Source organism: Sphingobacterium sp. BIGb0116 (assembly GCF_024808035.1).
GTDB classification, from domain to species: Bacteria; Bacteroidota; Bacteroidia; order Sphingobacteriales; family Sphingobacteriaceae; genus Sphingobacterium; species Sphingobacterium paramultivorum.
The window spans coordinates 57,672-173,014 of record NZ_JANUDT010000009.1 but is presented as its reverse complement, the minus strand read 5'-3'; the positions used below and the strand labels follow the sequence as shown (position 1 = coordinate 173,014).

Here is a 115,343-nt window from a genome sequence, read left to right as displayed (position 1 = left end):
AGACTTACTTGCCAAGGCACCTTCAAAAAATAGGCGAAAAACATCTTCCTTCCAGCGGTCCTTATTGGGATGCTGTTCCCAGATCAGGGGATCTCTGGCAACTTGATATAGCGTATCAAAATCCGCTGGTTCTATGATTCGTAATACGACCTTATCGTTTTCAAGGGTATTGGGTGCAACAAACTTCATGAGACATATTTATAGTTTTAGCAATCAAAATATTTTAAATCCTACAGAAGATACCAATTATTGATGAAACTATTTGAATTACGGCAATATCCAGTCAAATATTACACCAAAATGTTGATTTCATCACTGTTTTGATCAAATTGAATAAAAGCAATAGCCAGCAACTGAATTATTTTAACTTAGGATTGATAGGAATCAAACAGCTTGTTAAATTAGCATTGCAAAATTTCGTATTTTACAGCCAAATGGAACAATTCAAGGAATTTGTAAAACAACGCATTGATGTCACTGAGGAAGAACTGAATGACATCGTTTCACGTTATCAGGTAAGGAAAATAAAGAAAAAAGAATACTTCCTCCGGGCTGGCGAGGTGTGTCACCATGAAGCATACGTGATCAGCGGTTTATTTAAATCTTTCTATGTCACCGCCGATGGGATCGAACACATTCTACAGTTTGCAATTGAAGATTGGTGGATCGGTGATATTGCCAGCTTTAATTATCAGGAGCCAGCACTTCAAAATATCCAGGCTTTGGAAAACGCTGTGGTACTTACACTGTCAAAAAAAAATAAAGACAAACTTTACGAAGATCATCCAATCTTTGAGAAACTCTCCAGGATAATGGCCCAACGTGCACAAATAGCATCGCAGCACCGTATTATCTCGAGCATAGGTTTTACTGCACAAGAGCGGTATCTGGATTTCATCAAAAGGTATCCTAAAATCTACCCGCGGATCTCCAATATGCAATTAGCATCCTATCTTGGCGTCACACAAGAGTTTCTAAGCCGTCTAAAAAGACAAATATTAAAGCCGAATCGAAATTCTTGACCTACATCAATTTTTTCATTGTTAGTTTATCCCACCTTTGCAGAAGCTTGTTCAAACAAACATTTTGAACTTTTGAAGGTTAGATAAATAAAAAGAAAACACATGAATAAATTTTTCCAAATTTTGGCTGTAGCAGTATTAATGGTTAATGTTGCTGTAGCACAAGTAAAATGGTCTGCAGACCCTGCGCATACAAATGCAAGATTCGATGTAAAACACCTTGGAATAAGCTTTGTTGACGGTGAATTCACAAAGGTAGAAGGTACAGTTGAAACTGCAACAGGAACAGGCTTTAACAATGCTAAAGTTAATTTTTCTATCGACGTCAACAGCATCGATACACGTATCGCTGCCCGTGACAATCATTTGAAGACCGATGATTTCTTTGCTGCGGAAAAATTCCCTAAAATGACATTAAAGTCTATCAGTTTTACAAATGCGAAAGTAAAAGGAAAATATATTATGATAGCAGATTTGACTATTCGTGATGTAACGAAAAAAGTAACTTTCGAGGTGACTCAAAATGGTGGAATCATTACTGATCCATGGGGAAAAACACGTGCTGGCTTTACTGCTAAAACAAAAATTAACCGTCAGGATTTCGGCATGAAATACAATGATAAATTACCTTCTGGTGTAGAAGCGGTTGCTTCTGATGTGGACATCATTGTCAATACCGAATTGGTATTGAACTAATTGAAAATAATAAATCACACAAACTTAGTGGCTATCCTATTTGATATAGGATAGCCACTTTTTTATAAGCCTTTTAACATACCGCCATCCAGGGGAATATTGGTCCCAGTCAGATAACCTGCATATTCGGAGCAAAGGAAAGCGACGAGATAACCGTATTCTTCAGGCTTACCCAGGCGCTGTGCAGGAACCTGTTTTAACCGTAATTGCAGCGCTTCCTCATAGGAAATCCCCAGACGTTGTGCATCTAGCTTGGTTAGCGACTGGATACGATCCGTATCAAACAGACCTGTTAAGATGCTGTTGACAGTCACGCCATCTTTAGCGACATCCACTGCCAACGATTTACTCCAGCTAATCAATGCTGTACGGATCGTATTGGACAACACTAAATTAGATACCGGTTCTTTCACTGTTGAAGAAGACACATTAATAATACGTCCGTATCGGTTTGCCAACATATAAGGCAGCGCACATGAGGTTGTGTAACAGTGATTTTGAAATAAGAGTTCAAAAGCATGTTGGTAATCCGCCAGATTTTTTTGGTCTATGGTTCCAGCTTGTGGGCCATTCGAATTATTGATCAAAATATCAACCTTATTCGACTCAAAATAATGTGTTATTTGCTTTTTGTACGCTTCGTGATCATTGTAGTCCACCAGGATATACTGATGCACCTGCCCTTTGGAAGTATCAAGACTTTCACAGGTACGCTGTAGCTTTTCCTCATGTCGGGAAGCTAAAGTTACAGATACGCCGCAAGAGGCAAGCACCTGGGCAATAGCTGCACCTATACCAGCAGAACTCGCTCCGATCAACGCCTTTTTCCCATTTAGATTGATTTCCATATCTTTTTGTTTTCTATTTTATAGTGTGTATGTATGCATAGCCAGTCATCGTCGCTGAAAATATGTTCTAGATCCGACTAATCGTTGTCCTTTGCCCGGATCATGGCGACAAATAAATATATAGCAAAGACCCATGCGGAGCCAAGGCATATCCAGGCAAAAATGGGAATTCCCCACCACTGCGGTTCTACCCTTGCAACGATAATCATTCCGCCCAGTAAATTGAGTGACATAAACATAATTCCGATGACAATACGATTGACCCCCTTGCGTAAAATGGCATTAAAAGATCGTGCACTGATCAGACGATGGTTGAGTGTAAAATTTCCCGTCCGAAACAAACGTACAAGAGCACGCATATCTTCAGGGAGTTTTTCGACATCACGGGCAAAAGATTCAACTTTATGTTTTCCTTTTTTGAATATCGCCTCTGGAGAGAGTCGCTCCATCATAATCCTTCGTGCAAAAGGCTTGATACTCTCCATAATATTAAGATCGGGATATAACTGGCGTCCAATACCTTCCATCAACGAAATGCCCCGCATCAACTGATAGATATATTCCGGAAAATACAAGCGGTTGTCGCCAATGATGTTCCACAATTTATTGAACAATAAATCTAAGCTAAGATCCCCGAGAGACACATTATCAATCATATCGAAAATCTCATATAGGGATCTTTCAAACCGGTTACGGTCCGGAATATGGCTCACCACCGCAACGTCTTCAATCACATCGGCTAAACGGACAGCATCTTCGGAAATAGCCGATTGAATAAACTCCTCAAGCTGCCTACGGTCTATTCCCAATAATTTACCCATATTTCCAAAATCCAAAAAAGCAATCCGTCCATCTGGCATCACCATCATATTGCCGGGATGGGGGTCGCCATGAAAGAAACCATGGATAATCACTTGCTCAAGGTATAAATTGATCCCATTTTTGACCAGCGTTTGGACATCCATTCCCCGACGTTTAATTTCAACGGCATCAGTTACCTTGAAACCATCAAGATATTCCATGCAAAGAACACGGTCCGATGAGAGTTCAGGATAAACACGGGGTACCTTGATCAGTTTATTTCCTTTAAAGTTCTTCGTGAAGCGTTCGATGTTATGCCGCTCAATCACCAGGGACATCTCTTCCTGCATTGTCGTAGCGAAAGATTCAACAATTAGCAGAAGATTAAGGTTTTCCAGTACATCATTGTACATGGTTAGGATTTTGGCAATATCACGCATGAGTGCTAGATCACAGCGCATAACCTCATCGATACCGGGACGTCGGACTTTTAAAACCACTTGGGTCCCATCTTTTAAGGTTGCGCGATATACCTGTGCAATAGAAGCCGCAGCAAAAGGTTCCGCAGCAATCTCCTGGAAATACGCCTCAATATCCAGCTCCAGTTCTTCCTTCAGATACGATTTAATATCCACTTCAAAGGGCGGAACATTGTCCTCTAGACGCTTCAGTTCCTCTACGAGCTCTTTGGGCAACAATCCTTCCCGCGTCGAAGCAGATTGTCCAAGCTTGATAAAAGCCGGACCGAGCTCCTCAAGCGCCATGCGAATACGGGTATAAACACTGATCTCATCGACATCAATAGGATGTTCTACGGCTGATCTGGGTCCTTTCCACGGCAATCGAGCGATCGCATCTTTAAAACCATATTTGGCCAATATACTTAAGATCTGGGAACTGCGCTGTAACTTCTTTGTCGGATTATACATAATGGACAATGATTTTCGATAACAATATACGAAATATCCATGCGCTATAAACACGAACACCTGTAAAACAAAGTAGATATTTCATATGGTCGCCTTATTCCGTTTCCATTTGATCCAATTTCTCCTTGATCTCTGCGATATACCTACTGTAGTAGCAACGAATCATAATTTCTGTCAGACCAACAACAAGGACGATAGACACAATTGCCGAAAGAATCATCCACACAATAAAGTTCGGTTCCTGTTGGAAAGTTTCCTTGAAATGGTACAACCGATCAAACCACACCGTTGTTTTATTCTGTGCTATCATAATAAGATATAGAAACAAAGCTTGTGGAATCATCACATAGGCCGCAATACGATAAGTCTCTACGGCATACTTCAAATCGTAATACAACTTGAGCAAGTGTTCTTTAGAAGCCAACAACTCGATCTTTTTCGTGCTCTTTACCAAATAAAAGAACCTCCGGTAATATAAAAGACTTGATAATGATATCTGTACGATAAAAAAGTAATAGGCAAATGCCGCATAACCTTCAATCTTATACATTGGCAAGATAGGCACCAAAAACAAAAAGCCCATACAAACGACCCAGGAGATAAACTCGCGTTTGATATTCTTGCGCAACTTGCCCATGATATTGCCAACTTCCTTATAGTATTTGAGATTTGGATTCTGTAAATCCTCATCTGTAGGCTGTTCCTGCCAAGATTTCTTTAACTCATCAAAATTCATACTTGTATTTTTTAATGATTTGTTGAATTCGCTCCTTCGTGCGGTTTAATTTTACGCGGGCATTGACTTCCGATATACCCAGATTCTCTGCAATCTCGCGATGACTCTGACCTTCCAAAAACAAAAATATTAGGGCTTTTTCAATTGCGTTGAGCTCTTGAACGGCCTGGTAAAAGACTTTCAGTTGCTCATCTTTATCGGTATCGTAAGCTTCTTCTGCAAAATCATGCCGCTCCTCTAACGCATCATAAATCTGATGCTTCTTTTCTTTTTTTAAGAATACCATTGCGGTATTGAGGGCAACACGGTACATCCACGTTGAAAATTTACTCTGTTGCTTAAATGTCGCATAGGATTTCCACAGCTGATAGACGATCTCCTGATACAGATCTTGCCGCCCCTCGTGATCATCCATATACATACGGCTCACCTTAACGAGAATACCTTTATTCTCGTCAATCAGTCGAAGAAATTCTATTTCCGATGGGTTCACCTAGCGATTTTTCTTTAAATATATTTAGGTAATAAGTATAGCAAACAAACAAAGTGTTACAGCTTTATTTAAAAATATGTAAATTGTTATTAAAATAGAGACTAATCGCTGAAGATTATGGAGAATATATTTTATCAAGGTCAAATTATATGGGCGCAGATCGATGCAAATAGACATATGCGGCATTCTGCTTACGCAGACATATGTGCTCAGGCCCGTAGTAATATGTTGAACAAAATGGGCTTTTCACTGGATAAATTTGCCGAATTTCATATCGGTCCTATTTTGTTCAGGGAAGAACTCATCTATTTTAAAGAAGTACATTTGGATGAATATGTACAGGTAAAAGTAGAACTGACCAAATACAACAAAACAAATAGTCGTTTTTCATTTATACATCAGGTTTTTCGTAATGACGGAGTTTTGTGCTGTACCGTTAACGTTGATGGAGCTTGGCTGGACCTTCAAAAGCGGAAATTAACGAAATTACCAGAAGAGATGGAGCCCTATCTCGCCAGAATTCCCCGATCTGAAAACTATACCGAAACTGAGTAGTCTTTTCATCATGTCAAGACCATCCTTAAAAAAGAAAAATCCCTCGGAACACAAACGGAACTCCGAGGGATTAAAACATAAACTAAACCTAAAAACTATTGTCTTTTATTCACCTTTTGGTCATTTCTAAAATGAACTATTTCTTGTGTACTACTGAATTATTTAACTTCAATCAAACGTTTTGCAATGATTGCATCTTCTTTCTTGCCAACAGTCAAAATTAATATCCCACCTTCATAGGCAGCCTCGATATTGCTGTAATCTACGGTCTCTGGCAAGGTAAATGATCTTGAGAACGAAGAGTAATTGAATTCTTTTTTGCTGTATAATTTTTCTTCACTAACACTTTCCTCTTTTTTCTCAGCTGAAATCGTAATTAGATTTTTATCCACATTGATCTTAAAATCAGATTTATCCAATCCGGGCGCTGCCATTTCAACTTTAAATGATTTTTCGGATTCTGATATATTGACCGCCGGCACACGGGATACCAAACGATCGGAGATGAAGTTATCATTGAATAAATTGTCAAATACAGTGTTTACAAATGGATTTACTGCATCAGTGTTTAAACTTTTTGTAGGGAATTTAATTAATGCCATTTTTTGTCCTCCTAATTTTTTGTTTTATTGTTAAGCTTTTTTGTTCTAACTATTTGAAGAGAATTATTCAATTTGCGTACCAGCAGTTTTTAAAAGACAAAATGTCATTTTAAAATAAAAACAAATGCCATTTTGACTTATTCACAAACTATTTTTAGTTGCTTAGCGATCAATCTGTCATCGACAGGATCCAGTCTTATCATAAATTGCACCCATATACACAATAACGTATAGGAGACAAAACAGTTTATCAGAAGGTGTTATTTTTTTATTAGGCGTCTGAAGCGGAGCGTTCAACTAACAGACTAACATAGAAGAGAAAAAACAGTTTATCAGAAATTGTTATTTTTATTAAGCGTCTGAAGCGGAGCGTTCAAAAAATCATTAAGGTTGATTTTGTTCCAAAGCAGCGATCAATAAGAATTTGACAGCATCGTAAATATAGTCCTTGGCCTCCGCATAGGAGATCCCATAGCGTCGAGGTACGACATCAGCATAATGCGGAAATGGCATAAATAATTTATCATAATATGCATCCAACTGCACCATTGTCGGCAACTCAAAAGCCAAACGAAGCTGAAACCGCCGGATAATGGCTGTATCCAATATTTCGGGATGGTTGGTTGCTGCAATCAATACCGCTTCAGCAGGAAAATAATCGATCAGCTGTATAATGGTGTTCACGAGACGACGCATTTCACCCACATCCTTTTCTTCACTAATCCGCGCCTTTCCTATCTGATCGAATTCATCTAAAAACAGAACTGCTTTTTCACGCCCAGCTTTATCAAAGACCTGTTTAATGTGCTGCGAGGTTTCACCAATACGAGAAGAAATGAGGTTGCTCAGATTCAACACATAAATTGGTTTTTCGAGCGCTGTGGCCAAGGCTTTCGCCGTTGTTGTTTTTCCGCAACCAGAATAACCGTGCAGTAAAATCTTATTGCTAACCGGCAGACCATATTGTGAAAGCTCTTTAATATAACGATGCTCTTTAATCAGCTGATGGAGCTTCTGACGGCTCTCCTCTTCCAAGAAGACATCTTCTAAAGCTATCCTTTCCTTATCGGCAATTACAAGATCGTAAATATTCATAATGTTAATTTAAGACTATCAGATAACAGTTGGCAAAACTAAATCTTTCAGCCAGCATATCGCTGATCCAGTTTCAATTTAATCCTTGAAATATTTAAGGCTAACTTGGGAGCAGGAAAGATCTCCACCAAAGGGAGGGTTCGATTTACGTATCACCACTTCGATCGTCAGGGCATGGGATACTCTTTCCCGAATCTGATCTAATATTTCTGAAGCCGCAGATTCGAGCAATTTTCGTTTAGGCTGCATGACGCTAGCGGTAATCTGATAGAGTTCTTCGTAATTGAGCGTATTTTTTAAGTTCTCTGTCTCCGTATTCAAAAAGGGAAAACATACATCAATAGAAACAAAAAACTCATTGCCAAGCACCTGTTCTTCTTCATAGTAACCTATTGGTGCATAGAATCGGGCCTCTTTCAGCGATACTGTTTGTAAAATGGTTGCCATGTACAAACCTAAGGAAATTGTTCCATACAGATGGAATTATTTGTATATTTAGCCATACCAAAAACCCAACAGATGAACTTTTTTTTATCATCAGCACTAGTAACAACACTCTTATTTGGTGCCACAGCACTGCAGGCCCAAACCAATATGAAAGCCAGTGACACGGAATATTATAGTCCTGTCCCCCCCACATTAACGATCGATCATGGTATCCCAAGCGATGCAATTGTTCTTTTTGATGGGAAGGATCTCAGCAAGTGGAAAAGTGAAAAAGGGAAAGCCAATTGGACTGTAGCCAACAACGTGCTCGAAGTAAAACCGGGAGCTGGAGCCATTGAGACTAACGAACACTTTAGCGATTTTCAACTGCATGTTGAATGGAAAAGCCCCGAAGTGATCAAGGGTGAAGGCCAAGGGCGAGGCAATAGTGGAATTTTCCTACAGGGGCATTATGAAATTCAGGTATTGGACAACAATAACAATCCAACCTATGTCAATGGTGGAGCGGGTAGTCTTTATAAACAACGGCCGCCTTTGGCGCAGGTAATTGCACCGGACAAATGGCATGTATATGATATTATTTATAAGGCTCCTCAATTCAGTAAAGATGGAATATTGACTTCTAAAGGAACAGTAACGGTCTTACATAATGGAGTCGTTGTGCAAAACAACACCCAAATCGACGGTACCACAGAATATATAGGACTACCTAAGCAGATAAGCCATGGCCCAGGCCCAATTATACTGCAGGATCATGGTGATTTGGTCCAGTTCAGAAACATCTGGCTACGTAAACTATAGGTTTGCAGCAAACAATTTTAGTTAGAAAAGCAACAATTCTGTATTAGGTTTTATAGGGCTATTTCCCTAATTTAGCCCTATAAAATTAAAAACAAACGGAATGTAATGAGCTACTTGTGCCATTAATTTCTTACCGCAATAGGCTTAGAAGCCTTATGTAAGTGGATTAATGAAGCGCAAATAACCACTGGAATGGGCTCACTTATGCCGTTGAGTATAAACATTCACACAATATTACAGTTTAATGAAAAGAATTGCGCTATTCTTCTTGTTGGCAAGCTCCATCAGCAGCTATGCACAACGTAACCTCAATTTAGAAGAAACAGTATTTGGCCCCCGAACTTATGCCCCAACATCGATAGCCGGAGCATCGTGGATACCAAAATCAAACAACCTCTCCTATCTCGATAAATCGTATCAGAACCTATTATCCAAAAGCGCTTCCAGCAACTGGAGCGAAACAAATCTCGCGTCTAAAACAGACCTCGAAAAAGCACTAAAAACGGCTATCCCGAACGAAACATTTAATTTGCGCGTATTTCCTTACGACTACAAATGGCGCGACGGAAATGCACTATTACTGCAGGTTGAAGGAAAAGATAAAACCTATACGGTAGCTTACAACATTAAATCAAAAAATATTGAAAGTTTTATCGGGAATGACAATAAGGGAGCTAATCGCGAGATAAGTTCTGATTTTTCAAAAATCGCTTACTTAGTAGACAACAACATCGCAATTATTGACAAAAACGGCAAAATTACTGCTGTAACCAACGATACAGACAAAGGGATTGTCAATGGAAGCGATTATACACACCGTCAAGAATTTGGCATCAAGAAAGGAATGTGGTGGAACAATCTGAATGATAAATTGCTGTACTACCACAAAAACGAGACGATGGTTGCCAATTATCCGTTACCGCAATGGAGTTCCAAAATTGCGGATATCAAATGGATAAAATACCCCATGACAGGCCAAAAATCAGAAGAAGTTTCTTTGATCGTTTACAATACCACCACGGGGCAAAAGGTAACCCTTCAAACCGGCGAGCATTCAGAGCAATATTTAACCATGGTTACCTGGGATCCTTCTGGTAAATACATCTACGTCGGAGTACTTAACCGTGGGCAAAATGATCTTAAAGTCAACAAATACAACGCCGAAAACGGTTCCTTCGTCAAAACCCTGTTCGAAGAAACTGCGACAACCTGGGTTGAGCCAGAAAACCCATTGACATTTTTGCCAAACAAACCGGATCAATTCCTTTATCAATCCGATAAAGATGGTTATAATCAACTTTACCTCTATAACACGGAAGGTAATTTGATCAAAAAGTTAGGCTATAAAGACATTGTGATGGAGGCACTCCTTGACTTTTCGGCTGATGGCAACAAAGTAAGTTACACCGGAGTCACCAACAATGGTTTAGATCGCCAATTATTTGAAGTCGATCTAAAATCAGGAAAAACGGTTCAATTAACGAATGAATCGGGCATGCACCATGCGGCGCTAAGTAGCGATGGCAAGTACATCTACGATCAATATAGTAATTTAAAAACACCAAATAAAGTTCAGATCAAAGAAGTGAAATCTGCTAAAGAAACAACCTTAGTCAATGCAGAAAACCCTTTTGCCGGAAAAATAAATGATCCTAAAATTGAATTTATACAATTGACATCCGCAGATGGAAAATACCCATTGACAGGACGTATCATTTATCCCAACGATTTTGATCCTGCAAAAAAATACCCCGTCATGTACTATTTATACGGCGGATCACATTCGCAGCTGGTTTCCAACAAATGGCTAGGAGGCGCTGGTTATTTTGATATGTATATGGCCCAACAAGGATATATCGTGTTCACCATGGACAATCGCGGCACAAATTACAGAGGCCGGGATTTCTATACTGCTACGCATCGCAACCTCGGTCAAAACGAAATGGCCGACCAGATGAAAGGAATTGAGTTCCTTAAATCAAAATCTTTTGTTGACCAACAGCGCATGGGTATTTTCGGGTGGAGCTTCGGTGGTTTTATGACAACTTCCTTCATGTTACATCATAACGATATTTTCAAGGCTGCTGTAGCAGGAGGCCCGGTAATCGACTGGAAGTTTTATGAGGTTATGTACGGCGAACGCTACATGGACACTCCACAAGAAAATCCCGAAGGTTACAAATTGACATCTCTGCTCAATAAAGCCGATCAACTGAAAGGAAGACTATTGATTATTCATGGTGCACAAGATCCTGTCGTTGTACAACAAAACAGCATGGAGTTTTTAGAAGCATGTATTAAAGCCGGAAAGCAAGTAGATTATTTTCTATACCCGACTCATGAACACAATGTAATGGGGAAAGACCGTATTCATATGTACGAAAAAATTGCAGACTACTTCAATCAACACCTCAAAAACCCCTCCTAAAACTTAGGGAAGCAAGAAAAACCAAAAAGGCATCTTTCAATATGAAAGGTGCCTTTTTGGTTTTGTAATGTACAATACGTATCTTTAATAGCAACGTTTTAACCGATTATCCGCAGGCTTTGAAAAAGAATATTCCTTTTACACTGATTATACTGCGCCTTGTCTTAGGCCTGCTGCTGTTGCTCTTTTACTGGCTCAAAGTGGATCATTTTAAATGGTATGCAATTTCATTTCTTATAATCGGATTATTAAGCGACATATTCGACGGCATTATTGCCCGTAAGCTAGCTGTTTCTACCACGCTGTTACGTCGATGGGACTCCAGTGTTGATCTCCTGTTTTTTGCCTGTGTTTCACTGGTAAGTTACCTGAGCTGTCCCCAATTTTTTAAGGATAATGCTACATTGATTTTGATCCTGGTAGGATCAGAGATATTAACCTACATCATTAGCTTTGCAAAATTTAAAAAGGAAATTGCAACACACTCCATTGGAGCGAAGATCTGGACGCTGTTTTTATTCGCTCTTTTAGTTGAATTACTGCTACATTGCCAATCGACAATCTTATTTCAGTTAACGGTCTGGCTAGGCCTTCTTACGCGCCTGGAAATTATTGCTATTATCCTGACGCTCAAAAACTGGTCTAACGACATCCCAAGTATCTACCACGCTATCCAGCTACGCAAAGGAAAGGCGATCCTCAAAAACAAGTTGTTCAATAGTTAATGCGGCTCCTCATCCAAGCCTTCAGATAAACTATACAATGTCCAATGTTTTGTTTTTATTGACTGAGATTCTGTCCGAAGCAATTGGATAAAATCCTGCACACCGAGTTCTTCATTCCCATTACCATGAATCAGAACAATACTTCCGTTCTTGGCTTGCTGCCCTTTAGCCAACCATGCATCCGAGCCAACTGCAATAAGACCATAAGACAACAGCCGTTCAATAATATTTCGATCTGAAACTAGGCCCGGACAACGAAAAAAAACGGAAGGCATAAGGCCATTTTTTAGCATCAATTTTTCATTCTCCAATACCTCATAATTTAGATTCGTATTTTTAGAAAGCAGAAAATTGGACGTTAAAGGGTTATTGTTAAAAACATGGTCGTACGTATGATTGATCCAGGTAATCTTTACACCCTTTGTATCCAATGACTTTAGCCATTCCAGATCTGCAGCATGATTTAGCATCCATTTGCCCGAAACAGAAACAGCCAGTGGCAGGGTGCTATCAATTCCCTTAAACGCAACGAGAAGATCCTCAAAAATAGCTTTGTCCAAAGGTTTGTGTGAAGGACATAGATCGATCGTCAAATTAATACCAGCCTCTTTGGGAAGTCTAAAATTCAGCCCCGCATCCTGTAAGTTATTTTCAGTTTTTCTGACCAAGGAAAAACAACTTTCATATACCGAACCACTTAGACTTCTCGTAACCTGAGCCGCATCTTTGTACAGAACGCTTACTGATCGATCTCCTACTACACGCGTTTGCAATGTAGTAGGATCTACCGTTAAATAATATTTTACAGCATTTGTCGTGAAACTACGGATCCCCACCAAGGAATTATTATTTTCACGAAGGATCAACCACTCGGTTCTGTAGTTTTCCAAATTAGCAAATGAAGCCTGTCCATAAGAGAATAGGGCGCATACCAAAAATAGACAAACAAAAATGAGCTGTTTCATCATCAGTTACCACTTGTTCTTTTTGACTGTAGATTTGTTGGCCATACCGTCTGCTTGCCATCTTTATCGATTGGCAATATGATCTTTTCCCGGGAGACCAAAGTCGGTTCTTCACAGGCTAGGTAAGTTAAAATCGCAACGATAATGGCGTTTTGTTTCACCTCATCAAACACAATCTTATCGTAGGTATCGCGATTGGTATGCCAGGTCACTTTACCATAATCCCATGAAGTGGAAGAGAGCCCAAAGGCTGGAATTCCTTTTTGAACGAAAGAAGAGTGATCACTCCCTCCCGTCCCCGGCATGCCCGGAAAACTGGTTTGGATTTCATTGCGGAACTCTTCAGGCAAATATTGCACCCAGCGGCTAATGTATTCGTAGGATTTTTCAAAACCACTCCCCCCGATACGAACAATTCGCCCCGTCCCGTTATCCTGATTCCATACCACCTGTATATTTTTAGCGATCTCGGGATGGTCCTCGACAAATGCAGAAGAACCGTTCAGCCCCTGTTCCTCACTACCCCAGTTACCGACCAAAATCGTTCTTTTATTTTCGGGATAAACCTTTCTTAAAATACGGACTGCCTCCATCATTGTAATCACCCCTGTAGCATTGTCTGTAGCACCCGAAGCTCCGTCCCAAGAATCTAGATGTGCCGAAAGCACAACATATTCGTCCGGTTTTTCTTTTCCTTTGATCTCCGCAATACTATTATAGGTTTTTGATGTCCCACGCTCTTTTGAATTTCCCTGTAGCGATACCCGAGGTTTGACCCCATGTTCTGTCATGCGGTATAACAGACCATAATCTTCTAATCCGACATTAAATACCGGAATCTGTTTGGACTTCGCATCAAAAATCCGCGTGATACCTGGCAGCTCCGTCCAGTAGGAATCAATAACACCAACGGCTCCAGCATTCTCCAGGGCCAATGGCAATGTCCGACGGGTGCTTCCCGTGTAGGACATGCTGCCCTCCCATTTTTTCAACTGATCACTTTTTAGGGTTTGATATTTTTCATAACCTTTCGGGGAAGCAGACTCCTTCCAGTTGGCGTCAGATCTTCCCGACAGTGGATTCATCCCAATCAATACGATCTTGCCTTTAATTGTTTTAAGCCAGGACTGAAAATCAGATTGGGAGCTAAATAAGGGCATAGCGACCACTTCTGCCTCGATCCCTTTCTCCTTCGTCATAGGGCTAAAAGCCAACTGTGTACCTTCTAAAGACTTTATTCTCGGATAGGTCATCGTCACTTGAGAAGTCCCCCGTTCCCAGGAACGCCATTCACCATAAGGCTCATTACGAGCCTGTGCTCCAAGCGCATTATAATTTTTGACAACCCAATCGTGCGCCTGCTGCATTTGTGGACTCCCGACAAGACGGGGGCCAATCATATCGATAAGCTCAAACGCATACTTCTCCAATTGTGAATTTGCATTTGCCTCCTGCACAATTGACGAAACCATCGCGTCTTTATTTTGAGCAAAAATAGTTGGAGCGCTCAACAATAGAAGTGCCAGCGCCAAAGATTTCATTCCACGGTGTTTCATTGAATCTATCTTCATCTGTATATCATTATTTATAATTAATTGTTAACCAGCGAACACGGCTATCGGGGAGTATACTTAATTGTACATTCACTTTCCTATTTTGTTCACCTATAGCTAATTCAGAAACCCAAAGTTTCCTGTGATTGGTTTTTCCGAAAATTACTAAAGAATATTTAAAAAAACACATTCATTTTTAATCAATTAAATAATATGCCCTTATTTAGTTAAAAAGAGAACATAAAAAAGCCTGAAAAGAATCTTTCCAGGCTTTACTAAATATAGATATGAGGGTTGATTAGTTACACTGCTTCCACTTTGGATTTTTCATAGCTCTCTTGGTGAACTGAGGCCACAGCTCTTCCAGATGGATCATTCAGATTCTGGAAAGAAGCATCCCAAGCCAAGGCCTCTGGTGTACTGCATGCGACAGATTTTACCGAAGGAACAGTTTGTGCCGCCGCTGTTGAAGGAAAATGGGACTCGAAAATTGTCCGATATAAAAACTCTTCCTTATTTTTCGGTGTGTTTATCGGGAAGCGCGTTGAAGCCTCTGCAAATTCCTGATCAGAAACTTTATTTTCAGCCTGCTCTTTCAAGGTATCGATCCAGCTATAGCCTACACCATCAGAAAATTGCTCTTTCTGGCGCCATGCGATGCTCTCCGGCAAGTAGTCTTCAAATGCCTTACGTACAACCCATTTCTCCATTCTTCCTTCGCGAATCATTTTATCGGAAGGATTGATACGCATGGCAATATCCATAAATTCTTTATCTAGGAAAGGTACACGTCCTTCTACTCCCCAGGCCGCAAGTGACTTATTTGCCCGCAGACAATCGTATAGATAAAGCTTTTTCAGCTTGCGTACAGTTTCCTCATGAAATTCCTGCGCATTAGGTGCTTTATGAAAATAAAGATACCCGCCAAAAAGCTCGTCTGAACCTTCACCCGACAACACCATTTTGATGCCCATTGATTTGATTACACGAGCTAATAAGTACATTGGTGTAGAAGCACGTACCGTTGTGACGTCATAAGTTTCCAGGTGATAGATCACATCACGAATAGCATCCAATCCTTCTTGGATTGTAAAGTTGATCTCGTGGTGTATCGTTCCGATATGATCTGCAGCTTTTTGTGCTGCAATTAGATCCGGTGCACCCTTCAGTCCCACCGCAAATGAATGCAATTGAGGATACCAAGCATCTTCTTTATCGTCACTTTCAATACGTTTGGATGCAAACTTCTTCGTTACCGCGGCAATAACGGATGAATCCAATCCACCAGACAGCAGTACACCGTAAGGTACATCTGACATCAATTGACGATGTACCGCATCTTCCAAAGCTTTGCGCAAAACAGCAATATCGGTCTCGTTGTCTTTTACGACATCGTAACTTTCCCAATCACGTTGGTACCAGCGCTGCGGAGCTTTCCCAGCTTTGCTATACAAGTAATGTCCTGGAGGAAATTGTTCAATCGTCGTACAGAAACCTTCCAGTGATTTTAATTCAGATGCAACAAACAACTGTCCCTGTTCATCTTCACCATAATATAAGGGGATAATGCCCATATGGTCACGTGCGACAAAAAAGGAATCATCACGCGAATCATATAGTGCAAATCCAAAAATACCATTTAATTCATCCACAAATGAGGGACCTTTTGCTAAATATAAAGCCAAAACAACTTCAGAGTCACTTTGTGTAGAAAACTCATAATCAGGAAGGCTATTTCTTAATTCATGGTGGTTATAGATCTCGCCATTAACTGCTAGTACAACTTTACCATCCGGACTGTACAAAGGTTGACTTCCCGATTTGGGATCAACGATAGCTAATCTCTCGTGTGCCAACAAGGCTTTCTCTCCAGTGAATATACCCGACCAATCGGGACCACGGTGACGAATACGTTTTGACATTTCTAATACTTGAGATCTCAATGAGCTTGCAGGTTGCTTTAATTCAAAAGCGCCAATAATTCCACACATATTATGAAAATTTTAAATATTTCGTTTTTACATTATGTTATTGACACAAAGTAAAACAATTAAAAATTAAATTCATAATTTTTTTTAATTTTTATTATGTTTTTATTAAAAATAACTTTCAAAACAAGCGAAATTATCAACGAAACACTTATTTATTTACAATAATCACACAATAGATTAACAATTGATCTGCGGATTTATCGTTAAATTAACGTCGTAATCAAATAACCAGGACATGGATCTAATTAGAACCTTCTATAGTGAGCTTGCGCTCACACCACAGGAATTAACGGCCATCACGGAGAAACACGAAGCCATAACCGTCAAAAAGGGCGATTTTATATTGACCAAAGGACAGGTTTCAAATGCTTACTACTTGATTGAGTACGGACTTACACGCTCCTTTTTACATGATTATGAAGGCAATGAAGTTACCATCGGCTTCTGCAGTGACAATGATGTTGTCATTGAAGTGGCTTCTTTTTTTCAACGAAATCCAACGGTGGAAAATATTCAGGCGCTCATGGAAACCCGTCTCTGGAAAATAAAATTTGAAGATTTTCAGGAACTCTTTCATCAGATTCCTGAATTTAGGGAATGGGGGCGTTCCTGGATGGCTAAAGAACTTGTTCACAGTAAAAATAGAGCTATTGCCATGATTACAGAACCTGCTACTGCCCGTTATCTACGCCTGATTAAGGAAAAACCAATATTGATACAGCAAGCCCCCTTAAAACATATCGCATCTTATTTGGGTATTACCGACACTTCCCTAAGCCGTATTCGAAAAGAAATTGTCCATGGAAATTAGTCCTTTTTAATGAATAAAGGACTAATTTTTAAATCTTGCCTTAAGGCAAGATTTTTAAGAAAACTTCAGTTTAATTTTATGAATGTACTCCCACGCTATTTATTGTAGTCCCATGGGAATAATACAGTGAGAAAAAGAACTAAAAGAAGTAATCATTATATTCAAAAATTAGAAATCATGGCAAAATTACACGCTTATCTAAATTTCAACGGAAACTGTGAAGAAGCATTCAATTTTTATGAAACAGTCTTCAACACAAAAAATCCCGGCTACATGCGCTATGGAGATATCCCTGCTGATCCACAAATGCCACCTGTTCCAGACGAAGCAAAAAACAAAATCTGTCATACAGCAATTTCGATCAATGGAGACAGCATGCTGATGGGTGCTGATGTCATTCCTGCTTTTGGTCAACAATACATTCAAGGAAACAACAGCTACGTCATGCTGATGTGTGAAAGCACCACAGAAGCAAAAACATTGTACGATGCACTGAGTACCAATGCAAAGGCTGTTGAAATGCCGCTCGGCGAAACATTCTTTGCCGAACTATACAGCGCTTTTCAGGATCAATTTGGCATTTGCTGGATGGTTTATTTTGGCGGAAATAAAGAAGAAGATTGCGAAAGTAAGCCTTAAGCCAGCGAAACAATCAGTAATCTATTTGGCAAAAAAGGGCGGTAACAACAGTTTACCGCCCTTTCTATTTTCGTTGACTTCTACCTATTTTATGCGATCTCAATCGAAACTATCGCTAGAGGAAGTGCATCTCTATTCCACCGTAAGCTACCCCTAAAGCTGAACGTATTATTTCTTTACCAATACCTCTTGCTCAAACAGGATCCCATCCCAGCCATTTGTCCTAAATTGACGAATGTTCTGATGTCCCTCTCCCTCAGGATTATCGAGTACATTCTGATAATGCTCGGCAAAAAGACGCAAAGTATCCTCCTGCGAAAGACCATTCAACTGTGCAAAATAGAAAACTTTTGCACTGCCTTGATTTTCTTCTTTCGAATTTTTCAACGTCCCATTCTGAAATGCACTGGGACTATAGCTGTAATGATCGGCAATATGAGCCAATACTTCCTGAAACTGTAATTCGCTTCCTTTTGATTTAATCAATAATTCTGCTGTATTCATCTTGATGTTATACCTTTTAAAATCTATTCTAATTTAATTTCTCAACCATAAACCTGAATGAACAGGCATTAAGCGCTCTTAAATAACTCCATGCAGCGAACCTCCCTTTGCAGCAAGCTGATCCACACGTCTTTCCACCGCTTCATCTTTAATCAAAGCCGGGGCATGGTGGGGTTTTGTTCGCGCATCAATAATCAGGGGACCTTCACAACCCCAATGTTTAAATGCTGTAAAACTATTTATTCCATAAATATCATACGCAGGGTTACTTCTGGTAAACGTTGTCCAAACAAAGTTATTGACAGTAGCAGCGGTAAAATTGGCGTCATCACATAAAACGATCAATGGAAAACCTTCCAAGGAGCTTGCAGCGGCAGCGCGGCACCATTCCGCCATAATTTCCGATTCATGCTCGTATGTGGAGAATGCCTGTCCATCTATCGCAATAACACCAGGTATGACAAATTTTGCCTGATTGAAAGGTCGTGGCAGCTCAAAATTGGCAGGCAATTCACGACCCAATGTTCTTTTCTTTGTACCAGCGGCAGCAAAAACCACCTTTGAACCCGCATTTAATCCATCTCCGGAATAATCCAAGGTATCAATAGTCGTATTGGTCTGAAAATGAACATCTCGAGTGAGGTCTATGCGTTCAAGGATATGCCCCAAAAAAGCCGGAATATCGTAAATATCCAATTGCGGATTATCTTCATGTGCTGAAATAAACAAATATTTAGCAAGGCTGAGCTGATTTTTACCCAGTATCTGATTGGCTATTGTTAAAATTTCCTGCGGTCGATCGACACGCTGATAAGGCGTATATCGTTCAGACCCTATTGCAAAAAGCAAGGGATGTACACCAGCGGCATCAACAGCATTAACTGCATGGAGACCTGAAATCTCCTTTGGAATAGCAGCACCCGTAATTTCGTGGATTAAAGCACCAAAACTAGTATCTTCCTGCGGCGGTCGTCCCACAACTGTAAAAGACCAAATTGGATTTTTCTTGTGGTACACATTATGCACCTTCATCAAAGGAAACGGATGAGTTAAGCTATAATAGCCGATATGGTCCCCAAAAGGACCTTCTGGTTTATTTTCGTTGGGATAAACGGTACCTGTAATAACGAAGTCCGCATCCGCAGAGATACAAAAGCCTTCATCATCATAAAAATAGCGAAATCTTCTATTTCCCAATGCTCCGGCAAAGATCATCTCAGAGAGTCCTTCCGGCAGCGGCATTACTGCAGACAAGGGATGGGCTGGAGGTCCGCCGACAAAAATGCTAACCTTTAGAGGTTTACCGAGCGCATTTGCCTTAGTTTGATGAACTCCTATACCACGATGCAATTGATAATGTAAACCAATCTCCTGATCGGGCAGATAATCATTCCCGGAAAGCTGAATCCGGTACATCCCCAAATTAGCCTGCATAATACCAGGTTTGGCAACATCTTCGGTATACACCTGCGGCATCGTCACAAAAGCGCCACCGTCCATTGGCCAGTTGACAATCTGCGGAAGTTTACTAATTGATGTTTTTCCGTGAAGTATGGGAGCCCCCGACTTCTTTTTCCAGGGTAAAGCTCCGAGGGCGGTCATCGATGAACCAATATATTGAAAGGGATTTTTCAGCACTGCGGCAGGATTCATCTTAACATCCACCAATTTTTTCAGGTGATCTAACGAATCCCGAAACATAAACTTCGAACGATCCAGCGTTCCAAATAAATTAGACACAGCTGGAAACTCCGAACCTTTGATATTTTCAAAATACAATGCTGGTCCTTCAGCATCAAATACCCGCATATGAATTGCAGCCATTTCCAGATAAGGATCGACCTCTTCTTTGATCCGGATTAAATGACCATGTTTTTCAAGATCCGCAACACATGCTTCTAAACTATTGTATCCCATATATTAAATCTGCTTCAACACGTTAATCCACAAATTTAACAGAATAATTTATTAAACAGGATATAAAGAAAAAACCTTTAGCGATCTTCGATCTGCCTCTCCTATCATCGGTATAACAACCTCAACCATTACCTAGGTATCCATGCAGACATAGGATTTCAAAGGAGTAAATTCAAATGCCTGTACCCGCTGCCAAGTTGAATTATCTACATTTTTCTCATAATAAAGTACTCTTCTAAATTCGTCGATATCTTCTTTATTGATATCATTCAACCTTGTCAGCAAGAGTTTAGCAAAGAATTTATTGACGCTTATTTCTCTCTTTTGACTCTCGGAAGTGCACTTGAGGAAATGGTAAAATAAGCCCCTAAATGTCATTTCTTCATTGCCGCCGAGGTAAATAATTTCTGATATAAAATTATTTTCCCAAGGCATTTCCCGTAGCCAGCGGTATACATCAAGCAAAGGCAGCGGCCGAAACTTCAGTGAAGCCACCCAGTTCCAATAAAATATGGTCTGCCGTTTGGCGAGTTTCGCAAATATCCGGTTTAAAACACTCTCTTTCCCGATCACACTACTTTTAATCACAATGGTATATTGGACACGTAAGTTCTCCAGCAGGTCACGTACAGGCTCCAAGAAATGTTCATCCATTAGCCTTGCGACATAAATGACACGATTATTTCCGGCACGTTTACAAATTTCCACGAAATTGCGCAGACCAAGCAATTCAAGCTGAAGCTGTATATCATTATCAAGTGAAGGAACCTGTGTAAAATAAATCCCAAAATTGAGATCAGTAATTTGAAAACGCTCGAAAGCTTCCCCTTTCCGCAGCAGATCCAATTCAAAAAGCTTTGCCGTCACCTTTTCCTTCACTATTTTATTAAAAAGGGATAAGTTGCGCACTAATCCCGTCACATCAAAATCGCTGGATTGCAAATAACAGGATGCCCGTCGTCCCAAATAGGTATTTAGCCCACTGATTAAAACCTTTTTCATTCGAATTCTCTATTTTTATGGCAATGAAACCACCACGATTTAATGATTCGTTCTCACAATCGTGAGCCATTAAATAGGATCGTTTCTTCCTAGTACGCTGTATTTATGTATTACCCTTTCAATCTCTTAAACGAACAAAATCCCTAGGATGGTTTCATTGGTGATGCAGCTATCTTTTCCATGTTTTTCTTACGCTTTTAATATGTTACTCCGATCGTCTCAAGAGCAACGGCAATGACCTACAAATATCATAATTCTTTGATTTTAGAACAGAGAAACATCAAATAAGTTTAACACTATTTTTATTTTTTCCTAACCAAAATGGAGTAAACCATCCAAACAAGTACCGTCATTGTCCTTTTTTTGTCAATTCGCGCATAAATACTTTCAAGAACACAATATCCTTATATATTTGTAAATCTTCTGAAAATAGGCTGCACTAAAAAGTATTTATCTTCACCTCTATGGACAAAAGGGCTACAATGATCTGGTTTAGAAATGATTTAAGACTTCATGACAATGAAGTCTTTTATCAAGCTTCTGAAAAAAGTTCATTTATCATCCCGGTATACTGTTTTGATCCCCGATATTTCGACCGCAATCAATTTGGCACCTTAAATACCGGTGTTTTACGGGCGGCTTTTGTCATCGAAGCCGTGACCGCTTTAAAAGAAAAATTAAAGAGCCATGGTAGCGATTTATTGACTTATATTGGCAAGCCTGAAGATATTATTCCAAGAATAGCACAAAAATACCAAGTCAACGAAGTTTATCATCACCGCGAAGTGGCACTTCGGGAAACTTCTATATCGGAAAAAGTAGAAAGTGAGCTTTGGAGCAGTAAAATAAATTTGCGTCATTTCATTGGCCATACCCTTTACCACAAGGAAGACCTTCCTTTCCCTATTAAAGATATACCCAATGGTTTTTCTATTTTCAAGAAAAAAGTTGAGCGGGAAAGTCTAGTTCGACAACCAATCCCATTTCCGACCAATTTCCTTACCCCTCCCCATCTCGAGGACACCAAAATTCCGTCATTAAAAGATTTAGGCTATTCAGAGGAGGAGATCAAATCTGTTGATGACATCTATATTCTCGGTGGCGAAGACACGGCGCTTAGTATTATGCATGCGGTATTGTCAACCTATCCGGAAACGGACCAGGACCCCTTGATTCTAGGGCCTTTTATAGCTTCAGGTGCCTTGTCACCTATTTTACTCTATAACAATATCAAAAAACTTGGTGAAGGTAAGAAGGACAAACGATTTGAAAAGATTGTCGACATTCTTCTCTGGCGCGATTATTTTAGGTTTATGCTTAAAAAATATCCAAATATATTTTTTAAGCCACAGGGCACTAAAAACAGCTCCCATCAGAATCATCCGAACTTAGAGGGGAATGAAGAATTATTTGAAAAATGGAAATCGGGCCATACAGAACACGATTTTATAAACAGTGTGATGGTCCAGTTACAGAAGACCGGCTATATCCCTTATCAGGCACGCTTAATCGCAGCCAGCTATTTAGTTCATGAGTATCAGGTAAACTGGCTTCGTGGCGCCTCCTGGTATGAAGAGCATCTATTAGATTATTCTCCAGCAACTGTTTACGGACAGTGGTCTCATATTGCCGGAGTTGGGACAAGTGAAAAAGACAATAAAGCACTGGATTGGCAAAAATTGATCAAAACTCATTTCCCAAATGGACTTCCAAAACTGGAGGAAATACTGGTTAAATAAATCTTCGGCAGAAATAAATAATTCCAATAGAAAATAAATTTGTAGTACGCTAGAAGCCCTTTTTAAATCATGCTAAAAATGTTAAGAATTGGATAGATTTATTGATTAAATTATTCAATTTCAGTATTAGAAACTCTTTTTTTATTCATAACTTTGACAAATTTCATAGTTTTAATTGTAAATGGACAATCTGACATATTTGAGTAATGCTGATTCGGCTTATGTCGATGGCTTATATCAATCGTACAAGCAAGATCCCCAATCGGTAGATTTCGGATGGCAAAAATTCTTTGAAGGTTTTGATTTCGGTCAAAATGCTGGTGGAACAACAAGTTCAGTAGGTGAAGCTACTCCTGAGCACGTATTGAAAGAAATCAATGTGCTGAACATGATCAATGGCTACCGTGACCGTGGCCACCTATTCACACACACTAACCCCGTTCGTGAGAGACGTAAATACTATCCTGGCAAGGAATTAGAAACGTTTGGTCTTGCTGAAGCAGACATGAACACCGTTTTTAATGCAGGTGTTGAAGTCGGTTTAGGTCCAGCGACATTAAAAGACATCCGTCAATTGGTGGAGGATACTTACTGCCGTTCTATTGGTGCAGAATTCAAATATATCCGTAACCCAGAAAAAATTAAATGGTTACAGGACCGTATGGAAGCGGACCGTAACATGCCAAAATTCTCTTTGGACACAAAAAAGAGAATTTTAAACAAATTAAACCACGCCGTTGTATTCGAAAACTTTTTAGGCACTAAATTTTTAGGTCAAAAACGTTTCTCATTGGAAGGTGCGGAAAGTTTAATTCCAGCATTAGATTCTGTCATTGAAAAAGGTGCGGAAATCGGTATCCAGGAATTTGTTATCGGTATGGCTCACCGTGGCCGTCTGAATGTATTGACTAATATCATGGGTAAATCTTACAAATCAGTATTCTCTGAATTTGAAGGTAAGACTTATGCAGATGATCCTGAAGTAAACTTTGGTGGTGACGTAAAATACCACTTGGGCTTTTCATCTGAGGTTAAAACAAACGATGGCAAATCTGTCCACTTAAGTTTGGCACCGAACCCTTCACATTTGGAAACTGTAGATCCAATCGTTGAAGGTATGGTTCGTTCTAAGATCGATTTCAAATACGAAGGTGACTCTTCTAAAATTGCACCGATCATCATTCATGGTGACGCAGCAATTGCTGGACAAGGTGTAGTCTACGAAGTAACCCAAATGTCCAAACTTGATGGTTATAAAACTGGCGGTACGGTGCATATTGTCATCAACAACCAGATTGGATTTACAACAAACTACAAGGATGCACGTTCTGGAACATACTGTACAGACGTTGCAAAAATCACTTCTTCACCCGTGTTCCATGTGAACGGTGATGACGCTGAAGCGGTAGTTTATGCGATTAATTTAGCTGTTGAATACCGTCAAAAATATAAAACAGACGTATTTATCGATCTGTTATGTTATAGAAGATTTGGACACAATGAGGCAGATGAACCAAAATTCACGCAACCATTGTTGTATAAAATCATCGAGAAACATCCGAACCCGAAAGAAGTTTATGCTAAAAAATTAATTACTGAAGGAAGTATTGACGAGGCGTATTCTAAAAATATCGAGAAGGAATTTAAAGCTGAATTGCAAACTAAATTTGAGGAATCTAAAACAGTTGAGGTATTGACTGAAGAGATTCCGATGTTTAAAGGTGCATGGGAAGGATTGCGTCCTGCTAAAAAAGGTGAAGTATTAACAACCTCGGATAAAACGAAAGTTGCAAAGGATCTATTCTTAAAATTAGCGAAAGAAATCACAACCTTACCTTCGGACAAAAAATTCTTCCGTAAGATTACACGTTTGTTTGAAGATCGTGCCAAAATGATCAGTGCTGATTCATACGATTGGGCAATGGGCGAATTGATGGCTTATGCGACATTGTTGGATCAAGGTAACCGTGTACGTATCTCGGGTCAGGATGTACAACGTGGTACTTTCTCACACCGTCATGCGGTATTGACGCTTGAAGATTCGGAAGAGAAATATGTTCCTTTAGCCAATATTAAAGGTGGCGATAAATTCTCTATCTACAATTCGTTACTTTCAGAATATGCTGTTTTGGGATTTGAATATGGTTATGCATCTTCTAATCCAAATTCGTTGACAATCTGGGAAGCTCAATTCGGAGATTTCTACAACGGTGCTCAAATCATCGTCGATCAATATTTATCGAGTGCAGAGACAAAATGGAAACGTTCTAACGGTTTAGTTATGATGCTTCCTCATGGTATGGAAGGTCAGGGTCCTGAACACTCTTCAGCACGTATCGAAAGATTCTTAGAGTTATGTGCGGATGAGAATATGATCTTAGCAAACTGTACTACTCCGGCTAACTATTTCCACTTGTTACGTCGTCAACTGGTACGTGAGTTCCGTAAACCATTGGTTGTATTTACGCCAAAATCATTGTTGCGCCACCCTAAAGTGGTATCACCGTTGAAAGATTTTACAGAAGCTGCTTTCCAAGAGGTAATCGATGATGCAAATGTTGCGGCGAAAGACGTTAAACGCGTGTTGTTCTGTTCGGGTAAAGTTTACTACGACTTATTAGAAAAACAAGAAGCGGACAAACGCAAAGATATCGCTATCGTGAGATTGGAGCAATTATTCCCAATTCCTACAGAGCAATTGAAAGCAATCCGTAAAAAATACAACAAGGCAAAAGAATTTGTTTGGGTTCAGGAAGAAAATGAGAACATGGGAGCATGGTCTTACTACTGCCGTAAACTAATGGGTACTGAGATTGCATTTACAGGTTTTGTTGCCCGTAAAGAAAGTGGTAGTACAGCTACGGGTTACATGAAACAACACGTTGCACAACAAGCAGCGATCTTAAATAAATCATTCGAATAAAAACAATTTAAAATCAATTGCGTCTTAATCTATAGGACGCAATTGTCAATAAAGAACATTATATATGAGCTTAGAAATTAAAGTACCAACCGTAGGTGAATCAATCACGGAGGTAACCTTATCACAATGGTTGAAACAAGATGGCGATTATGTGGAGATGGATGAAAACATCGCCGAACTGGAATCAGACAAAGCAACGTTTGAATTACCAGCTGAAAAAGCGGGTATCTTAAGAATCATTGCACAAGAAGGTGATACTTTAGAAATCGGTGCTGTTGTTTGTACAATTGAAGAAGGCGCTGCTCCTGCCGGTGGTTCAGATCCAGCTGCTGCCCCTGCTGCAGAAGCATCAAACGCAGCTCCAGTTGCGGCTGCCGCTGCAAAAGATGAAGATCCAGATAGCTATGCTGCTGGTACAGCTTCTCCTGCTGCTGCAAAAATCTTAAGAGAAAAAGGAATTGATCCTTCTACAATAAAAGGAACAGGTAAAGAAGGTCGCATCACAAAAGAAGATGCCGAAAAAGCTCAACCTGTTGCTAAAGCTGCTGCACCAGCAGCAAAACCTGCCGCTGCTCCTGCTGCGACAGTTGCTCCGGTAGCGGGTTCTAGAAACGAACGTCGTGAGAAATTATCTTCATTACGTAAAACGATCGCAAAACGCTTAGTTGCCGTTAAAAACGAAACGGCTATGTTGACAACATTCAATGAAGTCAATATGCAGCCGATCATGGATCTTCGTACTAAATATAAAGATACCTTTAAAGAGAAATTTGGAATCGGTCTTGGCTTCATGTCATTCTTTACAAAAGCTGTAACCACGGCATTAGCTGAATGGCCTGCTGTGAATGCACGTATCGAAGATAACGAGATTGTCTATTCTGATTTCGCAGATATTTCAATCGCGGTTTCTGCCCCTAAAGGTTTAGTTGTTCCGATTATCCGTAATGCTGATGCAATGTCATTGGAACAAATCGAAAAAGCAATCGCTGCACTTGCCGTTAAAGCGCGTGACAACAAATTAACGATTGACGAGATGACTGGTGGTACATTTACAATTACCAACGGTGGTGTATTCGGATCAATGATGTCTACACCAATCATCAACGCTCCACAATCTGCAATCCTGGGTATGCACAACATCATCCAACGTCCTATTGCTGAAAATGGCCAAGTGGTGATCCGTCCGATGATGTATATTGCACTTTCTTATGATCACCGCATCATCGATGGTCGTGAATCAGTAAGCTTCTTGGTTCGTGTAAAACAATTATTGGAAGATCCAGCTCGTTTATTGTTGGGTGTTTAAACCTCAATAAAATTGGAAAAATAAAAAGAAAAAGACCTATGCTTTGCGGCATGGGTCTTTTTCTTTCTAAAAATAGCTCCTATTATTGGCCAGAAAGAACCGTCAGTTCGTTTTCATTGCTGTTGGTACCTGCTAAATCATGAAGGTTTTTATTGACATCGGAATAGAAACAATATACTTGACAAATATGAATCGGAGATAGACGAATATAAATCACCTTTTTAATTTCTCCCTTTTAATTTTTACTTTCATCTTGTTAAAGATCAAGCATATCCTAATATACAACCGCCCCAATCATGTAAAGGTCGGCATACAAATATGGAACTTGATATTAAGCAGACAATATCAAGCAAATGAAGTATAAAATACTACTAACAACCGTATATCTATTACTCACTGTAATGACATTGTTTGCCAACATGGCAAATCCAATGAGCCCCCATAGCATAACAGGACAGCTTGTTCCTGCCGCAAAGTTGAAAGTCACCAATGAGCGTATTGACATTCATCTTTTGGCAGACACTTCCGATTATAATTCGGACTATCGCAGTCACTTCAGCATTGTCTATAACATCCATGCAGAAGAGGCTATCGAATTGCCACTGGTATTTCTCGCTTTAAATATGGACGGATTGGATCGCATCCTTGTCAATCAGAACGAAATTGCAGGAAAAAAAATGGATCAACCCGATTCAAAATTCCCCTTTTTACGTTTAAAGGATGGCTATTATGAAATCAGCTATGACAGCGATGAATGGAAGCGTATTTCGCTGAATGATGCATTTCATTTTACCGCTAAGCTTCACAAAGGTGATAACAGTATTCAGGTTCAATACAGCGCTTATATGGGCTATGACCGACGTGATATCCGGACGAGATACAAAATTGACTACCTCTTATTCCCTTCCAGATACTGGTCGTCCTTTGGCCCGATTGAACTGTATCTGCACCTCGACGGGAAGATGGATGTACTTACACAAGATCTGGGAACCGCTAAATTACAGACAGATTCCATTGTTCACTGGAGAATTGATCAGGTAGAAAGGAAAGAAAGTTTTCATATCGAAGTCGGCCTGAAAACCTCCTTGTTAGCAAAAGCAATTCTTTGGATACATCCAGAGCTGCTCGCCCTGATCGGGTCAATATGCCTGCTATACTTGCATATCCGCTGTATTTATCTAAAACACAAAACTGGCCAATACCGCTACGCACTCCTACTTGGGAATCTAATCATTCCAAGCTCTTTCTACTTTTTTATTTGGTTTTGGTCCAGTGTGGCCAACTATCTTGTCAATGGAGTCTTTGATGAAAAGTCCCGCGGTTTTATCCTCTTGGTCATCTTCACTTTACCCCTGATCTACCTCGTCTATGATTTGGTTTTGTTTATTATCGATAGAAGCATTCGCGCTAAATTGAACAGGTAGAAAACCGGCTGTTATTTTTTATAGGTCAGCTTGTTTTCAATCATACGATTGTTATATTGCTGGATAAAAGCTTTCATCTTGGTCTCCATGGTATCCAATACCGCTGGATGTTGTTTTAACAGATCCTGTTTCATCAAGCGGTCCTTCTTAAGATCATAAAATGATGTAACTTTCAGTCCATCATAAGACATCATATAATCTTTATAATAGAGATTATAGCTCCCTGAGTTATTATTAAGCACAAAATTATCCTTACCCGGTTTGAAGGCATCTGAACCAAATGCGAAATAAGGCTCATCATAGTGCAGATAATTCAACACTGTCGGCATAATATCTATTTGCTGTACCAATTTATCCGCTTTGCCAACTAGATTATCACCAGGTGCATAAAATATAATAGGGATTTGGAAGCCCCCTGCTGCCGTTTGATATTCGGGCAGGTAGCTTACAGTAGCATGGTCTGCACAGATAACAAATACGGTATTCTTGTACCAGGGCATTTTCGATGCTGTTGCAAAAAATTCACGCAGTGCATTATCGGTATATCCAATGGGTTCCTGTACCGGCAAAGGTCCTTTAGGAAATTTCCCCTGATACTTTTCAGGTACCTTAAATGGGTGATGTGAAGATAAAGAGAAGAAACTAGCGAAAAATGGCTGATGAAACGTATTGATCTTATTCGCTACAAATTGCAAAAATGGTTCGTCCCAGATTCCCCATATACCATCAAAGTCAGCGTCATTGTTATATTCGTTTTTACCAAAATAATGCTGGATACCCGCCAGTTTCATATAAGCGGAGAAGCCCATGCTGCCATTGGGTGCTCCGTGAAAAAAAGCAGTCTCATATCCCTTTTTCCCTAAAAGCTTCGCTAAGCTTGTGGTTTCATTTCCAGAATATATCGAAAGTACAAAAGGCTCTCCTATGGAAGGAATACCGGTAATGACTGATGGTAAAGCATCAATTGATTTACGGCCATTAGCATAGGTATCTGTAAATGTGTAAGCATTGCGGATTAATGAATCCAAAAAAGGCGTATAACCTTTGTATTTTCCACCTTGGATATCTTTATTCAATTCACCAAAATGTTCTTTTGCAAAACTCTCCAAAATCAGAACAACGACATTTTTCTTCGCAAAGGGCTTGTCTGATTGCGGCACATGAATAGGATTGTATAACTGTTCAAGCTCCGTTTCGGAATAATAATGAGCGGGTTTAAGATTGACAGCCTTTAAAGTTTTCAATATACTGAATGGCGTATTCAGCACAATATTCATTTCTTCCGGTGTCTCCACATAATCACCCGCATTGCTCAATGTAATGGGACGGGTACTATGGGCCCAACCGCCACGCACACCACCAATGAAAAGGAAGGCCGTCAATAAAAACAAAGGCAATTGGATCAAAAATGACTTCCAGCTATATTTCGTAGTCCTTTCAATTTGAATAAGTTTATACGATTTAATCAAACCATACACAACCAGTACCAACAGTATGATGAGATACCAATAATCCAAACAGAAATCAAAAGCCAGCTTCATCAGGTTGGATTCATTGGAAAATTGATCAATTACTGTTCCTGTCGTCCTTTTTAGGGTAAATGGATAGTAGGCAAAATCAATCAGATTTAACGCTATACCAATTGAATTGGTCACGACAAAGATCCATTTTGCAACTTTTTGATAGATTTTATTCGATTTAAACGGACCCGGAACAGTCAGCATCACAATATAAAGAATATTAAAATACAGTAGGGCTACAATGTCGAATCGTACACCACCCGCAAACATCACCAAGAGCTTACCTGCATCGACATGAGGAAATAAGGAAGCATTGACGCCATAAAACCCCAATCGCAATAACGCATAGATGACCAAAAGAAAGATAAAACGAATTGCGACAGCAAAATAAGGTGCAAATACTCCTCTTAATTTCATAGCTCTAATATTTTAAAAATTCACGATATACGTCTTGATAGTACGCTTTGCCGATATTCAATAAGCTGTCTGTTTTGCCAGCAGGATATTCTTTATTGGATCTATAATTAATAATCCGTCCTACATTATCGAAAGAAACCGCCTGTTGTGGGGTAATCACACCAAAGGCATCCTTCGAATTGTAAAATGCAATTTGAGGTGTCGTCGGATTAAAAAGATCCCGGCTCCAATGATAACGATCTGTAGGGAGCTTCAATTGTGTCAATAAAGTTGCCGCCAAATCCGTTTGATTGCCGATTCTATTGAATATTTTCCCACGATATTCAGGTTTGATCACATCTCCGAAAAAGATCAGTGGAATATGAAAGCGATTGGGGTGAAATAGCTCCCATTTTTCTGAAGGAAGACGATGTCCATGATCAGCCACAATTACGAAAAGGGTATTTTTATACCAAGCTTCTTTTTTAGCTTTGTTGATAAAATCAAAAACAGCTGAATCCGTATAGTTTGCCGTACTTCGGAATTTATCCGCATTGGTAGCATTGCCAAATTTATAGCCGTGTTTTAACTCAAATGGTTCGTGATTAATTAAGGTAAAGATCGTCGAAAAGAAAGGTTGTTTTTCTTTTTTAAAATCCTTGATCATCTGATTAAAGACCACATGGTCATATACACCCCATGAGGCACGTTCTGCATCCAATCCAAAATTGGCATTATCCACCACCCTAGACATCCCATGCGTCAGCATATACGATTTAAAATTGTAAAACTCGCTCTGACCGCCGTGATAAAATGATGTTTCGTAACCAGCATGATCCAACTCCTGTCCAATGGCAGGCATATTTTCATGTTTGTCGATATACTTGATAATACTCTCGGGTCCTTGTGCCGGAAAACCGCTCAACACGGCTACCATACCTTTGTCGGATCGATCGGCGGCAGAATAAATATGGTCAAACAAAATACCGCCTTTAATCAACTCTTCCATGTGTGGCGTAATTCCCTTTTCCCCGCCAAGAGACTGAATGAGATCGCCGACAAAACTTTCCAACATGATAATAACAACATTCGGACGAGTCGTTGACAATACCTCAACAGCAGAATCAGGTTGGCTTTGAAAGGCGGGTCGTAGCTTGTCCTGAATATCCTTCTGATCCGCATAATAATTATAGGGGTTTTTCAGTTTGGTACTTTCGGCAAAGAAATCCCGTAAAAAAGACCATTGGGTATTAACCGCTGCATGATTATAAAATGTTTCCTCGGAATAATAGGCTTTACTGGGGTTTAATGTTGCTCTCCCATAACCACCACGGATAAAGGTGAAGAGTACAAAAACTCCGATCGCCAGTTTGAAAAAATTACTAACAGGAGATTTGATATTGAAAAAAGAGACTTTTTTAAACATCCAGCGGTACAGAAAATAACCACAGAATATACCGATCAACATCCCAACGATGGGGAGAAACACCGGCGTGGACTCAGCCGAAGCTACAGCACCCGAAGGTGAGGCAAAAAATGCATCGATGGCACGTTTAGAAATCTTATCGCCCCATTCCCGGTAGATGTTAACATTGATAAAGCTTGTCACAAAGAACAATACCAGGACAATAATGGTATAGATATCCAGGATCAGCCGTTTGGGTTTCAGTTTTGGAAAAAAACTTAACATGCAATACACAAGAAACGGCAGCGCACATATATAGGAAACAGCAGAAAAATCTAGGTTCAAACCGTGGTAATAAATTCTGAAAATTTCCGTAAAATTGGAAAAACCTATTTTCTCAAAAAAAGCAGTAACAAAAATCAATCTATCTATAAAACAGATAATTAACCAGAACAGAAAATACTGTGTTAAAGCTCTAAGCTCATTAGCAAATCGTTGCATCCCTTCGTGTAAAAATAAAACAGGCAAATTTACATTAATTTACATAAAATACAGGCTAATTACTTAGTAATATGAAGAAAAGATTAAAAAAGTATAAATCCTGCGTTATGCTTTACCTCACTGCAATAACCGACTCTTTTGCTTAGGAGGATCATCAATGAACTTATTGTTTAGCCTTTATTCATAACTTCTTTTTGTTTGAGAACAAGATCAATGGATTACTAAGGAAAATAACATAGAATTCCTTACTTTTGTGTTCCTTAAAAGTTTGAATACAAAAATTTAAAATGAGCATAGCGAAAACTTACAATCCAAAAGAAGCTGAAGAAAAATGGTACAGCTATTGGAAAGCGAATGGATTTTTCCGTTCCACCCCGGACGAACGTGAACCTTACACGATTGTGATGCCTCCTCCGAATGTCACGGGAGTATTGCACATGGGGCATATGCTGAATAATACCATTCAAGACGTTTTGATTCGCCGAGCACGTATGCAGGGAAAAAACGCTTGTTGGGTACCGGGGACCGATCACGCCTCCATTGCAACTGAAGCTAAGGTCGTCGCTATGTTGAAAGAACAAGGAATTGACAAACGATCTTTATCACGTGAAGATTTCTTAAAACATGCTTGGGAATGGAAGGAAAAATACGGTGGTATTATTCTAAAACAACTCGAAAAACTTGGCGCTTCCTGTGACTGGGATCGCACACGTTTTACCATGGATCCGGAGCTATATCAATCTGTTATCCGCGTATTCGTCGATCTATATCATAAAGGATTGATTTATCGTGGTTACCGCATGGTCAACTGGGATCCTGAAGCAAAAACAAATATCTCAGACGAAGAGGTTATTTATAAAGAGAAAAACGGCAAATTATACCACCTGAAATATCAGGTTGAGGGAACAGATCAATATATTGTTGTGGCGACTACCCGCCCTGAAACCATCTTTGGTGACACAGCCGTGTGTATCAATCCCAATGATGAGCGCTATACCTGGTTAAAAGGAAAGCAAGTCATTGTGCCGATCGTTGGCAGAAAAGTGAACATCATTGAAGATGAATATGTGGATTTGGAGTTTGGTACAGGATGCCTTAAAGTTACTCCAGCGCACGATGTGAATGACTACGCACTAGGTAAAAAGCACAACCTGGAATTTGTCGACATCTTTACCGACGAAGCAAAACTGAACGACAATGGCCTGCATTACGCTGGTATGGATCGTTTTAAAGTCCGTAAGGAAATCGAGAAAGAGCTGGAGGAAAAAGGATTGTTGGAGCAAGTTGAAAACTATACCAATAATGTTGGAACTTCAGAGCGAACAGGTGCTGTTATTGAGCCTAAAATTTCCAATCAGTGGTTCCTTAAAATGGAAGACTTGGCAAAACCTGCATTGGATAATGTCATGGACGATACCATTAAATTTCATCCGACGAAATTCAAAAATATTTACCGCAACTGGATGGAGAATATTACCGACTGGAATATCTCAAGACAATTGTGGTGGGGACACCAAATACCGGCGTATTTCTATGGCGATGGTAACGAAGATTTTGTGGTTGCACAAACGGTTGAAGAAGCCCTTGTTTTAGCGCAGGAAAAATCAGGTAATACAACTCTTCAATTGACAGATCTACGTCAAGATGAGGATGTGCTTGATACCTGGTTTTCAGCTTGGCTATGGCCAATTTCGGTTTTCAATGGCATCAACGAACCAGAAAATGCAGAAATCAACTACTATTACCCTACGCAAGATTTAGTCACTGCCCCAGACATCATTTTCTTTTGGGTAGCACGTATGATCGTTTCAGGATATGAATTCCGCGGACAATTGCCTTTTGAAAATGTCTATTTCACAGGTATTGTACGCGACAAACTGGGCCGCAAAATGTCTAAATCACTGGGCAACTCTCCTGATCCGATTGATTTGATGAATGAATATGGTGCAGATGCTACGCGGATGGGAATGTTATTGACTGCTCCAGCAGGTAATGACCTTCCATTTGATGTAGAACTTTGTGTACAGGGCCGTAATTTTGCCAATAAGATCTGGAATGCCTTTCGCTTGGTTAAAGGCTGGGAAATTACAGCTACTCCAGCTTCGGATTCAGATAAGATTTCGGCATCTTGGTTTGAAGCAAGGTTAAATCAAGCCTTGGTCGATATCGAAGAAAACTTTAAACACTATCGTTTATCAGATGCACTGATGACAACCTACAAATTGGTATGGGATGACTTCTGTGCCTGGTACCTTGAATTAGTGAAACCGGCTTATGGTTCCCCTATTTCTAGCGAAACCTTAGAAACAGTAAAATCTTTTTTCCAACGTATACTCACTTTAGTACATCCTTTCATGCCCTTCATAACAGAAGAATTGTGGCATGACGAACTGTTCGGTGTAAAAGACGAGAAAGATTGCATTATCGTAGCCGCTTATCCTACAGCGAATGATTTTGATGAGCAGCTTATAAAAGATTTCGCTATCGCTCAACAGATTATTTCGGAAGTTCGGAATATTCGCAATTCTAAAGGTATCTCCCCTAAAGTTGCTTTACCATTAGCAATCAATCAACAATCGGACATCAATCTGGAGCAATATATTGATATTATCACCAAGATTGCAAACCTGGAGGGTGTAACTTTTGTTTCCGAAAAAATAACTGGTGCAGCAAGTTTCCTTGCTGGCAAAGACGAATGTTATGTTACCTTGGAGAATAATATTGATGCGGATGCGGAGCGTGAGCGTATTACCAAAGAATTGGAATACTTAGAAGGCTTCTTAATTTCAGTAGACAAAAAGCTTTCCAATGAACGGTTTGTGCAAAATGCAAAACCCGAAATTGTCGAAAACGAAAAAAGTAAAAAGGCTGATGCCGAAGCGAAGATTAAAATTCTTCAAGAAAGCTTAACAGCATTAGGTTAATAGCTAATCTATAAATCTCGAAAAGTCCCGCGCAATGCACGGGACTTTTTTTATGTTTAACGAGCGATCAAATTCGGAGATCATTCGGTGCTTGTTCGGTACTTCTTCGGAGCTCGTTCGGTGCTTGTTCGGTGCTTCTTCGGTTACAAGCGAATAAGCACCGTTAAATATCCGAAGTATATCCGATAAAAAACCGCATTAAGAGTGGATATGATTGACAATTGTACCTCATGAAGAGCACGAACTTTCACGAAAGAGCCAAACGGACGGCTCAAGTAAATTTTGATCCGTCATGCACAGGCAATGTATAGCACAAGGATATATGATAAAACTTTTGAAACAAGAAGCAAAGCGCTTTGCTCTATTCCAAAATAACAATACAGCTTATTAATAACCAAAGATCAACCATGCTGATAACTTTATATAAATTCCTGTAAAAAAATGAATAACTTTATAAGAGCGAACTTAAATTATACCATTATGGGATTCAAAGAGACATTTCAGATTAACGGTGAAAACCTTTTACAAAAGATCAAAGAAATCATTGCTGAGGGCAATGTGAGCAAAATCAGCATTTCGGACAAACATGGCAAAGAAATTATGAGCTTTCCGGTAACTGTTGGTGCCATAGGCTTGATCCTAGCACCTGTTTTTGCAGCAATCGGTGCTGTAGCCGCATTGCTTACAGAATGTACGATCACTGTAGAACGAAATACAAACAAGGAAGAAAAAGACAAAGAAGATAACAGCACTGATCCCCCTACAACGATAACCGTAAAATAATCAATTTAAAATTGACCGTTATGAAGATCTTTAAAAACATACTTTGTATTTTATTTGCCTTGTTATTCATCAATGCAGGGCTGGATAAACTTTTTCATTATATGCCTACGCCACCAATGGATATGGACATGAAAAAAGTATTTGAGGCTTTTGCCACGATCAAATGGCTAATGCCACTGGTTGGAATCATCGAACTCTTGGGCGGTTTATTGTTCATTTTTCCAAAAACAAGAACGCTGGGTGCATTGGTCATCTTCCCAATACTCATTGGTATTTTTACCCACAACATGATTTTTTTTAGCCAACAGGGACTAATTATTTGGGCTGTACTTTTTATTATTTGGTTATGGGTGGTATTCGAAAACTGGGGCAAGTATAAAAAACTGATGGAATAATTGCCTATATTCTTCTCCAAAACGAATATTCAGCAGGATACTGCATGTATTAAATACCTATTACTTTGACAAATTGATAGGTATTTAATGTTTTTATTAACATAAAATTAAAAAACAAAAAACTTTGTACGACTAGAATGGTTTGGTCAATTATTTGATGTGTTTTTAGAACATTCCCACGATAAAATGATTTTATACAAGGGAAATGGAGAACTGTCTAATATTTGCTAGCAAGTATAGCACATAAATTAAACTTGCATTTACACGCAAATTTATCTTAGTTTGCTGAAATAGTGGCTATATACGTTATATATCTGAAAACTTAGCAAACTTTTTTCCGTTTTAATTTTTATTAATAGATACTTAAATCAAATTATACGTTGAACAGATTTACCCGAATTGCTTTCAAAACAATATTGTGGATTATTGGAGTAATAATTGCGCTGGCTATTTTAATCGTATTTTTAATCAGAATACCCTCCGTTCAGAATTATATTGCCGGAAAAGTAACGCAATATGTAGAGGGAAAGATTGGTACACCTGTTAAAATTGGCTACATTAATATTGATTTCCCTAAAAAACTGGTTTTACAGGATATCTATTTAGCTGACCAAAGCAAGGATACCTTAGTGGCAGGAAAAAGCATAGCTGTCGATATCAACATGCTAAAACTTCTGAAAAATACCGTTGAAATTCAGAGCATTGAAGCAGAAGGAATCACGGCAAAAATTCGACGTACATTGCCAGACAGTTCATTCAACTTTGATTATATTGTTAAAGCTTTCGCTTCTCAAAAGGAAAGCAAACCGACTGCAGACAGCAGTTCAGCCCTTCTATTTAACCTCGATAAAGTCAAATTTGATAAATTTCATATTGTCTATGCCGATGATGTTATTGGAACGAGTGCTGATGTTTATCTGAACAGCCTAAATACCAACATCAAGAAGTTCGACCTCACAAAAAACATGGCCTTCAATCTGCCCAAAGTGAAGGTAGATGGTCTGAGTGCCACAGTGAAACAGTGGCGACCAGTTGTTGATGGCACGGCACCCACGGTCAAAGATTTTGGCATTACAGATAAAACGGCACAAGTAACCACCTTGCTTCCCGATGTCGGTATACAGATTGCTGACCTGACCAATATCTTAGTGCGCTATGAGGATCAATCTAGCCTGCTGAACACAAAATTTTATATCAAAAATCTTCATGCAGACATTAACAAGATCGACCTTAATAAAGAACTTGTCGATATTCAAACGATCAATCTTGACGGTTCAGACAATAATGTGCTCTTTGGAAAGATCCAGAAAAAAGTAAACACAGAAGCGAAAAACACCACGGATACCACCAAAATAAACTGGGTTGTCTCAGCCAAAGAAATCCAAATCAACAATACAAGCTTAGCGTATAGAGACAACAATCAGGCCCGTATGAAAGGCTTTGATTACTTCAACATTAAGATCCCTGGAATGAAAACCAGTTTAAATGATCTTTACTATAGCGCTGATTCGATCAGTGGATCATTAAAAGAGCTTGTAGCCTCTGATCATTCCGGGTTTGTGATCAAGCAATTGAAGGGGGATTTTAAGTATACAAATACAGGTGCGGAGATCAAAAACCTGTACGCAGAGACACCACGTACCCTATTGCGTGATTACTTAAAAGTAACCTATCCATCTTTGGATATTATTGCCAAAAAGCCAGAGCTGATCTATGTCAATGCAACGATCAAAAAGAGCCACGTAGATATGCGCGACATCTACTATTTTGCTCCTTTTTTGGATACCATGCAGGTGATGAAACCATTGATGGACAAAAAGTTTAATATTGATGGTCGCGTTGTGGGTAAGGTAAATGATTTAAATATTCCGGCAATTGATTTCCAGACTCTGTCCAATACACGTGTCATTGCAAGTCTGCATTTAAAGGGTCTACCCAATGTTGATAAAATGTCAATGGATCTTAATTTAAAGAAATTGACTACAGGACGTTCCGATATCGAAAAGCTGGTTTCAAAAAAAATGCTTCCTAGCGGAATAGAGCTGCCCAATACGATCGGCCTTACCGGAACTTTTAACGGTGGGATGAATGCCTTTAACACCAATCTTTCGCTGGTAACAGAGAAAGGAACAGCCAAATTCAATGGTAAAGTAGGCATGATAGGCCGGGATACAACCTATGATGCATTTGTCAGTATTCGTGATTTTGACATTGGTAAGATCATGAAAATGGACAGTACCTTAGGTATACTTTCATTTGAGGGAAAAATCAAAGGTCATGGAACAGATCCGAAGAAGCTTGTCGCCAATTTTGATGGCAAAGTAAATCGAATGGATGCTATGGGTTATCGTTATCAGAATATCGATATGAATCTCACTGCGGACAAAGGGGATATTAAAGCTTCTGTTGTCAGTCCCGATCCTAATATTCAATTGAAGTTAAATGCAACGGCCAACATGAAGGCCAAATATCCACAGGTGGATTTTGAGCTTATGGTAGATACCATTAATCTTAAAAACTTAAAATTAATGGATGATGAACTCAAATACCATGGTAAACTTGTGGGCAATTTCAGTTCAGCCGATCCGAATTTTTTAAATGGGGAGGCACATATCACCAATTCATCCATTCTTTACAACGACGCATATTATACTTTAGACAGCATTTCACTTGTTGCAAAAGCCGATACCAGCCGCAATTTGCTGCTACTCAAATCGGACTTTTTGAATGCCCATTTGGTCGGGAAATACAAAATTTTAGAGTTGCAGAATGCCATTCAAGACATTTTACAGGTATACTACCAGCCGGGAAAAGCTGTTAAAGTTCCCAAATATGAGCCTCAGAATATTGAGTTTTCCGCCCAATTGACCAGGACTAAATTTATAAAGGACTTCCTTCCGGAGCTGACGGAAATGTCTGATATTACGTTGGATGGTATGTTCAATAGTCAGTCAAAAACTATTCTTGCCAAGTTGGATGCCCCTAAAATCACCTATAGTGGTACCGAAATCAATAACGTTACGCTGGATATTAATACCTTGGACAGTACACTTTACTACTCGGCCTTGATCAATAAAATCAAGGTGAGCAATATCGAACTCGTGAATACAGTCTTCAGTGGTAAAGTCATTCAAAATAATTTGGATTTTGGCCTTTGGATTAAAGACAAGAAAGAGAAAGAGCAGTATCATTTGGGCGCCAATATGCGCGTTGATAATGGAGCATTTGTTTTTAGTCTACTTCAGGATGGCCTTATGCTGAACTATGACAAGTGGACGATAAATCCAAACAACGTGCTCAAATTTGGAAGCACGGGTATTCAGGCCAATGACTTTATCTTAAGTAATAAAGGACAAGAGCTGAGTATATCATCGCAGGACAGTGTGCTCAATTCGCCACTCAACATTGCCTTTAAAAATTTCCGCATTGAGACATTAAGTAAAATGCTTGAAAGTGAAACAGTCGATCTTGGCGGCGGGATTAATGGTCAGGCAACCATATCACGTTTGGAAAGTAGCCCTGTATTTGTATCCGATCTTACGATCGACAAATTTTATATTGGACAAGATACTGTCGGTAATGTCAACATAAAAGTTAACAATGAAAAGGAAAACACCTATAATGCGAATATCAGTATCAGTGAAAATGGCAACAATGTCGTATTAAGTGGTGATTTTATCAATCCTCCAAAGGGAGAAGCAACCCTGGATTTCACCTTAGATATTGCGCCACTCTCCATGCAGACGGTTCAGGCATTCAGTTTGGGTTATCTAAAGGACTCGAAGGGAAATCTTGAAGGCCAGTTAAAAATAACGGGATCGCCATCCAAACCACTCATTAATGGCGATGTGAAGTTTAAAGATGCACAATTCAATATTGCTATGTTGAATGCACTTTTCAAAGCTAAAGATGAAACCATTCATCTGGATGAAAGGGGTATTACTTTCCCAAAATTTGCATTGGAAGACAAGAAAGGAAATATTGCCAAGGTAACAGGATCCATAGAAACCAAAACATATACTGATTTTGATTTTAATCTCAATATCAATACAGACAATTTTGAGGTACTCAATTCAACACAAAGCGACAACGACATGTTCTATGGTAAAATGTATCTTACGTCGAACCTTCGCATTCGGGGGAATCTTGATAAGCCTATCGTTGATGGTACAATCAAGGTATTAGATGATACCGATTTCACCTTTGTTATGCCAAACGAGGATCCTGGGATGGCGGATCGTAAAGGTGTTGTCGAATTTGTTGATAAGAGTGATACCACAAGAGCCAACGTATTTGCTAAATTAGATTCTATGACCGTAACCCGTCTGACGGGAATCGACGTAGATCTGAATCTTCAAACGGATAAAGATGCCAAATTTAAGATCCTCTTGGATGCCGGTTCACAGGATGCACTGAATATCCAAGGAGAAGCGGAACTGAATGCAGGCATTGATGCGAGCAGCAAAATTACCTTGTCAGGTACATTTACCGTAGACAAAGGGAGCTATTCATTCAGTTTTGGTCCCGTAAAAAAAGATTTTACATTCCGAAAAGGAAGTACGATCACCTGGAACGGAGATCCCTTGGATGCGCAGCTTAATATCACAGCAGCATACACAACCAAAGCACCAACCCTGGAGCTTGTAGCGACGCAACTGGGATCGGAAAACGCTAATTTATACAAGCAACGTATTCCTTTCAATGTCTTGTTGAAGATTACTGACAAATTGTTCCAACCGCAACTTAATTTTGATATCGACTTGGACGAAAACAACTCAGTTGTTTCCCAAGATGTGATCAGCAAAGTAAATAACGCATTGACCACCTTGCGTGAAAATCCATCTGAACTTAACAAACAGGTCTTTTCACTCATCGTTTTAGGACGCTTTATGTCGACCAATCCATTTGAAAGTTTATCCGGTGGCGGTGGCACAGAAGCCATTGTCAGAAATAGCATCAGTTCATTCCTGAGCGGTCAATTGAACCGCCTTGCCTCCGAGCTTATCACCGGAGTAGAACTGGATTTCAACTTAACTTCGGAAGAAGATTATGCTACTGGAGCGGGCCAAACCCGAACAGATCTGAATATCGGTGTATCTAAAATGCTTTTAAATGATCGTCTAAAAATTACCGTTGGTTCTAATTTTGAAGTTGAAGGAAATACACGTCCGGGAGAAACCGCCAACAATATTGCTGGGGATATCCAATTGGATTATCAACTTTCGCAAGATGGTCGCTATTTTGCACGGGTATATCGTAAAAATCAATATCAGGTTACGCTCCAAGGCCAATATGTAGAAACAGGTATCGGATTTATCATCAATATGGATTACAACAGGTTCCGGGAAATCTGGATGAGTTCGAAAAAACTCAAAGCGTACTATGACACGAATAGCAAAGGTTTCAGAAAACGATTTGATGTAGAACGTATGGAAACTGATTCAGTCTATCGTGATAGTGTACGCACGGTCATCAGAGATAGTTTGATGACCCATAGCCCTGAGTACAGAAAACGTATGGAGGAAAGAGAACAAGAGAAACGTAAACAACAGTTGGACTCCAGTAAAAACACGCCGAAAAGCGATAGTCCAAAATCAAATATAGATACCATCAGAACGACAGCTATAAAAAATGAAGATGAGGAAAGGAGTTATCATGCAAGCTAAACTAAAGTATATTGTTGGAATAGTTTCATTCGCTGCATTTATAGCATCCTGTTCTTCAACCAAGAATCTGAAAGAAGGGGAAAGCTTATATGTTAAAGGCAACGTGATAGTCGATTCGGACACCATCTCCAAGGAAAACAAGGAAAAGATTGCGACCCATTTAGAAGCGGCATTGATGCCCAAACCCAATAAACGTCTAGCTGGCGTACCATTTAAGCTGTACTTCAACAATATGGCCGGTGATTCTGTGGGGAAAAACATCATTAAAAAATTCCTCAAGAAAATTGGTGAAAAACCGGTATTGTTGAGTGATGTCAATCGCGAGTACAATGAGAATCTACTGCGCAACCGTCTGGAGAATTTTGGTTTCTTTAATGCTGAAGTAAAATCTGACACTTTAGTTGAAAACAAAAAAGCAACGGTTAATTATACGGCCAAGCCAAATTTTATCTACCGAATAAGATCTGTTCAATTTGATATTGACAGCACAACGCAGCTGGGTAAAGATATCCGTTCGAGCTCCGATAAAAGTCTCTTACAGGTGGGCAAAAATTATAGCCTTGATGTTATCCTAAATGAGCGTGACCGCATCGACAATGACCTCAAAAATAAAGGGTATTATTATTTTAGCCCTGATTACATCCTGGTTCAGGTAGACAGTTCACACCGGAACAACAAGGTCGACATGTATGTTACTGTAAAGAAGGAAACACCGGCACAGGCGAGGGTACCGTCAAAGATCAATAAAATCTACGTTTACCCGAACTACACGGAAACGAGCACCGGTTATCAGCGATCCACCCGTAACGCAGAACTATATGATAGCAGCTACTATTTTATAGACCGCCAGCATCTTTATAGAAAGCCTGTTATCGCGAATCATATCTTCTTCCATCCCGGCGACGTCTACAACCGTAATGCCCACAACCAAACCATCAGCCATCTGGTGAATCTCAATAGCTGGAAATTTGTCAAAAACAATTTTGTTGACAGCAAAGAAGTACCCAACGCACTGGATGTCTACTATTACCTGACTCCATTGCCAAAAAAATCACTCCGCGTGGAACTTTTGGGAAAAATGGCTTCGGTATACAATGGTACGGAAGTCAATGTTAACTGGACTTTACGCAACGCATTTAAAGGTGCGGAGCAGTTGAGTTTTAACGTCTTCGGCGGTTATGAAACCCAGACTGGTGGATCGGCTGACCTCAATTCGAGTTATTATCGCTACGGAATGGAGGCTACCTTGACCTTTCCCCGAATATTGTCCCCATTTGGAAGAATTTCACCATCAAGACGTTTTATCCCGAAGACCTATGTCAAAGGCCGCTATGAGTTTTTAAATCGACGCAAAGCATATACCTTAAATTCGATCGCATTGGATTATGGTTATATCTGGCAAGAGTCTGAAGAGAAACAGCATGATCTCGCTTTAATGGAGATTACCTATGTTCAGCCTAAAGGTATTTCAGAAAACTACCAAAAACAGATGGATACCATTCCAGCTTTAAGACATGCGATCGAACCACAATTCACAATTGGTCCGAACTACAACTTTACGTTTCAAAACACGATGAAGCAGCATTTGAAAAATACATTTTATTTCAAAGGCAACTTGGACCTCTCAGGGAACATACTCGGTTTGATAAAAGGAGCAGATTTCAATAAAGGGAAAACGTTCAAATTATTTGACGCTTATTTTTCGCAATATATCAAGATCAGCGGCGATGGTAGACATTATTTAAAGTTATCGGAGAATTCGCAACTTGCGTCGCGGGTCAGCTTGGGTTTGAGTTATTCCTATGGGAACTCCCGATCACTTCCCTATTTAAAACAATATTATGTAGGTGGCCCTAATAGTATCCGTGCCTTTGGTGCCCGTGCGATTGGTCCAGGAACAGTAGCACCTGAAAAATTAAGCAACGGCCTCTTCTATGCCGACCAAACCGGTGACATCAAATTGGAACTGAATACCGAATACAGAGCCAAATTAGCAGGCTTTGTTCATTGGGCAGCATTTATTGATGCGGGTAACGTATGGTTGCAGCGAGACGATGTCAACAAACCGGGTGGAAAATTCAGCAAGAACTTTTTAAATGAACTGGCCGTTGGTGGCGGAGCGGGATTACGCTTCGATTTTACCTTCTTGATTATTCGTACAGATATGTCAATACCATTCCGTATCCCTTATCTTCCTAAAGGCGAACGTTGGGTATTTAAGGATATCGACTTTGGAAGCTCAAAATGGAGAAAGGATAATTTGATGTTCAACCTAGCCATCGGCTATCCGTTCTAGGATTTCAAATTTGATTTACACCATAGAAATAACAGGCTTGAACGAATTTCAGGCCTGTTATTTTTTTTACTATTTTATAAAAGTCGTCGACATTAGACGGCGTTATCATGAGCTGTTATCACAAACCAATTCTCGTTCTATTCCTTATGTCAAAAAACAAGTTATTCCCGCTAAATACATTGATTTACTGATAATAATTGATTAAATTCAAGAATTATTTAATAATCCACATAAATGCTCATGAAATATCCATATAAAAAAAGCACAAGCATTCGTGAAGATGGACCGGATATCCTATGTGGCATAAAAACCGCCGAAGGCGGCATGCATATTTAAGCGGAAAAATTAGCTCATGAATAAACAAATAATTTACATATGAAAGTAACTATTGTTGGTGCTGGAGCTGTAGGAGCAACTACAGCGGACAATTTAATCCGTCGAAATGTCGCAGAGGAGATTGTACTATTGGATATTAAAGAAGGTTTTGCAGAAGGCAAAGCGCAAGATATGGCACAAACCGCCGCCTTATTGGGTTTTGAATCAAAAATCAAGGGGGTAACCAATGACTATCTTTCAACTGCAGGTTCTACTGTTGCCGTCATTACATCGGGAATTCCACGTAAACCTGGAATGACACGCGAAGAATTGATTGGGACAAATGCCAATATTGTCAAGTCCGTTGTCGAAAACTTAGTAAAACACTCTCCGGATATTATCATTGTCATTGTATCTAATCCCATGGATACTATGACCTATCTAGCACTTAAATCAAGTGGATTACCTAAGAATAGAATTATTGGAATGGGAGGCACATTGGATTCAGCCCGATTCAAATATCAACTGAGTGAAAAACTGAATGCTTCTGCGGCCGATCTCAATGCCATTGTCATTGGCGGTCATGGAGATACAACGATGATTCCACTCATCAAGCACTCCACGTGGAACAGTATTCCAGTCACTGATTTCCTTACCCCGGAAGAGCAAGGCGAAATTGTACACAAAACTATGGTTGGTGGAGCAACATTGACCAGCCTAATTGGTACCTCAGCCTGGTATGCTCCGGGTGCCGCAACAGCTGCTGTCGTCGAAAGTATCGTACGTGATCAAGGAAAATTATTTACAGCATCCGTCTATTTGGAAGGTGAATTTGGCCAAGAGGATATCAATCTTGGAGTACCGGTTATCATCAATAAAAAAGGATGGGATCGCATCGTCCCCATTCAACTAGATGAAGAGGACAAAGAAAAATTCAATAAAAGTGCAGAAGCAGTACGTACAATGAATAATGTACTGAAAGAAATAAAAGCGCTTTAGTTCATAAACGATAAAAAGATGAAAAGCTGTTATTCCATAAATAACAGCTTTTTTTATGAGCGTTCAACACACAATGCGGGTTTTAAAATTTCTTTTTTAAGGGAATTTTTGGGTATGTTTGGCTATATGACAACAGTACCATTTCAATTATTGGATTTGCAAGGCCAGGGCACACACATTTTAGTCGATATAGAAATATATAATCGTTCGTTCAAGATGGTAGTTGATACTGGCGCATCTAAAACTGTATTTGATAAAACACAATTGGGGCATCTTTTAGAGGACCAATTGCAGCTTGAGCCTTCAGAAACATTATCAACAGGACTTGGCACCAATTCAATGGAGAGTTTCAATATAAAAATTCCGAGTCTGACAATTGGTGAATGGCAGATAAAAAACTTAAATACTGCGGTATTGGATTTAAGCTCGATCAACTATGCCTATCAGCAGATGGATCTAGAACCAGTGATCGGCGTATTGGGCGGAGATATTTTTGCAGACTATGGCGCTGTCATTGATTATGCAAAGCGCACCTTAAAATTAAGAACCCGGAAATTAAAACTTAAATAGGCGTTTGTGGATATGGAGCCGGAGATAGCCATAGTACACTATTGCGATCAATATACCCAATCCACCCATGACGTATAATGTCGTTCGAAGCCCACAATAACTGGCTAAGGAACCTATCATCAATGTACCAATGGGAAATATCCCCTGAAAAGCCATCACGTAATACGAGATTGCCCGGGCACGATAGATCGGTATGGCATGCGTTTGAATATACGTATTGATACTTGAGTTTTGCATCATCATGGCAAAGGATACCAACATCACATAGACGAGTGCCATCTGCAGCATACTCGAATGCGCCAAAAACAATAATGCAACTCCCATAAGCGCAGCAGCCCCCATCACCTGATAGCGCAAATTGGTACCCGATTTTAAACGGGCCATATTAAATGCACCAATCATGGCACCCAGGCCGGCCGCACTTTCAAACCAGGAGAACGTACGTTCATCACCATGAAACATTTCTTTTGCTATGGCTGGCAGCAACGAGGTATAAGGAATAACAATCAAGCTGGAGAATGTCATGATAATAATCAGTGAGGAGATATGCGGTGAACGTTTAAGGTAACGAAAGCCTTCGACCAAGCCTTCCCAATTGCTTCCCTTGCTCAGTTGAACATGTGTTTCATCAACCTGCATCATCAATAATGTAATAATGACCGGAACAAAACTGATAAAGTTCAGGGCAAAACAGACGAGTTCACCGTATGTACTCAGTAAAATACCTCCTATTGCAGGCCCCAACATTCGGGCACCATTGAAAATTGTTGAATTCAGCGCTATGGCATTCGGCAGATCTTTACGGTCCCCAACCAAATACATCATCAGCGACTGACGCCCCAAAACATCGAAGGAATTAATGACTCCTTGTATAAGACCTAAGATGGAAAGCCATAAGACACTCTCCCATTTCAGATAAACGACCAGGGTCAAGATCCCAGCCTGTATCATCAGACCAATTTGGGTTATCAGAACCAATTTATACTTTTTATGCTTATCGACAAAACTGCCGATAAATGGAGACAGGACCAAAGAAGGCAATAGGGAGATAAACTGCACAAAACCAAGCCAAAACACAGATCCGGTCAATTCATAGACTAACCAACTGATGGCTATCCGCTGCATCCAAGTTCCCATAAGGGAAATTGCTTGACCTATAACATGTAACCGGAAATTTCTATAATGGAGCGAACGAAAAACCTGCATACGTAAAGATAATACTATATTAAAAGTATAACAAAAAATTAGGAGAAGAGATTCTTTTTTGCTAAAATAAAGATACAATAGGTGAAAATCAATGCTTCAATACTGGAATATAATCAATAACTTTGCATCATTATTTTGAACATTAGAATAATCAAATAATTATCATTCAATAACATATACAATGAAATTTTTTATTGACACAGCGAACCTAGAGCAAATCAAAGAAGCCCAAGACTTAGGCGTATTAGACGGGGTAACAACCAATCCAAGTTTAATGGCTAAAGAAGGTATTAGCGGTGATGAAAACGTAATCAACCATTATAAAGCGATCTGTGCAATCGTTGATGGCGATGTCAGTGCTGAAGTTATTTCTACAAATTATGAAGAAATGATCAAAGAAGGAGAAGCGTTAGCAGCTCTTGACAGCAAGATAGTTGTCAAAGTCCCTATGATCAAAGATGGCGTAAAAGCAATTAAATATTTCAGCAAAAAAGGTATTAAAACAAATTGTACATTGGTATTTACAGCTGGTCAAGCACTATTGGCTGCTAAAGCTGGGGCAACCTATGTATCTCCTTTTATCGGTCGTTTGGATGATATCTCTACAGATGGATTAGCGTTGATCGAAGATATTCGTTTAATCTATGACAACTACAACTATCCTACACAAATTTTAGCAGCTTCTGTACGTCACAGCGCACACATATTAGGATGTGCTAAAATCGGTGCTGATGTTATGACTGGTCCTTTATCAGCGATCCTAGCCTTATTGAAACACCCATTGACAGACAGCGGTCTAGCGACATTCTTAGCTGATCACGCTAAAGCTGCAGGCAAATAAGATTCCTATATTTCCATATAGTAACGAAAACCGATAAGTAAGATGACACTAATCTTAAACTTATCGGTTTTCTTATTTTTAATAGATTCCGTATTTTTGTACTGTCAAAAGCATCTCTGAGAAAGGAAATGGTCCGTTTATGTTCGTTAATGGTCTATGCAAAGGGGAAAAAATACGATGAATAAATTCGTCGGATAGTTTTTAAACTTGCAAATAAAAGTAAATTTCTCTTAGTTTGTATTTGATCTAAGGCTTAACGAAGAAATCCATGGAAGATTCCAACACTGTATATCCAGAAATTCTCAAACGAAATAGTTTAAAAGTTACCCAACCCCGGTTGAAGGTACTTGAAATTATTTCGAGGAAAGAGTCCGCAATTTCACAGCCGGAACTGGAGAAATTACTGGGCAAGGATATTGACCGTGTCACATTATACCGGGTATTGGCCAGCTTTGAAGAGAAAGGGATTATCCATAAAATCTTTGATCTCCATGGTACAGCTACTTACGCCATGTGTTCGACAAACTGTTCAGAACATGATCATCATGACCAGCACGTACATTTTATTTGCCGGGTATGCAATTCGGTGTACTGTCTGGAAGATATGATCTTACCAAAAGTATCGATCCCAGAAGGCTTTAGTCTCGAAGCGATAGCCGTAAATGCACTTGGTGTGTGCAATCATTGCAAAAAGTAAATCAGGCTGTACGAATCCAAAACTATTTTTCGGCTGAGCTGTCTATACATTGGCTATCGGAGGATGCTCCGTTTAGCTCGTTATTGTCGTGTCAAATGCTGTTTTTTTCGTACATTGTATTGGCATCGATCTTGATGTACGGCTCGCTCATGATCTATTGCATAGGCTGAATTTGCAAATTCGCTATCACAGCCAGTTCGCTGCAATAGGAAGACTGCCTCAAATCGATGCAAATGAATAAATAATAAATAATAATTGGATGAAAACAAGAAAAGAAAATCCATATAAGGAGGTCTTAACACAACTGATCATCGATATCTTCGAAAAATCGGGTAATAAGCCCCTCAACTATAAACAAGTTTCGTCAAAATTGAACCTTACCGATAACGACTCGAAAGTCGCTATAGCCGATATTTTACATGATAATGTAAGAAATGGACTTTTTATTGAGATCGAACGAGGCAAATTTAATCTGAAGCAACTTAAAGTTTATGTCACAGGAAAGGTAGATATGACTGCCGATGGCTCCGCCTATGTGATTCCTGATGATGAATTTGAAAACGATATTTATATCGCTCCGCGGAAACTTAGACAGGCACTCCATGGCGATATTGTCAAGGTCCATACCTTCGAAAAAAGAAAAGGTGGCCGTAAGAAAGAGGGTGAAGTCGTTGAAATCCTGCAAAGGGCCAAGACTGATTTCACGGGAACGATCAGCATCTCCAACAATTTTGCTTTTTTTATTGCCGACGACCGCAAGATGCTACACGACATTTTTATTCCTTTGGACAATCTGAATGGAGCCAAGGACAAGGAAAAAGTGGTCGTTTCGATTATCGACTGGCCAAGCGGGAGCAAAAATCCTGTCGGAACGGTAAAACATGTTTTGGGTACCAAAGGGGAAAACAACACCGAGATGAACGCTATTTTGGCCGACTATGGTTTCCCATTGGAGTTCCCTAAAAAAGTTGAAGCTGAAGCCAATCAGATTTCGGAAAAAATAAGCGCGGAAGAAATTGCAAAGCGACGTGATTTTAGAAACGTTACGACCTTTACCATTGACCCAGCGGATGCAAAAGATTTCGATGACGCCATCTCCTTTCAAAAATTAGAGAATGGCAATTATGAAATCGGTGTTCATATTGCGGATGTTTCGCATTTTGTCATACCCGACACAGAATTGGACAAAGAAGCATTCAACCGCGGCACATCCGTTTATCTGGTTGACCGCGTTATTCCGATGCTTCCGGAGCGTCTTTCTAATGGCGTCTGTTCGTTACGTCCGCATGAAGATAAACTTTGTTTTTCGGCCGTTTTTGAATTGGACGAAAAAGCCAATGTGCATGATCAATGGTTCGGCCGTACGATCATCCATTCCGACCGACGTTTCAGTTATGAAGAAGCACAGGAGGTGATCGAAACGAAATCGGGAGATTTCAGTGAAGAGATCCTGAAATTAAATGAACTGGCTTATATTCTGCGCGAACGTAAGTTTAAAAATGGTGCAATAGCCTTTGAAAGTGAGGAGGTAAAATTCATCTTGGATGAAAATGGAAAACCTACAGGGGTATATACCAAAGTCCGCAAGGATGCACACAAGCTGATTGAAGATTTTATGTTATTGGCCAACCGGAAGGTTGCCGAGTTTATTGGCAAACAAGGACGGGGAAAAAACAAGCTTACTTTTGTATACCGGTTCCACGATGTACCTAATCCGGAGACTTTGACAACTTTCTCTCAATTTGCAGCGCGGTTTGGCCATAAATTGACCATCAAAACAGATAAAGAAACAGCTAAATCCTTAAATGCTTTGATGACCAAAATAGAAGGTAGCAAAGAGCAAAATATGCTGACTTCACTTGCTGTACGTTCGATGGCCAAAGCGATCTATACAACAAAGAAGACAAGTCACTATGGATTAGCATTCGATTATTACACCCATTTTACCTCCCCTATCCGTCGTTATCCCGATGTGATGGTACACCGTCTTTTACAATTCTATCTGGAGGGAGGTGCCAAAATCAATGCGGAGCATTATGAGAAGATGGCCGAACATTCTTCCCAAATGGAGAAAAAGGCGGCTGAAGCAGAACGTGCGTCGATTAAGTACAAACAGGCAGAATACTTGCAGGATCAGATCGGCACGGAATATACGGGTATTGTCTCGGGTGTTACCGAATGGGGTATGTATGTGGAGATTGAAGAGAACAAATGTGAGGGAATGGTCAGACTTCGGGATATCACCGATGACTTTTACGTACTTGATGAAAAGAACTATGCCATTATTGGTCAACGGAAGAAAAAGAAATTCCAGTTGGGTGATGAGGTTCAAATCCGCGTAAAGAAAGTGGATATGGATAAACGGCAAATTGATTTTACGTTGTTGTCTTAAAACAAAAAATCCGGAACAAATGTTCCGGATTTTTTGTTAAGTAAAAGCAAAATTTAAAATATCCTTCTGAAATTTTACATCGTCTTTCGCACAAGACAATAAACACATCGAAAACATAGCGATTTTAATAAATTTTCTTTTCATAATTTACCTTTAAAATTTCAATTAATTCTTTAAACCAAAAAAGTTTCATCTAAAATACTAAACACCTTTCAATTAAGAAAAACAGAACAATAAAATACTCAGAAACCAGTATATTAATCACAATACACCCCATTATAAGAAATTCAACACTCGTAAAAGTATAATTCAGGGGATTTAATAAAAATAGAAAGCATCTCTAGAGGATCATATCAGTACAGAATAGGCTACTATTGTCTCTAGTGTAACCAAATCGGGTATGTATGGAGAGATTGAAGAAAACAAATATGAAGGTATGGTTAGGCTTCGGGATATCACCGATGACTTTTACGTCCTTGACGAGAAAAACTATGCGATTATTGACCAGCGGAAAAAGAAGAACTTCCAATTGGGTGATGAAGTTCAGATCCGTGTGAAGAAAGTGGATCTGGATAAGTGGCAGATTGATTTTGCATTCCTGTCGTAATGCATTTAAATAAAAACCCCGCATCAGTAATACTGATGCGGGGTTTATTGTTAAATAAACAAAACTTATTGTTTAGTTCCTTCAAAGGAATACTGTAATTGTCCTTCTTCTGTTCTTTGTGCTAAGAACATTAACCCCTTATTTTCAAACGTAAATATGAAACTGCCCTGAGGCTCGTTTGGTAAAGCCTGAATACTCATATTATAATTATTTGAAACTTGAATCTCTCTTACAGGAAGCTTTAAGTCAGCATTCTGAGCAGCAACTTTGACTGTTTTATCATTAACCTTGGTGACTACTAATATCTGATTGAAGACTTCCGCGCCGCCAATAATTTTAATTGTCCCTTTATAGTTTCCCACAGCCGCATCTATACTGCCACCTGTTTGAATAGGTTCATCTTTATCCTTTGAACATCCGACAAAAGCGAAAGTGACCAAGGCTAATACCACCGCATACATAAATTTCATTTTGATTTTCATAACTTGAATACATTAATTTGTTTCTACTAAATATTTATACGTTTTTATCAAACACTTTGCCAAACAGAACGCAAAAACACGCAAAGCAAGCAATATACTTGAAAACCAGTAGATGAAAAATTTCGGACAAAAGACTACCGTTAAAGAATATTATACAGAGAAAGAATAGCTTACGGCGGATTAGAAAAAACTTATGTACCCATCGAGCGGCTGTCCGATCACCCTATAATCGTCTATATTTTTGTACAGTCGACCATGAGTAGTTAACTCTTCCATTTTGGCAACATATCACAGCGTTCGTGGGTTGATTAACTGATTATACCCTACATTCGTGCAAAATAGTTTGATGGTGGAAGCGTACAAATGATGAAGATGCTGGTCAAGCAGCCAAACATCCCGAAGACGGCGACCAGGTCATTAGGATGGTGAGATAATAAAGAAGCATGAAGAGGTAATAAAAGAAGGACAAAGGTATATTCAAGAAAAGAGCAGCGCCAATTCAAAAAATAATCTAAATTTTACGCACTAACTATTTCATATTCAAAAGGGAATCAGTATCTTTGCGAACTTAAAATATTTAAGGTAAAAAAATTTATAAACAAAAACAGGTAAATGCCTACTATTCAACAATTAGTTAGAAAAGGTAGAGTAGCTCTGGTTGATAAGAGTAAGTCACCAGCGTTGGACTCATGTCCACAGCGAAGAGGTGTATGTACACGTGTATATACTACTACCCCTAAAAAACCAAACTCAGCAATGCGTAAAGTAGCTCGTGTACGTTTAACAAACGGTAAAGAGGTCAACGCTTACATCCCTGGAGAAGGTCACAACTTACAAGAGCACTCGATCGTATTGATTCGTGGTGGTCGTGTTAAGGATTTACCAGGTGTACGTTACCACATCATCCGTGGTGCATTAGATACTTCAGGTGTAGCAGGTCGTAACCAACGTCGTTCTAAATATGGAACTAAGCGTCCTAAACCAGGACAAGTAGCTGCAGCTCCAGCAAAAGGTAAAAAGAAATAATTAAACGGAGGAAAGAAAAATGAGAAAATCAAAACCGAAAAAGAGAATCATTTTACCTGATCCAAAGTTTAATGACGTTCAGGTAACACGTTTCGTAAACAATATGATGGTAGATGGTAAAAAATCTATCGCTTATTCTATTTTTTACGACGCAGTAGAATTAGTAGAACAAAAAACACAAGAAAGCGGTTTAGAAGCTTGGAAAAAAGCTTTGAACAACGTTATGCCTGCTGTTGAAGTTAAATCACGCCGTGTTGGTGGTGCTAACTTCCAAGTTCCTATGGAAGTTCGTCCAGATCGTAAAATCGCTTTGGGTATGAAATGGTTAATTTCATACGCTCGTAAACGTGGTGAAAAAACAATGTTCGAAAAATTAGCAGGAGAAATCATTTCAGCTTCTAAAGGTGAAGGTGCTGCTGTTAAGAAGAAAGAAGATACGCACAAAATGGCGGAAGCTAACAAAGCGTTCTCACACTTCAGATTCTAATTTTGAAGACATTCAAAAAAATATGATTACACCGACCTCCGATAAAAATAATCTTTTATCAAGGTCGGTGTACTTATTTAACATTACATTTAAACACATAAGACCTTTAAGGTCCGCTGCTTAAAAATATTATGGCAAGAGATTTAAAATTCACTAGAAATATCGGTATCGCTGCCCACATCGATGCTGGTAAAACTACAACAACTGAGCGTATCCTTTACTACTCAGGTGTAAACCATAAAATTGGTGAGGTTCACGAAGGTGCTTCAACAATGGACTGGATGGAGCAAGAGGCTGAGCGTGGTATCACAATTACTTCTGCTGCTACGACAGTTTTCTGGCAATACCGTGGTAATAAATACCAAGTTAACGTTATCGATACTCCTGGACACGTGGATTTCACGGTTGAGGTAAATCGTTCATTACGTGTATTAGACGGATTAGTATTCTTATTCTCTGCGGTTGATGGTGTTGAGCCTCAGTCAGAGACTAACTGGAGATTGGCAGATAACTATGCTGTTCCTCGTATCGGTTTCGTTAATAAAATGGACCGTTCAGGTGCTGACTTCTTAAAAGTTGTTGGTCAAGTAAAATCAATGCTAGGTTCTGATGCTGTAGCATTACAATTACCTATTGGCGCTGAAGATACGTTCACTGGTGTTGTTGATTTAATTAACAACCGTGGTATTGTATGGAATGAGCATGATAAAGGTATGACCTTTACTGAAGTTCCTATTCCTGAGGATATGTTGGACGAAGTTGCTGAATACCGTGAAAAATTATTAGAAGCAGTAGCTGGTTATGATGAGACTTTGATGGAGAAATTCTTCGAAGATCCGAATTCGTTAACTGAGCGCGAAATCTTAGATGCTTTACGTAAAGCAGTATTAGATAATGCGATCGTTCCTATGGTATGTGGTTCATCTTTCAAAAACAAAGGTGTACAAACCATGTTGGATCTAGTAATGGAATTATTGCCTTCACCTCTTGATATCGAGGCTGTAAAAGGTACTAACCCTGATACTGGTGAAGAAATCACACGTAAACCATCTGTAAACGAGCCTTTCGCAGCTTTAGGTTTTAAAATTGCGACTGACCCATTTGTAGGTCGTTTATGTTTTATCCGTGCTTACTCTGGTAAGTTAGATGCAGGTTCTTATGTATTGAACACTCGTTCAGGAAACAAAGAGCGTATCTCTCGTATCTTCCAAATGCATGCGAACAAACAAAACCCTATCCCTTTCATCGAAGCTGGTGATATCGGTGCTGTTGTAGGTTTCAAAGACATCAAAACTGGTGATACACTTTGTGACGAAAAATCACCTATCATTCTTGAGTCTATGACTTTCCCTGAGCCAGTAATTGGTTTGGCAATTGAGCCTAAAACTCAAGCTGACGTTGATAGATTAGGTATTGGTCTTGGTAAATTGGCTGAAGAGGATCCTACATTCGTTGTTAAAACTGACGAAGAAACTGGTCAAACAGTTATCTCTGGTATGGGTGAGCTTCACTTAGAGATCTTGATCGACCGTTTGAAACGTGAATTTAAAGTTGAGGTTAACCAAGGTGCTCCTCAAGTATCATACAAAGAGTCTATCAACGGTACTACTGAGCACCGTGAGGTATTCAAAAAACAATCAGGTGGTCGTGGTAAATTCGCGGATATCAAAGTTGTTATTTCTCCAGCGGATGAAGATTTCGATTTATCAAAATCACCGCTTCAATTCGTTAATGAAATCGTTGGTGGTAAAATTCCTAAAGAATTTATCCCTTCAGTTCAAAAAGGATTTGAAACTTCAATGAAAAATGGTGTATTAGCAGGATTCCCATTATCAGGAATGAAAGTTCGTTTGATTGATGGTTCGTTCCACGCTGTCGATTCAGATTCATTGTCTTTCGAATTAGCTGCTCGTCAAGCATACCGTGAAGGATTGCCTAAATGTTCTCCAGTGTTAATGGAACCAATTATGAAAATAGAGGTTTTAACACCAGAAGAAAACATGGGTGATGTAATGGGTGACTTAAACCGTCGTCGTGGTCAAATGCAAGGTTTGGATTCACGTAACGGTGCACAAGTAATCAAAGCATTGGTTCCACTTTCTGAGATGTTCGGTTACGTAACTCAATTACGTACAATCACTTCAGGTCGTGCAACTTCTACAATGGAATTTGATCACTTTGCTGAAGCTCCTCGTAACGTTGCTGAAGAGGTGATTGCAAAATCAAAAGGTAAAATCAAAGGTTCTGTAGAATAATATAGAACTCAAAAATAAACCGACCGCTGGTTGTTAATAGCTCTAATCAGCGGTCATTTTTAAATAATATCATATACTATGAGCCAAAGAATCAGAATTAAATTGAAATCTTACGATTACAATTTGGTTGACAAATCAGCTGAAAAAATCGTAAAAACAGTAAAACCTACAGGTGCAGTTGTTAGTGGTCCTATTCCATTGCCTACTGAGAAAAAAATCTATACGGTATTACGTTCACCACACGTTAACAAAAAGGCACGTGAGCAATTCCAATTGTGTGCTTACAAAAGATTGTTGGATATCTATTCATCAAACGCTAAAACTGTTGACGCATTGATGAAACTTGAATTACCTTCAGGTGTTGAAGTAGAAATCAAAGTGTGATAGATTTCAGTCACTGAAACAAGAAGGGGCCTTTCGCGAGAAAAGCCCCTTTTTATATTTTAGCCTAGATTATAACTGATAACCGATTCCAATTGAAAAAACGCGATTCTTTAAAGAACCTCCTTCACCCCCCGCCATATCAACTAGTCCCAAGCCATATCCACCATTAATCAAAAAGCCATTTGATAGACGATAACCCGCTAAAAAGTTAATTCCGGCATCAAAACGCTTCAATTTATTATCTCCAAAACCGACGTCAATTTTCACATTTTCTGCTTTGGCTTTTGCGGACAGCCCTAATCCAGCATATGGTCCAGCTCCTAAGAAAACATTTCCAGAATTTCCCGTGGGAATACTATATACAAAATTTACAGGTAACTCTAGATACATTAAATCCAATTTCACATTATTTCCCAATTCTTCAAAGTCAATAAGTGTCAATCCTTTCCCGCCTTTACCTTGAAGCGATAAACCAGGCTGTATAGAAAAATTATTTGCCAAAGGAGCGTCTAAGTAGCCCGTCAAATAAAATGACGTAGATGATTCTGTCGAAACCGATACACTTCCTAGTGACGCGGTCATTTTAGGAAAAGTTGCACCAGCCTTAAAACCATAAGAAGTCTGTGCTTTTGCACCAGTAATAAAACATAATAGCGCAGCGATTGAGAGTAACTTTCTTTTCATTAATAATAAATTATATACAAAACGAAAATAGGTTAAAATTTTCTAAAATACAAGAGAAAAATAGTTATCCATTTATTAAATAGCCCAACATATATCGACAATACACTTCAAACTGATCTCCAGATTCTTCGACATGTGGAATTAATCCTTTTGCTAAGTCAAAATCTGGAAATTTGTATGACGGTATAGCCTTTGTTCATGGAGTGTTACTAAGATATCCGAACCTTATTTCGAAAGACTTGACCTCACTATATAATTTAGAAATTAGTTCAAATTCTAATATTAGACTTTAAAATTATAATACCATTCGTATTAAACTTTCAATTCTAAAAAAATTATCCCTTCGTCTCATTTTCTTCTATAATCTTCTTTTCAAGAGGATTTAACGTCCCAAATAAATCCTTATATACCTCATCTTTACTATCTTCTTCCCCTAAAAGAAATCCCCAAGGTTTAAGTTCTTTGATCCGGTCCATCACAATCTTAACGATAGCCAAAATTGGAATGGCCAGAAACATCCCCGAAATTCCCCAGATCATTTCACCAATAATAATGGAAAGCATCGCAAATAAGGAGTTCACTTTCACTTTAGAACCTACAATCTTTGGAACAATAAAGTTACTATCGATTAAATGCACAATGATCAACGCAAGCATAACCAAAACCACATGCGTGAATGAAGAGGTTGCAAAAGTCAGAATGGCAATAATAAGCATGGAAGAAAAAATACCGACATAAGGTAATACATTGAAAACTCCAGTTATCAAAGCGAGAAGTAAACTATATTTCACGCCAATAATCGAAAGGGTTATAAAAACCAACAAAGAAACCAAACTCATTTGAATCAGCAATCCAATAAGATACTTTTTGACCACATACTGAACCTGTTTAACGACATCTAGAACGATAGGTCTGTCCTCCACGCGATTCACAAATAAAAGGAACTTAACAATGTGTCCTCTGTATATAAGTAAGAAAAATGTGTAAAGAAAGGTAAAGACAAATAAAATAAATAGCGACGAAAGGGAAACCAATGCTGTCCCTAGGAATAAAGTACCCGAATCTACAGACTTCGATGCTGTTTTATTGATAAAATCAATCTGATCTTTGTGTTGAATTCCAAATTGATGGCTTACCCAAGTCTGTAAATTACCAACACCATCCATTATTTGTTGTTTAAAAGCTGGAAAATCTTCCTTAAGAAGTGTAAGTTGGGAGGCTAAAAGAAAAAGTCCGTACCCTAAAACGCCGAAAAACAGGATTACGCTTAATATCCCCGCCAACGTCCTCGGGAACCTAAGCCTCCGCTCCAAAAAATTGCTTAACGGAATCAACAGTAGAGAGAATAACAAGCCCAAAATCATAGGGATGAGTATAGTATCTCCAATCTTTGCCAAGTATCCCAATAAAAGTATACTGATGAGTATACAGGCCAACTTGACATAAAAGGGTAAAGGAAGAAATCTTTTCATGCAGCAATCTTTTGAATAAAAATAACAATTTCAGACGACTTAAGTTTAATCCAATAAAAAAGTCCCCACAAATGCAGGGACTCTTTCCTCATAATAAGTTTAAGTACTTATATTTCTTATAGTCCGAAGCCAATACCCACAGACCAAATACGATTTTTAGCCATATCACCTGACCCTGGAGCTAAGTTGGTTAAACCCAAACCATAACCAGCATTGATTTGAAAACCATTAGTCAATTGGTAACCAGCTAAGAAATTGATACCAAAATCGGTACGTTTAAGATCATCATTTTCATTGCTACCAAAATTTAGATCACGTTCAATTTTCACATTTCCCTCGCCTAACTCTCCTTTACGTTTACCACTTAATCCGAATCCAACATAAGGTCCTGCACCAATAAAAAAGTTACCAGAATCTCCTGTAGGTAATTTAGCCACTAGGTTTACTGGAATATCAAGTGACATTACACTCTCTTTAATTTCAGAAGCTGAACCTGGAGTCCACTTTCCACCTTTATTTTGCAAAGACAATCCCGGCTGAATAGAAAAATAGGGCGAAACGGGAGCGTCCAAATAGCCCGTTACAAAAAATCCTGTATTTGATTGTGTACTTTCATTACTTAAAGAATATTTAGGAATATTTACCCCCGCACGTAGTCCATATCCCAATCCACCTTGTGCAAAGGCTCCTAATGAACCAAATAAAATTGCTGCAGATAATAATAGTTTTTTCATGTTTCCTAATTTAATTTACTTTCTTCTTTTATCATTTAATCTCATAATTTCCTGTACGAGATTTATTACATTACCATTTGCAATATCTATTCCAAAATCCATAAATCATTAATTACCAAATTAAAACACGATAAAAAACTCACATTAGACCATTTGGCATTGTCCAATAAAAGATACAGTGAATGGAGTCCATTTCCACTTGACAGCTCGATGAGGTACAATTCAATTTTTTATTCCTATGAATAACATAGTTTATTAAAACGTCTTTGTCATGCTATGCTTAAACCCGTCCGGTATGTTCCTGCGGACCATTGCTCAAAGGATCACACAGCAAAATACCAGCTTGGTTTTCAGACCAATGCTTAAAAACATAAAAGTTTTATCATAAAGATTTTTTAATTCCAATTATAAGTTTTATTTTTGCAGACCTTCAAAAGGAAAAAAATAGGGTCGGATGGCCGAGTGGCTAGGCTGAGGTCTGCAAAACCTCCTACAGCGGTTCGAATCCGCTTCCGACCTCGTTTTATTTTAAACAATAAAAATATTATCAAAATGGGAGTTACACGTTTAAAAAGAAAAGATAGAAGAAATAAAACTGTTTCACGTGTTGAAGTTCAGTTTTTGAAATTAGGAACTAACGTAGAGTTAGGTTCTAGATCAAAAATGAAAGCTAGCAACCAAATCGTTAAAAACGATGCTATCTTAAATCAATTAGCTTCAGAAGCTAAATAGTAAGAAGAATTTAATAGCCTTTAAAGTAGTACTTTAAAGGCTTTTTAATAGGTCCACCATTTGGTGGACTTTTTCTTTTGAGCTCATCCACTGTGCCTCATCCATTCCATTGACCTGACTCTGGTTAAACCTCATCTTCGACACATGCAATTCTTTCGCCGAGCTATGTATTGCAACTGCCCCAGTTTGCTCTAAAATATGAACTATATTAACTGCATCTACACCTGCACCAGGCATAATCACAACACGGCCATTTGCTTGTTGAACTAATTGCTTGAGTAATGGAGCTCCAGCTAAAGCAGAATTTTGCAGACCAGATGTCAAAATACGATCTATCCCCAGTTCGATGACATCTTCCAATGCCTGAAAAGGATCTTCCACGCGATCAAAAGCACGATGAAAGGTAACACGCATGGGACGCGCAGTTTCCACTAATCGCAAAGTATTCACTTTATCCACCGTACCATCTGCGTTCAGAATACCTATTACAACACCATCTATCCCCAATTCCTTGCACAACTGAATATCTGCTATCATTTCTAAGATCTCGGTCTCTGTATAAAGAAAATCACCTCCACGCGGCCGGATAAGCACATGGACACCAATATTCACCAATTCCCGCACTAACTGTAACTGACCAAACGAAGGTGTGGTCCCTCCATTTTCCAAATTTTGACAAAACTCTATCCGGGTCGCTCCCCCTTGTTCGGCTTCAATTGCTGATGCTACGGAATTTGAACATATCTCTAATTGGTAATTTCCGATCGCCTTTTCCATCATTATATTATATTTTAAGCTATTTTTCGTTTACGCGAATAACGTAAAAAAAAAGCAAATAACCTACTCCCCTCCCCGACGGTGAAAATAGTACAAGCATTAGAAAAGACGCCAGCTAAAAAGATACTTTCTCTACGTGGGAAATTTTGCTTCTAGACAAAGATCTACAGCTTTAGCTTATAATGTGGTACATCTACTTTTTTCCACTTCCAATCTGGTCCTTTCGAAGTGCTCGTCCGATCTGACAGCTCCCTTGAAGAAGGTGGATCTAAGAAACGTTCCCGTTTGATATAAGTTGGCAATTGGAAGCCTGGCGAGGTATTTAGCGTTTCAAAACATTCCCGCGAGAGTTTCATAATGTCATTCCGATTTTCTGCATTGCTTTCAATTCGACTTCCTATATAAGATGCCGAACCATACAATTGCTCATAAATAACTGAATCTTCAAAAGGTTTGAATTTCAGACGCATCATTATTTGCACCAATAGAGCATACAGATCGTTGTCAGTTGGCGTCAGAACCAACTTTTCCAACACCTTTGGTATCAACTCCCACATCATCAATTCAACCGCTAAATCTTTCGTGTTCTCGCCAATGAAATCGAGTGTAGACCACATCTGGTCCACATATCGTACAACAGAATCTCTATTTCCATGCAAAGCAACCAACTGTCTATTGCTCCAATATTCCAGCGGTATGTCCCCTCGATAAAAGACTCCAAATATATGTTGACCTTTCAACCGCCCCAAGGAACCACAATTTTGCATCTCAAACTCAGGTACAAGCATACAGTAACTAAACATATCACGCGTATTTAGCGTTTTAAATGTTTGTACCGAAAGAGAATTCCATAAAGCAGGATAACGTTCCCTATCCAAACTATCTTCTCCTGACACCAATCTATACACGTAATAGTCTTTCAGTAATATTCGCAAGATTGCTTCACGACCACCAAGGGGATAATTTCTAGACTTAATCTTCCCCATTCTTCCGAGATATCTGGGCAACTGATCGTTTATAAATTTTGTAGAATCTTTCAGCTTATATTGGCCATGACACATGGGCAAGCTGCATACCAATAGCAGTGCTAAAAAAAGGACATAGGGCCTCCTCTTCTTAAAGAAATCAACAAAACTAGATGCTAACATAGTTAATACATTTACACTGCATTGGCTGCAATACAGCATATTAAATATACTTAAAATTAAATAGTATTAAATAAATTAGGTTTCAAAAAAAACTACGATTTGAAAACGGGACCAAAAACCGAAAAAACTCAGTTCCGTTTTAAGCTCAGTCTCTTCTTTTATATACAAAAGTCATAACCGAATTTTAGACATGTAAAACATTCGGCTGAACTATTTGTATATACCTTACATGCTTTTATTTAAATAACTAAAAACCAAGCGCATACATTTTTAAGTAAAATATCATGGCAATTATATCAAAAAACATGGAGACCCAAGAAAAGATCATCAGTACTTTTGAAGAGCTCCAAAAAGCTATATATGACCTGAAACATCAAATTGTTGAATTTGAATTGCTTTTTAATCAGGCTTGCAACAGACATATTGACTCCAATTTCCAAAAGGAATGGTTGCTGGACCGAATATCTTCACGTCATGATATGATTACACTTCGACATGATGCCATGCTGCTTATTCGGGATACCGTATCTGCGTTCCGCGATTTCGACGGTTATTTTCTAGACCTCAAACAGCTACTCCAATCGATCGAGTTACTCATGCTCAACCATGCCGATGAGGAAGAGTATGAAATTGCAGCTATTATCAAAAAATGGTATGAAAAATTTGCCCAAGCGATTGATTTCGTTGGTGACTTAACCTATTAAGTCGCTCTTTTATTCTACTTTTGCAGCATTGTAAAATATTGAGAAATGCGCAAACCACCAGCTATCGTTGACTTACACACCGACACCTTTCTTGACGATTGGGAAGATTATTCGCCAGAGGAGCTCTTACAAGAGTCCATTGATTTTATGCGATCTAATCTAGACGCAGCTATTTATTGGGAAATGAACGAAATAAAGTTTATTCATGGCAAGGGAAAAGGAATGTTAAAAAAAATGGTTTTTGAAGAGCTGCAAGAGTACAAGGCTCACGGCTCCATTGAACGCTATTACACCTCCTATCAGAATGAAGATATTGTAGTCGTTATCATAGGGATTTAAAAAGGCTACCTTTTCAGATAGCCTTTGTATCATGTTATGCTATTTAATAGCTGGAGTAATAATCACTTTTCGGAATTCCACGGGACCATGATCCCCTTGGAAATAAATTGGTCCCGGCTCTGCTTCTTTACTATCCAAAGCACCGCCCGTTATACCAGGGATTTCTTGGTTACTGATAACAGTCTTTCCGTTTGCCACAACCGTCACTAGACGTCCTACCAATGTAATATCATAGGTTTGCCATTCCCCGGCTCCTTTATTGACCATTTCATTTGCAGCTAAGAAACCATATACCCCTGCGAAAAGCACAGCATTGGGATGTGCATCCTTGGGACTATCTTCTATCTGAACCTCATAACGACCTCTTAAGTAGACACCGCTATTACTTCCTGCTGGAATTTTAAATTCAACATGTAATTTAAAATCTTCAAATTTTTCCTCAGAGACTAAATTAGAACCAGATTGCGGGCTAGTCAAAATTCCGTTTTTCACCACCCACTGATTCGTTTTACCAGTAGCTTTCCATCCAGACAGATCCTTACCATTGAACAACTGAATGGGCTTACCCCATTTTACCGCAGCTGTTCGCTTCAGCTCCGGAGCACGAACACCTTTAAAGCGATATGTTTTCCCATCAGGCTCTGTTATTGTCCCTTGCAATACACCGTTCACAACCTCGCCCTCAACACTTAGATTCATCTTTCCGCCTTCCCATTGAGGTGGGATAGCAAATCTAAACTTTCCTTTCTCATAAAACACCTGCGAAACTGGCCGAGCACTTCCGGAAGTACTTACATAATGACCGACTAAAGTTCTATAGCCCGACAATTTTACCTCCAACCAGGATGGTGCAGGGGTACCATTAATATCAACTTCGATGTCCCATCGACCAATCAGCTCTTTGCCTTCTACGTCTTGTTGATAATGGATGGATTCTCCGATTGAATGTTTAGCAAAGGTTACTTGCGGTAATGCACAAGAGGCCAAAATTCCTAAAAGAAATGCCGCTTTTCTGTTCATATTATTTATGTTTATATTCTAATTGACAATAAATTTCAAGCAATTTAACTGTTTAACAGCGGGTTTACAAGGATATAATGTTAAAAAATGCGAAGAATGCATCCGGTCGTAGGTTCGCCTTTTTGTCCTGAAACGAAAAAAGCCCTAACTTTCGTTAGAGCTTTTCTAGTCGGGGTGGCAGGATTCGAACCTACGACCTCCACATCCCAAATGTGGCGCGATACCGGGCTACGCTACACCCCGAAAAGGTATCACCTTTGTTTTGTGTGGCACAAAAGTACACTAAAAATATGTTTTTTTCAAAAATATTCTTCACAAAGCACCTAATAGACTGACTTATTGCAAAATAATTTAAAAATAAGATTAAAAATCAGATCATTTTACAAAGCAAAAAATTGAAAAATCCCTTTTTATTACACCTAGTGAAGCCTTGAAACAAATTCGACTCATCTCCATATAGCCCCCAGCACAACCCTGAGCCGCCTACGAATCGAACTTCCTAGTATCTTAAGGGTCGTACGTTCGCACCCTGCCCTGAAACAAAAAAAGCCCTAACTTTCGTTAGAGCTTTTTTAGTCGGGGTGGCAGGATTCGAACCTACGACCTCCACATCCCAAATGTGGCGCGATACCGGGCTACGCTACACCCCGAAAAGGTATCACCTTTGTTTTGTGTGGCACAAATATACGCTTCTTACAAATTATTTGCAAATGAAAAACGCAAAATAAAACTAACAAGTTGTTACATTGCGACATACTCTTTGCCCGGACCACATATAGCTCTCCTTTATACAATCAAACCCAATGCTATTCCCAATAGCTGTTACTTCGATAAAACGCTCAGCTGTCAATCATAATCTTTTTGAGCTCTCAACTGTAGCATGTTCGGATATGAACATGAAGTGTTCGAATCCAAACACTTAGACCACTAAAAGAAAGCGCACAATCTACTGATTAAAAACACTTTATCCCTTTGGCAGTTTTTTTGAAATTGATCCATTAAACATTTTTTCAAAAATAGAAATCAGACTATCCTTCAACGGGATTGATTACCATAAAGTCAAAATGAACACTTATAACGAAAAGTATGATAAAGAACTATTTCCAAATCGCCTGGAGAAACCTTATTAAGAGCAAGGTTTTTTCCTTTATCAATATCCTTGGCTTAACAATAGGCATCACCGTCTGTGCAATGATATTCCTGTTTATCGCCAATCAGTTTAGCTTTGATAAGTTTCACAGCCAAGGTGACCGTATCTATCGGGTCATGCGTGGCTTTGACAACAGCAAGGACCGTACTCCTTATTTATCTGCACCCTATGCCACTGCCTTATTAACCGATTATCCCGATGATATCAAAAAAGCTGTACGGGTAATGCCTGCCAATGGGTTATTCTCTTTTGGCAATATTGCATTTAATGAAAAGAAACTCTTTATTGCAGATGACGATTTCTTTGAACTATTTAGTTTTCCGCTGATCAAGGGAAATCCAAAAACTGTTTTAAAAAATCCAACAAATGTTGTATTAACGGAAAAAACTGCGAAAAAATATTTTGGAAATGAGAATCCCATCGGTAAAATACTACAGCTTGATAAAACGAAACAATTAACCGTTACCGGGATTGCAAAAGATCTTCCGGTCAATTCGCATCTGGAATTTGATCTTATCATTCCATTATCCAATTATATCAATACCGAACCGTTCAAAGCTTGGCAAAACAACAATTTATTCACTTACATCTTACTTGACGAACATAAAGATGTTAGGCAACTGGAAAAGCAATTTCCCGATTTCATGAATAGGCATATGAAAGCAGTTTCTACCAATATGGGTATCCATTTTGATCTTGCCCTTACACCGCTAAAAGATGTCTATCTTGAATCCCATAGCGCATTTGACAGCGCAAAACATGGAGATAAAAAGGTTATATACATTTTTATCTCCATCGCCATTCTTATATTGATTATCGCCTGCATCAATTTCATGAATCTCTCGACAATACGTGCAGTTGACCGATCGAAAGAAGTTGGTTTAAGAAAGGTACTTGGAGCACAACGGCTTCAATTAATGGGGCAGTTTATCGGAGAATCCATTTTATTAACCACCATATCCTGCATACTCGCCATGTGTCTACTGCAACTACTCATGCCTGTATACAATCAACTATTGGGATACACCCTAACAGTCCCATGGAACTCATGGCCGATCTATATTTTTTTGATTGCAGCTATCTTTACAGTAGGCTTATTAGCTGGAAGTTACCCAGCGTTATACCTTTCAACCTTCTCCCCTATACAGGCATTAAAAGGTAAATTGCGCTTAGGCAAGGGCGGCGCACTGTTCCGACATACATTGGTTGTATTCCAATTCAGCATATCTATTTTACTTATCATCGGCACACTGATTATCTCCAAGCAGATGAAATATGTAAAAGAACTAGGGCTTGGCTATGACGACCAACAGACTGTGGTCATCCCAATAGACAATGAAGAACTATACAACAACCTTCGTACATTCAAAAACAAATTATCCGCGAGCAGCGACATCGCATCGGTCTCCTTTATGTCCGGTGAACCAGGAGGCTTCTTCGATAGCCATACGTTTGAAGTGGAGAGGAAAAATGGGGAGAAGTGGAAATCAAGGACGGAATTCACCGATTTTGACTATGTAAGCACATTGAACCTCAAAATAATTGCAGGCCGAAACTTTTCAGCGCAATACCCAACAGACTCCACTAGCGCTGTATTAGTTAACCGTACTGCAACATCGATGCTCGGATTTACCCCCGAACAGGCCATTGGAAAATGGATAAAAAATACGATCCGTGATCAATCCCCCAGAAAAATCATTGGTGTAATAGATGATTTTAACTTCCTATCTCTAAAAGAAAACATGGATGCATTAGTTATTGCCCCTTCTGATGATCTAAGGGTAGCCCTCATTCGCTTAAACACAAAAGATTTCCCTGCAGCGCTAAAAACTATTAAGACTGCATTTGGGAAAGTAGCTCCTTTATACCCTTTTGAATACAGCTTTTTGGACCAGAAATTCGACACGCTATACAAAACCGATCTGAGGCAACAACGTATACTCAGTCTTTTTTCTGGATTAGCTATATTTATCGCTTGCCTGGGCCTATATGGTTTAGCCTCATTTACGGCCGCCAAACGAAACAAAGAGATCGGAATCCGAAAAGTGCTTGGCGCTTCGGTATCGGGTGTTGCTACTTTATTGTCCAGAGATTTTATAAAACCCGTATTAGTTGCCTTGATAATTGCCTCGCCGATTGCCTGGCTAGTCATGAACAAATGGTTGGAAGACTTTGCCTACCGTATCCAAATCCAATGGTGGATGTTTGTGCTCGCTGGACTGGTAACAATAGGTATCGCACTGATTACGGTAAGCTGGCAGGCCATTCGAGCAGCTGTAGCTAATCCGGTAAAAAGCTTGCGGGACGAATAAAAGGAGGAAACAAAAAAAGCTCTAACTTTCGTTAGAGCTTTTAAGTCGGGGTGGCAGGATTCGAACCTACGACCTCCACATCCCAAATGTGGCGCGATACCGGGCTACGCTACACCCCGAAAAGGTATCACCTTTGTTTTGTGTGGCACAAATATCGAATCATTTTTTGACTTTGTCAACACCCCGCAGAAAATTAATCACTAAATAGCTGATTGATTGCACAATATTTTTACAAAAAGCACATATTCTATTGAATTTAGCAATCAAAAACCCACTCCATATAGCCTACAAAGGAATATTCAAAATATCTTTAGATTATCCATTTCATTTTCATATCTTTGCATCCGATTTGAATATCAGTCAATAGTTTTTTAAAAAAGTATTTTTATATTCAGAAAATAAGTCGTAATATTGCATTCCGATTTTTACAGGATATAAATCGTTAATAATTACTCGAAATCATGGATTTAGTAAAATTTGTAGAAGAACAAGCGGTAGTAAAGAATGAAATTCCCGCTTTCAAAGCTGGAGATACCGTCAGCGTTCATTATAAAATTCGCGAAGGAAATAAAGAGCGTGTACAGGTGTACCAAGGTGTAGTAATTCAATTAAACAGCGAAGGTGCTAACGCTACTTTTACCGTTCGTAAAATCTCAAACGGTGTAGGTGTTGAACGTATTTTCCCTGTAAACTCACCAAACATTGAAAAAATTGTAGTAAACAGCTACGGTAAAGTTCGTCGCGCGAAATTATTCTATTTACGCGGCCTTACTGGTAAAGCTGCTCGTATTAAATCGAAAAGAATCTAATTACGACTACCACGGCATAAAAAAAGGCTTTGAACTCATTCAAAGCCTTTTTTTATGCGCTATCGCCCGTGCCTTTCAAAACGCAGGTAATATCACGAAACTCCTTCTGTAATAAATTTAGGACAATTAGATAATGCCCATCAAAACCCCACCCCTCTTTTGCCGCGCTAAAACATTTTACTTACTTTTAGCACCGTATCTGAAAGGTAGAATCGTAGATGATTACAATAATTTAAAAACAACCTAATATTGTTCCATCCTAACTTTGCTACCGTTAAAAATCAAACTGTATCTTGATGAGAATTATAGCTTTTATCTTCATTTTTATAATCTACCCGACCTTTACTTTTGCACAACGAAATGTGAATGAATTTCATCAATTACAATCTCGTCCCCAGACTTATTATGTATATCCAGTAACAGATGCAATAACCATTGATGGAAAGGACAATGAGGCTTCCTGGTCAAAAGCTATATGGACAGATTCTTTTAAGGATATTGAGGGATCAAACAAGCCTGCCCCTACTTTTAAGACACAAGTCAAGATGCTCTGGGATAAGGAAAATCTTTACCTTTTTGCTAAGCTTCAAGAACCTCATATCAAAGGATATTTAAGACAAAAAGATACGATCATCTACCATGATAATGATTTTGAGATCTTTCTCAAGCCAAATCTATTTTCGCCAGAATATATAGAGATTGAAATAAACGCATTAAATACAGTAATGGATCTTTTGATGACTAAACCTTATCGCTTTGGCGGCAGGGCTAATCTAAATTGGGACACAAAAGATATTGAAAGTGCAGTCTATCATGCCGGGTCCATCAACAATCCACAAGACAAGGATGAATTTTGGGCTGTGGAAATGAAAATACCTGTAAAAAGTCTAAAATACTTTGGCGAAGGAAATCAGATTAAAGCAAATGAAACCTGGAAGATAAACTTCTCACGCGTTCAGTGGCATTATGACAACACCGAAACAACCTACAGCAAGAGAAAAGACAATATGGGTAAGACGCTCGCTGAAGAGAACTGGGTATGGTCTCCAATCGGCCTCGTTAATATGCATTACCCTGAACGATGGGGGCATATAAAATTTGTTGACGACACAAACCATCAACCTATCGACGAGCAATTCCTCGCGCTCGAAAAAGTTACCTGGAATATCTTTTACCTGCAACAGATCTATAGAAAGGATAAAAAACGCTATGCAACGTCAATTCAGGAGTTAAGCAAATTATATCCTGAAATTATAAATGAGCACAAAAATTATGAGATTGTATTTTCAAACAGTAATAATTTCTATCGTATTGAAATCAAGTCAAAAGCACAACCTACATTAAAGACAACAATAGATAGCCAAGGTAATATCTATTTTTAATTTAATTAATCGAGCGATCTTCAATTCTGATTTTGAATAAAAATTGCTATCTTTGTATCCCGTACATAGAGCAACTATTATTGGTCATTTTGACCACATAAAATTGAAAATCCTTTAATTGTTATGACTAAATATATTTTTGTTACGGGCGGCGTTACTTCGTCGTTGGGGAAAGGTATTATTGCTGCCTCCCTTGCTAAACTTCTCCAAGCGCGTGGCTACAAAGTTACCATTCAAAAATTCGACCCTTACATTAACATCGATCCAGGAACATTAAATCCATATGAACATGGAGAATGTTATGTTACAGAAGATGGTGCTGAAACGGACCTTGACTTAGGTCATTACGAGCGCTTCCTGAATGTCCCTACCTCACAAGCAAATAACGTCACGACAGGCCGCATCTATCAACACGTTATCCAACAAGAACGTGAAGGTGCATATTTAGGAAAAACCGTTCAAGTGATTCCCCATATCACAGATGAGATAAAACGCAGAATGCAACTGTTGGGTGAGTCCGGCAAATATGACATTATCATCACTGAATTGGGCGGAACTGTAGGCGATATTGAGTCCTTACCATTTGTGGAGGCCGTAAGACAACTTCGCTGGGAATTAGGAGCCAACAATTCGCTGGTTATCCATTTGACTTTAGTCCCTTATCTGGCAGCCGCTGGTGAGCTTAAAACTAAACCTACGCAACATTCCGTAAAAACGTTATTGGAATACGGTGTACAACCTGATATTCTAGTATGTCGTACTGAACATAAATTATCGCAAGAAATCCGCAAAAAATTAGCGCAATTCTGTAATGTCAACATCAACGCTGTCGTAGAATCTATCGATGCGTCGACGATTTATGATGTGCCATTATTGATGTTGAAGGAAAATCTTGATAAAACTGCATTAACCAAGCTAAAACTTTCCAACAAAAATGAGCCTGATCTAGAAAACTGGAAAAACTTTTTAGGCAAGCTCAAAAACCCGACAAGTGAAGTGAGTATTGCTTTGGTTGGAAAATATGTTGAGCTTCCAGATGCTTACAAGTCCATTATCGAAGGATTTATCCATGCAGGCGCAACAAACGAATGTAAAGTAAAAGTGAGCTATATTGCTGCTGAAAGTGTTACTAAAGAAAATGTTGCTGAAAAGCTAAAAGGTATGGATGGTGTTTTGGTTGCTCCAGGGTTCGGTGAACGCGGTTTGGATGGTAAGCTAAATGCTATTCAGTATGTTCGCGAAAATAATATTCCGTTCTTTGGTATCTGCTTAGGGATGCAATGTTCGGTTATCGAATTCGGAAGAAACGTATTGGGATTAAAAGATGCCAACAGTTTTGAAATGGATGCCAACACTAGCAATCCGGTCATCAATTTGATGGAAGAGCAAAAAAATATCACCAATATGGGTGGTACAATGCGTTTAGGTGCTTACGATTGTGAAATTAAAAAAGGAACTAAGGCCTTTGCCATCTATGGTAAAACAAAAATTTCTGAAAGACACCGTCACCGTTATGAATTTAACAATGACTATTTAAAACAATATGAAGCAGCTGGAATGATTGCTTCAGGATTCAATCCGGAGACTGGATTAGTTGAAATTGTCGAATTGAAAAACCATCCATTTTTCGTTGCCGGACAATTTCATCCAGAATTAAAGTCAACTGTTGCAAATCCTCACCCACTTTTTGTTAGCTTTGTAGCCGCTGCTTTGGCCAACAAAAAATCAAAGTAGTAATAGAAGGATACAATTAATTAAGTTTAATTATTAAAAATGGATAGAAATACCCTAATTGGTTTGGTCCTGATGTTTGCTATCATCACTGGTTCATTTTACCTGATGAAGCCTTCAGAATCAGAAATCAAACAAGAACAAGCGAGACAAGAGGCTAAAGCGCGTACAGAAAAAGGACTGCCTGCCGAAAGTGACTCTACCGCTAAAGCCAAAGCAGTACAAACAGCAGTGATTGCTGATTCGGCAGAATTGAAAAAGCCTTTTGGCGCGACAAAATTTGGAACGGAGAAGGTCATTACGATTGAAAACGAGAAAATCATTGCCAAAATCAGTACAAAAGGTGGTAAGGTTAAATCCGTAGAACTAAAAGGCGAAAAGAATTTCAATGGAAAACCTTTGATGCTTTTTGATGGTGAGGACAATAAGTTTGGTTTTCAATTTAACGCAGCTGGTCAAAATGTATCAACAAATGATTTATACTTCAATACAGAATCTTCGGATATCCAAGTTTCTGGTGAAGGTAAACAATCTGTAAAATTCCGACTAAATTACAGTGCCGAACAGTATATTGAATATGTGTACTCGATTGCTGGTAAAGGCTATAATGTTGGCCTGGACATTAACACAAAAGGGATACAGAATTTAATTCCGCAGAGTCAAAAAACGTTGACCCTGAACTGGAACACCACGTTGAGACAAAAAGAGCAAAACATAGAATCTGAAAGACAGAAATCTACACTATATTATAAAGAAGATAATAAAGTAGATCACCTTTCCGAATCAAAAGATGCGGACGAGCCATTGGAGAAAAAAGTACAATGGATTGCTTTCAAGCAGCATTACTTCTCTAGTATCCTCAACGCTAAAGATGGCTTTGTCAATGCAAAAGTGGATGTAAAACATGCGTCAGAAACCGACATCGTCAAATTCTATAATACAAACGCAGAATTAGCATTTGATAATCATAAGGACAACAACTATTTCTTAAACTTCTTCTTTGGTCCAAATCAATACAATGTATTGAAGGCTGAAGGAAATGATTATCAGTCAATTATCAACATGGGCTGGGGCCCTATGCGTTGGATCAACCAATGGATTACTGTACCTGTATTTAACTTCCTGGATGGTTTCCATATGAGCTACGGTATCGTTATCCTTTTATTGACATTGATGTTGAAGTTAATTCTTTCCCCAATGACCTACAAGTCTTATGTCTCTATGGCCAAAATGCGTGTATTAAAACCGCAGCTGGATGAGATCAAAGCAAAAGTGGGTGAAGACAATCAAATGTTGATGCAGCAGGAGCAAATGAAATTGTACAAACAGGTTGGTGTGAATCCACTTGGTGGATGTCTTCCTCTTGTCTTACAAATGCCATTTACAATTGCTTTCTTCTACTTCTTTCCAAATTTATTTGAATTGAGAGGACAAAGCTTCTTGTTTATGAAGGATATGTCAACCTATGATACGCTGTTTACATTTGCACCTATTTTTGGATCATTTAACCACATCTCTTTGATGTGTATCTTGATGACATTGACAACATTGTTAACGACTTGGTATAACAACGCTACATCTGGTGCTACAGGACAAATGAAATATATGGGCTATATCATGCCTTTGATTTTCTTCTTTGTTTTGAATAGCTTCCCAGCAGGTTTGAACTACTACTATTTCTTAAGTGCGTTATTTACGTTCTTGACTCAGTTGGTAATTCGCACCATGGTTAATGATGAGAAAATCTTAGCTAAATTGGAGGAAAATAAAAAGAATCCAAAAGCAGATAAAAAATCAAGCTTCCAAACGAAAATGGAAGAAATGATGCGTGCACAACAACAAGCACAACAAAATAAAAACAAATCGTAAGATTTATCATACTGATAAAGAAGGCTTCCAAATTGGAAGCCTTTTTTGTTTGTGAACTTTTGTAGCACTTCGTCAAACCAAACGTTAAAAAGGGTGTTAATAGGTTAAAATTTAGAATATGAAATTTAAAAACATCGCCATATTGGCCATCTTAATTGTTAGTCTTGGAAGTTGCTCTGTGATCAAGAAGAACGCGAATGAGCAAAACTCAGACAGTAGCATTTCATCAGTAATTGGGAAAAAATGGCAATTGATTGAAATCAATGGACATCCTGTAGCGGATCAGATCAACGGCAAAATACCTTACCTCCAGCTGGACGAAAAAAGTTACAGTGCAAGTGGAGGATGTAATGGCATCGGTGGAGAATTGACATTGTCAAAAAATGGAAAGGTTAAATTTGCTCAAGGCATGTCTACGATGATGGCCTGTCCGGATATGTCTATTGAACAAGCTTTATCCAAAAATCTGATTGCTGCAGATAATTATACGATTAAGGATGGCATTCTTAGCCTGAACAAAGCGAAAATGGCTCCTCTGGCAAAATTCAAGTTGATTCAGGACAATAAGCAACAACTTAGTGGAACTTGGGAACTTGATTATATATCTGGCCCACGGATCGCTTTCGATGGCCTGTATCCCAATCGTAAACCAACAATGATATTTGATGCTGCCAGTGGTAAAGTAAACGGAAATAGTAGCTGCAATAACTACAATACGACTTTTAAAACCAATGGAAATACCATTAATTTTGGCCCGATTATGTCAACGAAAATGGCCTGCGAAGGTAATGGTGAAGCAACCTTCTTTTCGACATTGGAAAAGGTAAACACCTATAGTGTAAGCGAGAATACGTTGACATTTATCATGGGAGATATTGCTATTATGCGATTTAAACGGAAATAGAAAATTCATTTTTTGCTCCAACTGAGCTAAAAAGGGCATTGTTTAAAAAACAACGCCCTTTTTATGTATTAAGCGATATTTGGCGACAGGAAGTCAAAAACCAGCCAGATCCCTCCTAAACAAAGGCACTAAATCCAGTTATACTTCTGCCAACAATGAGTGAATTGATTTCTTTTGTCCCCTCATAGGAATAAATTGCTTCGGCATCGGCCAAAAACCGTGCGACATTATATTCTAACAGAATACCATTTCCGCCCATGACCTCCCGAGCCTTGGAAACAATATCTCTCGTACGTAAAGAACAGAAGACTTTGGCCAGCGAGGCATGTTCATCTTTTAGTTCACCCTTATCCTGTAATTCAGATAACCTGAAGACAAGCGTTTGCATAGCCGTTAAATTGGACAACATTTCAACCAGATGATTTTGAATAAGTTGAAAAGAAGCGATTGGTTTACCAAATTGCTTCCTTTTACGCGTATAATCCAAGGCATTTTCATAGGCACCCCGTGCACATCCTACGGCCATCCAAGCGACACCTGCTCGCGTCATCTGAAGAACCTTTCCTGTATCTTTAAAGGAATCTGCATTTTGCAGGCGATCACTTTCCGGAACGATACAATTCGCTAAAGTAATAAGACCATTCTGTACAATGCGCAAAGCCATCTTATCTTTAATTTTCTCAACTGAAAAGCCCGGGTTATCTTTTCGTACGATAAAACCTTTAACTTCGCCATCATCAAGATCCCTAGCCCAAACAATGGTGATATCAGAAAAGGTGGAGTTCCCGATCCATTTTTTCTGACCATTTAAGACCCAACCTTCGGCTGTCTTCCTACAGGTCGTTGTCAATCCGCCTGCTGCTCCCGACCCTACTTCGGGCTCTGTTAAACCAAAAGCACCAATCACTTGCATCTGCTGCATTTTGGGCAGCCACTCTTGTTTTTGCTCTTCGGATCCGCAAATATAAATTGATCCCATGGCTAAACCACTCTGTACGCCAAAGAAAGTCGCTACAGAAGCATCTACCCGTGCTATCTCCGCCGCTATGATCCCTTCCATTAATGAACTTCCCCCCATACAGCCATACCCATCGTAGGTATAGCCACAAATATTTAAAGCTGCTAGTTTCGGTACTATTTCAAAAGGGAACTCATCTCTTAACCAATATTTATTGACAATTGGCTTGACCTCAGTTTCCATAAATTCCCTCACCTTCAATTGCAATGCACGATCTGAATCGTTTAATTTGCTATCCATAGCATAGAAATCACCATTAATAGGAGGTAATTCCTTTTTTTCTTTCCCTGCACTCAGCATTTTCATTAACCCATGAAGCTGCTTATCATCCATTTTTGATACGGCATCCATTACTGCTCCCAAATCCACTTTCTTCGATAATTCTTCCAATTTGCCAAAGTCTATTGATTTTGCCAAATCCATTATATTCTTTACTTTATCAAACATAATTGCAATTTCTTTTTAAGTGTTTACTTCTTAAAATAAGAAAAATAATCGAAAATTGTTTGGAAATGACATGATACAAATTGATCAGATGGAATTATCCGGTAAACAAACGAATGAACAACATCTCACCTTATATCGTACGATCTCTTATCAATAAAATATTGGAATCAGGAACGTTTCGAATAAAACACACAACTATATACACCTGAAAAACAATATGTTAAAAATATATCCAAAAAAACATTTTTTTTTGGGTTACCTTTTTTGGTTACGTGTATTAAGAGATGAAAAAGAAAATTATTTCAATTTAAATTAGAAAATTAGAAAATGAAAAACGCATTAAAATTCGGTTTCTTAGGTTTAGCTTTAACTGTAGCTTTCGCATCTTGTAACAATTCAGAGAAAAAAGCTGAAGGTGCTGCAGATTCAGCTTCTGCTTTAGTTGATTCAGCTGCTAACACATTAGATTCAGCTGCTACTAAAGTTGATTCAGCTGCTGCTAAAGTTGATTCAGCTGCTGCTAAAGTTGATTCAGCTGCTACTAAAAAATAATTTAGGACTGAATAGAGCTTTTGGAAGGCCTTTTTCACGAAAGGCCTTTCTTTTTTTCAAAAAAATAAATACAGGGGTTACCTTTTTGCTTTAATGGTATTAACTCCTAAATAACAAGATTTAAAAATATTTTAATTTTAATAAAATGAAAAACGCATTCAAATTCGGTTTCTTAGGTTTAGCTTTAACATTGGCTTTCGCATCATGTGGTGAAACAGCTAAAAAAACTGACGCTGCTACTGATTCAGCTAACGTTGCTTTAGATTCAGCTAACACTCAATTGGATTCAGCAAAAACTGCTGTAGATTCAGCTGCTGCTAAAGTTGATTCAACTAAAGCTGCTCACTAATTCTCTGAAAAAGAATTTACACCGTATAAAAAGCTTCCTTCAACAAGGAGGCTTTTTTTATATCTGTACCAATTAAATTGCTAAGCTCCAAGCATTTTTTTACCTTTGCCAAAAATCATTCAATCTATGGCTTTATCATCTTTAACAGCAGTTACGCCTATTGACGGACGCTATTACAATAATACTAATGAACTTTCAGCATTTTTTTCCGAATTTGCTTTAATAAAATATCGTGTACGCGTAGAAGTCGAATATTTTATTGCATTAAGTGAATCCGGTATTGCTCAATTGCAACAGTTTGACAAAACACTCAATGAAAAATTGCGGGATATCTACAGGAATTTTTCTGAAGAAGATGCCATTTGGATCAAAAACACAGAGAAAGTTACAAACCATGATGTTAAAGCAGTTGAATATTTTCTAAAAGATCAATTTGAAAAATTAGGATTACAGGACTACCTTGAATTCATCCATTTTGGTTTGACTTCACAAGATATCAATAATACAGCGATTCCACTTTCCTGGAAAGAAGCCATTAAAGAAAGCTATACACCGGCAATCAAAGAGTTGCTTCATGAGTTAAAATCATTAGCAACGTCATGGTCAGACATCCCGATGTTGGCACGTACCCATGGACAACCAGCATCTCCAACCCGTTTGGGTAAAGAGTTTTATGTTTTTATCGAACGCATAGAACGTCAATTGCAACTATTACATCAAGTACCGTATTCAGCTAAATTTGGTGGTGCAACTGGTAATTTTAATGCGCATCACGTTGCATATCCAGCGACAAATTGGATCAATTTTGGGAATAATTTTGTAAACAATATCTTGGGGTTAGACCGTTCACAAACGACCACACAGATTGAGCATTACGATAACTTTGCAGCAAGCTGTGATGCCTTAAAACGGATAAACAATATTGTCATCGATTTATGCCGTGACATTTGGACATATATTTCGATGGAATATTTTAAACAAAAAATCACTGCTGGTCAAATCGGTTCTTCGGCTATGCCACATAAAGTCAACCCAATTGACTTTGAAAATGCAGAAGGAAATTTAGGTATTGCAAATGCAATTTTTGAGCACCTTGCAGCTAAGTTACCAGTTTCCCGTCTTCAACGAGATTTAACAGATTCTACGGTATTACGTAATATTGGTGTTCCATTTGCACATACCCTAATTGCTATTAAATCAACTTTGAGAGGGTTACGCAAATTGATCTTAAACGAACAGGCATTGGCCAATGATCTTGAAAATAATTGGGCTGTTGTTGCGGAGGCACTACAAACTATATTAAGAAGGGAAGGCTATCCCAAGCCGTATGAAGCTTTAAAGGACCTAACACGTACCAACACACATGTTACGAAAGAAACGATAGCGACATTTGTTGATAATCTAAATGTATCAGCGGAAGTTAAAGAGGAACTGAAAGCGATCAGTCCTTCTAACTACACAGGTGTCACTTTATAAGCTTTTACTTATAGATGACCTTAACAAAGCTTCATTTGACCTATATTTGCTTGGAATAAAAATAGATACTACATGGCTACGATTAACGTATATACAGAGTCTACACCCAACCCTTCTACAATGAAGTTCTTGGTCAATAAATTGTTGATCAACGGTAGTGTGGATTTTCCAAATAAAGAAGCAGCACAAGATTCACCGTTTGCACTTGAATTATTCAAATTTAATTTTGTAAATGGGGTATTTTTTGCAAGTAACTTCGTGACCATTACCAAAACTGAAGATGCGGAATGGGAAGACATTGAAGCCTTGCTAAAAGACTTTGTAAAAGGTGCTGTAGAGTCTGAACTTGCGGTAAAAACGGTACACCACGATACAGAGGTTAATTTTGAAGGTACTGAAACTGAAGTGAAGATACAACAAGTATTACATGATTATGTAAGACCTGCTGTTGAACAAGATGGTGGAGCAATCCATTATAAATCCTTCAACGAAGGTATTGTGACAGTTGAACTAAAAGGTTCTTGCAGTGGTTGTCCATCGTCGACAATCACATTAAAAGCAGGAATTGAGGGCTTGTTGAAACGCATGGTTCCAGAAGTGACTGAAGTTGTCGCTGAGGCCATGTAATCACAGCTATTCGATACAAGAAAAAAAGGATTCAGTAATTAATTTTGCTGAATCCTTTTTTTTATTCACTAGTCTTAAGAAGAAATAATCGCTATCCGCCATCTGCCTTGTATGGCAATTTTTCAACCTAATTGACGACTTCAAAAGAATCTTTAAGCGGAAGATTAACAGAAGAATTACCGATAAATAGTTCAAATTTTCCGGGTTCAACGGTCCAGTTATTATGCTGATCCAAAAGTTCCAGATGGGCAGGTAAGATCGTAAACTGTAAGGTCTTCTTCTCCCCTGGATTAAGTTCAACTTTTTCGAATCCACGCAAATCCATCTCATATGTCGTTACCGAAGACAGTACATCTTTGATATACAGCTGAACAACTTCGGCACCTTTCCTCTTCCCTATGTTTTCAATATCAACCGTAACTGTAAGGGAATCTGCTGGTCTGATCTGTTTTTTAGCGAGTTGTAAATTTGAAAAACTAAAATCTGTGTAGCTTAATCCATATCCAAAAGGGTATAAGAATCCAACAACCCGACTATTGCCCCACCCATTGGGTCCGACCCCGGGTTGCCCCGCCTGTGCAGCGGGCTTGGTCGGAAAATTCATTTCAACCTGTCCGACGGACTTTGGAAATGAAATTGGCAATTTTCCACTAGGACTATACCCACCAAACAGCATTTCGGCAAGAACATTTCCCGACTGATTGCTAAGAAACCAACTCTCCACGATTGCAGGTAGATACTTGTTTTCCCAATTGACAGTAAGTGGACGACCATTGACAAGTACCAGCACAATAGGTTTACCTGTTTCCTTCAATTTCATCAAATAGTCGCGTTGCTTGCCTGGCAAATTTAGATCTGACCTCGATCGACTTTCACCGACTTCCCGTTCCGACTCGCCCATTACGGCTATGATTAGATCAGATTCTTTACCGAGACGTACACCTTCGGCCATCTTTTCCAGCTCCTCTCCTGATAAGTCTGTTGGAATAATCTCACTCTCAGGCCAGTTTTTATCCACGACATCTACCCCTTTGGCATAATCAACCCGAAGTGCCTTTGTTTTTGCATAGTTTATAATCCCATCTTTGATGGTTGTGATCGGATTATTAGAAGGTCCATATCGACTTGTCGTATAATTTGTTGCCTCTGCCATTGGTCCCGTAACCAAAATTCGTTTGTATTTATTCACGTCTATTGGAAGTAGATTCTGTTCATTTTTCAACAGAACAATAGACTCCTTATTCATTTGAAGTGATACTTCTTCATCTGCGGGGGTATGCACTTTTTTATCGGCTATCGCTATATCTTCTCTCAATGGATGATCAAACAACCCCAGTTTAAATTTCACGGTCAGGACTTCGCGAACCCGCTGATCCAATATTTTGATATCCAGCCCTCCTTCTTCTATTAGTTCCATTAGCGGCGTTAGATATGTACTCGGTGGATCAAAATTTGTCCGCACATTCAAACCTGCCTCTAATGCTTGTTTAATAGCATCTTTATAGTTTGCAGCAACATGATGTTTGTTGTAAATAAACTCTAGAGCCTCACTGTCGGACACCACATACCCTTCAAAACCATACTCTTTTCGGAGTAAGTCCTGTAAAAAATAGCTACTGGCAGATACAGGCACGCCATCATAATCATTATAACTACTCATGACTCCTAAAGGTTTGGCTTCTTTTATGACCCTTTTAAATGGATAGAGATGAAGCGAATGCATCTCACGGAAGCCAACATGAGGATCCGTACGTGCATTGCCATCTCTTCCCCCTTTGGGTACAGAATAGACTGCATAATGTTTCAATGTGGATGCGACGCCATTTTGTTGAATTCCTAAAACAACTTGTTTCCCCATTTCGGCAATATGAAACGGGTCTTCGCCGTAGGTTTCAACTACTCTTCCCCAGCGTGGATCTCTAGAAACATCAAGAATAGGTGTATAGACATTGGTATAGCCCAGATATTTGGCCTCCCTACCAATTATTTCGCCAGCTTTACGTACCAGTGAAGTATTCCATGTACTTCCAATATTGATTGGTGCCGGCAGGGAAGTAGCCCGATCATGATTGAGTCCATGAATGCCCTCATTGGTAAAATCAACAGGAATACCAAGTCGTGTATTTTCCACAAACCATTTTTGAACGTTATTTAAGGCTTGAGCATGGCGGCTGAAGGGATACGAAAATGAAGTTTTTGCAGACTTATTATAAGCCAAGCTATTCAACATTTCGTCGATATTGGCCAAGCCGTGTTTCCAAATCTCTTTGTCCCAAGCGGCAGTGGGCTGCTCATCTTTCAAAACCCGCCCATAACCGTAGAGTGTAACCGTCTGATTGGCCTTTTCTTGAACAGTCATTTGACGCAACAGATCCTCCACGCGACTGGCTATTTTCTGTTTGGAATCTTCATAAATATCCCTTTTCCCATTTTTGTTAAAATCGATCCAATCCTTATGGTAAATGTTGATGTGCTGGGCAGAAGAATGCAAATAAAGGGCTGAGAGCGCTGAAATAATAAGGCAGCTTTTAAGTTGATTAGGCATTATGCTGAAAATTGTTGGTTTTATAAAGTGAAGCAAGGTACAAAAAAAATAAAAACCCGCAGATCAAACACATCGTCAATCTAGAATAAGTCAATATAAATTCATTTTTTAACAAGCATCTAGCTTAAAAATAGTTAACTTTACGACCAATTGTGAAACCAACAAAAAAAATGAGTGCAGATATTAACAAACTAGAACAAATTGCATCACAGGTAAGACGTGATATCGTACGTATGGTACACGCTTGTCAATCAGGACACCCAGGTGGTTCGTTAGGTTGTACAGATTACTTTGTGGCGCTTTATTTCAATGCAATGAAACGCAATCCTTCCTTTGACATGGATGGAAAAGGAGAAGATTTATTCTTCCTGTCAAATGGACACATCTCTCCTGTATTTTACAGTACATTGGCGCATGCGGGATATTTTGAAGTGAGCGAATTAGCAACGTTCAGAAAAATCAATTCCAGACTTCAAGGTCACCCAACAACACACGAAGGCCTTCCGGGTATTCGTATTGCTTCGGGATCATTGGGCCAAGGATTATCTGTTGCAATTGGAGCCGCACAGGCAAAAAAATTGAATAAAGACAATAATCTAGTTTATGTATTAATGGGTGATGGCGAATTGCAGGAGGGCCAAGTTTGGGAAGCTGCAATGTACGCACCACACAACAAAATCGACAATTTAATTGCTACTGTTGACTATAACAAAGCACAAATTGACGGATCTACAGATCAAGTATTATCTCTTGGTGATCTTCGTGCAAAATGGGAAGCATTTGGCTGGGATGTGATGGAAATTGCTAAAGGCAATGACATGAATGCTGTTGTTGCAGGTTTAGCAGAAGCTAAATCACGCACAGGAAAAGGTAAACCGGTTATTATTCTGATGCATACTGAAATGGGTAGCGGTGTTGATTTTATGATGGGTTCTCATAAATGGCATGGTGTTGCTCCAAATGACGAACAATTGGCGTCGGCGTTGAATCAGCTTACAGAAACTTTAGGAGATTACTAGAATGAAAAAATATACTTATACAGAGTCAAAAGATACACGTTCAGGATTTGGTGCGGGCTTACTAGAAGCAGGAAAGCAAGATGAGAATGTAGTTGCATTATGTGCTGATTTAATCGGTTCGTTAAAAATGAACGATTTTATCAAAGAATTTCCAGAACGTTTTTTTCAAATCGGTATTGCGGAAGCTAATATGATGGGAATTGCTGCCGGACTTACGATCGGTGGTAAAATACCATTCACAGGTACATTCGCAAATTTCTCAACAGGACGTGTTTATGATCAGATTCGCCAATCGATTGCATACTCGGACAAAAATGTAAAAATTGCAGCGTCGCATGCTGGTCTAACCTTAGGTGAAGATGGTGCAACTCACCAAATCTTAGAAGATATCGGCTTGATGAAAATGTTGCCAGGAATGACAGTGATCAATCCTTGTGATTTCAATCAAACAAAAGCCGCTACGATTGCTGCAGCCAAATATGACGGACCAGTTTATTTGCGTTTTGGCCGTCCTGTAGTTCCTAATTTCACTCCTGCTGATCAAGAATTTGTAATTGGTAAGGCGGTGTTATTAAATGAAGGAACGGATGTTACGATCATTGCTACAGGTCATCTAGTATGGGAAGCTATCCAAGCTGGTGAGAAATTAGCTGAGTTGGGCATCAACGCTGAGATTATCAATATCCATACAATCAAACCTTTGGATGAAGAAGCTATTTTAAAATCTGTTGCTAAAACCAAATGTGTCGTAACGGCGGAAGAGCATAATCGTCTTGGCGGTTTAGGTGATAGCGTTGCTCAGGTATTAACAAGAGAGTTGCCTACTCCACAAGAATACGTTGCTGTAAATGATAGTTTTGGAGAATCAGGTACTCCTGCTCAATTGATGGAAAAATACGGTCTGAATGCAGCGGCTATTGTTGCAGCGGCTCAAAAAGTAATCAAAAGAAAATAACAAAACTACGCAAGTCAATATATGGATGACGCTTTAATTATAGCAAAATTCGCCGAAGAGAGTACGCGAGAAGAAGCTTTCCGTTTATTGTTGAAGAAATATCAACAGAAGATTTATTGGCATGTGCGAAGAATGGTCATCGATCATGATGATGCGGACGATGTTGTACAAGATATCTTTGTGAAAGTATGGAAGAACCTTGGGAACTTCCGCGAAGACTCACAGTTATATACGTGGCTTTATCGTATTGCAACAAATGAATGTATCACCTTCTTAAATAAGAAAAAGCAAAAGCAGAACGTGTCGTTGGATGACGACACGACTGCTTATCTAGCAGAAACGCTTGCTGATGGCAATTATTTTAATGGTGATAGAGCTCAAATGAAATTACAACAGGCTTTGTTGACCTTGCCAGAGAAGCAAAAATTGGTCTTCAATATGAAATATTTTGAAGACATGAAATATGAAGAGATTTCAGAAGTCCTCGGAACAAGTGTTGGAGCGCTTAAAGCGTCTTATCATTTGGCCGTCAAAAAAATAGAGGCATTTTTTAATAACAACGATTAAACCTTTTAGCGAAATTAGGTTCTAACAAATACTATGAAGGAAAATGGCACATATCATGATGGGCTGGAGCCTACAAATCTTCCAGCATCGTTGCGTGAAAATCCATTTGGCTTACCTGAAAATTATTTCAGTGATTTAGAATCAAAAATAATTACGCAAGTCAAATTGGTTGAATGCAAGGAAGAATCCATCTTTGAGGTTCCAGAAGGATATTTTGATAGCCTGTCTGCGGCCATTATGTGCAAAGTAGCGGAAGATAATTTAAAAAATCAAGTTGGTACTGACGGCTTTGAAATTCCTGAAAATTATACTTCCGAACTATCTTCAACTATCCTCAACCGAATTTTAGAAGACAAATTAAAAGAAACGATTGCATCTGATGGCTTTACAATGCCCTCTGACTATGGTCAAGTTCTTGAAAATTCGATCTTCGCTCGTCTAGCTGAGCAGGAATTGAAGAAAACAGTTCCTACAGATGGTTTCTCTGTTCCGGTTGGCTATGAAGAAACAGTTGAATCGACTATTTTTGCTCGTATTGCCGAAGAAAAATTAAAAGAAACAGTTGTTACTGCGGGCTTTGATGTACCTAAATATTATTTTGAGAATCTTTCGGACAGCATTGTTGATCATGTACTAACGCCTGAGAAGGACAATACACCGATCCATCAGATTGGAAGACAAAAAAAATGGTATGCTCGCTATGCTGTTGCAGCATCTTTTGCTGCCATGTTGAGCATAGGTGGATATTGGGGATATCAGTATCAACAGCAAGATGCAGCTCCTGTAGAAGCTGTTGCAGAGGAGCAGTTGAGCCAGCATTTGTCAGAAATTCCTAAGCAGGAAATTATTAATTACCTTGCGGCTTCTGCTTCTGGTGATGATATGATTTATATGTCTCAGTATACTGATGAAGCTAATCTCCCTACCAAGGGATTTGGAAGTAATATATCTAAACAAGAAATAGAAGATTATCTAAACTATACCTTATAATGATGTTCAATAAAAAATACATATGGATAACATTGTTCTTTAGTATATTTTCTATTGCCTTGGGCTTTGCACAAGACAAAAATCGATTTCAAGCTATAGAAAATGAAAAAATAGCTTACATTACTAAAGAACTAGATTTGACACCAAGAGAGGCTCAACAATTCTTTCCGCTCTATAACGAGTATAGCCAAACACTTTGGGATATCAGGAAAGAAAAATTGAATGGTGCCCCCAAAAATAATTTTAGAGGTGGTTCCAGAGATGTATTACAGTATGATGCTAAAGAAGTGGAGATCAAAAAAGAATACCGGGCCAAATTTGCCAAAGTTATTGGCAATGCGCGTGCATCGCAATTTTTTGAAGTAGAACAGGAATTCAGGGAACATCTATACAAATCCCTGCAGAATAGAAGAAAATAATCTCGAAAATAAAAAAGAAGTCTTGAAGACTTCTTTTTTATTTTCGGACATTTGTAAGATCATGTTAAGCAACAGAGAATTATTTTTAATGAATACTGCTCAAACATCTAGCTCACCTAGATTGGTTGAAGTAGTTAAGGCTGAAGGTGTGTACCTTTATGGTCCCAATGGAGAAGAATATATGGATCTGGTCTCCGGCTTCAATGTCAGCAATATAGGCCATCGTCATCCGAAGGTTTTAGAGGCTATAAAATCACAATTGGACCAATACTTACATGTCACCGTTTATGGTGAATTTGTACAAGCCCCACAGGTACAATTTGCAACAGAACTATTGGCAGAGCTTCCTACTAATTTTCAATCTGTCTACCTCACCAACAGCGGTACGGAAGCGGTAGAGGGATCTATGAAAATAGCTAAGAAATATACGGGTCGCAAGCAGATTATAGCAGCAAAAAAAGCGTACCACGGCAGTACACAAGGCGCGCTCAGTCTGATCGGAAATGATGAGTATCGTAAAGCCTATGCCCCACTCCTACCCGAAATAGATTTCATTGAGTTTAATGATATGGAAGACCTAACAAGGATTACGGAACAAACTGCTGCTGTCATCCTCGAAGCCATTCAGGGAGAAGCTGGTGTCCGAGTCCCGGATATCGCCTACATGCAAGCTGTCAGAAAACGCTGTGATGAAACAGGTACTTTACTAATCTTTGATGAAATTCAAACAGGTTTCGGTCGCACAGGTCGTCTTTTCGCCTTTGAACATTTTGCGATTGTTCCAGATATCCTGATGCTTGCCAAAGGCATCGGTGGTGGCATGCCTTTGGGTGCATTTGTTGCAGCTAAGGAAGTGATGGATGTAATTAAGGACAATCCCATGCTTGGACACATTACCACTTTTGGGGGACATCCTGTGAGCTGTGCTGCAGCACGCGCTTCGTTAAGCGTTATCAAAGAAGAAAAATTAGTTGAACAGGTTGAAAGAAAGTCACTTTTATTTAGGGAAAAGCTCAAACATCCTGCTATCAAAGAAATTCGTGGATTGGGTCTTATGATGTGTCTGCAACTGGATTCTTTTGATCAAGTTTACAATGTGAGCAAATACTGTGCAGAAAACGGGGTTATGATCGATTGGTATCTGCATTGTGAAACAGCATTGCGTGTAGCTCCGCCGTTGACGATTACAGACTTTGAAATTGAAAAAGCGTGTAACATCATTATAAAAGGTTTGGAAAAGTATGCTTAAAGTATGTAACTTTAAACATAACAAAAACCTAATAATGAACACAAACCGCAGATCATTTATCAAAAAAAGCATCATTGGCACTGGTCTATTGACTGGCGCCAATCTACTGGGAAACGATGTCTTCGCGCACGAATCAACAGCCAATTCCTCAAAAATCAGTTTAAATAATGATGACATTATTTTATTTCAGGGCGACTCGATTACGGATGTAGGCCGAGATAGAAATAACAGAAATGCCAATGACACTGGTGCGCTGGGTCATGGTTATGCTTTATTGGCTGCCAGCCAGCTCTTAAATAAATATCCAGCAAAGAAACTAAAGGTATATAATACAGGTATTAGTGGAAATCGTGTACCCGATCTACAAAAGCGCTGGCAGGAGGATACTCTGGCAATTAAACCCACTGTATTGAGTATTTTGATTGGTGTGAACGATTTCTGGCGGACAATCGATCGAGGAGCGCAGACGACGGTTGAAGAGTATAAATCCCAGTACCAACAGCTATTGCAGGAGACTTTACAAAAGCTTCCAAATGTCAAATTGATCATTGGGGAACCTTTTGCAGTAAAGGGTGTAGGTCACATTACTGAAGCTTGGTATCCAAAATTTTTGGCTTACCAAGAATCCGCTCGTGAGATCGCCAAAGAATTTGGAGCAATTCTAATCCCCTATCAAAAAATATTCGACAATGCCCAAAAGAACGCCCCTGGTGCCTATTGGGCCGCGGACGGTGTACATCCCACGCTTGCTGGGGCACAAATGATGGCTTCAGCCTGGATGGACTGCATCAAGTAAGAAAAGAGCGGATACTTTATTGAAATCCGCTCTTTCTTTTTTAACATGTGCCTATATGTCAAATCTAAATTTCTTTGTAAGGTGTTTTTTGTAGATTGGGAAGAAAATAAGCCACAATACCGATCAATGGCAGATAGGAACATAAGTGATAAATAAACTCGATGGAAGTATGATCTGCCTGCCAGCCAAGTACAGCGGATCCAATCCCTCCCATTCCAAATGCAAAGCCGTAAAATAAACCTGAAACCATACCCAACTTTTTAGGCAATAGTTCTTGTGCATAAACAATAATTGCTGGAAAAGCTGATGATAAGATCAACCCAATAATCACGATTAATATCCCCGTCATCGTAAGTCCAACATAGGGTAATGCCAATGCAAATGGCGCAACGCCCAAGACGGAGAACCAGATGACATATTTGCGACCAAATCGATCGCCGAATGCTCCCCCAAGTAGGGTTCCCACCGCAACGGCTATCAGAAAATAAAATAGATAGACTTGTGCTTCCACTTCATTTATTCCGAATTTCTTGATTGTATAAAACTGGAAGTAGTTTGTGATACTTGCTATATAGAAGTATTTTGAAACAATCAGTAATAGGAGTATAATAACGGTCACGATGATTCGGCTATTGGGTAGATCAGGTACGCGTATTGTTCTCTTCGTTGATTTAGCGGAGCTTTGAAGTCTCTTTTTATACCAACTACCGATATAATAGGATATAAATTGGCCGAGAATCGTAAATAAGCACATCCAGGCGATCGCCTGTTGCCCTCTCGGTAAAACCAAAAAAGCGACAATGATTGGAGCCATTGCGGTCCCTGCATTGCCTCCGATCTGAAAAATAGATTGTGCCATACTTCTTCTTCCTCCCGACGCCATATAAGCTACACGTGAAGATTCAGGGTGAAAGATTGAAGAACCAATCCCGACCAGAAAAACAGAAAATAAGATCCATTCATAACTGTGTGCTTTCGAAAACAAAAGCATACCGAAAAGTGAAAAAGACATCCCTATAATCTGGGAGTATGGTACAGGATGTTTATCCGTAAATGAGCCTACAACAGGCTGGAATATTGAAGCTGCTATTTGATAAACCATTGTAATCATCCCAACCTGAGAAAAGCTTAGATGATGCTCTTCTTTGAGCAAGGGATAGGTTGCCGGTATCACTCCCTGAATCATATCGTTCAGAAGATGCACCATGCTTACGGCAAACAAAATAGAAAAAATAGGTCTACTCGCCTTCTCTTGTATCATGACGTCGTTCAAAAATTAAAAAGGTTGATTTTCACAAACCAACCTAAACTATCTTCATATAATAATTATAATACGCGTACCAACAATCCTTTCAGATATTCACCTTCGGGGAACGAAGCCCGGACAGGATGGTCTTCAGGTTGATGAAATTGTCTGATAAACTGAATTTCCTTACCGGCATCCAGTGCAGCCCAAGCGAGTACTTGTTTGAACGTATCCATATCCATCGCACCTGAGCAAGAAAATGTCGCTAATAAACCACCACTATTTAACAACATCAATCCGCGGCGATTCAGGTCTTTATACGCCCTTGATGCTCTTTCCAATGCAGATCGAGAGGGTGCATATTTCGGTGGATCCAGGACAATCAGATCAAATTTCTCCCCTTCATCAACGAATTTACGCAATTGCTTGTTTACATCAGACAATATTGCTTTATGTCGACTAGGTTCAAAACCATTTTCAACAATATTCTTTTCCAGGGTTTCAATAGCCAGTGCAGAACTATCTACAGATATGACTTCTGCAGCGCCACTTTTCAAACTATTTAACGTAAAACCACCGGAATAGCAGAAACAATCTAGGACTCGTTTATTCAAAACGTAGTTGGCCGTTAGCTGGCGATTTTCACGTTGGTCGCAATAAAATCCCGATTTTTGCCCATCAATAATGTTAACCTTATAATGAATGCCATTTTCGATAACGTCGACAAATTCAGATGGAAGTTCTCCAAACAAAAGTCCATTGGTATCGGGTAATCCTTCATGTTCGCGGGATTTCAGATCACTGCGCTCATAAATTCCTTTGGGTTGCAGCAAAGCATTCAATTCATCTATAATAATGGATTTGACCTTTTCCACCCCAACTGAATGAATCTGAATGGATATAAAATCTGCGTATTTATCTGCAATAAGTCCGGGAAGAAAATCTGCTTCAGCAAAGATTAAACGAATCGTATTGGTAACACCTTCTTGCAACAGATGCTGTCTTGCTGCAACAGCCTTCTGAACTCGGGCACGCCACCAATCTGCATCAATCTGTGCCTGAGGGTTCCACTCCAATAAACGAATGGCTACACGCGAGCTATTGTGAAATAGACCATAGGCAATAAATTCACGTTCAGCATTGTAAACGCCAACAACTTCGCCATCTTCAATTTTATCGGACAATGATTTAATTGCTCCAGAAAATACCCAAGGATGCAATTGCCAGGCAGCTTTATCCTTGCCCTTATTCAAATAAACTGATTTCATTGTTGCAAAATTAACTTATTAATTGCAAAACCAGGCTTCTTTATTTGTCAAAAAATAAATGAAACAATTATTCTGGAGGATTTCAATACAGCATTATTTTCTTTGCAGCGAAGAGCCGAAATTTCAAAATCAAGACTTCATTAATTTTGTTAAGAACAACAGCCCAGAACTTATTGTAAAAAAGTATGGCATACATCTAATTTTGAGTTGCACAAAAGGGGCTTCCGTAAATCTTATAAAATATCTGGATAAAAAAACTTTGCTTGAAGACAAAGTCATAAAAGATTGGAAAATTGTGGCGTTTGTTTCGGGTGCCAATCTCAGATTATTTGATATGCATCCGATAAAAAATACCATTGACGTTAGTGCATGGTTAAATTCTTTAACAGAAGAAAATGGAGATTTCATAACATTTGGGCGAGATCAACCAATCCCAATCTATGACTTAATCTTAGATAAAGACAAAAAACTTGAATTAAAAAACTATATCGACACCTATCTTGGTATAAAAAAGGGCTCCTAAAGGAGCCCTCAACGTTTAGTTATGGTTGATTAAATATTTTTTGAAAGCTTCAAAATCAACTTTCAAAGATTCTGCTAATTTCTCTTTTCCTTGCAATGTTTCTGCGCCGACAGGCAAAACTATTTTTTCGAATACATCTGCTGCTATTGCATCAGGGAATTTGCAGGGATGTGCTGTCGATAAGAAAACTGAAGCATACGGACCGGGATGCTCATTTGCATAAGCACGAGCGCCAAGCCAGGCGATTGCTGTATGCGGACAGGCGATATAATTTGATTCTTCAAATAATTTCTGCATTCCTTCTTTTGTTTCTTCATCTGTAAATGTATAAGAAGAAAGCATATTTTTTAGTTCAGCCACATTTCCGCCAAAGAGATCCTGTATACGCACCCAGTTGCTTGGATTCCCAACATCCATAGCATTGCTTAAGGTTTGAACAGAAGGTAGTGGTTCATATTTACCTGAAGAAAGGAATCTAGGAACGGTATCATTAACGTTTGTTGCAGCTACAAAATGTTTTACTGGAAGTCCCATTTTATAGGCCAATAAACCAGCCCCAATATTACCAAAATTACCACTCGGCACTGTAAATACGACCTCATTGACTCCTTGTGACTTCAATTGCGCATACGCATAAAAATAATAAAATGTCTGTGGGATCAGCCGTGCTATATTTATTGAATTAGCGGAGGTCAAACGCAATACAGTATTGAGTTCGGCATCACTAAAAGCTTGTTTTACCAATGCCTGACAATCGTCAAAAGTTCCTTCTACTTCAATAGCACGAATATTTTGTCCATTAGTGGTCAATTGTAGTTCCTGAACTTCCGAAACTTTACCTTTAGGATATAGGATCGTCACACGTGTTCCTTCTACCCCCAAAAAGCCCAAGGCAACAGCTCCACCGGTATCGCCTGATGTCGCGACAAGGACGTCCAGTAATTTATCGTCAGTCTTTGAAAAATAGCCCATGACCCTACTCATAAACCGAGCACCAAAATCCTTAAAGGCATAAGATGGCCCATGAAATAGTTCGAGCACAGCCGTGCTGTCGGTCAAGAATTTTACAGGAGCATCAAAATTGATGGCATCGTTCACAATCTGTTTTAAATCGTCTTTGGGAATATCATTTCCCAATAGTGTAGAAGCTACTTCAAAAGCAATCTCCTGCAAGGAGTACTGTTGAATATTCTTAATGAACAGCGGATCCAATTGTGGAATCTCTTCAGGCATATACAATCCTTTGTCTGCAGGAAGAGAATTGAAGACCGCATCTTTAAAGGAGACTTCTAATGTTTTATTATTTGTGCTATAAAATTTCATATATAAATGATCTGTTTTTAAAGGTCACATGGTATATCCAGGTATCTTCATTCGTATTTGTAGAACATGAATATCTTGTTTTTTTATCTTCTATGAGTTAATTGTCGATTAACCTCAAAGTTTATAGACCTCAATTCTGTAAATAATTTTTAATCCAATATTCTAGGGCCCTCTACATTGACACGGGAAACATATCCAAAGCTTTCAATCTCATTGTCTTTGAGATGAGCTTGAATTTTGTCCGCAATATCCCTCGCTATTTTTTCGTCACGTGTTATTGCTACGACAGACGGTCCTGAACCAGAGATACCGAAGCTCAATGCACTGTTCTTCAAAGCAATCTCTTTCATTTCATAAAACTGAGGAATTAAAATTGCACGGGTCGGTTCGATAAGAATATCTTTCATACTTCGTGCGATGAGATCATAATCTTCTTTGAACAAAGCGGCAACCAATCCCGCGATATTTCCCCATTGGGTCACGGCGTCTTTTAATAACACTTTATCCTTTATAAGTTGTCTTGCGTCACGTGTAGGAACATCCACTTGCGGAAAAACCACCGCTGCTACGAGTTCTTTTGGTGAAGGGATGGAAATAACATCCAAAGGTTCATTTCCCCGAATTAATGTTATGCCTCCATAAAGCGCCGGGGCAACATTATCGGCATGGCCTGTACCGCAAGCCAAACGCTCACCTTCAACACAAAATGGCAATAATTCTTCTTTTGTCAAAGGGTTTCCAAGCATGGTATTGATGGCAAAAAGCCCGGCTACGGTACTTGCTGCACTGGAGCCCAGTCCAGATCCAATTGGCATATGTTTATGCAATTCGATTTCGACACCTACCTTTGAAGAGATATTCAAGGCTTGTAATAGATATTGAACACAGGCAGATACGGTATTCTTACCGGGATCGAGCGGTAGTCTTCCATCGTCGCCAGTTATTTCCCGAATCGTTACTCCAGGTTGTTGCGTGCGCCGCATAATCACCTCATCACCGGGTTCCTCGACAGCAAAACCCAATATATCAAAACCACAGATCATATTTGCGACAGTTGCAGGCGCAAAAACACGAACTTCCGACAGCATGCTGTCTAAATTTATCACCTTATCCTTCAGATACTCCACATTTAAATTATTGGCCATCACGTAATTTTTATTTTCCTTGAATAGTTTTTATGCTCCAACATTTACTAAATCTGCAAATACACCGGCAGCTGTAACCTCAGCCCCCGCTCCAGGACCTTTTACTACGAGGGGACGTTCTTTATAGCGCTCTGTTGTAAACGATATAATGTTATCGCTGCCTGATAAAGCATAAAAAGGATGATTTTCATCAACAAACTGAATCGCAATGGATACCTTTCCATTTTCCAATTTCCCGATGTAGCGGATTACTTTATTTTCATTGGCTGCTTTCTTCTTCATTGCTTCGAAATATTCATTTTCTTGTTGCAATTCTGTATAAAAAGAATCTACAGTATCTGCTTTCAAACATACTGGAGGTAATATCGCACCAAGGTCTACATCCTCGGCCTCAACAGCATACCCAGCATCTCTTGCCAAGATGAGCATTTTACGCATAAAATCTATACCACCTAAATCATCCCTTGGGTCTGGCTCGGTGTATCCCAGCTCCTGAGCCTGTTTGACGACATCATAAAAAGAAGCATCTGCTTTAAAATTGTTAAAAATATACGAAATTGTCCCTGAAAGAATAGCTTCTATCTTCACGATACGGTCACCACTCAACATCAAGTCTTTAAGCACCCTGACGATAGGCAATCCTGCACCTACATTTGTTTCATAAAAAAAATCTACACCGTGTCGATGCGCAGTATCACGGAGTGTTTTATATTGCTCGTATTTACCTGAATTCGCAATTTTATTGCAAGTGACGATCGAAATATTGGATTTAAAGATATCTTCGTAGTAGGTTGCCGGTAATTTGCTCGCAGTATTATCGATAAATACACAGTTCGGCAAATTCAGCGCCTTCATTCGATCAATAAACAATGCCAGGTCTGATTCAGTTCCATTTTTAGCAAGTTCATCGGACCAATTATTTAAATCAACACCTTCGGTATTAAAAAGCATTTTACGGCTATTGGAAATTCCAACAACTTTAATTTCAATATCATTTTTATCCAATAGGAAGTCATGCTGATTTTCCAATTGTTTAAATAAAGTTGCACCAATGTTACCGGTACCGATATTAAATACATGCAGCGTTTTCTTTAACTCTGCGAAAAACGCATCATGTACGGCATTAAGTGCCTTCGCTAAATCTTCCTTACCAATAATTACAGATATATTGTATTCAGATGAGCCCTGCGCAATAGCCCGGACGTTAATACCGTTGCGTCCTAGCGCTGCAAATAACCGACCGGACATACCGGGAGTTTTTTTCATATTTTCACCAACGATGGCTAAGACAGAAAGGTTTTCTTCAATCGCAGGAACGATCAGTTTATTCGCTTGGATTTCAAGCTCAAACTCCACTTCGATCAAATGTATAGCGCGTTTGGCATCTGATGGATTGACAGCAAATGTGATGCTATGTTCGGAAGAAGACTGGGTGATTAGCACAACATTGATCTGCTCTCTAGCCAATAGCGTAAAAAGCCGCCCACTAAAACCCGACTTACCGATCATCCCTGATCCACTTAGATTGATGACAGAAATATCCGAGATCGAAGAAATTCCCTTGATTGGCAGTGCTGTTTTTCCACTATCAAACTGAATCACAGTCCCTGAGAAATCAGGTTCAAAAGTATTCCGAATAACAATCGGTATTTTCTTTAAGAAAGCCGGAATCATCGTAGGAGGATAAATCACCTTAGCACCGAAGTAAGATAATTCCATTGCCTCTGTGTATGATAATACAGGCAAGGAAAAAGCTTTCTTCACAATCCGTGGGTCGGCGGTTAACATCCCATTCACATCTGTCCAAATTTCAATGGCTGTTGCGTCCAGTATTGAGCCGAAGATCGCTGCAGTATAATCTGATCCACCTCTTCCCAAGGTGGTAATACGCCCATTTTCATTACTTCCGATAAAACCAGTGACAAACAGTAACTTATCACGATGCGTTATGTACAAGGATTTCACCAATTGCTCAGTTAGCATTTCATTTAAATGAGCATTACCAAAATTTGAATCAGTTTTCACGTAATGGGATGCATCTACAAATAGAGACTCAGGAATATATTGTTCCATCACCTTAGATACCATATAATTTGAGCAACGCTCACCGTAGCTAAGGATCAAATCTTTACTCTGATTACTCAGCTCCTTTAGTGCAAAAATTCCTTGGAGAAGATCTTCTATCTCATTAAAAAACAACTTTAGCTTTGTAAATACAGGATTTTGATATTTCACAGCCAGAAGCTCTTTAACAACCGTAAAATGCTTATCCTCCAAGGATTTTAGCCCATCCGAAAAGGACTTTCCTTCCGCAGCGTCCTCTGCCAATTGGGTAAGCAAGTTGGTTACTCCTGACATGGCTGACAACACAACCAATGGTTTTTCCTTTGCATCATAAGATTTTTTCACAATGCTCAGGACCGCCTTTAGACTTTCTACCGTGCCGACCGATGTGCCTCCAAATTTTAAAACTTTCATACTGTTTTATACTGTTTGTTTAGATTGATGATTTTTGTGCTAAAAAAAGAAGCGCTTTCCTTTGTCGAGGAAAGCGCTTCTAAATATTGTGTCTACAATTATATACAACGAAACTACTTCCTCCTAAGTTTTATCCCGGTGGTAATAATAATCGACGTAATAATTGTATTTGTGTTCATTGCTTTTGCTTATGTTTTGTAAATATAGAACAAATATTATCACTTTACCAAAGAAAATTAATGTTTTTTTTAAGATTCACAATTAGAAGCCAAATAGAATGGCATTCTATCATCATGTGGATATTTTTAAATGTAGTAGACAATCTACTTTATGTAGCCGAGGCTCGACAAGTGCATTAATTCTCAATACGTGTAAATACGTCTTGGAAAGATGTTAAAATTGTTAAAATTTCGTTAAATACCTTAAAATAAATTTGACCTTAAAGTGATATTGTATTATATTCGCAACAGTGCTGTCCAAAATAGATGACAGTGTTGAATTTTTAAAAGTTAAATGTTGTACAAAAAAGCGATTTAATGAAAACAAAGAAATTTATAGCGTCAATGCTATTTATCGGCTTATGTCTAGTGTCGCAGGCACAAACCAACAGAAACTCCAAACCAGAATCAGATCCTGATAACCTAGCGAAAGAATACTTTTCACAAATCATGGGAGTTGCAGTCTCAGCAACAACAAACACCAAACTTTATCAATTTGTTTACGAATGGCTAGGTACTCCATACCGTTTGGGAGGAGATTCAAAAAGAGGTATTGACTGTTCTAAATTTTCTTATGAATTATACGACAAAGTGTTTAACACATCATTGGGGTATAATAGTAGAAATCAGTATTCTCAAGTCAAAACTGTCGAGAAAAACGAACTAAAGGCAGGTGATTTGGTATTCTTCAAAATCAGAAGTAAAAGTATTACCCATGTCGGTGTTTATATTGGCGATAATAAATTTGCACATGCCTCATCCAGTAAAGGAGTTATGATCAGCAATTTAGATGAACCATACTGGAGACGTTATTATTACAATGGCGGCCGCTTACCAGAAGATAATAGATCGCTTACGGCAGAAATATTAAAAGCAGAAAAAGATAATAAATTGAATTAGTAAGATTGATTCAATCAAGGAAAGTCCAAAGCGTTTAACTCGTTTTGGACTTTTTTTATACAATATAATATCCTATTTTTACCCTATAATCATTGGAATACTATTATGTCTTCAAAGAAAACGCTCATCTTAAATAAAGAACAAATAAAACAAAAATCTATTCGGATTGCCTATCAAATTTTGGAAGACAATTTTGAAGATGAAACACTTGTATTAGTAGGAATTGCTGACCGAGGTTATGTATTTGCGCAACGCCTTCAAGCGATTTTACAGGGGATTTCAACGAAGGAAATCCTGCTGATTAAAGTTACCATGAAGAAAACGAGTAGATCGTTGAGTGCAAGTACAGACATACCTGTTGATATTGCAAAAGATAAGACGATCATCTTGGTAGATGATGTGTTGAATAGTGGTAGAGCCTTAGCTTATGGACTGGGTGTATTTTTGAACGTTCCACTGAAGAAAATGAGAACGGCTGTATTAATTGATAGAAGCCACCATAAGTTCCCTATATTTAGTGACTACTATGGCACGAAGCTTTCAACGATATTAAGAGAACATGTTACCGTTACCCTTGAAGAATTTGATAAAGAAGAAGATGCAGCATGGTTAATTTAAACCATGCTGTTATTTCTTTGAGACTTTCAATTTCATTCCCGGTTTTATCCGGCTTCCATTTAAATCATTTTCACTTTTAAGTCGACCGACTGATGTACCATTTTTATCTGCGATCTCAGATAATGTATCACCTTTCTTCACGACATAATAAGCTGTACGTGTAGCGCTAGCGGCATGCTGTTGACTCTTCTTTGAAGATCGTTCTGTATTACGTGCTAACTTCGCGTTAACGAAATCATCTTCCCTTTTTATCAGTAAGTTTTGTCCAGGGACAATTTGATTTCCGCGCAGGTTATTCCAAGATTTTATATCCTGTACTGTTACTTCAAACTTGTCAGCAATGGAAGCGAATGTCTCACCAACTTTTACTTTATATTTGCCATTTTGTAGAGGCTTACTTAGATTTTCCGTCTGACTAAGAGTTACAGAAGATATTGGCGTGTTGAGAGCAGCATACAATTCTTCTGAGGCAATCTTTTTATCTAATACAGGTAAAACTAATCGCAATGGAGACTCTTCAGTACCATTTAATACATTTCTTTTAAAACTAGGATTCAATGCACGTAATGTCTCTTTTGACACATGTAAAACATCCGCTATTTGGTTCAATGAAATCCGTTTATTGATATCCAATGCTTGAGTTCTTAGTGAAAGTTCGGTATCCTCAGCATTGATATCATTTTCGTCTGCATATTTCATCGCATATGTCATTGCGATGAACTTAGGGATATAGTTTTGGGTCTGTTGCGTTAGATATGGTGCGATATCCCAAAAAGTAGCATTCTCTTTTCCCGAACGTTGGATCGCACGGCTAACCGCTCCTTTACCGCCATTATAGGATGCTATCGCTAATAGCCAATCGCCATATTCATCATAAGCTTCTTTTAAGATTTTTGCGATAGCATAACTTGAAGCAATAGGATCCATTCGTTGGTCGGTATAACTGTCCACTGTAAGATGATAAGTTTTGGCTTCATAATACATCAATTGCCATAAGCCTGTTGCTCCGGCACTAGAGATATCGCGTGGATTTAATGATGATTCGACTACACTTAGGTATTTGAGTTCCCGCGGCACTCCGACTTCGTCCATGATTTTATCAAACAATGGGAAATAGTATTGTCCTAGTCCCATCATCCTACACATATAAGGATTATAATTACCCGACGTATATTTAGCAACCAGATCTTTCACTCGCGGCGAATAGTCCAACGGAACCTCACGTTCTATTGCCTTCAGTTTCCGCACGAGCTGTATATCTTCATCTGTAATTTCAGCATCATGCTGTCTGTTATTTCCGGAAGATTTTATACTGTCTAGGTATTGGTAAATCTCTTGTTTTTCTTTTTCGATACTTTTTTGAAAGAAGGTATGGGCGGCTTCTTTCATGCCTTCTACAGCGCTTTCTTGGGCCATGAGCGGTAGTACATAGCATACCCCTCCTAGTATTGAAATTAACGTCTGTTTTCCGATCATAAATTTACTGTTAAATCCGAGTTTGATTCATCTGCTGAAAAATCAACAATAATCTAAACGTTTAGAAATGGATTTTAGTATAAAAATGGTTTTCGCCCTATTTAGCTGCAGGTCGAGTATAAAACAAAATACGATTTTGTTCCTCACAAAATCGTATCCATGCTATATGGGATCAAAACCTCCCTTATTTGTTATCTTCTATTTCAGATTTTTTTTCAGGTGAAGACTCATCTTTTTGGCCTTCTTTAAATTCCTTAACTCCTTTACCCAATCCGCGCATCAATTCAGGAATCTTCTTGCCACCAAATAATAGTAACAATATTACTACAATGACAATTAACTCTTGCCCCCCGATTCCCATGATTAATAATGATGTTGACATAACTATAATTTCTTGTTTTTCAATTCTTTTAAACTAAAACTTCTCTCTCTCTTTACAAATGTAATGATAATTATTAAATATAGTAATTATTTCTTATCTCGCCAACCATGACATCGGATTCAACGGTGTTGACCCTTGATAAACAGAGAAGTCAACCATTGGCACACCTGTATCGGAGTCCACATCAGCCGTTCCTATAGTTTGGCCTGTACTTACTTTTTGCCCTTTTGAAACACTTACACTTCCCATATTATTGTAGACAGTATAGTACTCACCATGTTTAATCATTATGATACGTTGACCATACATTGTTAAAATACTACTCACCTCTCCTGCGAAAACAGCTTTCACAGCCGCACCACTAGAAGTTTGTATCTTCACGGATATATGTTCCACATTGACATTTCTTCCGACACTTTCCCCTCCAAAATCTTGCATGATCTTCGCATTAGAAACAGGCCAAGGCAAACTACCACGGTTAGATCTGAAGTCATTTGAAAGCTTAACTGCCTCCGGTGTACTACGGAGCACCTCTGATTCTGACATTTTAGAAGTACTCGTTTTTGTATTGTTCTTACCTTTTGTAGTTGATGTAGACTCATTCACTTTGCGGTTACGCTCAGCAGCCGCTTCTGCCGCACGACGTGCCGCTTCAGCCCGTCGACGTTCAGCCTCAATTTCTCTTCTAATTATCTCCTTAATGGCCGCATTAATACGACGCTCCTCTTTTTGTTTTTGGGTAATATCTTTCTTCACACCGCGTTCTGTAACAATTAATTCACTCAATTGTCCAGAATAAACAGATCGCTGTTGAGATATGGTTCTTTTCTCATTTTCCTGCTCTTTCATCAAGGCAACCTGTTTGTTTCGGTCCGCCTGCAATTGAGCGATTTTTTGTTCAATCTGTTTCTTGGTATTTTCGATATCAGCAGCTTTCAGCTTTCTAGAATCGTTAAACTGTTGTAAGTACTTAACCCGTCGGAACCCCTGATTAAAATCCTTTGATGCAAAAATAAACATCAATTTATTATAGGCATTTCGGTTTCTGAACGCAAACATCACCATCTTCTCATAGTCACGTTTCATCTTCTCCAATTCAGCCTTCAACTTATTTACGGCAGCGGTATTGGCATTGATATGTTTGTTAATTACAGCTACTTCCGAAGTAATGGTATTTATCTTCTGCTCGCGCAAATTAATCTGCTTACTCAATGCTGTCACCTGTTGTTGTGTCAGTGATTTTTCTTTTGCGATCTCTTTGACCGTATTTTGTAATTCGGCAATTTCACGATTGAGCTTCTCACGTTGTTTTTCAAGTTCAGCCCGAGTCTGTGCCGATGAAATCCCAATCATGAATAGGAAAGCAGCTATACCAAGTATTGTCTTTTTAAAGTTCATTTACAGTACCATTTTTTTGTGTTTGCCATCTTTCTACCCTATCAATTCACGCCTTACTTTAGCAAACTAATTGCGAAAGTAATAAATCTAAAGGAAATAGACAGCTTCTCATCGGATTACTTTATAACGTGACGATACTGAAAAAGGCATTTCGACCGGTTCATTAAAGGTCACTTTATTAAAATTTATTTCCGTTTTTATCTCTTGGCGACCATCCGAAATGATCATTTTTAAAAGCATTGGAAATTCCTGTCCGGAGGCCATGGCATATTCCCCGTAATTGGCTTCCAACAACTGTTTCTTTGAAAGTTGCGCTAATCTAAATTGATAAGGCCTATTGTTATTATTTAATTTATATAAAAAATCTAGTTCATTCAACTTGCCATCTAACTGGACAGATATCGAATCCTGTTTAAAATTAACCTGATCAATATCTGCCAATAGATTCACAGAAAGATTGGCTAGCAACAAATCTTGTAGGTTTCCGAAAGTTAAATCCGGACTAGCAAAACGATACAGGTAGTCAAATGGCTTAACCATATATTCGCTCTGAAATTTATTTAAGATCTGTACGCTGTCTGGGGTTATTAATACCCGGGCAACCTCTATACCCAGTGTCGCAGAAATAGAAATCCAGATCCTTTTATCTTTCTCTATTCTAATATTAGAAGTGACATCATAATTGTCCTTTCCAAGGTCAAGACGCATTTTCGCTTTGCCAGAAAAAGTAGTATAGTTCAAATTGGTCAAAAAAAGATTACGTAAGCTATTTTTCTTTGCCTCCCTTGTGTTATCTTTTATCGTCAACTCGTTTTGAGCTTTGAGCTCCGCTTCTTTGAGTAGTTTCTTCTTCGAACTACAAGAAGAGAGCAGCAACAGCACAGCACCAACACAGACAATTTTATTCCACATAACTTTTAGTCTCAATCTTCTTTTTCAATTTCAGCTTATTTTCATCTGAGTCCACTCCCTTTTCTAAAGCAAGGTTCCACTGTTTTATAGCATCGTTTGTTTTCCCTAACTTAATTAGGATATCGCCATAATGCTCCAACAACACCGAAGTTTGCGGATTTGTATTTTTCAATGCTTTTTGAATCCAGACTAATGCATCGTCATATTTTCCATCAGCAAACAGCACCCAAGCATAAGTATCTTCAAAAGTTCCGTTATTGGGTTGCAATTTCGTCGCCATTGCAGCATATTTTGTCGCATCATCAAGTCGTTCTTTTCTTAACGACAAATAGTATGCTAAATTGTTCATCGCCGTCACATTTGTACTATCGAGCCGTATAGCTTCGATATAAGCTGCATCGGAGGCTTTATACATTTTAAGTGAGTTATAAATATCACCCAATCCTCCATAGATATTTGCCTGGAGAAAAGGAGATTCCTCCTGTGCATTATTAAGTGCAGCTTCCATAAATTTCCGGCTATTTTCCATATCCTTTTTCATGAGATAGGCCATACTCGTAAAATAGAGTATTGTGGCGTTGTTGGAGACATAATGTAAGGCCTCTCCGCCATGAGCGATTGCTTGGTCAAACTCGCCTTTGTCCATATCCAGGCTCATCAACATCCGCCATGCATCGATTTGATAAGGGTTCATACTAACGGCGACTGCTAGGGAACTTTGTGCAGCAGTTTTATCATCTTTCAACCAAAGCACCTGTCCTTTCGCCATATGGCTTTCTGCAATCCGTGGGTGAACTTCAACTAGGATATTGACCAATTCCAAAAGCTGATCTTTCGTATAGGGTCCTTTCGGATTCAATAAGGTCATTATAATCCGATTTTTGTCTGTAAAGTCAACCTTTTTAGACTGAAATCCCTGTTTGAGTGCATCGAAAGATAACTTGAGTTTTTTATCAAATCGATAGAGATCAGCTAAATCGAAATAAAGGAAATCCTCTTTTGTAGTCTGAATCCCCTTGTTAATATATTCCAGCGCAAGTTTTGAATTTTTGGAAAGATTGTACGCCTGCGCCAACTGACCATACACCTGAGCCAACGAAGTCCCTTTGTCTGCCCAAGGTTTCAAAAGATCAATAACAGCTTTATAATTACCAGCATCATTTAATAAAACACTACCAACCATGTCCAATGTATCCGAAGCTGTTGCAATTTCTTTGGTTTTATAGAAATACTCCAAAGCCACATCTTTATACCCACCGTTGAAAAGGAGCATGATGCGTTCGCGTTTTAGTGAGGCCGTATTATTATCGTCCTGATCAATCAGCTTATCGAGATAAATCAACGCACTGTCAGCATCATTTTTACTTTTAAATGCGTCGACTGCGAAGCTTAGATATTCAGGTTTAGACTGGATCGCCAGCGCATCTTTAATGGCTTGGATCGCTCCGTCCTGATTTCGCATCTGCGCAAGAAGAATTGCCTTTGTAAAATAGATGTCATCTGCCTGCGGAAAGTCTGCTATAATGGCGTCCAGAGAATCCATGCCCGGACCAATTTTGCCTTGCTTCAATATTTCCTGCACATTTTTAAATCGAGCATCATACGGTTTTGTCTTCTTATCTAGCGATTGCGCTTGCAATGAAGACGCCGCAAAAAGGAATACACCAATAAAACTTAAAAAAAATCGTTTATTTAAAAAATTCAATCTCATCTACTTCCGCTAAATAATTAAAAAATTCTTCCTGCAATATACTAACTAATGTAACAATATTCATTCGAGGAAGTTGTAAAAATATTGAGATTAGTGGGGCTTGTTTGAAATTCGACTCGTTTTCAATAAAATAAGCAAAATAGATTTTAAAATATAGAATAATAGATGTACCTTTGCAGACCCTTGAGATAAGGGGAAGAAAAATTTTTTAATAAATTATTTAAACAAAAGCAAGTGAATACGTTAAGTTACAAAACTGTCTCTGCCAACAAGAACACCGTTAACAAAGAGTGGATCGTTGTTGACGCTGAAGGAGAGATTTTGGGGCGTTTGGCGAGCAACATCGCGAAAGTAATTCGTGGTAAGCACAAGCCTACATTCACCCCACACGTAGACTGTGGAGATAACGTGATTGTTATCAATGCAGACAAAATCAGATTAACAGGAAACAAATTAGGCGACAAAGTTTACGTGCGCTACACTGGATACCCAGGTGGTCAACGTTTCGTTTCTCCTAAAGAGTTAATGGCTAAATTCCCTGAGCGCATCATTGAAAAAGCTGTTCGTGGTATGCTTCCTAAAAACCGTTTAGGTCGTCAATTGTTTAAAAACCTTTACGTTTATGCCGGTACAGAGCACAAACATGAGGCACAAAATCCAAAACCAGTTAAATTTTAAGGAGAATCGACATGTCAACAACTAACACTTCAGGAAGAAGAAAAACTGCTGTTGCCCGCATTTACTTAACTGCTGGTAGCGGAAACATTATCATAAACGGTAAAGACTTCAAAGAGTATTTCCCAACATTACCTTTGCAATACATCGCTACTCAATCATTGAATGTAGCTGGTGAATTAGCAAACTTTGATGTAAAAGTAAACGTTAACGGAGGTGGTGTTAAAGGTCAAGCAGAAGCTGTTCGCTTAGCGATCGCAAAAGCTTTGGTTGAACTTAACCCAGAAGTTAAACCTGCATTACGCGCGAAAGGTTTAGTAACACGTGATGACCGTATGGTTGAGCGTAAGAAACCAGGACGTCGTAAGGCTCGTAGAAGATTCCAATTCAGTAAACGTTAATCAAAGGAGGATCAAAAAATGGCAAGAACTACTTATCAAGATTTATTGGATGCAGGTGTGCACTTTGGTCACCTTACACGTAAATGGGATCCGAAAATGGCTAAGTACATTTTCATGGAGCGCAACGGTATCCACATCATTGACTTGAACAAAACTCTTACGAAATTAGAAGAAGCTGCTTCAGCTATCAAACAAATCGTAAAATCAGGTCGCAAAGTTTTATTCGTAGCTACGAAAAAACAAGCAAAAGAGATCATCGCACAACAAGCAAAAGAGGTTAACATGCCTTTCGTAACTGAGCGTTGGTTAGGTGGTATGCTTACAAACTTCGCTACAGTTCGTAAGTCTATCAAAAAAATGTCTAACATTGACAAAATGCAAAAAGACGGTACTTACGATGTATTGTCTAAAAAGGAGAAGTTAATGATTCAACGTGAGCGTATCAAATTAGAAAACCTTTTAGGAGGTATCGCTGATTTGAACCGTTTGCCAGCTGCTTTATTCATCATCGATGTGAAAAAAGAACACATCGCTGTTTCTGAAGCAATGAAATTGAACATCCCTACTTTTGCAATGGTAGATACAAACTCTGACCCTTCAAACATTGATTTCCCAATCCCTGCAAATGATGACGCTAGCAAATCTATTAGCTTAATCGCAGGTATTATTGGTCAAGCAATCCAAGAAGGTTTGGACGAGCGCAAACGCGACAAAGAAGAAGAAGCGGAAAAAGATGCTGCTGCTGCTAAAGCAAAAGCTGATAATGGAGATGCTTCAGAAGCTAAACGTCCTCGCAAAGCGAAAGACGGAGAATAATATTTTTATTCCAAACCGGATAGCGTAGCGTTAGTTTCTGGAAAAGTTTACTTTTCTTGAACTAGCCTATCTGTCCGGTTTTTTGGTTTAACAACACTCGTTTATCAAGGAATGTTAAACTTCATATTAGCTTAACATGTTTTAAGTTAATATTGTACAAATTTCAGTCGTAAATAATAATAAAAAGAAATAAACATGTCAGTACAAATTTCTGCATCAGATGTAAACAAATTGCGTCAACAAACTGGCGCTGGTATGATGGATTGTAAAAAAGCTTTAGTTGAGTCTAATGGTGACTTTGAAGCTGCTGTAGATTACTTGCGTAAAAAAGGCGCTAAAGTAGCTGCTAGCCGTCAAGATCGCGACTCTAACGAAGGTGTTATCATCGCTAAAGCCACTGCGGATGGTAAATCAGGTATCGTAGTTGAAGTTAACTGTGAAACTGACTTCGTAGCTAAAAACGCAGATTTCGTCGCTTTCGCAGAAAAAATTGCAGATCTTGCATTAAACAATAAACCTGCTTCTTTGGAAGAACTAAAAGGGTTGGAACTTGATGGCAAAAAAATCGCTGATTCTTTAATCGAGCAAACTGGTGTAATTGGCGAGAAAATCGACGTTTCTAAATACGAAACTATCACTGCTGAAAAAGTAATCGCTTATATCCACGGTAACTACCGTTTAGGTGTATTAGTAGGTCTTTCTGCTGATGCAGCTGGTGCTGAAGAAGCTGGTAAAGATGTTGCAATGCAAATTGCTGCAATGAACCCTATTGCAATTGACAAAGACGGTGTTGATCAAAACACAATTGAGCGTGAAATTGCTATTGCAAAAGAGCAAATCATTGCTGAAGGAAAACCAGCTGAAATGGCTGAGAAAATTGCTCAAGGTAAATTGAACAAATTCTTCAAAGATACAACGTTGTTAAACCAAGAATTCGTAAAAGATTCTTCTAAAAACATCGCTCAATTCCTAGATTCAGTTTCTAAAGGATTGACTGTAACTGCTTTCAAACGCGTACAATTAGGCGCATAAGCATACCTCCATTCTATTCAGAATGGAAATTTTAAAACAGGAGCTATTCATCGAATAGCTCCTGTTTCTGTTTATATCTCTACCTCCATTTATTCCCGAACTATTTTTATCCGCTCCACCGTGGCTTTTATTTTACCCCAAATTTTTGTAACTTAAGGATACATAAAAACTGAACAGCATATGGGCATGTTAAAGGAAAACGCGTTAAAAGGAAAACGAATTTTGATTACGGGTGGTGGTACAGGTCTAGGGAAAGCCATGACAGATTACTTTCTCGAGCTTGGCGCTTCTTGCCTGATCACAAGCCGCAAAGATGATGTTATACAACATACAGCAAACGAATTGTCGGAAAAACATCAGGCAAAATGTCTTGCAGTAGCTGGAGACGTGCGTAATTATGAAGATGTCGAACGCGTCGTTTCCTATGGATATGAACATTTTGGGGGGATAGATATCCTCATAAACAATGCTGCTGGAAATTTTATCTCCCCTACCGAACGTCTAAGCCCCCGAGCTTTCGAATCTGTCATTGGTATCGTTCTCCAAGGGAGTATAAACTATACCCTAGCACTGGGCAAGCGGTGGATTGAGGCAAATGAACCTAATAAAGCTATACTCAGTATCGTCACCACCTATGCTTGGACGGGGTCTGGATATGTTGTTCCTTCTGCAACTGCTAAAGCCGGAGTTCTTGCGCTAACCAGATCTCTAGCTGTAGAATGGGGAAAAAAAGGAATAAGACTCAACGCTATAGCTCCTGGTCCATTCCAAACTTCGGGCGCCATGGAACGGTTACTCCCGGGCGAATTAGGCGAACTCCTCTCACCTACCAAACGTATTCCCTTGGGCCGCTTGGGCAAACTGGAGGAATTAGCTAACCTCGCAGCCTATCTGGTATCCGATTATGCTAGTTATATCAACGGAGATGTTATCACGATAGATGGCGGCGAATGGCTTAAGGGGGCTGGAGAGTTCAATGGATTGGATATTATTCCTGAAGATCAATGGGATACTATTGAAAAGATGACCAGAAATGCAAAAAGCACTTGATAACCGTTTAACAAATGATTTATATTTTATTGTGAATACGCGACTGTAATCCATTCAGATTTAAAAGAGGAAAAAAGTAAAGTCTTTAATCCATTTTTCTTAGGTTTGTAGCGATTATTTTCCAATAGGGTCTGTACATATGATGAATTTATCTTTCGAATCTCAAAAAATCAAACACAAACAAAAATTAGAACTAAACAAAACGGGTTTTGATTTTGCGTTAGTTTATATATCCGAAGGCATACTCGTATCGAAAGGGAATAACTTGAAATTTTCAAAAGAGAATTTACTTTTTTTGAATAAAGATTTCGAAACACTTGAGACAAAAAAAGATACAATCGCATTTGTCCTCTATTTCTCAAACTCCTATTTTAAAGACCTGCACTTTATACAGCAAAATTTCAGACTTTCTCACAATCCGGTTGATATCTTCAACTCGAAGACTTTATTAAATAAGAGCCTATCGCTTAAAAAGGAAAATAAAAAACTAATCGAGCGGGTAATATCTCTGATTCAACAATATGAGAGTGAAGATACAGCATCTTCAATTTTTATATTCCACCAGACAATGTCGCTTTTCGCTTTAGTCGAAAATATATTGAAGGATCTGGAGCTACCTATTAACGAGTCATATGAAATGTCTCAAGAGATCGAGCAATACATACAGCAAAATATTTATTTCCCGGATAAATTACAAATCAAGTCGATCGCAGATCAGTTCCAAATTTCAGCAAATTATTTTGGGGCATTTTTTAAAAAAAGATACTCAAAAAGCTACAAAGTATATATAGATGATATTCGTATTAAACTAGTTGAAGAGAGATTAGCATCCAACAGATACACAATGAAACAAATTGTAGAAGAACTAGGATTTAATGATGAAAGTCACCTGACCAATTTCTATAAGAAGAAAAGAAATATTACACCCAGCTCTTATAAAAGAGCTAAAAATAGCGCTTAATTATCAAGCTGGATTATACCATTAAGATCATGATTTAAGGAGCGTTGAATGGCTTCATCCAAAATAAGAATCTTCTTTCCTTGAAAAGTCGCTGCATCATCACTTTCAAAATTTGAGCTACTGCAATTAAAAGAATCCAATTTCATCGGGAAATAAATTGGGTTCTCGTCTTCAGCTCGACCAATAGTCAATAAAATATTGTAGCCTTGTAGGCGTAAACTCTGTAAAGTCTGATAATTTAAACGCTTGAAGATCATAATTCCTGTTTTAGGATAGAACAAACATATAATTACATTGTTTTACTGCTTTAACCATTTTTTGCGTTTTTAACTTTCCAAAGGATATTCGACCCCATAATCTCCTAATACTTTTGGAATAATCGGTTTGCCGAATAAATCCAAAACTTTTTTTTTTGAGAACTGTTTTACAAATGAATAACATGAGTAGGATTATGTCAAAAAAAGAGCGTAAAAATGGGAAAGTCGAAGAAGACTATCCCGATATGGATCAGGACCTTGCTTTTAATGAAGAGCTTGACAGTTATGAAATGGATGTCGATGACAATGATCCAGACTATGACCACCCCGCTGACTATAATACAGTAGCTGAGGGCGCAATCGATGATGATTCAACATACGATGATTCTAATCCATTTGTCGGAGATGAGTATGCAACACAAGGTGAGCTCGAAGAAGAAGATCTAGATGAAGCTAACATGCGAATTGAGACTTTTAAACATGAACGGTTATCCCCTTTAGACAAGAAATTAGCCGAGAACGAAGAAGATCTGAGAGATGATCTCGATGAAGAGGGATATCCCAAGAACGACAGGTAGTATTTCCGAAAAATAACATAGTTTTTGAAGGGACCAAAAGGTCCCTTTTCCATTGATTAAAATAGAGACATTCTTCTCAAGAATATTAAGTATATACTTTTCAATTGGAAACTATAACTCCAATTTTTTATGTAAGTTTACTTTGAAGATTATAATCATATGGAAAGTATATTACCTCTCATCCGAATTGTTGACCTAAAAAAATCATACGGAGTAAAAGAAATATTGAAAGGAATCAACCTTGACATATTCCCAGGTCAAGTTATCGGATATATTGGCCCAAATGGTGCCGGTAAATCCACTACCGTTAAAATATTAACAGGACTAATCGAAGATTTCACAGGCACTGTAGAAATTAATGGCATCAATATTCAAGAAGATCCACTTGCAGTAAAAGCATTATTGGGATATGTTCCCGAAAACGCAGAATTATATGACGTCCTGACTCCCATGGAATACTTGGATTTTGTAGGTAAACTCTATGGAATGAAAGATAATGTCATCCTAGAACGTTCCTTAAAACTGTTAGCAGCCTTTGGCCTTGAAGCTAATGCAAATAATAGGATGGATACCTTCTCCAAAGGAATGCGTCAAAAAGTACTTTTAATTTCAGGAATTATTCATAACCCACAAATTATCGTGCTAGATGAACCATTATCTGGACTCGATGCCAATGCTGTTATCGTTGTTAAAGAACTTATTTCATTACTTGCAAAAGAAGGGAAAACAATTTTCTATTGTTCACATATGATGGACGTTGTTGAAAAAGTATCTGATCGGATTTTACTGATAAACCAGGGCAGCATCATTGCGAATGGCACGATTGAGGAACTAAAAACAGATCCTAGCGAATCCCTGGAGCATATATTTGCTAAATTAACCAATACTGGCAGCAGTGCATTAGATGCTTCCAATATCATTACAGCCATTCAATAACATGGAAAAATTTATCTTAAAATTTATCCTTCTTTTTCGTGGGGTTTGGAAAGGCCTAGGCATCAATTATGAACAGTTTAAGATCATCTTAGAAACCAAAGTAATCTTAGAGAATAGAAAACCTATTAGCTTTAGAAAACGTAGCTCAGGAAAATCATCTTCTTCGTCATCGATTTTACAATTCCTATTGTATCTCATCTTTGGCCTGATATTCATGGTAATTATTTTTTCGATTCCAGATAGGTACTTAGCCATTTCGATTATGCTACTCAGTTTCATTAGCATGTTAAGCATTACGTTGGTGTCCGATTTTTCACCCATATTATTAGATACTCGGGATCAGTATATCATTATGCCTAGACCAGTTAATGACAAGACTTTAGCTATTTCCCGAATAACTTTTATTGCAATCAAGCTTTTTAATCAAGTAATCGCGTTGACCTTACCCGTGCTTATTTATGTATTATTCAATTGGGATATCGTCTCCGTCTTTCTTTTATGCCTGCAGCTTATACTAAGCACTTTAATCGCGCTGATATTTGTTAATGGATTTTATCTGATTAGCATCAAATATCTCCCCATCCAAAAGTTTAAAGATGTAATTACTTATATACAGATCGGTCTCTCACTGGTTCTTTTTCTATCCTATTATGTTGGCCCAAATTTGATCCAATCTATTGTGGAATCCCATTTAACGATGGAACAGCTCAGATTTCTTTGGATATTCCCAAGTACCTGGATTGCATCATTCCAACCATTACTCTTTGGTAACCACAATGTACATTTGGTCATCTTATCAACACTGGGAATACTAACTCCCTTTGCTGGTATCTACGCTTGTACTAAGCTATTTTCACGGGGATTTAATGCAAAAATAGCTGCACTAGCAAGTGCCGACAACCTCCCTAGTGAAACTTCACAATTAACCCGAGATAATCCCTCCAAATTACCGCTATATAAAAGGATCTCTTCGAACGTTTGCTCATCCCCGGTTGAAGAGGCTGGATTTGGCATCGTATGGCTAATAAGTTCTAAAACGAGAGAATTTAAGCAACAGCTATACCCTTCGTTGGCTTATCTACCTATTTATTTTATTTTTTTATTTCTACGTACAGGAGATGATCTCCCAATAGCTGGCAAAATAGCGAAGCTTCGGGATTCAGGCTTGTATATCATTATGTTTTATCTTTCGTTATTAACCATACTAACCGTTTTCCAGCTTATTACTCAAAGTAATAAATATAAAGCGGCCTGGGTCTACCATGTGACTCCGATACAAAAACCGGGACAGCTGATGACTGGAGTTCTTAAAGCATGTCTGATTAAATATGTTTTACCGTTCAACATACTGTTTCTTTCTATCTGTGTACCGCTATTTGGTCTCAGTTCTATTAATGATCTGCTATTATCTTCCGCGATTGGCGGAATCGAAAGTATTCTGATTATGCTTTTCATTGTCAAAAACTATCCATTTTCGAAGGCTAGTCAATCCAATTCAAAAGCAATAACTAATCTACTGATATTAGGTCTATTGGGTATTTTGGGATACTTACATAAAACAATTTTCCATTATGAAACTCTAATTTGGATCTTAGCTGGACTTGCATGGGTCGTATTCTTTTTTATGCTGAAGTACTTACAGAGAGAAGACTGGAAAGGCTTAGCTTACGACGACAATTGATTAAACAGATAAAAAAAGCTCCATTAATGGAGCTTTTTTATCTAATTCTTCAAAATCTAGGCACAAAATATCTTCGTCCTTTTCTTTTATCCGGTTATCTTTTATTTATCCGTCCTTTAAATCGGCTAATACCATCCATCAGAACTTCAACGATTATTCTTCCTGAAGGTAAATGGCTCAGATCATAGTTCAGGACAGCTTGTTGAACAGATTTGTATTCATGTTTTTGCCACAAAACGCCATCAACCATAAAAAGGACAGTCATCTCACTCTTTTTATTGGACACTACGCTCAGTTGTGTCTTATCCACAACCGACCTTGGATAAAGTGAGAAGGCATATTGCGTTGAAATTGTGTTCATCTCAAATCCACGTTTGGCATTGAAACTAAACATCTCGCCATTTCCACAATCGCTTTCAAAAGCATGAATAAGGTTTCCTTTCAGATCGAAGATCCGTAAATGGCCATCACCATTTTCAGGTTGTGCCCAAAACTGCAGTCCGTTACCTGCGGTATCAACCAAAGAGAGCGAGTGATTTCCCTCAGTAAGATGTAAAGTATCTCTATACATAGTTTCAGTAGCAAGTTGAGAGCCTTTTTTACGAAAGACTGTATCCTGCTTTGCATTAATTAGAAATATACGATTATCCGCTGGTTTATTATTGGTCATAAACTCCAAAATAAAATCAGTGGGAAATTTCTGCAGAGCTGTAAAGACGCTTTCCGCCTTATTGTCTGTGGGCCACGCATCCGGCTTTCCATTAGGTTTAAGAAGTGACACCGTAAATACATTCTCCTGATCTTTTTCCTGTATTTCTGCTGGTAGGATAACTTCTGCAACTTGATTAAAAGAAAGATTACCTTTCCAATGGAAAGTTTTGACTGGAAATCCTTTCGTGCCATAAACAATTTCTAGGGATCGAATCGGGTCAGCACCCAAATTTCTGAAAGAAATCTTTGGACCAGCACTCGCCGGATTTAATCTAGAAAAACGCTGTTCATCACTTGGAACCATTATTGACTCGACCGCAGCATCTACTTTTTGTTTTGGGGCTGAATATTGAAACAAGTAAGCGGATATATTTTCGACTGCCTGTACATTATCAGTCGCTGTATAGGGTTCCATTTGTAAGGCAACTTGATGAGTACCAACTTTAGTAAATACATCAATAAAATCAGGCTGCTGTAAATCTCCAGGACACCAATATGCGCGGTCATGTACCCAGGTCCCGCCTTGTGGATAAAGTGGATTACCACCACATTTCTTCCACATATCACGTCTGTCTACAGTCTTTCCATCGAAGGTGAGTTCGCGCCATCGGCTACAGAATTCACTACAGCCACGTGGTTTATCCATACCATGCCCTGTATGCTGAATACGTATTCGGCTCAATGCTGCTCCCGGACTCGAGGTATATGTTATTGGTAGTAGATTTTCTCCTATCTTTTCGTTGACATCCCCGTATTTATATGCTTTATTCCACAGCGCTGTTATTCCCAATGGGGTAACAACTGGTGGACCTGATAAAATTTCAAAATCTACAGTAAGTGCCCACCCTACAGTCTTGTCCTCAAAACCAGAATGAGTATAGACAATTTCCACGCTATCCCTTAAGAAAGGAGCAAAATCAGTTACATCGACCTGCCATTTCCAACTCCATCCTTTATTGTAAATACTACCATATGGCGTAAGCATTCTTCCTAATTCATAATTTAGCACAGGTCCATTTTTTCCTCCTTTACGACGCAATAAGATGTGATCCAAATAATCCCAATGCGCTGTGCGCAAACTATCGGGGCTCCCAAGCGTAACAAACATAGTAACCTTCCTTACAGGATAGTTTTCTTTTGGAAATATCCCCCAAGCTGGATAGGAATTCTCGCCTTTCTGTACATCACATAGAATGGTCTTCCGTTGATGTGTAACGACATGGCTTATTGTGCCTTGTTGTGCAAAAACATGATAGCAGATAAAAAAATAGAATAGAGTTAGTATAGATCTTATATTCATTATTTAAGTATTATCCATGAAACAATACAAAGATAGATGTACTCTTGTCAGCGGCGAAAAAAAGGTAATGCGATAAAAAGGAAATACATGCAATCATAAAAAAAGCATCAATCTTAACAGACTGATGCTTTTGGTAGCGGGGAGCAGAATCGAACTGCCGACCTTTGGGTTATGAATCCAACGCTCTAACCATCTGAGCTACCCCGCCGTTTCGGTATGCAAATATACCACTTCGTATGTCAATTCAAAAGATTTTTTTATTTTTTTACCAATTCTGACCTATTTAAAACTCGCATTAAACACAACAAACTCATTTTTAACTCAATAAATTTATCATTGAAAAATAGAAACTGATGTTGAAAAAATTGATAGTCCTAAAAACAACATGTTTATCAAAAAACAGGGGCAACTTTTTACAAAAAAACTTGCAATAACAAAATAAATATGTATTATTACAAATAATAAGTTGATGTAGTAAAAAGCAATTTTGGAAGAGATTTGTAGCGGGGAGCAGAATCGAACTGCCGACCTTTGGGTTATGAATCCAACGCTCTAACCATCTGAGCTACCCCGCCATTTTGGGAATGCAAATATAGCTTATTTTTGATTTAAACAAACTAAAATTTAAAAAAACATTTTTATGGCAGATAAAATAAAATTCCAACTAGAATATATCATCAACTCTTCACCTAGAATTTTATTTCCGTATTTGCAAGAACCAAACGAATTGGCGCAATGGTTTGCAGATGATGTAAACTATAAAGACACCGTTTATACTTTCATTTGGGATGATGAACCTCACCGAGCAAAAATTGTAGCATCGAAAGAAAATAAATCTGTACGCTTTAAATGGCTCGATGATGATCCCTATTATTTCGATCTGGAGATCGATCAAGACGAGCTAACAAATGATGTTGCTCTTAAAATAACAGATTACGCTAAAGAAGAAGACCTTGAAAATAGGAAGTTAATTTGGAAAAATTCAATAGTCTATCTTCAAAGTGTTATAGGTGCATAAAAAAGCCTATCTTTGCAATATATTTCCACTAAGGGCTCCAGCTGGAGCTCCTTAGTTGGTAGATGCCTTAATGTAAAGGCATCAATTTGCTTTGCGTCACGGATGAAAAAGGTTCATTTACTTATTCTTCAAGCTTTCATAAAACCATTTATTGTCACATTCTTTATTGTGATGTTTGTCTTATTGATGCTTTTCCTATTCAAGTACATTGATGATTTGATTGGAAAAGGATTTGAATGGTATACGATCATGGAGCTAATTGGATATCAATGCGTTGTTCAAATCCAAATGGCAATGCCTTTATCCATGCTCCTTTCCTCCATTATGACTTTCGGAAATCTGGGTGAAAGCTATGAATTAGTTGCGATCAAGGCTGCGGGCGTATCTTTACGTAAAGCGATGACCCCGCTATTCATACTCGTTGCAATTTTCGCAACAAGTTCTTTTCTGTTCT

General features: G+C 38.8%; 98 protein-coding genes, 6 tRNA genes and 1 pseudogene (2 of these 105 cut by a window edge). 62 read left to right on the top strand and 43 right to left on the bottom strand.

Annotated elements, in window-relative coordinates; all coding sequences use genetic code 11:
- On the bottom strand, nucleotides 1–189 hold the 5' portion of the coding sequence (locus tag M2419_RS20535; RefSeq protein ID WP_153846817.1) for a GNAT family N-acetyltransferase. 351 nt of this gene lie to the left of the window's left edge; only the first 189 of its 540 coding nucleotides appear in the window; it begins with the start codon at nucleotides 187–189; its stop codon lies off the left edge, out of view.
- 245 nt (nucleotides 190–434) lie between these two features.
- On the opposite strand from M2419_RS20535, the gene M2419_RS20530 reads away from it, so the two are divergent.
- Nucleotides 435–1,022, top strand: a complete 588-nt coding sequence (locus M2419_RS20530) for a Crp/Fnr family transcriptional regulator (RefSeq protein WP_145328318.1) — start codon at nucleotides 435–437, stop codon at nucleotides 1,020–1,022.
- Nucleotides 1,023–1,124: 102 nt separating this feature from the next.
- Nucleotides 1,125–1,718 (top strand): YceI family protein, encoded by a 594-nt coding sequence (locus M2419_RS20525; RefSeq protein ID WP_153846816.1) that lies wholly within the window; start codon nucleotides 1,125–1,127, stop codon nucleotides 1,716–1,718.
- A 62-nt stretch (nucleotides 1,719–1,780) separates the two neighbouring features.
- Here M2419_RS20525 and M2419_RS20520 read toward each other — a convergent pair whose 3' ends face one another.
- The 4 genes from M2419_RS20520 to M2419_RS20505 form a co-directional block, all read right to left on the bottom strand.
- A complete protein-coding gene (locus tag M2419_RS20520) occupies nucleotides 1,781–2,566 on the bottom strand; it encodes an SDR family oxidoreductase (RefSeq protein ID WP_153846815.1) in 786 nt (261 codons plus the stop codon).
- Nucleotides 2,567–2,643: 77 nt separating this feature from the next.
- The gene (locus tag M2419_RS20515; protein ID WP_153846814.1) at nucleotides 2,644–4,296 is read right to left on the bottom strand and encodes an AarF/ABC1/UbiB kinase family protein; all 1,653 of its coding nucleotides are present in this window, start codon (nucleotides 4,294–4,296) and stop codon (nucleotides 2,644–2,646) included.
- A 94-nt stretch (nucleotides 4,297–4,390) separates the two neighbouring features.
- Nucleotides 4,391–5,032: a hypothetical protein gene (locus tag M2419_RS20510; RefSeq protein WP_153846813.1), complete on the bottom strand. Its 642-nt coding sequence runs from the start codon at nucleotides 5,030–5,032 to the stop codon at nucleotides 4,391–4,393.
- Nucleotides 5,022–5,525 carry an RNA polymerase sigma factor gene (locus tag M2419_RS20505; RefSeq protein ID WP_075994087.1) on the bottom strand — a complete coding sequence of 168 codons (504 nt, stop codon included), beginning with the start codon at nucleotides 5,523–5,525 and terminating at the stop codon, nucleotides 5,022–5,024. The genes M2419_RS20510 and M2419_RS20505 overlap by 11 nt, the downstream gene beginning before the upstream one ends.
- Nucleotides 5,526–5,642: 117 nt before the next feature.
- Here M2419_RS20505 and M2419_RS20500 point away from each other — a divergent pair, with 117 nt between their 5' ends.
- Nucleotides 5,643–6,080 (top strand): thioesterase family protein, encoded by a 438-nt coding sequence (locus M2419_RS20500; RefSeq protein WP_075994088.1) that lies wholly within the window; start codon nucleotides 5,643–5,645, stop codon nucleotides 6,078–6,080.
- A gap of 158 nt (nucleotides 6,081–6,238) precedes the next feature.
- Here the strand turns inward: M2419_RS20500 and M2419_RS20495 are convergent, their stop codons facing one another.
- The 3 genes from M2419_RS20495 to M2419_RS20485 form a co-directional block, all read right to left on the bottom strand.
- Nucleotides 6,239–6,682 carry an Hsp20/alpha crystallin family protein gene (locus M2419_RS20495; RefSeq protein ID WP_075994089.1) on the bottom strand — a complete coding sequence of 148 codons (444 nt, stop codon included), beginning with the start codon at nucleotides 6,680–6,682 and terminating at the stop codon, nucleotides 6,239–6,241.
- A 384-nt stretch (nucleotides 6,683–7,066) separates the two neighbouring features.
- Nucleotides 7,067–7,777, bottom strand: a complete 711-nt coding sequence (locus M2419_RS20490; RefSeq protein ID WP_153846812.1) for an AAA family ATPase — start codon at nucleotides 7,775–7,777, stop codon at nucleotides 7,067–7,069.
- A gap of 78 nt (nucleotides 7,778–7,855) precedes the next feature.
- Nucleotides 7,856–8,224: a dihydroneopterin aldolase gene (locus tag M2419_RS20485; protein ID WP_153846811.1), complete on the bottom strand. Its 369-nt coding sequence runs from the start codon at nucleotides 8,222–8,224 to the stop codon at nucleotides 7,856–7,858.
- A gap of 72 nt (nucleotides 8,225–8,296) precedes the next feature.
- On the opposite strand from M2419_RS20485, the gene M2419_RS20480 reads away from it, so the two are divergent.
- The 3 genes from M2419_RS20480 (at nucleotide 8,297) to M2419_RS20470 (ending at nucleotide 12,178) form a co-directional block, all read left to right on the top strand.
- Nucleotides 8,297–9,025, top strand: a complete 729-nt coding sequence (locus tag M2419_RS20480) for a DUF1080 domain-containing protein (RefSeq protein WP_153846810.1) — start codon at nucleotides 8,297–8,299, stop codon at nucleotides 9,023–9,025.
- Nucleotides 9,026–9,269: 244 nt separating this feature from the next.
- Nucleotides 9,270–11,453, top strand: coding sequence for a DPP IV N-terminal domain-containing protein (locus M2419_RS20475; RefSeq protein WP_153846809.1), 2,184 nt, complete (start codon nucleotides 9,270–9,272; stop codon nucleotides 11,451–11,453).
- A 119-nt stretch (nucleotides 11,454–11,572) separates the two neighbouring features.
- Nucleotides 11,573–12,178 carry a CDP-alcohol phosphatidyltransferase family protein gene (locus M2419_RS20470; protein WP_200845672.1) on the top strand — a complete coding sequence of 202 codons (606 nt, stop codon included), beginning with the start codon at nucleotides 11,573–11,575 and terminating at the stop codon, nucleotides 12,176–12,178.
- Here M2419_RS20470 and M2419_RS20465 read toward each other — a convergent pair.
- From M2419_RS20465 to asnB, 3 genes are all read right to left on the bottom strand, one after another.
- Nucleotides 12,175–13,146: a polysaccharide deacetylase gene (locus M2419_RS20465; protein ID WP_227550234.1), complete on the bottom strand. Its 972-nt coding sequence runs from the start codon at nucleotides 13,144–13,146 to the stop codon at nucleotides 12,175–12,177. The genes M2419_RS20470 and M2419_RS20465 overlap by 4 nt on opposite strands.
- The gene (locus tag M2419_RS20460; RefSeq protein ID WP_153846807.1) at nucleotides 13,146–14,714 is read right to left on the bottom strand and encodes a M20/M25/M40 family metallo-hydrolase; all 1,569 of its coding nucleotides are present in this window, start codon (nucleotides 14,712–14,714) and stop codon (nucleotides 13,146–13,148) included. Before M2419_RS20460 ends, M2419_RS20465 begins: the two co-directional genes overlap by 1 nt.
- 284 nt (nucleotides 14,715–14,998) lie before the next feature.
- On the bottom strand, nucleotides 14,999–16,687 hold the full coding sequence (gene asnB, locus M2419_RS20455; RefSeq protein ID WP_153846806.1) for an asparagine synthase B: 1,689 nt from the start codon (nucleotides 16,685–16,687) through the stop codon (nucleotides 14,999–15,001).
- A gap of 235 nt (nucleotides 16,688–16,922) precedes the next feature.
- Between asnB and M2419_RS20450 the strand changes: the two genes are divergently transcribed.
- Nucleotides 16,923–17,498 carry a Crp/Fnr family transcriptional regulator gene (locus M2419_RS20450; RefSeq protein ID WP_075994096.1) on the top strand — a complete coding sequence of 192 codons (576 nt, stop codon included), beginning with the start codon at nucleotides 16,923–16,925 and terminating at the stop codon, nucleotides 17,496–17,498.
- A 177-nt stretch (nucleotides 17,499–17,675) separates the two neighbouring features.
- A complete protein-coding gene (locus M2419_RS20445; protein WP_153846805.1) occupies nucleotides 17,676–18,137 on the top strand; it encodes a VOC family protein in 462 nt (153 codons plus the stop codon).
- Between the two features lie 168 nt (nucleotides 18,138–18,305).
- Here M2419_RS20445 and M2419_RS20440 read toward each other — a convergent pair whose 3' ends face one another.
- From M2419_RS20440 to M2419_RS20430, 3 genes are all read right to left on the bottom strand, one after another.
- Nucleotides 18,306–18,641, bottom strand: coding sequence for a HopJ type III effector protein (locus M2419_RS20440; RefSeq protein WP_075994097.1), 336 nt, complete (start codon nucleotides 18,639–18,641; stop codon nucleotides 18,306–18,308).
- A 78-nt stretch (nucleotides 18,642–18,719) separates the two neighbouring features.
- Nucleotides 18,720–20,558 carry a UbiD family decarboxylase gene (locus tag M2419_RS20435; RefSeq protein WP_153846804.1) on the bottom strand — a complete coding sequence of 613 codons (1,839 nt, stop codon included), beginning with the start codon at nucleotides 20,556–20,558 and terminating at the stop codon, nucleotides 18,720–18,722.
- Nucleotides 20,559–20,690: 132 nt separating this feature from the next.
- On the bottom strand, nucleotides 20,691–21,560 hold the full coding sequence (locus tag M2419_RS20430; RefSeq protein WP_153846803.1) for an NAD(P)-dependent oxidoreductase: 870 nt from the start codon (nucleotides 21,558–21,560) through the stop codon (nucleotides 20,691–20,693).
- Between the two features lie 482 nt (nucleotides 21,561–22,042).
- Between M2419_RS20430 and M2419_RS20425 the strand changes: the two genes are divergently transcribed.
- From M2419_RS20425 to M2419_RS20410, 4 genes are all read left to right on the top strand, one after another.
- On the top strand, nucleotides 22,043–23,299 hold the full coding sequence (locus M2419_RS20425) for a deoxyribodipyrimidine photo-lyase (RefSeq protein WP_227550233.1): 1,257 nt from the start codon (nucleotides 22,043–22,045) through the stop codon (nucleotides 23,297–23,299).
- A 181-nt stretch (nucleotides 23,300–23,480) separates the two neighbouring features.
- Complete coding sequence (locus M2419_RS20420; RefSeq protein WP_153846801.1) at nucleotides 23,481–26,222, top strand: 2-oxoglutarate dehydrogenase E1 component; 2,742 nt, start codon at nucleotides 23,481–23,483, stop codon at nucleotides 26,220–26,222.
- Between the two features lie 64 nt (nucleotides 26,223–26,286).
- Complete coding sequence (gene odhB, locus M2419_RS20415; protein WP_153846800.1) at nucleotides 26,287–27,528, top strand: 2-oxoglutarate dehydrogenase complex dihydrolipoyllysine-residue succinyltransferase; 1,242 nt, start codon at nucleotides 26,287–26,289, stop codon at nucleotides 27,526–27,528.
- A gap of 353 nt (nucleotides 27,529–27,881) precedes the next feature.
- On the top strand, nucleotides 27,882–28,952 hold the full coding sequence (locus M2419_RS20410; RefSeq protein ID WP_153846799.1) for a hypothetical protein: 1,071 nt from the start codon (nucleotides 27,882–27,884) through the stop codon (nucleotides 28,950–28,952).
- An 11-nt stretch (nucleotides 28,953–28,963) separates the two neighbouring features.
- Here M2419_RS20410 and M2419_RS20405 read toward each other — a convergent pair whose 3' ends face one another.
- Nucleotides 28,964–30,889, bottom strand: coding sequence for an LTA synthase family protein (locus M2419_RS20405; protein WP_153846798.1), 1,926 nt, complete (start codon nucleotides 30,887–30,889; stop codon nucleotides 28,964–28,966).
- A gap of 4 nt (nucleotides 30,890–30,893) precedes the next feature.
- Nucleotides 30,894–32,558 carry an LTA synthase family protein gene (locus M2419_RS20400; RefSeq protein ID WP_227550232.1) on the bottom strand — a complete coding sequence of 555 codons (1,665 nt, stop codon included), beginning with the start codon at nucleotides 32,556–32,558 and terminating at the stop codon, nucleotides 30,894–30,896.
- A gap of 503 nt (nucleotides 32,559–33,061) precedes the next feature.
- Between M2419_RS20400 and M2419_RS20395 the strand changes: the two genes are divergently transcribed.
- The 7 genes from M2419_RS20395 to M2419_RS20365 all read left to right on the top strand — a co-directional run bounded on the left by M2419_RS20395 (nucleotide 33,062) and on the right by M2419_RS20365 (nucleotide 46,722).
- Nucleotides 33,062–35,698 (top strand): valine--tRNA ligase, encoded by a 2,637-nt coding sequence (locus M2419_RS20395; RefSeq protein WP_153846796.1) that lies wholly within the window; start codon nucleotides 33,062–33,064, stop codon nucleotides 35,696–35,698.
- A 441-nt stretch (nucleotides 35,699–36,139) separates the two neighbouring features.
- A complete protein-coding gene (locus M2419_RS20390) occupies nucleotides 36,140–36,481 on the top strand; it encodes a DUF4342 domain-containing protein (protein WP_227550231.1) in 342 nt (113 codons plus the stop codon).
- 20 nt (nucleotides 36,482–36,501) lie between these two features.
- Nucleotides 36,502–36,876: a DoxX family protein gene (locus M2419_RS20385; RefSeq protein WP_153846795.1), complete on the top strand. Its 375-nt coding sequence runs from the start codon at nucleotides 36,502–36,504 to the stop codon at nucleotides 36,874–36,876.
- Between the two features lie 380 nt (nucleotides 36,877–37,256).
- Entirely contained in the window at nucleotides 37,257–42,542 is a 5,286-nt protein-coding gene (locus tag M2419_RS20380) for a translocation/assembly module TamB (RefSeq protein ID WP_153846794.1), read from the top strand.
- On the top strand, nucleotides 42,514–44,838 hold the full coding sequence (locus M2419_RS20375) for a BamA/TamA family outer membrane protein (RefSeq protein WP_227550230.1): 2,325 nt from the start codon (nucleotides 42,514–42,516) through the stop codon (nucleotides 44,836–44,838). Before M2419_RS20380 ends, M2419_RS20375 begins: the two co-directional genes overlap by 29 nt.
- Before the next feature lie 375 nt (nucleotides 44,839–45,213).
- Entirely contained in the window at nucleotides 45,214–46,152 is a 939-nt protein-coding gene (locus M2419_RS20370; protein WP_153846792.1) for a malate dehydrogenase, read from the top strand.
- Nucleotides 46,153–46,170: 18 nt separating this feature from the next.
- Entirely contained in the window at nucleotides 46,171–46,722 is a 552-nt protein-coding gene (locus M2419_RS20365; protein WP_227550229.1) for a retropepsin-like aspartic protease, read from the top strand.
- Here M2419_RS20365 and M2419_RS20360 read toward each other — a convergent pair.
- Entirely contained in the window at nucleotides 46,708–47,928 is a 1,221-nt protein-coding gene (locus M2419_RS20360; protein ID WP_153846791.1) for an MFS transporter, read from the bottom strand. The genes M2419_RS20365 and M2419_RS20360 overlap by 15 nt on opposite strands.
- A 181-nt stretch (nucleotides 47,929–48,109) precedes the next feature.
- Here M2419_RS20360 and fsa point away from each other — a divergent pair, with 181 nt between their 5' ends.
- From fsa to M2419_RS20340, 4 genes and pseudogenes are all read left to right on the top strand, one after another.
- Complete coding sequence (gene fsa, locus M2419_RS20355; protein ID WP_075994110.1) at nucleotides 48,110–48,769, top strand: fructose-6-phosphate aldolase; 660 nt, start codon at nucleotides 48,110–48,112, stop codon at nucleotides 48,767–48,769.
- Nucleotides 48,770–49,037: 268 nt separating this feature from the next.
- On the top strand, nucleotides 49,038–49,466 hold the full coding sequence (locus tag M2419_RS20350) for a Fur family transcriptional regulator (protein ID WP_075994111.1): 429 nt from the start codon (nucleotides 49,038–49,040) through the stop codon (nucleotides 49,464–49,466).
- A 259-nt stretch (nucleotides 49,467–49,725) separates the two neighbouring features.
- Nucleotides 49,726–51,858, top strand: coding sequence for a ribonuclease R (gene rnr, locus M2419_RS20345; protein ID WP_259255546.1), 2,133 nt, complete (start codon nucleotides 49,726–49,728; stop codon nucleotides 51,856–51,858).
- Between the two features lie 373 nt (nucleotides 51,859–52,231).
- Nucleotides 52,232–52,465: pseudogene (locus M2419_RS20340) on the top strand (S1 RNA-binding domain-containing protein); the annotation flags it as partial.
- A 65-nt stretch (nucleotides 52,466–52,530) separates the two neighbouring features.
- Here M2419_RS20340 and M2419_RS20335 read toward each other — a convergent pair.
- Nucleotides 52,531–52,947 (bottom strand): hypothetical protein, encoded by a 417-nt coding sequence (locus M2419_RS20335; RefSeq protein ID WP_227550228.1) that lies wholly within the window; start codon nucleotides 52,945–52,947, stop codon nucleotides 52,531–52,533.
- Nucleotides 52,948–53,559: 612 nt separating this feature from the next.
- Here M2419_RS20335 and rpsL point away from each other — a divergent pair.
- The 4 genes from rpsL (at nucleotide 53,560) to rpsJ (ending at nucleotide 57,099) form a co-directional block, all read left to right on the top strand.
- The gene (rpsL, locus tag M2419_RS20330; RefSeq protein ID WP_079641421.1) at nucleotides 53,560–53,973 is read left to right on the top strand and encodes a 30S ribosomal protein S12; all 414 of its coding nucleotides are present in this window, start codon (nucleotides 53,560–53,562) and stop codon (nucleotides 53,971–53,973) included.
- A 19-nt stretch (nucleotides 53,974–53,992) separates the two neighbouring features.
- Nucleotides 53,993–54,460 carry a 30S ribosomal protein S7 gene (rpsG, locus tag M2419_RS20325; RefSeq protein WP_046671863.1) on the top strand — a complete coding sequence of 156 codons (468 nt, stop codon included), beginning with the start codon at nucleotides 53,993–53,995 and terminating at the stop codon, nucleotides 54,458–54,460.
- A gap of 131 nt (nucleotides 54,461–54,591) precedes the next feature.
- Entirely contained in the window at nucleotides 54,592–56,715 is a 2,124-nt protein-coding gene (gene fusA, locus M2419_RS20320) for an elongation factor G (protein ID WP_153846788.1), read from the top strand.
- Nucleotides 56,716–56,793: 78 nt separating this feature from the next.
- Nucleotides 56,794–57,099, top strand: coding sequence for a 30S ribosomal protein S10 (gene rpsJ, locus M2419_RS20315; RefSeq protein WP_028070501.1), 306 nt, complete (start codon nucleotides 56,794–56,796; stop codon nucleotides 57,097–57,099).
- A 69-nt stretch (nucleotides 57,100–57,168) separates the two neighbouring features.
- Here the strand turns inward: rpsJ and M2419_RS20310 are convergent, their stop codons facing one another.
- The 3 genes from M2419_RS20310 to M2419_RS20300 form a co-directional block, all read right to left on the bottom strand.
- A complete protein-coding gene (locus M2419_RS20310; RefSeq protein ID WP_153846787.1) occupies nucleotides 57,169–57,783 on the bottom strand; it encodes a porin family protein in 615 nt (204 codons plus the stop codon).
- A 335-nt stretch (nucleotides 57,784–58,118) separates the two neighbouring features.
- Nucleotides 58,119–59,255 carry an AI-2E family transporter gene (locus tag M2419_RS20305; protein ID WP_153847229.1) on the bottom strand — a complete coding sequence of 379 codons (1,137 nt, stop codon included), beginning with the start codon at nucleotides 59,253–59,255 and terminating at the stop codon, nucleotides 58,119–58,121.
- Nucleotides 59,256–59,371: 116 nt separating this feature from the next.
- Nucleotides 59,372–59,989 carry a porin family protein gene (locus tag M2419_RS20300; protein ID WP_075994116.1) on the bottom strand — a complete coding sequence of 206 codons (618 nt, stop codon included), beginning with the start codon at nucleotides 59,987–59,989 and terminating at the stop codon, nucleotides 59,372–59,374.
- A 448-nt stretch (nucleotides 59,990–60,437) separates the two neighbouring features.
- Here M2419_RS20300 and M2419_RS20295 point away from each other — a divergent pair.
- Nucleotides 60,438–60,508 (top strand) — tRNA-Cys (locus M2419_RS20295).
- Between the two features lie 33 nt (nucleotides 60,509–60,541).
- On the top strand, nucleotides 60,542–60,721 hold the full coding sequence (locus M2419_RS20290; RefSeq protein ID WP_046671880.1) for a hypothetical protein: 180 nt from the start codon (nucleotides 60,542–60,544) through the stop codon (nucleotides 60,719–60,721).
- A 33-nt stretch (nucleotides 60,722–60,754) separates the two neighbouring features.
- On the opposite strand, the gene M2419_RS20285 is transcribed toward M2419_RS20290, so the two are convergent.
- Nucleotides 60,755–61,501: a copper homeostasis protein CutC gene (locus M2419_RS20285; protein ID WP_153847230.1), complete on the bottom strand. Its 747-nt coding sequence runs from the start codon at nucleotides 61,499–61,501 to the stop codon at nucleotides 60,755–60,757.
- Nucleotides 61,502–61,662: 161 nt separating this feature from the next.
- Nucleotides 61,663–62,646, bottom strand: a complete 984-nt coding sequence (locus M2419_RS20280) for a hypothetical protein (RefSeq protein WP_153847231.1) — start codon at nucleotides 62,644–62,646, stop codon at nucleotides 61,663–61,665.
- Between the two features lie 284 nt (nucleotides 62,647–62,930).
- On the opposite strand from M2419_RS20280, the gene M2419_RS20275 reads away from it, so the two are divergent.
- Together M2419_RS20275 and M2419_RS20270 are read left to right on the top strand one after the other, a co-directional pair.
- Nucleotides 62,931–63,350: a hypothetical protein gene (locus tag M2419_RS20275; RefSeq protein ID WP_075994119.1), complete on the top strand. Its 420-nt coding sequence runs from the start codon at nucleotides 62,931–62,933 to the stop codon at nucleotides 63,348–63,350.
- A 45-nt stretch (nucleotides 63,351–63,395) separates the two neighbouring features.
- Entirely contained in the window at nucleotides 63,396–63,689 is a 294-nt protein-coding gene (locus tag M2419_RS20270) for a Smr/MutS family protein (RefSeq protein ID WP_153847232.1), read from the top strand.
- A 39-nt stretch (nucleotides 63,690–63,728) separates the two neighbouring features.
- On the opposite strand, the gene M2419_RS20265 is transcribed toward M2419_RS20270, so the two are convergent.
- From M2419_RS20265 to M2419_RS20255, 3 genes are all read right to left on the bottom strand, one after another.
- Entirely contained in the window at nucleotides 63,729–64,709 is a 981-nt protein-coding gene (locus M2419_RS20265; protein ID WP_259255545.1) for a DUF1080 domain-containing protein, read from the bottom strand.
- 169 nt (nucleotides 64,710–64,878) lie between these two features.
- Nucleotides 64,879–64,952, bottom strand: a tRNA-Pro gene (locus tag M2419_RS20260).
- Nucleotides 64,953–65,285: 333 nt separating this feature from the next.
- A tRNA-Pro gene (locus M2419_RS20255) sits at nucleotides 65,286–65,359 on the bottom strand.
- A gap of 436 nt (nucleotides 65,360–65,795) precedes the next feature.
- Here M2419_RS20255 and M2419_RS20250 point away from each other — a divergent pair.
- Nucleotides 65,796–68,171, top strand: coding sequence for an ABC transporter permease (locus M2419_RS20250; RefSeq protein WP_259255544.1), 2,376 nt, complete (start codon nucleotides 65,796–65,798; stop codon nucleotides 68,169–68,171).
- Nucleotides 68,172–68,216: 45 nt separating this feature from the next.
- Here M2419_RS20250 and M2419_RS20245 read toward each other — a convergent pair.
- Nucleotides 68,217–68,290: transfer RNA gene (locus tag M2419_RS20245), tRNA-Pro, on the bottom strand.
- Between the two features lie 342 nt (nucleotides 68,291–68,632).
- Between M2419_RS20245 and rplS the strand changes: the two genes are divergently transcribed.
- The 5 genes from rplS to M2419_RS20220 all read left to right on the top strand — a co-directional run bounded on the left by rplS (nucleotide 68,633) and on the right by M2419_RS20220 (nucleotide 74,866).
- Nucleotides 68,633–68,980 carry a 50S ribosomal protein L19 gene (gene rplS / locus M2419_RS20240; protein ID WP_159731148.1) on the top strand — a complete coding sequence of 116 codons (348 nt, stop codon included), beginning with the start codon at nucleotides 68,633–68,635 and terminating at the stop codon, nucleotides 68,978–68,980.
- Nucleotides 68,981–69,276: 296 nt separating this feature from the next.
- A complete protein-coding gene (locus tag M2419_RS20235) occupies nucleotides 69,277–70,362 on the top strand; it encodes a carbohydrate-binding family 9-like protein (RefSeq protein ID WP_153847236.1) in 1,086 nt (361 codons plus the stop codon).
- A 123-nt stretch (nucleotides 70,363–70,485) separates the two neighbouring features.
- Entirely contained in the window at nucleotides 70,486–72,096 is a 1,611-nt protein-coding gene (locus M2419_RS20230; RefSeq protein ID WP_153847237.1) for a CTP synthase, read from the top strand.
- A 39-nt stretch (nucleotides 72,097–72,135) separates the two neighbouring features.
- Nucleotides 72,136–73,962 (top strand): membrane protein insertase YidC, encoded by a 1,827-nt coding sequence (gene yidC / locus M2419_RS20225; protein WP_153847238.1) that lies wholly within the window; start codon nucleotides 72,136–72,138, stop codon nucleotides 73,960–73,962.
- A 118-nt stretch (nucleotides 73,963–74,080) separates the two neighbouring features.
- Nucleotides 74,081–74,866, top strand: coding sequence for an META domain-containing protein (locus M2419_RS20220; protein WP_259255543.1), 786 nt, complete (start codon nucleotides 74,081–74,083; stop codon nucleotides 74,864–74,866).
- Between the two features lie 115 nt (nucleotides 74,867–74,981).
- Here the strand turns inward: M2419_RS20220 and M2419_RS20215 are convergent, their stop codons facing one another.
- Nucleotides 74,982–76,331: an acyl-CoA dehydrogenase family protein gene (locus tag M2419_RS20215; protein ID WP_200845671.1), complete on the bottom strand. Its 1,350-nt coding sequence runs from the start codon at nucleotides 76,329–76,331 to the stop codon at nucleotides 74,982–74,984.
- Between the two features lie 327 nt (nucleotides 76,332–76,658).
- Between M2419_RS20215 and M2419_RS20210 the strand changes: the two genes are divergently transcribed.
- From M2419_RS20210 to M2419_RS20195, 4 genes are all read left to right on the top strand, one after another.
- Nucleotides 76,659–76,883 carry a hypothetical protein gene (locus M2419_RS20210; protein WP_046671848.1) on the top strand — a complete coding sequence of 75 codons (225 nt, stop codon included), beginning with the start codon at nucleotides 76,659–76,661 and terminating at the stop codon, nucleotides 76,881–76,883.
- A 145-nt stretch (nucleotides 76,884–77,028) separates the two neighbouring features.
- Nucleotides 77,029–77,232 carry a hypothetical protein gene (locus tag M2419_RS20205; protein WP_088162907.1) on the top strand — a complete coding sequence of 68 codons (204 nt, stop codon included), beginning with the start codon at nucleotides 77,029–77,031 and terminating at the stop codon, nucleotides 77,230–77,232.
- A gap of 126 nt (nucleotides 77,233–77,358) precedes the next feature.
- A complete protein-coding gene (gene purB, locus M2419_RS20200) occupies nucleotides 77,359–78,708 on the top strand; it encodes an adenylosuccinate lyase (RefSeq protein WP_259255542.1) in 1,350 nt (449 codons plus the stop codon).
- A gap of 72 nt (nucleotides 78,709–78,780) precedes the next feature.
- Complete coding sequence (locus M2419_RS20195) at nucleotides 78,781–79,335, top strand: NifU family protein (protein ID WP_088162909.1); 555 nt, start codon at nucleotides 78,781–78,783, stop codon at nucleotides 79,333–79,335.
- Nucleotides 79,336–79,462: 127 nt separating this feature from the next.
- On the opposite strand, the gene M2419_RS20190 is transcribed toward M2419_RS20195, so the two are convergent.
- Nucleotides 79,463–81,880, bottom strand: coding sequence for a glycoside hydrolase family 3 N-terminal domain-containing protein (locus M2419_RS20190; RefSeq protein ID WP_153847243.1), 2,418 nt, complete (start codon nucleotides 81,878–81,880; stop codon nucleotides 79,463–79,465).
- Nucleotides 81,881–82,050: 170 nt separating this feature from the next.
- Between M2419_RS20190 and M2419_RS20185 the strand changes: the two genes are divergently transcribed.
- From M2419_RS20185 to M2419_RS20155, 7 genes are all read left to right on the top strand, one after another.
- Nucleotides 82,051–82,899: a transketolase gene (locus M2419_RS20185; protein ID WP_075994134.1), complete on the top strand. Its 849-nt coding sequence runs from the start codon at nucleotides 82,051–82,053 to the stop codon at nucleotides 82,897–82,899.
- A 1-nt stretch (nucleotide 82,900) separates the two neighbouring features.
- Nucleotides 82,901–83,854, top strand: a complete 954-nt coding sequence (locus M2419_RS20180; RefSeq protein WP_120333250.1) for a transketolase family protein — start codon at nucleotides 82,901–82,903, stop codon at nucleotides 83,852–83,854.
- Nucleotides 83,855–83,875: 21 nt separating this feature from the next.
- The gene (locus M2419_RS20175) at nucleotides 83,876–84,421 is read left to right on the top strand and encodes an RNA polymerase sigma factor (RefSeq protein WP_075994136.1); all 546 of its coding nucleotides are present in this window, start codon (nucleotides 83,876–83,878) and stop codon (nucleotides 84,419–84,421) included.
- 33 nt (nucleotides 84,422–84,454) lie between these two features.
- Nucleotides 84,455–85,411, top strand: a complete 957-nt coding sequence (locus tag M2419_RS20170; RefSeq protein WP_153847245.1) for a hypothetical protein — start codon at nucleotides 84,455–84,457, stop codon at nucleotides 85,409–85,411.
- Nucleotides 85,411–85,830 carry a hypothetical protein gene (locus M2419_RS20165; RefSeq protein ID WP_227550267.1) on the top strand — a complete coding sequence of 140 codons (420 nt, stop codon included), beginning with the start codon at nucleotides 85,411–85,413 and terminating at the stop codon, nucleotides 85,828–85,830. Before M2419_RS20170 ends, M2419_RS20165 begins: the two co-directional genes overlap by 1 nt.
- Nucleotides 85,831–85,891: 61 nt before the next feature.
- Entirely contained in the window at nucleotides 85,892–87,079 is a 1,188-nt protein-coding gene (locus M2419_RS20160) for an aspartate aminotransferase family protein (protein ID WP_182330781.1), read from the top strand.
- 34 nt (nucleotides 87,080–87,113) lie between these two features.
- On the top strand, nucleotides 87,114–87,875 hold the full coding sequence (locus tag M2419_RS20155; protein ID WP_153847247.1) for an SGNH/GDSL hydrolase family protein: 762 nt from the start codon (nucleotides 87,114–87,116) through the stop codon (nucleotides 87,873–87,875).
- A 64-nt stretch (nucleotides 87,876–87,939) separates the two neighbouring features.
- Here the strand turns inward: M2419_RS20155 and M2419_RS20150 are convergent, their stop codons facing one another.
- A complete protein-coding gene (locus M2419_RS20150) occupies nucleotides 87,940–89,136 on the bottom strand; it encodes an MFS transporter (RefSeq protein ID WP_153847248.1) in 1,197 nt (398 codons plus the stop codon).
- Nucleotides 89,137–89,201: 65 nt separating this feature from the next.
- A complete protein-coding gene (locus tag M2419_RS20145; protein WP_153847249.1) occupies nucleotides 89,202–90,389 on the bottom strand; it encodes a class I SAM-dependent rRNA methyltransferase in 1,188 nt (395 codons plus the stop codon).
- Between the two features lie 58 nt (nucleotides 90,390–90,447).
- Here M2419_RS20145 and M2419_RS20140 point away from each other — a divergent pair, with 58 nt between their 5' ends.
- Nucleotides 90,448–90,912, top strand: a complete 465-nt coding sequence (locus M2419_RS20140; RefSeq protein WP_153847250.1) for a hypothetical protein — start codon at nucleotides 90,448–90,450, stop codon at nucleotides 90,910–90,912.
- 15 nt (nucleotides 90,913–90,927) lie between these two features.
- Here M2419_RS20140 and thrC read toward each other — a convergent pair whose 3' ends face one another.
- The 3 genes from thrC to thrA form a co-directional block, all read right to left on the bottom strand.
- On the bottom strand, nucleotides 90,928–92,235 hold the full coding sequence (gene thrC / locus M2419_RS20135) for a threonine synthase (RefSeq protein ID WP_153847251.1): 1,308 nt from the start codon (nucleotides 92,233–92,235) through the stop codon (nucleotides 90,928–90,930).
- Between the two features lie 149 nt (nucleotides 92,236–92,384).
- Nucleotides 92,385–93,323 carry a homoserine kinase gene (locus M2419_RS20130; RefSeq protein ID WP_153847296.1) on the bottom strand — a complete coding sequence of 313 codons (939 nt, stop codon included), beginning with the start codon at nucleotides 93,321–93,323 and terminating at the stop codon, nucleotides 92,385–92,387.
- A gap of 87 nt (nucleotides 93,324–93,410) precedes the next feature.
- Nucleotides 93,411–95,858: a bifunctional aspartate kinase/homoserine dehydrogenase I gene (thrA, locus tag M2419_RS20125; protein ID WP_159731135.1), complete on the bottom strand. Its 2,448-nt coding sequence runs from the start codon at nucleotides 95,856–95,858 to the stop codon at nucleotides 93,411–93,413.
- A 536-nt stretch (nucleotides 95,859–96,394) separates the two neighbouring features.
- Between thrA and M2419_RS20120 the strand changes: the two genes are divergently transcribed.
- Both M2419_RS20120 and M2419_RS20115 read left to right on the top strand, forming a co-directional pair.
- Nucleotides 96,395–96,976: a C40 family peptidase gene (locus tag M2419_RS20120; protein ID WP_046671999.1), complete on the top strand. Its 582-nt coding sequence runs from the start codon at nucleotides 96,395–96,397 to the stop codon at nucleotides 96,974–96,976.
- Between the two features lie 105 nt (nucleotides 96,977–97,081).
- A complete protein-coding gene (locus tag M2419_RS20115) occupies nucleotides 97,082–97,594 on the top strand; it encodes a phosphoribosyltransferase family protein (RefSeq protein ID WP_153847253.1) in 513 nt (170 codons plus the stop codon).
- 9 nt (nucleotides 97,595–97,603) lie between these two features.
- Here M2419_RS20115 and M2419_RS20110 read toward each other — a convergent pair whose 3' ends face one another.
- The 5 genes from M2419_RS20110 to M2419_RS20090 all read right to left on the bottom strand — a co-directional run bounded on the left by M2419_RS20110 (nucleotide 97,604) and on the right by M2419_RS20090 (nucleotide 103,473).
- Nucleotides 97,604–99,070: a LysM peptidoglycan-binding domain-containing protein gene (locus tag M2419_RS20110; RefSeq protein ID WP_153847254.1), complete on the bottom strand. Its 1,467-nt coding sequence runs from the start codon at nucleotides 99,068–99,070 to the stop codon at nucleotides 97,604–97,606.
- A 184-nt stretch (nucleotides 99,071–99,254) separates the two neighbouring features.
- Nucleotides 99,255–99,452 carry a twin-arginine translocase TatA/TatE family subunit gene (tatA, locus tag M2419_RS20105; protein ID WP_088162917.1) on the bottom strand — a complete coding sequence of 66 codons (198 nt, stop codon included), beginning with the start codon at nucleotides 99,450–99,452 and terminating at the stop codon, nucleotides 99,255–99,257.
- A 93-nt stretch (nucleotides 99,453–99,545) separates the two neighbouring features.
- Nucleotides 99,546–100,850 (bottom strand): murein hydrolase activator EnvC, encoded by a 1,305-nt coding sequence (locus M2419_RS20100; protein ID WP_153847255.1) that lies wholly within the window; start codon nucleotides 100,848–100,850, stop codon nucleotides 99,546–99,548.
- Nucleotides 100,851–100,958: 108 nt separating this feature from the next.
- On the bottom strand, nucleotides 100,959–101,762 hold the full coding sequence (locus M2419_RS20095; RefSeq protein ID WP_153847256.1) for a DUF4292 domain-containing protein: 804 nt from the start codon (nucleotides 101,760–101,762) through the stop codon (nucleotides 100,959–100,961).
- Nucleotides 101,752–103,473, bottom strand: coding sequence for a tetratricopeptide repeat protein (locus tag M2419_RS20090; RefSeq protein ID WP_153847257.1), 1,722 nt, complete (start codon nucleotides 103,471–103,473; stop codon nucleotides 101,752–101,754). The genes M2419_RS20095 and M2419_RS20090 overlap by 11 nt, the downstream gene beginning before the upstream one ends.
- Before the next feature lie 234 nt (nucleotides 103,474–103,707).
- Here M2419_RS20090 and rplM point away from each other — a divergent pair, with 234 nt between their 5' ends.
- The 6 genes from rplM to M2419_RS20060 all read left to right on the top strand — a co-directional run bounded on the left by rplM (nucleotide 103,708) and on the right by M2419_RS20060 (nucleotide 108,408).
- Nucleotides 103,708–104,151, top strand: a complete 444-nt coding sequence (gene rplM, locus M2419_RS20085; RefSeq protein WP_077437655.1) for a 50S ribosomal protein L13 — start codon at nucleotides 103,708–103,710, stop codon at nucleotides 104,149–104,151.
- Between the two features lie 11 nt (nucleotides 104,152–104,162).
- Nucleotides 104,163–104,549, top strand: a complete 387-nt coding sequence (gene rpsI, locus M2419_RS20080) for a 30S ribosomal protein S9 (RefSeq protein WP_046671992.1) — start codon at nucleotides 104,163–104,165, stop codon at nucleotides 104,547–104,549.
- Between the two features lie 18 nt (nucleotides 104,550–104,567).
- Nucleotides 104,568–105,365: a 30S ribosomal protein S2 gene (gene rpsB / locus M2419_RS20075; RefSeq protein ID WP_046671991.1), complete on the top strand. Its 798-nt coding sequence runs from the start codon at nucleotides 104,568–104,570 to the stop codon at nucleotides 105,363–105,365.
- A gap of 195 nt (nucleotides 105,366–105,560) precedes the next feature.
- The gene (gene tsf / locus M2419_RS20070) at nucleotides 105,561–106,397 is read left to right on the top strand and encodes a translation elongation factor Ts (RefSeq protein WP_153847258.1); all 837 of its coding nucleotides are present in this window, start codon (nucleotides 105,561–105,563) and stop codon (nucleotides 106,395–106,397) included.
- Between the two features lie 186 nt (nucleotides 106,398–106,583).
- On the top strand, nucleotides 106,584–107,447 hold the full coding sequence (locus M2419_RS20065; RefSeq protein ID WP_153847297.1) for an SDR family oxidoreductase: 864 nt from the start codon (nucleotides 106,584–106,586) through the stop codon (nucleotides 107,445–107,447).
- A 139-nt stretch (nucleotides 107,448–107,586) separates the two neighbouring features.
- Entirely contained in the window at nucleotides 107,587–108,408 is an 822-nt protein-coding gene (locus M2419_RS20060) for an AraC family transcriptional regulator (RefSeq protein ID WP_153847259.1), read from the top strand.
- Here M2419_RS20060 and M2419_RS20055 read toward each other — a convergent pair.
- Nucleotides 108,405–108,665: a hypothetical protein gene (locus M2419_RS20055; protein WP_182330778.1), complete on the bottom strand. Its 261-nt coding sequence runs from the start codon at nucleotides 108,663–108,665 to the stop codon at nucleotides 108,405–108,407. The genes M2419_RS20060 and M2419_RS20055 overlap by 4 nt on opposite strands.
- A gap of 182 nt (nucleotides 108,666–108,847) precedes the next feature.
- Between M2419_RS20055 and M2419_RS20050 the strand changes: the two genes are divergently transcribed.
- The 3 genes from M2419_RS20050 (at nucleotide 108,848) to M2419_RS20040 (ending at nucleotide 111,860) form a co-directional block, all read left to right on the top strand.
- Nucleotides 108,848–109,243 carry a hypothetical protein gene (locus M2419_RS20050; RefSeq protein ID WP_227550268.1) on the top strand — a complete coding sequence of 132 codons (396 nt, stop codon included), beginning with the start codon at nucleotides 108,848–108,850 and terminating at the stop codon, nucleotides 109,241–109,243.
- 159 nt (nucleotides 109,244–109,402) lie between these two features.
- Complete coding sequence (locus M2419_RS20045) at nucleotides 109,403–110,179, top strand: ABC transporter ATP-binding protein (RefSeq protein WP_153847261.1); 777 nt, start codon at nucleotides 109,403–109,405, stop codon at nucleotides 110,177–110,179.
- Nucleotide 110,180: 1 nt separating this feature from the next.
- Nucleotides 110,181–111,860, top strand: a complete 1,680-nt coding sequence (locus M2419_RS20040; RefSeq protein WP_153847262.1) for a hypothetical protein — start codon at nucleotides 110,181–110,183, stop codon at nucleotides 111,858–111,860.
- A 94-nt stretch (nucleotides 111,861–111,954) separates the two neighbouring features.
- Here M2419_RS20040 and M2419_RS20035 read toward each other — a convergent pair whose 3' ends face one another.
- The 3 genes from M2419_RS20035 to M2419_RS20025 all read right to left on the bottom strand — a co-directional run bounded on the left by M2419_RS20035 (nucleotide 111,955) and on the right by M2419_RS20025 (nucleotide 114,446).
- Nucleotides 111,955–113,871 carry a peptide-N-glycosidase F-related protein gene (locus M2419_RS20035; RefSeq protein ID WP_153847263.1) on the bottom strand — a complete coding sequence of 639 codons (1,917 nt, stop codon included), beginning with the start codon at nucleotides 113,869–113,871 and terminating at the stop codon, nucleotides 111,955–111,957.
- A gap of 131 nt (nucleotides 113,872–114,002) precedes the next feature.
- Nucleotides 114,003–114,079, bottom strand: a tRNA-Met gene (locus M2419_RS20030).
- 293 nt (nucleotides 114,080–114,372) lie between these two features.
- Nucleotides 114,373–114,446: transfer RNA gene (locus M2419_RS20025), tRNA-Met, on the bottom strand.
- Nucleotides 114,447–114,511: 65 nt separating this feature from the next.
- Here M2419_RS20025 and M2419_RS20020 point away from each other — a divergent pair.
- Together M2419_RS20020 and M2419_RS20015 are read left to right on the top strand one after the other, a co-directional pair.
- On the top strand, nucleotides 114,512–114,889 hold the full coding sequence (locus tag M2419_RS20020) for an START-like domain-containing protein (RefSeq protein WP_070563117.1): 378 nt from the start codon (nucleotides 114,512–114,514) through the stop codon (nucleotides 114,887–114,889).
- A gap of 102 nt (nucleotides 114,890–114,991) precedes the next feature.
- On the top strand, nucleotides 114,992–115,343 hold the beginning of the coding sequence (locus M2419_RS20015; RefSeq protein ID WP_159731129.1) for an LptF/LptG family permease. It continues 1,133 nt past the right edge of the window; 352 of the gene's 1,485 nt are visible here — the first part of the coding sequence; it begins with the start codon at nucleotides 114,992–114,994; its stop codon lies off the right edge, out of view.

Excerpts from the sequence above, each read along its gene's own strand:
- M2419_RS20210 (WP_046671848.1), top strand. The coding sequence starts at position 76,659 with ATGAAAAACGCATTAAAATTCGGTTTCTTAGGTTTAGCTTTAACTGTA.
- M2419_RS20195 (WP_088162909.1), top strand. The coding sequence starts at position 78,781 with ATGGCTACGATTAACGTATATACAGAGTCTACACCCAACCCTTCTACA.
- M2419_RS20305 (WP_153847229.1), bottom strand. The coding sequence starts at position 59,255 with ATGAAAAGATTTCTTCCTTTACCCTTTTATGTCAAGTTGGCCTGTATA.
- M2419_RS20440 (WP_075994097.1), bottom strand. The coding sequence starts at position 18,641 with ATGAATACAGCAGAATTATTGATTAAATCAAAAGGAAGCGAATTACAG.
- M2419_RS20140 (WP_153847250.1), top strand. The coding sequence starts at position 90,448 with ATGAAACAATTATTCTGGAGGATTTCAATACAGCATTATTTTCTTTGC.
- rpsL (WP_079641421.1), top strand. The coding sequence starts at position 53,560 with ATGCCTACTATTCAACAATTAGTTAGAAAAGGTAGAGTAGCTCTGGTT.
- tatA (WP_088162917.1), bottom strand. The coding sequence starts at position 99,452 with ATGTCAACATCATTATTAATCATGGGAATCGGGGGGCAAGAGTTAATT.
- M2419_RS20515 (WP_153846814.1), bottom strand. The coding sequence starts at position 4,296 with ATGTATAATCCGACAAAGAAGTTACAGCGCAGTTCCCAGATCTTAAGT.
- fsa (WP_075994110.1), top strand. The coding sequence starts at position 48,110 with ATGAAATTTTTTATTGACACAGCGAACCTAGAGCAAATCAAAGAAGCC.
- M2419_RS20275 (WP_075994119.1), top strand. The coding sequence starts at position 62,931 with ATGGCAATTATATCAAAAAACATGGAGACCCAAGAAAAGATCATCAGT.
- M2419_RS20055 (WP_182330778.1), bottom strand. The coding sequence starts at position 108,665 with ATGATCTTCAAGCGTTTAAATTATCAGACTTTACAGAGTTTACGCCTA.
- M2419_RS20230 (WP_153847237.1), top strand. The coding sequence starts at position 70,486 with ATGACTAAATATATTTTTGTTACGGGCGGCGTTACTTCGTCGTTGGGG.
- M2419_RS20165 (WP_227550267.1), top strand. The coding sequence starts at position 85,411 with ATGATGTTCAATAAAAAATACATATGGATAACATTGTTCTTTAGTATA.
- asnB (WP_153846806.1), bottom strand. The coding sequence starts at position 16,687 with ATGTGTGGAATTATTGGCGCTTTTGAATTAAAGCAACCTGCAAGCTCA.
- M2419_RS20445 (WP_153846805.1), top strand. The coding sequence starts at position 17,676 with ATGGCAAAATTACACGCTTATCTAAATTTCAACGGAAACTGTGAAGAA.
- M2419_RS20465 (WP_227550234.1), bottom strand. The coding sequence starts at position 13,146 with ATGATGAAACAGCTCATTTTTGTTTGTCTATTTTTGGTATGCGCCCTA.
- M2419_RS20205 (WP_088162907.1), top strand. The coding sequence starts at position 77,029 with ATGAAAAACGCATTCAAATTCGGTTTCTTAGGTTTAGCTTTAACATTG.
- M2419_RS20050 (WP_227550268.1), top strand. The coding sequence starts at position 108,848 with ATGAGTAGGATTATGTCAAAAAAAGAGCGTAAAAATGGGAAAGTCGAA.
- yidC (WP_153847238.1), top strand. The coding sequence starts at position 72,136 with ATGGATAGAAATACCCTAATTGGTTTGGTCCTGATGTTTGCTATCATC.
- M2419_RS20460 (WP_153846807.1), bottom strand. The coding sequence starts at position 14,714 with ATGAAGATAGATTCAATGAAACACCGTGGAATGAAATCTTTGGCGCTG.
- M2419_RS20110 (WP_153847254.1), bottom strand. The coding sequence starts at position 99,070 with ATGATCGGAAAACAGACGTTAATTTCAATACTAGGAGGGGTATGCTAT.
- M2419_RS20045 (WP_153847261.1), top strand. The coding sequence starts at position 109,403 with ATGGAAAGTATATTACCTCTCATCCGAATTGTTGACCTAAAAAAATCA.
- M2419_RS20065 (WP_153847297.1), top strand. The coding sequence starts at position 106,584 with ATGTTAAAGGAAAACGCGTTAAAAGGAAAACGAATTTTGATTACGGGT.
- M2419_RS20435 (WP_153846804.1), bottom strand. The coding sequence starts at position 20,558 with ATGGGATACAATAGTTTAGAAGCATGTGTTGCGGATCTTGAAAAACAT.
- M2419_RS20390 (WP_227550231.1), top strand. The coding sequence starts at position 36,140 with ATGAATAACTTTATAAGAGCGAACTTAAATTATACCATTATGGGATTC.
- rpsI (WP_046671992.1), top strand. The coding sequence starts at position 104,163 with ATGTCAACAACTAACACTTCAGGAAGAAGAAAAACTGCTGTTGCCCGC.
- M2419_RS20100 (WP_153847255.1), bottom strand. The coding sequence starts at position 100,850 with ATGAACTTTAAAAAGACAATACTTGGTATAGCTGCTTTCCTATTCATG.
- M2419_RS20235 (WP_153847236.1), top strand. The coding sequence starts at position 69,277 with ATGAGAATTATAGCTTTTATCTTCATTTTTATAATCTACCCGACCTTT.
- M2419_RS20040 (WP_153847262.1), top strand. The coding sequence starts at position 110,181 with ATGGAAAAATTTATCTTAAAATTTATCCTTCTTTTTCGTGGGGTTTGG.
- thrC (WP_153847251.1), bottom strand. The coding sequence starts at position 92,235 with ATGAAATTTTATAGCACAAATAATAAAACATTAGAAGTCTCCTTTAAA.
- M2419_RS20290 (WP_046671880.1), top strand. The coding sequence starts at position 60,542 with ATGGGAGTTACACGTTTAAAAAGAAAAGATAGAAGAAATAAAACTGTT.
- M2419_RS20310 (WP_153846787.1), bottom strand. The coding sequence starts at position 57,783 with ATGAAAAGAAAGTTACTCTCAATCGCTGCGCTATTATGTTTTATTACT.
- M2419_RS20130 (WP_153847296.1), bottom strand. The coding sequence starts at position 93,323 with ATGCTGTCGGAAGTTCGTGTTTTTGCGCCTGCAACTGTCGCAAATATG.
- thrA (WP_159731135.1), bottom strand. The coding sequence starts at position 95,858 with ATGAAAGTTTTAAAATTTGGAGGCACATCGGTCGGCACGGTAGAAAGT.
- M2419_RS20490 (WP_153846812.1), bottom strand. The coding sequence starts at position 7,777 with ATGAATATTTACGATCTTGTAATTGCCGATAAGGAAAGGATAGCTTTA.
- M2419_RS20510 (WP_153846813.1), bottom strand. The coding sequence starts at position 5,032 with ATGAATTTTGATGAGTTAAAGAAATCTTGGCAGGAACAGCCTACAGAT.
- M2419_RS20280 (WP_153847231.1), bottom strand. The coding sequence starts at position 62,646 with ATGTTAGCATCTAGTTTTGTTGATTTCTTTAAGAAGAGGAGGCCCTAT.
- M2419_RS20095 (WP_153847256.1), bottom strand. The coding sequence starts at position 101,762 with ATGTGGAATAAAATTGTCTGTGTTGGTGCTGTGCTGTTGCTGCTCTCT.
- M2419_RS20155 (WP_153847247.1), top strand. The coding sequence starts at position 87,114 with ATGAACACAAACCGCAGATCATTTATCAAAAAAAGCATCATTGGCACT.
- M2419_RS20190 (WP_153847243.1), bottom strand. The coding sequence starts at position 81,880 with ATGCCTAATCAACTTAAAAGCTGCCTTATTATTTCAGCGCTCTCAGCC.
- M2419_RS20175 (WP_075994136.1), top strand. The coding sequence starts at position 83,876 with ATGGATGACGCTTTAATTATAGCAAAATTCGCCGAAGAGAGTACGCGA.
- rpsJ (WP_028070501.1), top strand. The coding sequence starts at position 56,794 with ATGAGCCAAAGAATCAGAATTAAATTGAAATCTTACGATTACAATTTG.
- M2419_RS20480 (WP_153846810.1), top strand. The coding sequence starts at position 8,297 with ATGAACTTTTTTTTATCATCAGCACTAGTAACAACACTCTTATTTGGT.
- M2419_RS20170 (WP_153847245.1), top strand. The coding sequence starts at position 84,455 with ATGAAGGAAAATGGCACATATCATGATGGGCTGGAGCCTACAAATCTT.
- M2419_RS20150 (WP_153847248.1), bottom strand. The coding sequence starts at position 89,136 with ATGATACAAGAGAAGGCGAGTAGACCTATTTTTTCTATTTTGTTTGCC.
- rpsG (WP_046671863.1), top strand. The coding sequence starts at position 53,993 with ATGAGAAAATCAAAACCGAAAAAGAGAATCATTTTACCTGATCCAAAG.
- purB (WP_259255542.1), top strand. The coding sequence starts at position 77,359 with ATGGCTTTATCATCTTTAACAGCAGTTACGCCTATTGACGGACGCTAT.
- fusA (WP_153846788.1), top strand. The coding sequence starts at position 54,592 with ATGGCAAGAGATTTAAAATTCACTAGAAATATCGGTATCGCTGCCCAC.
- M2419_RS20180 (WP_120333250.1), top strand. The coding sequence starts at position 82,901 with ATGAAAAAATATACTTATACAGAGTCAAAAGATACACGTTCAGGATTT.
- M2419_RS20495 (WP_075994089.1), bottom strand. The coding sequence starts at position 6,682 with ATGGCATTAATTAAATTCCCTACAAAAAGTTTAAACACTGATGCAGTA.
- M2419_RS20385 (WP_153846795.1), top strand. The coding sequence starts at position 36,502 with ATGAAGATCTTTAAAAACATACTTTGTATTTTATTTGCCTTGTTATTC.
- M2419_RS20160 (WP_182330781.1), top strand. The coding sequence starts at position 85,892 with ATGTTAAGCAACAGAGAATTATTTTTAATGAATACTGCTCAAACATCT.
- M2419_RS20485 (WP_153846811.1), bottom strand. The coding sequence starts at position 8,224 with ATGGCAACCATTTTACAAACAGTATCGCTGAAAGAGGCCCGATTCTAT.
- M2419_RS20475 (WP_153846809.1), top strand. The coding sequence starts at position 9,270 with ATGAAAAGAATTGCGCTATTCTTCTTGTTGGCAAGCTCCATCAGCAGC.
- M2419_RS20020 (WP_070563117.1), top strand. The coding sequence starts at position 114,512 with ATGGCAGATAAAATAAAATTCCAACTAGAATATATCATCAACTCTTCA.
- M2419_RS20430 (WP_153846803.1), bottom strand. The coding sequence starts at position 21,560 with ATGAAAAAGGTTTTAATCAGTGGGCTAAATACCTATTTGGGACGACGG.
- M2419_RS20120 (WP_046671999.1), top strand. The coding sequence starts at position 96,395 with ATGAAAACAAAGAAATTTATAGCGTCAATGCTATTTATCGGCTTATGT.
- M2419_RS20405 (WP_153846798.1), bottom strand. The coding sequence starts at position 30,889 with ATGAAATTAAGAGGAGTATTTGCACCTTATTTTGCTGTCGCAATTCGT.
- M2419_RS20115 (WP_153847253.1), top strand. The coding sequence starts at position 97,082 with ATGTCTTCAAAGAAAACGCTCATCTTAAATAAAGAACAAATAAAACAA.
- M2419_RS20060 (WP_153847259.1), top strand. The coding sequence starts at position 107,587 with ATGATGAATTTATCTTTCGAATCTCAAAAAATCAAACACAAACAAAAA.
- M2419_RS20525 (WP_153846816.1), top strand. The coding sequence starts at position 1,125 with ATGAATAAATTTTTCCAAATTTTGGCTGTAGCAGTATTAATGGTTAAT.
- odhB (WP_153846800.1), top strand. The coding sequence starts at position 26,287 with ATGAGCTTAGAAATTAAAGTACCAACCGTAGGTGAATCAATCACGGAG.
- M2419_RS20250 (WP_259255544.1), top strand. The coding sequence starts at position 65,796 with ATGATAAAGAACTATTTCCAAATCGCCTGGAGAAACCTTATTAAGAGC.
- M2419_RS20425 (WP_227550233.1), top strand. The coding sequence starts at position 22,043 with ATGATCTGGTTTAGAAATGATTTAAGACTTCATGACAATGAAGTCTTT.
- M2419_RS20265 (WP_259255545.1), bottom strand. The coding sequence starts at position 64,709 with ATGAACAGAAAAGCGGCATTTCTTTTAGGAATTTTGGCCTCTTGTGCA.
- M2419_RS20420 (WP_153846801.1), top strand. The coding sequence starts at position 23,481 with ATGGACAATCTGACATATTTGAGTAATGCTGATTCGGCTTATGTCGAT.
- M2419_RS20350 (WP_075994111.1), top strand. The coding sequence starts at position 49,038 with ATGGAAGATTCCAACACTGTATATCCAGAAATTCTCAAACGAAATAGT.
- rnr (WP_259255546.1), top strand. The coding sequence starts at position 49,726 with ATGAAAACAAGAAAAGAAAATCCATATAAGGAGGTCTTAACACAACTG.
- rpsB (WP_046671991.1), top strand. The coding sequence starts at position 104,568 with ATGGCAAGAACTACTTATCAAGATTTATTGGATGCAGGTGTGCACTTT.
- M2419_RS20365 (WP_227550229.1), top strand. The coding sequence starts at position 46,171 with ATGAAAAGCTGTTATTCCATAAATAACAGCTTTTTTTATGAGCGTTCA.
- M2419_RS20520 (WP_153846815.1), bottom strand. The coding sequence starts at position 2,566 with ATGGAAATCAATCTAAATGGGAAAAAGGCGTTGATCGGAGCGAGTTCT.
- M2419_RS20395 (WP_153846796.1), top strand. The coding sequence starts at position 33,062 with ATGAGCATAGCGAAAACTTACAATCCAAAAGAAGCTGAAGAAAAATGG.
- M2419_RS20410 (WP_153846799.1), top strand. The coding sequence starts at position 27,882 with ATGAAGTATAAAATACTACTAACAACCGTATATCTATTACTCACTGTA.
- tsf (WP_153847258.1), top strand. The coding sequence starts at position 105,561 with ATGTCAGTACAAATTTCTGCATCAGATGTAAACAAATTGCGTCAACAA.
- rplS (WP_159731148.1), top strand. The coding sequence starts at position 68,633 with ATGGATTTAGTAAAATTTGTAGAAGAACAAGCGGTAGTAAAGAATGAA.
- M2419_RS20270 (WP_153847232.1), top strand. The coding sequence starts at position 63,396 with ATGCGCAAACCACCAGCTATCGTTGACTTACACACCGACACCTTTCTT.
- M2419_RS20335 (WP_227550228.1), bottom strand. The coding sequence starts at position 52,947 with ATGAAAATCAAAATGAAATTTATGTATGCGGTGGTATTAGCCTTGGTC.
- M2419_RS20500 (WP_075994088.1), top strand. The coding sequence starts at position 5,643 with ATGGAGAATATATTTTATCAAGGTCAAATTATATGGGCGCAGATCGAT.
- M2419_RS20285 (WP_153847230.1), bottom strand. The coding sequence starts at position 61,501 with ATGATGGAAAAGGCGATCGGAAATTACCAATTAGAGATATGTTCAAAT.
- M2419_RS20360 (WP_153846791.1), bottom strand. The coding sequence starts at position 47,928 with ATGCAGGTTTTTCGTTCGCTCCATTATAGAAATTTCCGGTTACATGTT.
- M2419_RS20145 (WP_153847249.1), bottom strand. The coding sequence starts at position 90,389 with ATGAAATCAGTTTATTTGAATAAGGGCAAGGATAAAGCTGCCTGGCAA.
- M2419_RS20035 (WP_153847263.1), bottom strand. The coding sequence starts at position 113,871 with ATGAATATAAGATCTATACTAACTCTATTCTATTTTTTTATCTGCTAT.
- M2419_RS20450 (WP_075994096.1), top strand. The coding sequence starts at position 16,923 with ATGGATCTAATTAGAACCTTCTATAGTGAGCTTGCGCTCACACCACAG.
- M2419_RS20370 (WP_153846792.1), top strand. The coding sequence starts at position 45,214 with ATGAAAGTAACTATTGTTGGTGCTGGAGCTGTAGGAGCAACTACAGCG.
- M2419_RS20530 (WP_145328318.1), top strand. The coding sequence starts at position 435 with ATGGAACAATTCAAGGAATTTGTAAAACAACGCATTGATGTCACTGAG.
- M2419_RS20185 (WP_075994134.1), top strand. The coding sequence starts at position 82,051 with ATGAGTGCAGATATTAACAAACTAGAACAAATTGCATCACAGGTAAGA.
- M2419_RS20375 (WP_227550230.1), top strand. The coding sequence starts at position 42,514 with ATGAGGAAAGGAGTTATCATGCAAGCTAAACTAAAGTATATTGTTGGA.
- M2419_RS20090 (WP_153847257.1), bottom strand. The coding sequence starts at position 103,473 with ATGAGATTGAATTTTTTAAATAAACGATTTTTTTTAAGTTTTATTGGT.
- M2419_RS20220 (WP_259255543.1), top strand. The coding sequence starts at position 74,081 with ATGAAATTTAAAAACATCGCCATATTGGCCATCTTAATTGTTAGTCTT.
- M2419_RS20300 (WP_075994116.1), bottom strand. The coding sequence starts at position 59,989 with ATGAAAAAACTATTATTATCTGCAGCAATTTTATTTGGTTCATTAGGA.
- M2419_RS20400 (WP_227550232.1), bottom strand. The coding sequence starts at position 32,558 with ATGTTAAGTTTTTTTCCAAAACTGAAACCCAAACGGCTGATCCTGGAT.
- M2419_RS20215 (WP_200845671.1), bottom strand. The coding sequence starts at position 76,331 with ATGTTTGATAAAGTAAAGAATATAATGGATTTGGCAAAATCAATAGAC.